At 71.8% G+C, this 115,343-nt stretch carries 95 protein-coding genes, 3 tRNA genes and 2 pseudogenes (2 of these 100 only partly in view); 43 read left to right on the forward strand and 57 right to left on the reverse strand.

Translation table 11 applies throughout. The features are described 5' to 3' along the window. The 4 genes from O7602_RS29785 to O7602_RS29800 all read right to left on the reverse strand — a co-directional run. A protein-coding gene (locus tag O7602_RS29785) for a restriction endonuclease subunit S (protein WP_281585900.1) crosses the window boundary here: on the reverse strand, nucleotides 1-265 show its 5' end (the start). The gene continues 953 nt to the left of window position 1, outside the view; 265 of the gene's 1,218 nt are visible here — the first part of the coding sequence; its start codon is at nucleotides 263-265; its stop codon lies beyond the left edge, outside the window. Continuing rightward, complete coding sequence (locus tag O7602_RS29790; protein ID WP_281585901.1) at nucleotides 262-1,779, reverse strand: class I SAM-dependent DNA methyltransferase; 1,518 nt, start codon at nucleotides 1,777-1,779, stop codon at nucleotides 262-264. Before O7602_RS29790 ends, O7602_RS29785 begins: the two co-directional genes overlap by 4 nt. 272 nt (nucleotides 1,780-2,051) lie before the next feature. Further along, on the reverse strand, nucleotides 2,052-3,224 hold the full coding sequence (locus O7602_RS29795) for a helix-turn-helix domain-containing protein (RefSeq protein ID WP_281585902.1): 1,173 nt from the start codon (nucleotides 3,222-3,224) through the stop codon (nucleotides 2,052-2,054). Next, entirely contained in the window at nucleotides 3,211-3,381 is a 171-nt protein-coding gene (locus O7602_RS29800; RefSeq protein WP_281585903.1) for a hypothetical protein, read from the reverse strand. Before O7602_RS29800 ends, O7602_RS29795 begins: the two co-directional genes overlap by 14 nt. 257 nt (nucleotides 3,382-3,638) lie before the next feature. Here O7602_RS29800 and O7602_RS29805 point away from each other — a divergent pair, with 257 nt between their 5' ends. Continuing rightward, the gene (locus O7602_RS29805; RefSeq protein WP_281585904.1) at nucleotides 3,639-4,466 is read left to right on the forward strand and encodes a helix-turn-helix transcriptional regulator; all 828 of its coding nucleotides are present in this window, start codon (nucleotides 3,639-3,641) and stop codon (nucleotides 4,464-4,466) included. Nucleotides 4,467-4,474: 8 nt separating this feature from the next. Further along, nucleotides 4,475-4,669, forward strand: a complete 195-nt coding sequence (locus tag O7602_RS29810; RefSeq protein ID WP_281585905.1) for a DUF397 domain-containing protein — start codon at nucleotides 4,475-4,477, stop codon at nucleotides 4,667-4,669. Nucleotides 4,670-5,303: 634 nt separating this feature from the next. Here the strand turns inward: O7602_RS29810 and O7602_RS29815 are convergent. The 4 genes from O7602_RS29815 to O7602_RS29830 all read right to left on the reverse strand — a co-directional run bounded on the left by O7602_RS29815 (nucleotide 5,304) and on the right by O7602_RS29830 (nucleotide 8,322). Continuing rightward, complete coding sequence (locus tag O7602_RS29815) at nucleotides 5,304-6,026, reverse strand: CDP-alcohol phosphatidyltransferase family protein (protein ID WP_281585906.1); 723 nt, start codon at nucleotides 6,024-6,026, stop codon at nucleotides 5,304-5,306. Further along, nucleotides 6,001-7,068 (reverse strand): iron-containing alcohol dehydrogenase family protein, encoded by a 1,068-nt coding sequence (locus O7602_RS29820; protein WP_281585907.1) that lies wholly within the window; start codon nucleotides 7,066-7,068, stop codon nucleotides 6,001-6,003. The genes O7602_RS29815 and O7602_RS29820 overlap by 26 nt, the downstream gene beginning before the upstream one ends. Continuing rightward, a complete protein-coding gene (locus O7602_RS29825; protein WP_281585908.1) occupies nucleotides 7,056-7,787 on the reverse strand; it encodes a phosphocholine cytidylyltransferase family protein in 732 nt (243 codons plus the stop codon). The genes O7602_RS29820 and O7602_RS29825 overlap by 13 nt, the downstream gene beginning before the upstream one ends. A gap of 85 nt (nucleotides 7,788-7,872) precedes the next feature. Beyond that, nucleotides 7,873-8,322 carry an NUDIX domain-containing protein gene (locus O7602_RS29830; RefSeq protein WP_281585909.1) on the reverse strand — a complete coding sequence of 150 codons (450 nt, stop codon included), beginning with the start codon at nucleotides 8,320-8,322 and terminating at the stop codon, nucleotides 7,873-7,875. Between the two features lie 112 nt (nucleotides 8,323-8,434). Between O7602_RS29830 and O7602_RS29835 the strand changes: the two genes are divergently transcribed. Then, nucleotides 8,435-8,827, forward strand: a complete 393-nt coding sequence (locus O7602_RS29835) for a CBS domain-containing protein (protein WP_281585910.1) — start codon at nucleotides 8,435-8,437, stop codon at nucleotides 8,825-8,827. A gap of 68 nt (nucleotides 8,828-8,895) precedes the next feature. Here O7602_RS29835 and O7602_RS29840 read toward each other — a convergent pair whose 3' ends face one another. The 9 genes from O7602_RS29840 to O7602_RS29880 all read right to left on the reverse strand — a co-directional run bounded on the left by O7602_RS29840 (nucleotide 8,896) and on the right by O7602_RS29880 (nucleotide 22,286). Continuing rightward, nucleotides 8,896-11,952 (reverse strand): malectin domain-containing carbohydrate-binding protein, encoded by a 3,057-nt coding sequence (locus O7602_RS29840; RefSeq protein WP_281585911.1) that lies wholly within the window; start codon nucleotides 11,950-11,952, stop codon nucleotides 8,896-8,898. 215 nt (nucleotides 11,953-12,167) lie between these two features. Next, nucleotides 12,168-13,214: a glycosyl hydrolase gene (locus O7602_RS29845; RefSeq protein ID WP_281585912.1), complete on the reverse strand. Its 1,047-nt coding sequence runs from the start codon at nucleotides 13,212-13,214 to the stop codon at nucleotides 12,168-12,170. Nucleotides 13,215-13,358: 144 nt separating this feature from the next. Further along, the gene (locus tag O7602_RS29850) at nucleotides 13,359-14,291 is read right to left on the reverse strand and encodes a sulfotransferase (RefSeq protein WP_281585913.1); all 933 of its coding nucleotides are present in this window, start codon (nucleotides 14,289-14,291) and stop codon (nucleotides 13,359-13,361) included. 29 nt (nucleotides 14,292-14,320) lie between these two features. Then, entirely contained in the window at nucleotides 14,321-15,931 is a 1,611-nt protein-coding gene (locus O7602_RS29855; protein ID WP_281585914.1) for a flippase, read from the reverse strand. Continuing rightward, nucleotides 15,901-16,764: a sulfotransferase domain-containing protein gene (locus tag O7602_RS29860; protein ID WP_281585915.1), complete on the reverse strand. Its 864-nt coding sequence runs from the start codon at nucleotides 16,762-16,764 to the stop codon at nucleotides 15,901-15,903. Before O7602_RS29860 ends, O7602_RS29855 begins: the two co-directional genes overlap by 31 nt. Before the next feature lie 17 nt (nucleotides 16,765-16,781). Continuing rightward, entirely contained in the window at nucleotides 16,782-17,987 is a 1,206-nt protein-coding gene (locus O7602_RS29865; protein WP_281585916.1) for a hypothetical protein, read from the reverse strand. Then, complete coding sequence (locus tag O7602_RS29870; protein ID WP_281585917.1) at nucleotides 17,987-19,474, reverse strand: O-antigen ligase family protein; 1,488 nt, start codon at nucleotides 19,472-19,474, stop codon at nucleotides 17,987-17,989. Before O7602_RS29870 ends, O7602_RS29865 begins: the two co-directional genes overlap by 1 nt. Beyond that, the gene (locus O7602_RS29875; protein ID WP_281585918.1) at nucleotides 19,471-20,478 is read right to left on the reverse strand and encodes a DUF3048 domain-containing protein; all 1,008 of its coding nucleotides are present in this window, start codon (nucleotides 20,476-20,478) and stop codon (nucleotides 19,471-19,473) included. Before O7602_RS29875 ends, O7602_RS29870 begins: the two co-directional genes overlap by 4 nt. Next, nucleotides 20,475-22,286, reverse strand: a complete 1,812-nt coding sequence (locus O7602_RS29880; protein ID WP_281585919.1) for a Wzz/FepE/Etk N-terminal domain-containing protein — start codon at nucleotides 22,284-22,286, stop codon at nucleotides 20,475-20,477. The genes O7602_RS29875 and O7602_RS29880 overlap by 4 nt, the downstream gene beginning before the upstream one ends. A 478-nt stretch (nucleotides 22,287-22,764) precedes the next feature. On the opposite strand from O7602_RS29880, the gene O7602_RS29885 reads away from it, so the two are divergent. The 4 genes from O7602_RS29885 to O7602_RS29900 are packed head-to-tail and all read left to right on the forward strand — an operon-like array spanning nucleotide 22,765 to nucleotide 25,746. Beyond that, entirely contained in the window at nucleotides 22,765-23,262 is a 498-nt protein-coding gene (locus O7602_RS29885; RefSeq protein ID WP_281585920.1) for a UDP-N-acetylglucosamine--LPS N-acetylglucosamine transferase, read from the forward strand. Continuing rightward, entirely contained in the window at nucleotides 23,262-23,840 is a 579-nt protein-coding gene (locus O7602_RS29890; protein WP_281585921.1) for a glycosyltransferase, read from the forward strand. Before O7602_RS29885 ends, O7602_RS29890 begins: the two co-directional genes overlap by 1 nt. Continuing rightward, complete coding sequence (locus O7602_RS29895; protein WP_281585922.1) at nucleotides 23,837-24,835, forward strand: sulfotransferase; 999 nt, start codon at nucleotides 23,837-23,839, stop codon at nucleotides 24,833-24,835. The genes O7602_RS29890 and O7602_RS29895 overlap by 4 nt, the downstream gene beginning before the upstream one ends. Then, entirely contained in the window at nucleotides 24,832-25,746 is a 915-nt protein-coding gene (locus O7602_RS29900) for a glycosyltransferase family 2 protein (RefSeq protein ID WP_281585923.1), read from the forward strand. The genes O7602_RS29895 and O7602_RS29900 overlap by 4 nt, the downstream gene beginning before the upstream one ends. A 79-nt stretch (nucleotides 25,747-25,825) precedes the next feature. On the opposite strand, the gene O7602_RS29905 is transcribed toward O7602_RS29900, so the two are convergent. Then, a complete protein-coding gene (locus O7602_RS29905; protein ID WP_281585924.1) occupies nucleotides 25,826-27,493 on the reverse strand; it encodes a hypothetical protein in 1,668 nt (555 codons plus the stop codon). Nucleotides 27,494-27,596: 103 nt separating this feature from the next. Then, complete coding sequence (locus O7602_RS29910; RefSeq protein WP_281585925.1) at nucleotides 27,597-28,475, reverse strand: 3'(2'),5'-bisphosphate nucleotidase CysQ; 879 nt, start codon at nucleotides 28,473-28,475, stop codon at nucleotides 27,597-27,599. 195 nt (nucleotides 28,476-28,670) lie between these two features. Between O7602_RS29910 and O7602_RS29915 the strand changes: the two genes are divergently transcribed. After that, complete coding sequence (locus O7602_RS29915; RefSeq protein WP_281585926.1) at nucleotides 28,671-29,765, forward strand: PLP-dependent aminotransferase family protein; 1,095 nt, start codon at nucleotides 28,671-28,673, stop codon at nucleotides 29,763-29,765. Nucleotides 29,766-30,057: 292 nt separating this feature from the next. Beyond that, complete coding sequence (gene corA, locus O7602_RS29920; protein WP_281585927.1) at nucleotides 30,058-31,206, forward strand: magnesium/cobalt transporter CorA; 1,149 nt, start codon at nucleotides 30,058-30,060, stop codon at nucleotides 31,204-31,206. 99 nt (nucleotides 31,207-31,305) lie between these two features. Here the strand turns inward: corA and O7602_RS29925 are convergent, their stop codons facing one another. Then, nucleotides 31,306-32,151 carry a hypothetical protein gene (locus O7602_RS29925; protein ID WP_281585928.1) on the reverse strand — a complete coding sequence of 282 codons (846 nt, stop codon included), beginning with the start codon at nucleotides 32,149-32,151 and terminating at the stop codon, nucleotides 31,306-31,308. Nucleotides 32,152-32,210: 59 nt separating this feature from the next. Between O7602_RS29925 and O7602_RS29930 the strand changes: the two genes are divergently transcribed. Both O7602_RS29930 and O7602_RS29935 read left to right on the forward strand, forming a co-directional pair. Beyond that, a complete protein-coding gene (locus O7602_RS29930) occupies nucleotides 32,211-32,741 on the forward strand; it encodes a peptidylprolyl isomerase (protein WP_281585929.1) in 531 nt (176 codons plus the stop codon). Nucleotides 32,742-32,766: 25 nt separating this feature from the next. Next, a complete protein-coding gene (locus O7602_RS29935; RefSeq protein ID WP_281585930.1) occupies nucleotides 32,767-33,708 on the forward strand; it encodes a rhomboid family intramembrane serine protease in 942 nt (313 codons plus the stop codon). A gap of 256 nt (nucleotides 33,709-33,964) precedes the next feature. Here the strand turns inward: O7602_RS29935 and O7602_RS29940 are convergent, their stop codons facing one another. Continuing rightward, nucleotides 33,965-34,399 carry a PH domain-containing protein gene (locus O7602_RS29940; RefSeq protein ID WP_281585931.1) on the reverse strand — a complete coding sequence of 145 codons (435 nt, stop codon included), beginning with the start codon at nucleotides 34,397-34,399 and terminating at the stop codon, nucleotides 33,965-33,967. A 251-nt stretch (nucleotides 34,400-34,650) separates the two neighbouring features. On the opposite strand from O7602_RS29940, the gene O7602_RS29945 reads away from it, so the two are divergent. The 6 genes from O7602_RS29945 to O7602_RS29970 all read left to right on the forward strand — a co-directional run bounded on the left by O7602_RS29945 (nucleotide 34,651) and on the right by O7602_RS29970 (nucleotide 40,090). Then, nucleotides 34,651-35,823 (forward strand): acetyl-CoA C-acyltransferase, encoded by a 1,173-nt coding sequence (locus O7602_RS29945; protein WP_281585932.1) that lies wholly within the window; start codon nucleotides 34,651-34,653, stop codon nucleotides 35,821-35,823. Between the two features lie 90 nt (nucleotides 35,824-35,913). Further along, nucleotides 35,914-36,426 carry a hypothetical protein gene (locus tag O7602_RS29950; protein WP_281585933.1) on the forward strand — a complete coding sequence of 171 codons (513 nt, stop codon included), beginning with the start codon at nucleotides 35,914-35,916 and terminating at the stop codon, nucleotides 36,424-36,426. A 69-nt stretch (nucleotides 36,427-36,495) separates the two neighbouring features. After that, complete coding sequence (locus tag O7602_RS29955) at nucleotides 36,496-37,182, forward strand: response regulator transcription factor (protein ID WP_281585934.1); 687 nt, start codon at nucleotides 36,496-36,498, stop codon at nucleotides 37,180-37,182. Continuing rightward, nucleotides 37,175-38,623, forward strand: a complete 1,449-nt coding sequence (locus O7602_RS29960) for a HAMP domain-containing sensor histidine kinase (protein WP_281585935.1) — start codon at nucleotides 37,175-37,177, stop codon at nucleotides 38,621-38,623. Before O7602_RS29955 ends, O7602_RS29960 begins: the two co-directional genes overlap by 8 nt. Before the next feature lie 56 nt (nucleotides 38,624-38,679). Continuing rightward, a complete protein-coding gene (locus O7602_RS29965) occupies nucleotides 38,680-39,300 on the forward strand; it encodes a hypothetical protein (protein WP_281585936.1) in 621 nt (206 codons plus the stop codon). A 79-nt stretch (nucleotides 39,301-39,379) separates the two neighbouring features. Beyond that, a complete protein-coding gene (locus O7602_RS29970; protein WP_281585937.1) occupies nucleotides 39,380-40,090 on the forward strand; it encodes a glycosyltransferase family 2 protein in 711 nt (236 codons plus the stop codon). Nucleotides 40,091-40,178: 88 nt separating this feature from the next. On the opposite strand, the gene O7602_RS29975 is transcribed toward O7602_RS29970, so the two are convergent. After that, on the reverse strand, nucleotides 40,179-41,063 hold the full coding sequence (locus tag O7602_RS29975) for a transketolase (RefSeq protein ID WP_281590618.1): 885 nt from the start codon (nucleotides 41,061-41,063) through the stop codon (nucleotides 40,179-40,181). Between the two features lie 10 nt (nucleotides 41,064-41,073). After that, nucleotides 41,074-41,757, reverse strand: coding sequence for a transketolase (locus O7602_RS29980; protein WP_281585938.1), 684 nt, complete (start codon nucleotides 41,755-41,757; stop codon nucleotides 41,074-41,076). Nucleotides 41,758-41,803: 46 nt separating this feature from the next. Here O7602_RS29980 and soxR point away from each other — a divergent pair, with 46 nt between their 5' ends. After that, nucleotides 41,804-42,247 carry a redox-sensitive transcriptional activator SoxR gene (soxR, locus tag O7602_RS29985; protein WP_281585939.1) on the forward strand — a complete coding sequence of 148 codons (444 nt, stop codon included), beginning with the start codon at nucleotides 41,804-41,806 and terminating at the stop codon, nucleotides 42,245-42,247. 4 nt (nucleotides 42,248-42,251) lie between these two features. Here soxR and O7602_RS29990 read toward each other — a convergent pair whose 3' ends face one another. Then, a complete protein-coding gene (locus O7602_RS29990) occupies nucleotides 42,252-43,226 on the reverse strand; it encodes an NAD(P)H-quinone oxidoreductase (RefSeq protein WP_281585940.1) in 975 nt (324 codons plus the stop codon). A gap of 72 nt (nucleotides 43,227-43,298) precedes the next feature. Between O7602_RS29990 and O7602_RS29995 the strand changes: the two genes are divergently transcribed. The 3 genes from O7602_RS29995 (at nucleotide 43,299) to O7602_RS30005 (ending at nucleotide 44,666) form a co-directional block, all read left to right on the forward strand. After that, nucleotides 43,299-43,385, forward strand: a tRNA-Ser gene (locus O7602_RS29995). A gap of 23 nt (nucleotides 43,386-43,408) precedes the next feature. Then, on the forward strand, nucleotides 43,409-44,086 hold the full coding sequence (locus O7602_RS30000) for a DNA alkylation repair protein (protein WP_281585941.1): 678 nt from the start codon (nucleotides 43,409-43,411) through the stop codon (nucleotides 44,084-44,086). A gap of 46 nt (nucleotides 44,087-44,132) precedes the next feature. Continuing rightward, a complete protein-coding gene (locus O7602_RS30005) occupies nucleotides 44,133-44,666 on the forward strand; it encodes a YbhB/YbcL family Raf kinase inhibitor-like protein (RefSeq protein WP_281585942.1) in 534 nt (177 codons plus the stop codon). 84 nt (nucleotides 44,667-44,750) lie between these two features. Here the strand turns inward: O7602_RS30005 and O7602_RS30010 are convergent, their stop codons facing one another. Then, on the reverse strand, nucleotides 44,751-45,455 hold the full coding sequence (locus O7602_RS30010) for a class I SAM-dependent methyltransferase (RefSeq protein WP_281585943.1): 705 nt from the start codon (nucleotides 45,453-45,455) through the stop codon (nucleotides 44,751-44,753). 207 nt (nucleotides 45,456-45,662) lie between these two features. On the opposite strand from O7602_RS30010, the gene O7602_RS30015 reads away from it, so the two are divergent. Continuing rightward, nucleotides 45,663-47,432 (forward strand): hypothetical protein, encoded by a 1,770-nt coding sequence (locus O7602_RS30015; RefSeq protein ID WP_281585944.1) that lies wholly within the window; start codon nucleotides 45,663-45,665, stop codon nucleotides 47,430-47,432. Between the two features lie 7 nt (nucleotides 47,433-47,439). Here O7602_RS30015 and O7602_RS30020 read toward each other — a convergent pair whose 3' ends face one another. Then, the gene (locus O7602_RS30020) at nucleotides 47,440-48,216 is read right to left on the reverse strand and encodes an IucA/IucC family C-terminal-domain containing protein (protein ID WP_281590620.1); all 777 of its coding nucleotides are present in this window, start codon (nucleotides 48,214-48,216) and stop codon (nucleotides 47,440-47,442) included. Nucleotides 48,217-48,535: 319 nt separating this feature from the next. On the opposite strand from O7602_RS30020, the gene O7602_RS30025 reads away from it, so the two are divergent. Next, nucleotides 48,536-50,068 (forward strand): peptide deformylase, encoded by a 1,533-nt coding sequence (locus O7602_RS30025; protein WP_281590622.1) that lies wholly within the window; start codon nucleotides 48,536-48,538, stop codon nucleotides 50,066-50,068. A 116-nt stretch (nucleotides 50,069-50,184) separates the two neighbouring features. On the opposite strand, the gene O7602_RS30030 is transcribed toward O7602_RS30025, so the two are convergent. Then, nucleotides 50,185-51,306: a globin domain-containing protein gene (locus O7602_RS30030; protein ID WP_281585945.1), complete on the reverse strand. Its 1,122-nt coding sequence runs from the start codon at nucleotides 51,304-51,306 to the stop codon at nucleotides 50,185-50,187. Between the two features lie 121 nt (nucleotides 51,307-51,427). On the opposite strand from O7602_RS30030, the gene O7602_RS30035 reads away from it, so the two are divergent. Beyond that, entirely contained in the window at nucleotides 51,428-52,201 is a 774-nt protein-coding gene (locus O7602_RS30035; protein WP_281585946.1) for a CPBP family intramembrane glutamic endopeptidase, read from the forward strand. Here the strand turns inward: O7602_RS30035 and O7602_RS30040 are convergent. Further along, nucleotides 52,198-53,778: a hypothetical protein gene (locus O7602_RS30040; protein ID WP_281585947.1), complete on the reverse strand. Its 1,581-nt coding sequence runs from the start codon at nucleotides 53,776-53,778 to the stop codon at nucleotides 52,198-52,200. The genes O7602_RS30035 and O7602_RS30040 overlap by 4 nt on opposite strands. A gap of 134 nt (nucleotides 53,779-53,912) precedes the next feature. Between O7602_RS30040 and O7602_RS30045 the strand changes: the two genes are divergently transcribed. The 15 genes from O7602_RS30045 to O7602_RS30115 all read left to right on the forward strand — a co-directional run bounded on the left by O7602_RS30045 (nucleotide 53,913) and on the right by O7602_RS30115 (nucleotide 68,105). Further along, nucleotides 53,913-54,003: transfer RNA gene (locus O7602_RS30045), tRNA-Ser, on the forward strand. A gap of 36 nt (nucleotides 54,004-54,039) precedes the next feature. Then, nucleotides 54,040-54,112, forward strand: a tRNA-Arg gene (locus O7602_RS30050). 48 nt (nucleotides 54,113-54,160) lie between these two features. Next, on the forward strand, nucleotides 54,161-54,373 hold the full coding sequence (locus tag O7602_RS30055) for a hypothetical protein (protein WP_281585948.1): 213 nt from the start codon (nucleotides 54,161-54,163) through the stop codon (nucleotides 54,371-54,373). A gap of 188 nt (nucleotides 54,374-54,561) precedes the next feature. Further along, nucleotides 54,562-55,629, forward strand: a complete 1,068-nt coding sequence (locus tag O7602_RS30060; RefSeq protein ID WP_281585949.1) for a LacI family DNA-binding transcriptional regulator — start codon at nucleotides 54,562-54,564, stop codon at nucleotides 55,627-55,629. Continuing rightward, nucleotides 55,626-56,576 (forward strand): ribokinase, encoded by a 951-nt coding sequence (locus tag O7602_RS30065; RefSeq protein WP_281585950.1) that lies wholly within the window; start codon nucleotides 55,626-55,628, stop codon nucleotides 56,574-56,576. The genes O7602_RS30060 and O7602_RS30065 overlap by 4 nt, the downstream gene beginning before the upstream one ends. Before the next feature lie 2 nt (nucleotides 56,577-56,578). After that, complete coding sequence (rbsD, locus tag O7602_RS30070) at nucleotides 56,579-56,968, forward strand: D-ribose pyranase (protein WP_281590624.1); 390 nt, start codon at nucleotides 56,579-56,581, stop codon at nucleotides 56,966-56,968. Further along, nucleotides 56,968-58,968: an ADP-ribosylglycohydrolase family protein gene (locus O7602_RS30075; RefSeq protein ID WP_281585951.1), complete on the forward strand. Its 2,001-nt coding sequence runs from the start codon at nucleotides 56,968-56,970 to the stop codon at nucleotides 58,966-58,968. The genes rbsD and O7602_RS30075 overlap by 1 nt, the downstream gene beginning before the upstream one ends. Further along, the gene (locus tag O7602_RS30080) at nucleotides 58,965-60,374 is read left to right on the forward strand and encodes an extracellular solute-binding protein (RefSeq protein ID WP_281585952.1); all 1,410 of its coding nucleotides are present in this window, start codon (nucleotides 58,965-58,967) and stop codon (nucleotides 60,372-60,374) included. Before O7602_RS30075 ends, O7602_RS30080 begins: the two co-directional genes overlap by 4 nt. An 11-nt stretch (nucleotides 60,375-60,385) precedes the next feature. Then, a complete protein-coding gene (locus tag O7602_RS30085) occupies nucleotides 60,386-61,270 on the forward strand; it encodes a sugar ABC transporter permease (RefSeq protein WP_281585953.1) in 885 nt (294 codons plus the stop codon). Next, entirely contained in the window at nucleotides 61,267-62,157 is an 891-nt protein-coding gene (locus tag O7602_RS30090; RefSeq protein WP_281585954.1) for a carbohydrate ABC transporter permease, read from the forward strand. The genes O7602_RS30085 and O7602_RS30090 overlap by 4 nt, the downstream gene beginning before the upstream one ends. Continuing rightward, entirely contained in the window at nucleotides 62,154-63,566 is a 1,413-nt protein-coding gene (locus O7602_RS30095; protein WP_281585955.1) for a sulfatase, read from the forward strand. The genes O7602_RS30090 and O7602_RS30095 overlap by 4 nt, the downstream gene beginning before the upstream one ends. 45 nt (nucleotides 63,567-63,611) lie before the next feature. After that, complete coding sequence (locus O7602_RS30100; protein ID WP_281585956.1) at nucleotides 63,612-65,249, forward strand: hypothetical protein; 1,638 nt, start codon at nucleotides 63,612-63,614, stop codon at nucleotides 65,247-65,249. Continuing rightward, nucleotides 65,246-66,754, forward strand: coding sequence for an arylsulfatase (locus O7602_RS30105; RefSeq protein ID WP_281585957.1), 1,509 nt, complete (start codon nucleotides 65,246-65,248; stop codon nucleotides 66,752-66,754). The genes O7602_RS30100 and O7602_RS30105 overlap by 4 nt, the downstream gene beginning before the upstream one ends. 140 nt (nucleotides 66,755-66,894) lie before the next feature. Further along, on the forward strand, nucleotides 66,895-67,761 hold the full coding sequence (locus O7602_RS30110; protein ID WP_281590625.1) for a formylglycine-generating enzyme family protein: 867 nt from the start codon (nucleotides 66,895-66,897) through the stop codon (nucleotides 67,759-67,761). Beyond that, nucleotides 67,758-68,105 carry a DUF202 domain-containing protein gene (locus tag O7602_RS30115; RefSeq protein WP_281585958.1) on the forward strand — a complete coding sequence of 116 codons (348 nt, stop codon included), beginning with the start codon at nucleotides 67,758-67,760 and terminating at the stop codon, nucleotides 68,103-68,105. Before O7602_RS30110 ends, O7602_RS30115 begins: the two co-directional genes overlap by 4 nt. Nucleotides 68,106-68,789: 684 nt before the next feature. On the opposite strand, the gene O7602_RS30120 is transcribed toward O7602_RS30115, so the two are convergent. Continuing rightward, nucleotides 68,790-69,791 carry a hypothetical protein gene (locus O7602_RS30120; protein ID WP_281585959.1) on the reverse strand — a complete coding sequence of 334 codons (1,002 nt, stop codon included), beginning with the start codon at nucleotides 69,789-69,791 and terminating at the stop codon, nucleotides 68,790-68,792. Between the two features lie 338 nt (nucleotides 69,792-70,129). On the opposite strand from O7602_RS30120, the gene O7602_RS30125 reads away from it, so the two are divergent. Further along, entirely contained in the window at nucleotides 70,130-71,194 is a 1,065-nt protein-coding gene (locus tag O7602_RS30125; RefSeq protein WP_281585960.1) for a polysaccharide deacetylase family protein, read from the forward strand. A gap of 123 nt (nucleotides 71,195-71,317) precedes the next feature. Here O7602_RS30125 and O7602_RS30130 read toward each other — a convergent pair. The 8 genes and pseudogenes from O7602_RS30130 to O7602_RS30165 form a co-directional block, all read right to left on the reverse strand. Next, nucleotides 71,318-71,749: pseudogene (locus O7602_RS30130) on the reverse strand (cellulose binding domain-containing protein); the annotation flags it as partial. A 120-nt stretch (nucleotides 71,750-71,869) separates the two neighbouring features. Further along, nucleotides 71,870-73,345: pseudogene (locus tag O7602_RS30135) on the reverse strand (glycosyl hydrolase family 28 protein); the annotation flags it as partial. Between the two features lie 442 nt (nucleotides 73,346-73,787). Continuing rightward, a complete protein-coding gene (locus O7602_RS30140; RefSeq protein ID WP_281585961.1) occupies nucleotides 73,788-74,591 on the reverse strand; it encodes an aminotransferase class IV in 804 nt (267 codons plus the stop codon). A 22-nt stretch (nucleotides 74,592-74,613) separates the two neighbouring features. Then, nucleotides 74,614-75,783, reverse strand: coding sequence for an FAD-dependent monooxygenase (locus O7602_RS30145; RefSeq protein WP_281585962.1), 1,170 nt, complete (start codon nucleotides 75,781-75,783; stop codon nucleotides 74,614-74,616). After that, the gene (locus O7602_RS30150; protein ID WP_281585963.1) at nucleotides 75,780-77,414 is read right to left on the reverse strand and encodes an AMP-binding protein; all 1,635 of its coding nucleotides are present in this window, start codon (nucleotides 77,412-77,414) and stop codon (nucleotides 75,780-75,782) included. Before O7602_RS30150 ends, O7602_RS30145 begins: the two co-directional genes overlap by 4 nt. Before the next feature lie 2 nt (nucleotides 77,415-77,416). Continuing rightward, on the reverse strand, nucleotides 77,417-78,094 hold the full coding sequence (locus O7602_RS30155; protein WP_281585964.1) for a DUF2461 domain-containing protein: 678 nt from the start codon (nucleotides 78,092-78,094) through the stop codon (nucleotides 77,417-77,419). A 7-nt stretch (nucleotides 78,095-78,101) separates the two neighbouring features. Continuing rightward, a complete protein-coding gene (locus O7602_RS30160; protein ID WP_281585965.1) occupies nucleotides 78,102-79,304 on the reverse strand; it encodes a 3-deoxy-7-phosphoheptulonate synthase in 1,203 nt (400 codons plus the stop codon). Next, nucleotides 79,301-79,921 (reverse strand): pyridoxal 5'-phosphate synthase, encoded by a 621-nt coding sequence (locus O7602_RS30165; RefSeq protein ID WP_281585966.1) that lies wholly within the window; start codon nucleotides 79,919-79,921, stop codon nucleotides 79,301-79,303. Before O7602_RS30165 ends, O7602_RS30160 begins: the two co-directional genes overlap by 4 nt. Before the next feature lie 51 nt (nucleotides 79,922-79,972). Between O7602_RS30165 and O7602_RS30170 the strand changes: the two genes are divergently transcribed. Continuing rightward, nucleotides 79,973-80,656 (forward strand): methyltransferase domain-containing protein, encoded by a 684-nt coding sequence (locus O7602_RS30170; RefSeq protein WP_281585967.1) that lies wholly within the window; start codon nucleotides 79,973-79,975, stop codon nucleotides 80,654-80,656. A 53-nt stretch (nucleotides 80,657-80,709) separates the two neighbouring features. Here O7602_RS30170 and O7602_RS30175 read toward each other — a convergent pair whose 3' ends face one another. From O7602_RS30175 to O7602_RS30215, 9 genes are all read right to left on the reverse strand, one after another. Continuing rightward, entirely contained in the window at nucleotides 80,710-81,462 is a 753-nt protein-coding gene (locus O7602_RS30175; RefSeq protein WP_281585968.1) for an ABC transporter permease, read from the reverse strand. Next, nucleotides 81,459-82,244 carry an ABC transporter permease gene (locus O7602_RS30180; protein WP_281585969.1) on the reverse strand — a complete coding sequence of 262 codons (786 nt, stop codon included), beginning with the start codon at nucleotides 82,242-82,244 and terminating at the stop codon, nucleotides 81,459-81,461. The genes O7602_RS30175 and O7602_RS30180 overlap by 4 nt, the downstream gene beginning before the upstream one ends. Continuing rightward, nucleotides 82,241-83,197 carry an ATP-binding cassette domain-containing protein gene (locus O7602_RS30185; protein ID WP_281585970.1) on the reverse strand — a complete coding sequence of 319 codons (957 nt, stop codon included), beginning with the start codon at nucleotides 83,195-83,197 and terminating at the stop codon, nucleotides 82,241-82,243. The genes O7602_RS30180 and O7602_RS30185 overlap by 4 nt, the downstream gene beginning before the upstream one ends. Before the next feature lie 59 nt (nucleotides 83,198-83,256). Beyond that, nucleotides 83,257-83,643 (reverse strand): nuclear transport factor 2 family protein, encoded by a 387-nt coding sequence (locus O7602_RS30190; protein ID WP_281585971.1) that lies wholly within the window; start codon nucleotides 83,641-83,643, stop codon nucleotides 83,257-83,259. Nucleotides 83,644-83,726: 83 nt separating this feature from the next. After that, nucleotides 83,727-84,518, reverse strand: a complete 792-nt coding sequence (locus O7602_RS30195; RefSeq protein ID WP_281585972.1) for an alpha/beta fold hydrolase — start codon at nucleotides 84,516-84,518, stop codon at nucleotides 83,727-83,729. Next, nucleotides 84,518-85,579: a Gfo/Idh/MocA family oxidoreductase gene (locus O7602_RS30200; protein ID WP_281585973.1), complete on the reverse strand. Its 1,062-nt coding sequence runs from the start codon at nucleotides 85,577-85,579 to the stop codon at nucleotides 84,518-84,520. Before O7602_RS30200 ends, O7602_RS30195 begins: the two co-directional genes overlap by 1 nt. Then, nucleotides 85,576-86,661, reverse strand: coding sequence for a saccharopine dehydrogenase NADP-binding domain-containing protein (locus tag O7602_RS30205; protein ID WP_281585974.1), 1,086 nt, complete (start codon nucleotides 86,659-86,661; stop codon nucleotides 85,576-85,578). Before O7602_RS30205 ends, O7602_RS30200 begins: the two co-directional genes overlap by 4 nt. After that, nucleotides 86,658-92,171 carry a non-ribosomal peptide synthetase gene (locus O7602_RS30210; RefSeq protein ID WP_281585975.1) on the reverse strand — a complete coding sequence of 1,838 codons (5,514 nt, stop codon included), beginning with the start codon at nucleotides 92,169-92,171 and terminating at the stop codon, nucleotides 86,658-86,660. Before O7602_RS30210 ends, O7602_RS30205 begins: the two co-directional genes overlap by 4 nt. Beyond that, nucleotides 92,168-99,166 (reverse strand): non-ribosomal peptide synthetase, encoded by a 6,999-nt coding sequence (locus tag O7602_RS30215; protein WP_281585976.1) that lies wholly within the window; start codon nucleotides 99,164-99,166, stop codon nucleotides 92,168-92,170. The genes O7602_RS30210 and O7602_RS30215 overlap by 4 nt, the downstream gene beginning before the upstream one ends. A 438-nt stretch (nucleotides 99,167-99,604) precedes the next feature. Here O7602_RS30215 and O7602_RS30220 point away from each other — a divergent pair, with 438 nt between their 5' ends. Both O7602_RS30220 and O7602_RS30225 read left to right on the forward strand, forming a co-directional pair. Continuing rightward, nucleotides 99,605-101,155 (forward strand): AMP-binding protein, encoded by a 1,551-nt coding sequence (locus O7602_RS30220; RefSeq protein ID WP_281585977.1) that lies wholly within the window; start codon nucleotides 99,605-99,607, stop codon nucleotides 101,153-101,155. Then, nucleotides 101,152-103,344: a chorismate-binding protein gene (locus O7602_RS30225; protein ID WP_281585978.1), complete on the forward strand. Its 2,193-nt coding sequence runs from the start codon at nucleotides 101,152-101,154 to the stop codon at nucleotides 103,342-103,344. The genes O7602_RS30220 and O7602_RS30225 overlap by 4 nt, the downstream gene beginning before the upstream one ends. A gap of 2 nt (nucleotides 103,345-103,346) precedes the next feature. Here O7602_RS30225 and O7602_RS30230 read toward each other — a convergent pair whose 3' ends face one another. The 11 genes from O7602_RS30230 to O7602_RS30280 form a co-directional block, all read right to left on the reverse strand. Continuing rightward, nucleotides 103,347-104,021 (reverse strand): LuxR C-terminal-related transcriptional regulator, encoded by a 675-nt coding sequence (locus O7602_RS30230; protein ID WP_281585979.1) that lies wholly within the window; start codon nucleotides 104,019-104,021, stop codon nucleotides 103,347-103,349. 455 nt (nucleotides 104,022-104,476) lie between these two features. Further along, nucleotides 104,477-105,781, reverse strand: a complete 1,305-nt coding sequence (gene cysN, locus O7602_RS30235; RefSeq protein WP_281585980.1) for a sulfate adenylyltransferase subunit CysN — start codon at nucleotides 105,779-105,781, stop codon at nucleotides 104,477-104,479. Then, nucleotides 105,781-106,626, reverse strand: a complete 846-nt coding sequence (gene cysD / locus O7602_RS30240) for a sulfate adenylyltransferase subunit CysD (RefSeq protein ID WP_281590627.1) — start codon at nucleotides 106,624-106,626, stop codon at nucleotides 105,781-105,783. The genes cysN and cysD overlap by 1 nt, the downstream gene beginning before the upstream one ends. Nucleotides 106,627-106,784: 158 nt before the next feature. Next, complete coding sequence (locus O7602_RS30245) at nucleotides 106,785-107,618, reverse strand: ABC transporter permease (protein WP_281585981.1); 834 nt, start codon at nucleotides 107,616-107,618, stop codon at nucleotides 106,785-106,787. Then, complete coding sequence (locus tag O7602_RS30250) at nucleotides 107,615-108,841, reverse strand: ABC transporter ATP-binding protein (RefSeq protein ID WP_281585982.1); 1,227 nt, start codon at nucleotides 108,839-108,841, stop codon at nucleotides 107,615-107,617. The genes O7602_RS30245 and O7602_RS30250 overlap by 4 nt, the downstream gene beginning before the upstream one ends. 58 nt (nucleotides 108,842-108,899) lie before the next feature. Then, on the reverse strand, nucleotides 108,900-109,991 hold the full coding sequence (locus tag O7602_RS30255; protein WP_281585983.1) for a PHB depolymerase family esterase: 1,092 nt from the start codon (nucleotides 109,989-109,991) through the stop codon (nucleotides 108,900-108,902). Between the two features lie 130 nt (nucleotides 109,992-110,121). Continuing rightward, nucleotides 110,122-111,933 carry a hypothetical protein gene (locus O7602_RS30260; protein ID WP_281585984.1) on the reverse strand — a complete coding sequence of 604 codons (1,812 nt, stop codon included), beginning with the start codon at nucleotides 111,931-111,933 and terminating at the stop codon, nucleotides 110,122-110,124. 64 nt (nucleotides 111,934-111,997) lie between these two features. Next, entirely contained in the window at nucleotides 111,998-112,960 is a 963-nt protein-coding gene (locus O7602_RS30265; RefSeq protein ID WP_281585985.1) for a sulfotransferase domain-containing protein, read from the reverse strand. Between the two features lie 26 nt (nucleotides 112,961-112,986). Further along, a complete protein-coding gene (locus tag O7602_RS30270) occupies nucleotides 112,987-113,808 on the reverse strand; it encodes an alpha/beta hydrolase (protein ID WP_281590629.1) in 822 nt (273 codons plus the stop codon). 2 nt (nucleotides 113,809-113,810) lie between these two features. Then, a complete protein-coding gene (locus O7602_RS30275; protein WP_281585986.1) occupies nucleotides 113,811-114,119 on the reverse strand; it encodes an acyl carrier protein in 309 nt (102 codons plus the stop codon). A gap of 57 nt (nucleotides 114,120-114,176) precedes the next feature. After that, nucleotides 114,177-115,343: the 3' portion of a type I polyketide synthase gene (locus O7602_RS30280; protein ID WP_281585987.1), read on the reverse strand. The gene runs 3,681 nt beyond the window's last position; 1,167 of the gene's 4,848 nt are visible here — the last part of the coding sequence; the start codon falls outside the window, past its right edge; the stop codon is at nucleotides 114,177-114,179.

Raw genomic sequence — 115,343 nt, forward strand, 5'->3', positions numbered from 1 at the left:
CCTGTGCCGCTTTGCCGACGACGTCGAGGCTGCCGCTAGAAGTTGCGACGATGACATCGTAGGGTCGGATTTTCTGTTTTTCTGCAACGCGGGGTTCGGGCACGAAAATCAAGTCGGATAAATCCAGACCGTGGTCTTTTATATTTCCGGCTCGAAGAATCGGAATACGATCTGGTGCGGGGGCCGAAGAAGCTTCATCTTTAGCGTAGGTAACACCGCGGATCTGCTCTGCGAGTTCGTGAACCGGTACTAGAGGAATGTTCATCCGAGCATTCCCTTGAGGTCGGACATGCCCTGCCTAATCTCAGACTCGAGGCGTTCCAGGTCAGAAATGATGTCCAGCGGCGAGCGGTGATCGACCTCCTCGTGGACGGTTTGCTTGTAGCGGCTGAAGCTAAGATCGTGGCCTTGCTCAGCGATCTCGGCCTTGGAGACGCAGAAACTCTGTTCGGTTCGCGCCCGCTGCAACTCGTCGTCATTCCGGCGAGACCACCGCGCCAGGACGTCTGGCAGATTGTTCTTCGTATGCTCGTCCTCAGTCAGCGCAACCTTCGGCGCCGCCGTGAGCTTCTCGTCAGGCAGCAGCGGCGTCCGTTTGTCGTCCAGGCTCCAGCCGTCGGCGCTCACCTCGTAGAACCAGACGTTGTCGGTCCCGCCGCTGTCGGTCTTGGTGAAGAGCAGGATCGCCGTGGAAACGCCCGAGTATGGCTTGAAGGTCCCGCTGGGCAGCTTGACCACGCCGTCGAGCTTTTGGTCCTCGACCAGCATCCGGCGCAGTTCCCTGTGCGCCTTGCTCGACCCGAAGAGCACACCTTCCGGCACGATCACGGCCGCCCGGCCGCCCGGCTTGAGTAGCCGGAGGAAGAGGGCAAGGAACAGCAGCTCGGTCTTCTTGGTCTTGACGATCCGCTGGAGGTCCCTGGAGGTGCTCTCGTAGTCGAGGCTGCCGGCAAACGGTGGGTTGGCCAGGATCAGCGTGTATTTTTCGGACTCGCCGCTCACGCTCTCTGCTAGCGAGTCGCGGTAGCGAATGTCCGGGTTTTCCACGCCATGCAGCAGCATGTTCATGCTACCGATGCGCAGCATGACGCCGTCGAAGTCGAATCCGTGGAACATGCTCTCGTGGAAGTGCGCCCGCTGCTCGGCGTCGAGCAGCGCCTCCTCATGGGTGCGCCGGACGTAGTCACTCGCTTCGACGAGGAAGCCCGCGGTGCCGCAAGCCGGGTCGCAGATCTCGTCCTTCGGCTGCGGAGCCGTCATCTCAACCATCAGGCGGATGATGTGCCGCGACGTCCGGAACTGTCCGTTGTGCCCGGCCGTAGCGATCTTGCCGAGCATGTACTCGTAAAGGTCACCCTTTGTGTCCCGGTCCTCCATCGGGATCTGGTCAAGCATGTTGACCACGCGGTCGAGCAGCGCCGGGCCGGGGATCGTGAACCGGGCGTCCCGCATGTGGTGCGAGTAGGTCGACCCGTCACCACCGAGCGTCTGGAGGTAGGGGAAGACACGATGGGCGACGATCTTGAACATCGTCTCCGGGTCTCGGTCCTTGAACTTGGACCATCGAAGCTCTTGCTCGTCAGGCCCGAACCGCAGGGTGACCTTGGCATTCGGGAAGCGTTCCGCCTTCTTCAGCTCCCGGCTTTCGATCTCGTCCAGCCGCTTGATGAAGAGCAGGTAGGTGATCTGCTCGATCACCTCCAGTGGGTTCGAGATGCCGCCCGACCAGAAGGCATCCCAGACGCGGTCGATCTTGCTCTTCAGTTCACCGGTTATCACGTGCCTCGTCCCCATGGCGTCGCTTCAGGCTTGGCTCCACAGGCTAGTCGTCGCTCACGCCCAAGGTGAACGGGCTTGCCGATCGGGCCGAGAGTTGGCTTGTCGGGCGGTGCGGATGACGTTGCGGGCGGCGGTCGCCACCGAACAGTCCGGAATCCGGCAGACCCGGCAGCGCCCGTCCGAGTCGGATCGGTGGTCACGGAGGATCGCTCGGGCGGTGAGGATCAGCCGATTGCGAATCTGGGCCAACGACAGGAACGGCCCGGTCATGCTCAGCTCACCCCGAGGGCGGCGGCGAGTCGGATGATCGTGGCGGGAGCACGCGGGTCGCGGGCCACCTGAGCGAGCACCTCCCGGGCGGCGGGCCGCTGGCGTACCTCAGCGGGTGCCAGCCGATCCGCGTCGACAAGCACCCGGCCGGCGCCGACCGGGTCGTCGGCCTGGAGGTAGGCGCGGGCGGCGTCGACCAGGTGTGCCGCCCGGTGCTCCAGCGGTAGCCACCGCCAAGAGTCCCGCTCGGTCGTCCGCTCGTGCCAGAGGATTGCCTCGCTCGCGTCGCCCAGGTCGAGCGCTGCGACACCACGGGCCAGATCCACCGCCGTCGGCCCGAACGCGGTCCGGTGATGGTCGTGTCCCTCGCCGACCTGGGCGGCCATGCCGGCGGCCTCGTCGATGAGGTCGGCGGCGGCCCGGTCGTCGCCCCGGCGGGCCGCCCCCAGCGCGGCCTGCACAAGCAACGTCCCGCACAGCGACAACCCGCCGGGAGAGCCGTCCTCCGGGGCGATCCGGTATGCCGCCGCCAACGTGGCGGACTGCGCCTCCCGCGCCCGCCCCGACGCGCGGAACACCTGCCCGAGCTGCACCGCGGCGGCGGCCACCAACACCCGATCACCGGTCGCGGCAGCCATGGCGCGGTCCGCGGCCAGCCAGCCCAACTCGACCTCGCCGAGCTTCACCAGCAGCGAGGCGGTGAGCCGGTACGCCTCCACCAGCAGCGGACGCCCCCACCCGTCGACACGCCGCACGCCGGCCAGCACCCCCGGCACGGCGGCGATCACCTGCGGATACCGGGCATGCTGAAACATCACCCAGGCATGCTCGACGTCCCGGGCCAACCGGTCCGCCGGCAGCGCCGGGCGGCGACCCTGCGGCCCGATGTCGTACGCCGAAAGGGCCGTCCGGATCCGCTCCACGCCCTCGGTCCGCTCGGTGATCGCAGCGGGTTGCGCATCCCGGCCGAGCAACACGGCGGTGTCGATCCGCAGGACGGCGGCGATGTCCCGCAACGTCGACACCTTGTCCAGGGACCGGACACCCCGCTCGACCTTGTCGACCCAGGACTTCGACCGCCCGAGCCGGTCGGCGAACACCTGCTGCGACAGCTTCCGCCGCCCCCGCCAGTAGGCCACGCGCCGGCCGACCGGCAGCAGCTCACTTCTGTTCACGCTGCCACCGCCGGTCCGGGACCGCCCGGGTGGTTTCCTCGGCGGGTATCCGCTCCGCCTCGGCCTGGGCGAGAAGCCGCTGTCGGGCGGCCTCCCGTTCCGCCGCCTGGATCTGCTCACCCCGGTCCTCGCGCTCAGACTTCCGCCGCCCCCTCACGACCGGCACCTCGCCCGGTTCAGTTCGATCCTCGCCGCCCCGAGGTGGCAGAGCGGGCTCACGTCTAGGTGCCTGGGCGTCCAGAGGAGCCGACCGGGACATATCAACTTCTTCGCATGTCGAGTCATGACGCCTCCGGATAATTTTCGAATTTCCCAAATTAGGAGTCCAAAAAGATAGGCTAGCGAGATGGTCCTGATTTGGGAACTCACGGCGTGTCGCCGAGAGGGTGGCCGGAGGGGCGGAATACTCGCCGCATGGTCACCCCGACGATCCAGCGGCGTCGTCTCGGCAACGCCCTCAAGCGAGCACGTGAGGCGGCAGGCAAGACCCAGGAAGAGGCCGCAGAGGTCATCGACTCGGCATCGAGCAAGGTCAGCCGACTGGAGTTGGGACAGTCCGGCATCCGGCTGACCGACCTGAAGCTGTTGCTCGACTTCTACGGGGTGACCGGCGAGGATGCCGAGCCGCTACGGGACCTCGCCCGCGCCGGACGGCAGCGAGGGCGGTGGAGCGGCTACCGCAACGTGGTGCCGGACTGGTTCCGGCAGTACCTCGACCTGGAGGCGGACGCGGCGGAGATCCGCTGGTACCAGTCCGAGGTCATCCCCGGCATCCTCCAAACCGAGCCCTACATCCGAGCGATCATCGAAGGCGAGGACGTCGGGGCGCAGACCGCAGTGCGCCTCGAACGACAAAAGGTGATCGATCGGCCAGACGGGCCGGAGCTGAGCTTCATCCTCAGCGAGTCGGCGCTGCGGCGCGACCTCGGTGATCGGGCAGCAATGCGGGAGCAGCTATCCCATATCGCGGCTATTACCAACCGTCCAAATGTGACGATCCAGGTCTTTCCCCTGGATGCCGAGACGTACGTGACAGCCTCGTACAACTTCATCCTCCTCCGCTTCGGGGAAGAGGTTGCCTCTGATGTCGTCTACCTGGAGACGTTCACCGACGCGGATTACCTCGACAGCCCCGAATCGCTCCGGTCCTACAATCGGTTGTGGGGCCGTCTTCAAGCTGCGGCCCTCGGGCCGGCGGAGTCCCGCCGGCTCATTCTGGGGATCGCGGACGAGATGAAGTAGAGGCTGACATGTCGAACCCGGACCTCGCCGGTTTGGTGTGGCGCAAGTCCACCCGCAGCGACTCCAACGGCGGCGCGTGTGTCGAGGTGGCCGACCTCTGCGACGGGGTGGCCGTTCGAGACAGCAAGGACAGGACCGGTCCCGCGTTGGCCTTCGACGCCACGGGTTGGCGCACCTTCATCGACTCTCTTAAGAGCAACTAACCGTCCGTCAGAGGCCGAAGATCTGCCGGATGCGCTCTTCGACGTGATGCAGTTCGGCGGGTGCCAGCCGGCCGAGTAGTCGGCGCGGGCGAGGTTTGTTGACTCCGTCAGCGGCGATCGACCATTATCGCGACCCTGAGTAACTGTAAGGGACGAATCGGGTATCGATTACGCTGCGTTGCGCGGAGATGGCTAACCCTGTCGCCTCGCTCCACCTCTCGATCCGTAAAACCGATCCTGAACTGGGCGGATGCTCATGGCCCGGATCTACCACCCTTTCCCCTCCGGCTGCCTTTGCTCTGCAGCCACCCGCGCAGCGGGGACCGTGCGTTACCGCTGCGTCGGCGGCTGCAGAGCAAAGGCAGCAGAGAGGTACTTGTCTTCCGCCTCTTTGGCGACACACAGAGTGACGAGCGCTGAGTCCGGCGGGTAGGTGTCGGGGTAGGCCGGGGCCAGCGGCCGGGGTCAGCGGCCGGGGTCAGCGGCCGGGTCAGCGGTCTGATCAACACCAGCACGGCGAAGTGGCGGCATCGACCGCGCCCGGATGGCGCCACTTCGGCGAGGTGGTGGCGATCGGCCCACGCCCCGGACAGAGGCAGAGGCAGAGGCAGAGGCAGGCGCGCCGGGGGAGCCCTCAGCGCAGTGCGGCGCGGGCGGAGAAGGCGATGCTGGCGAGCAGGAAGCCGCCGTTGACGACGGTGAACGCCACCATCACCCAGAACGCCAGCGCGGGCGCGAACACCAGCACCAGGCCGGCCACGAAGATCACCGCGCCGTAGTCGCGGACCAGCTTCACCACCCGGACCGGCAGCGACGTCGAGGTGACCATGCTTGCCGCGTTCGGGCCGGACTGCATCACCGACGTCACCAGGTTGACCATCCAGGTTCCGGCGAAGACCGCCACCAGCCACACCGGCGTCGTCGGCCGCTGCGCCACCGCCGTGGCGGCCAGAGCGGCCACCAGCGCGATCTGGGCGGCCACGTCGCAGAGCACGTCGATCCGGGCGCCGGCCGCGCTGCCCTGCCCGGTCACCCGGGCGAGCTGCCCGTCGGCGCAGTCGAGCGCGTACGCGATCTGCCAGCCGACCAGGGCGACCAGGCCGACCACCCAGGCCGGGACGGTGCCGGCGGCCACGTCGTCGGCGAGCGCGACCACGGTCACCGAGGCGGCCAGCCCCAGCACCAGGTTGGCAAGGGTCAACGCGGTCGGGCGCAGGCCCAGCCGCTGGGCGACGAGCGCGAACGCCGCCCCGATCCACTGGCTGATCGACTCGCTGAACAGGCCGCCACCCCGGTTGACCCGGTGGAAGTCAGCGACGGTGGGACGGGGCTCAGCCAAGGCGGTCGCGGAGGGCACCGGCGTAGTCTGCCAGCCGCTCCCGGGTCTCGGAAGCCGACATCGCCAGGTGTTCGAGGATGGTGTAGCGGTCCGGCCGGGTGGCGGGCGCGAACTGCACCGCCTCGACGAACTGGTGGTCGGTCAGCTCTACCTCGGCCGGCAGCCGGGGCAGCCCGTGCCGGGCCAGGCAGGCGGACATCTCGGCGAACCGGCGCTCGTCGCCGCGTAGGAACGTGCAGAACAACGCGCCCAGCCCGGCCAGCTCGCCGTGCGAGGCGGTGCCGGGAAAGAGCGCGTCGATCGCGTGCATGATCTCGTGGCAGCCGCCGCTGGACGGGCGGCTGGTGCCGCAGACCGCCATCGCCAGGCCGCTGGAGATCAGCGCCTCGGCCAGCACCGTGACGAACGCGTCGTCGGTCATGTCGCCCGGGTGGTTGAGCACCGCCTCGGCGCCGGCCCGGGCCAGCGACGCGGCCAGCCCGTCGACCGGCTCACCGCGTACCTGGCGGGCCAGCTCCCAGTCGGCGAGCGCGCTGATGTTGCTCACCACGTCGCCGATGCCGGCGCGGTTGTGCCGCTCCGGTCCGGCCTCCACGAAGTCCAGGTCGACGATCACCGCGATCGGGATGTGCACCCCGTAGGAGCCCTTCAGGCCCTCGGTGATCAGGCTGGCCACCGGCGAGGCGATCCCGTCGTTGGCGAGCGCGGTCGCCACCGTCACCATCGGCAGCCCACGCCGGGTCGCCGCGTACTTCGCCACGTCGATGGTCTTGCCGCCGCCGATGCCGACCACCGCGTCGTACGACCGGGAGCGCAGCTTGCCGCCCAACTCGTCGGCGGCGTCCAGAGTGCCCCCGGCCACGGTGAACACGTCCGCCGACCGCAGCGACGGCCGGATCAGCTCGGCGATCTTCTCGCCCTGCCCCGGCCCGACCACCACGGCGACGTCACCACCGGCGGAGATCCGGCCGTCGGAGAGGATCGACGCCAGGTCCGCCACCGCGCCCCGCCGCACGTCGATGTGCAGCGGGGTGAGGACGCTACGGGCTAGTAGCGGCACGCGATCTCCCGCGCCCGGGCCAGGTCCTCGTGGTTGTCGACCTCGACCCAGGAGACGTCCCCGATCGGCGCCGCCCGCACCTCGCCGCCCCGGTCGGCGAACTCCTGGTAGCCGTCCTCGTAGTAGAGGTTCGGGTCACGCCGCCACGTCGCCTCCAGCGCGTCGGCGAGCGCGTCGGCCACCTGCGGCTCGATCAGCGTCGCGCCGATGTACTCGCCGTACGCCTCGCCCGGGTCCATCAGCTTGGTGATCCGGGTGAGCTGGCCGGCGGCGTCGAAGGTCGTCTTCATCTCCTCCTCGGCCAGCGGCTTGAGCGTGTCCACGGCAAGCAGGACGCCCGGCCCGCGCTCGGCCAGCAGCGTCTTCTCCACGCTCACCGGGTGCACGGTGTCGCCGTTGACGAGCAGCACGCCCCGGGAGAAGTGCTCCCGGGCCAGCCAGAGCGAGTAGGCGTTGTTCCACTCCTCCGCCTTGTCGTTGTCGACAAGCGTGATCGTGACGCCGTACTTCTCCGCCAGCTCGGCCTGCCGCTGCCGGACCGCGTCGGCCGCGTAGCCGACCACGATCACGACCTCGGTCAGCCCCACCGCGGCGAGGTTGCGCAACGCGATGTCGAGGATGGTGATCTCCCCGTCGACCGGCACCAGGGCCTTGGGCAGGGTGTCCGTGTACGGCCGCAGCCGGCGCCCCGCACCCGCGGCGAGCACCATCCCGATCATGCCGACACGCTCCTCTTCTCGACCGATTCCACGAGGCGAGGATAACGTCGGCAGCCCGGCGCTCCGGGTGCAGCCCGTGATCGCCCTACAGCCCGATCGACCGCAGCGCGGCGAAGCCGTCCGCCAGGATCCGCCGGATCATCCCGTCGTTCACGTCCCGGTGCTCGTCGAGCAGGGCGATGTCCCGCTCCGCCAGCCAGCGGAACTCGGTGTGCTCGGTCGGCTCCAGGCGGGGCCGGCTCAGGTCGCCGTCCACCCGGACCAGGAAGTCGGTCTCCACCCGGGTCAGCCCGTCGTCAGCGGTGTAGCGGTATTCGCCGACCAGGCCCAGCACGTGCGACACCGTCCAGCCGGTCTCCTCGGTGACCTCCCGGCGCAGCGCGTCGTCGATCTCCTCACCCGGCTCCAGGTGGCCGCCCGCGATGTCCCAGCAGTTGGGGAAGAGGCGTCGCCCGGGGGCGCGGCGCTGCACGAAGATGCGGCTGTCGTCGTCGACGATCAGCGCGCCGGCGCAGCGGAGGGGGTCGGTGGGCACCCTCCGACCCTAGCCATCCGCGCCGTCTCGGGCGATGCCCCTTCTTGTCCCGGTACGCATCGATGGCCCACCATGTCCGTACCCAGTCGCCGTCCCACAGGAGTGATGTGTGATGCAGGTACGGGAAGCGATGTCCAACGAGGTTCTCGTGGTCGGCCCGGAGCACACGCTCCGCCAGGCGGCCCGGATGATGTCGGCCCGCGGTGTCGGGTCGGCGGTCGTGATCGACCCGGACTCCGAGGGAGTCGGGATCATGACCGAACGCGACGTGTTGAAGGCGATCGGAGCCGGGCTCGACCCGGACGTCGAGCGTACCGCCGCCCACCTGACCTGGGACGTCGTCTACGCCGGCCCGGACTGGACGATCGAGGAGGCGGCTGCGGCGATGGCCCGGGGCGGGTTCCGCCACCTGGTGGTGCTCGACGGCCGGGAGGTGGCCGGCGTCATCTCGGTACGTGACCTGATGCGGGTCTGGGCACGGGAACACGCACCGACCCGCGCCTGAACGGGCGATGGCCCGGCCGATACCGGCCGGGCCATCGTCGTGCGGGGTGTCGCGGTCGTGCCGTCCCGTCAGGGGCCGACGAAGACCGCGGTGCCGCGCCAGTCCACGTCGTCGACGGTCGGACCGCTGAGCACCGTGGCGGTGTCGGTCGGCACGCCGTCCGACCACGCCATCGAGGACAGGCTGCCGTTGCTCCGGGAGACGACGTAGAGCTTCTCGCCGTCCAGGATCAGGCCGCCCGCGTCGGCGAAGGCGGTGGTCCCGGCGACCGTGAACCGCTCCGCGCCGACCGTGCCGGTGTCCGGTGCGAACCCACGCCAGAACAGGGTGCGCTGGCCGGCGAGCGTGTAGTAGACCCGGCCCTTGGAGTAGAACATGGCCGTCACGTTCGGCAGCTCGGCGGAGAAGTTGACAGTCATGCCCGCGTACGTCGAGCCCTCGGGCGCGGAGCCGGTCTCGATCAGGTCCCACTTCTCGTCGTGGTACGGGTCGAGCTTCTTCGGGGTGCCGAACTCGGTGCCGTCGAACGAGCGCTTGTAGAGGTTGCCGCCGACGCCGTAGAACAGGTCACCGCCGACCCAGAACGCGCCCTTGACGCCCGACCACCGGGTGTCGTCGGGGTTCGGCACCGACATCGCGGTGCCGACCGTGCTCGCGCCGTCGTACGACCGCTTGGTGATGCTGTCGACGGTGGTGGCCGGCGGCACCGGCGGCAGCTTGACGATCTCGATGCCCTGGACCAGCGGGTTCTCCAGGACCCGACCGAAGTCGACGTCGATGTTGCCGTCGCTGGTGACCGAGAAGGCGCGCATGGTGCCCTTGTTGGTGGCGCCGATCGCGGCGATCGGGTCGAAGTTGCTCAGTTTCAGCACGCCGTCGACGCTGACGTTGAACTTGCGCTTCCCAGCGGTGGAAGTGCCGTTGTAGCGGTTGGCGAGGTAGAGCCGCACCTGCACCGGGGTGCCGGCCGGCACCGGGAAGTCCCACTGCATGTCCGGTGCGGGCGCCTCGTCCCAGCGCTCGCTGTTGAACACCTCGACCGGCGTGTCCGCCGGCACCGTGGCGTCGAACGAGGCGTTCGTGCCGTACGTCAGGACCTGGCTGCCGGCGTTGTGGTATTCGCTCGGCGCGGTCGGGCTGTCACCGGCCCAGGCCGGCCCGCTCGGCGCGGCCAGCTCGGCACCGCCCGCGTTGACCCGGTAGAGCACGTCCGAGGCATCCGGCGTCGGCGCGGTCTTGACGATCTCGATGCCCTGGATCAGCGGGTTCTCCAGCTCGCGGCCGAAGTCGACGTCGACCACGCCGTCGCTGACCACGGAGAAGGACTGCATCGTGCCGCGGTCGGTGCCACCGGCGACGGCGACCGGGTCGAAGTCGTTCAGCTTGAGCACGCCGTCGATGCTGACGTCGAACTTCCGCTTGCCGACGGTGCCCGTCCGGGAGTAGCGGTTGGCCAGGTAGAGGCGGACGTCGACCCGGGTGCCGGCCGCGACCGGGATGTCCCACTGCATGTCCGGCGCGGCGGCCTCGTCCCACCGCTCGCTGTTGAACAGCGTCGTCGGGGTGCTCGCCGGGACGGTGTCGTCGAACGTGGCGTTCGTGCTGTACGTCGACACGCTGTTGCCGCTGTTGTGGTGCGGGCTGGGCGCGGTGGTGCTGTCGGCGGCCCAGTCCGGCCCGCCGTCGGTCGCCGGGATGGCCGGTCCACCGGCGTTGACCCGGTAGAGCACCTCGGTCTGCGCCGCCCGACCGGCCTGGTAGATGTCGCCGGGCAGGCCCTTCGTGCTGGTCGAGTGCGGGGCGTTGCCGCCGTCCAGCGGGAAGAAGGCCAGCCGCTTCCGCTGGAATTCGCGGTTGCCGATGTATTCCTGGTCGCTGCCCAGCCAGAGGCCCTGCGGGGTGACAAGCATCTCGGTGACGCCGTAGCCGCGCGGGTGGCGGCCCGGGTTCCAGGACAGCGGCAGGCCGCTGGCCGGGTCGAGAGCTGCGATGCTGGCCCGCGGCACCGCGCCCGGCGCGGCCTTGTCGCGCCCGAGCGGGTTGTTCGACCAGCGGAAGTGACCGCCGACGTAGACGGCCTTCTCGCTGATGCCGACGGAGAGGAAGGTGTCGCCGCCGCTGAAGTTGGTCCAGGTCGGCTTCTGACCGGCGCCGGTGGCGTCGGTCTCCCAGCGGGCCGCCGAGTCGCAGAGCGTGCCCGGGAAGGAAGCGCCGGTGGTGCCCACCACGAAGTACTTGCCGTCCGGTGAGAACTGCACGTCCCGTACCCACGAGTCGAACGCGCTGTACTTGCAGGCGCCGGAGTAGCTGTCGGTGTTCCAGTCGGCGACGGTGGCGGAACTCGCGCCCAGGTTGATCCGCACGATCTGGTCGTGCACGACGCCGTCGGCCTTCTTGAAGTTGCCGATGACCACGAGGTGCTTGCCGTTCGGCGAGACGGTCATCTTCTCGACGCCGACGCCGGCCGAGGCACCGCCGTTGGTCGCCGTCCAGTTGTGGTGCTCGGTCAGCGACACGGTGAGGTAGTCGTCGACCGCGCCGGTGGTCGGGTTGAGCGAGGCGAGCCCGGCCCGGTCGGTGGTCGCGGTGACCGTGCTGAAGATGCCGCCGACGAGCAGGTGGTCGTCGATGAGCGCGAGGTCGCTGACCGCGCCGTTGAACGCCGGGCCCTTGAAGCCGTCGACCGGGGTGCCGTCGGCGACGTTCAGGAGCACGAGCTTGCGGAAGCTCTTGCCGTCGACCTTGTTGAACCCACCGGCGAGGTAGACCGTGCCCGGCGTCGGGCCGGCGATCACCGCGGTCACGTCACCGTCGAGCAGCGGCGCGAACGCGTTGTCGATCTTGCCGGTCGCCTTGTCGAAGGCGAGCACGCCCCGGCGGTCGACCGGGGTGGGCGACGAGCCGCGGTTCTGCGCGTTGGTGAACGAACCGCCGACGATCACCTTGCTGCCGGCGTCGTAGATGGCCACGACGTTGCCGTCGTTGATGTTCGGCGTCTTGTCCGACGTCGCCTCACCGACAAGCGTGCTGTGGTCGGGTGCGACCGTGGCCGCGGGCGCGGCAAGTGCCGGCACCGGCGTGAACAGGGTGGCGATGCCGAGCACGGCGGCGCCGAAGGCGGACACCGAGCGGTGTCTCAGGAACGAGGAAGGCACAGGCTGCTCCGGGGGGAACGTCGGAGGCGCTGCGGTCGTGGCCGGTGCCGACGTGAGGTGGGGTTACCCGGCCGACCGCAGACGTGAGAGCAATACTTTCTCGCATCCGGCCGCCGCGCGTCCACCCGGGATCGACCTTTTTGGCCGAGGAAGCGGACCGGGCCGCACGAAAAGACGAGGGATGATCACCGATTGCCTACGGAGGGTGGCGCGGCGGAAACACTCAGGTCAGGCATGGGCGGGTTGAAGTATGGGTCGGTGGCCATCTCCCGGAACGCCGCCTGGCTCTCCGGGTCCGCGCCGAACGTGCTGTCGTACAGCGGCTTCTCGGTCTGCCGGGCCGCGAAATAGAGCACCGCCTTGATCTGCGGGTGCTTCTTCAGATAGGGACCGACCTCGCGCATCCACTCGGCCCGCTGCCCCGGGCGGCCGTCCTGGGTAAGCCCGTACTCGCCGATCACCACCGGCCGCGGGTGCTTCTTGGCGAACGCCATGAAGTGGTCCATCCGGTTGCTGAAGCTGTTCCACTCCGGGCTCGGATAGACGTCGGTGCAGAGCCAGTCGACCTGGTCGTCCCCAGGGTAGTAGTCGGCGGCCCGGCGTTCGGGCTCGGCGAACCCGTCGGCGTGCGGGCACCACGTCCAGGCCGCGTTCGTGACGCCGACCTCGGTGAAGATGGCCCGCACATGCTTCCAGGCGGCGACGTAGTCCTCCGGCGAGTGCATGCTGGCGGCCAGGTTCGGCCGGTCCATCTCCCACCGGTAGCGCAGCAGCACCGGCACGCCGAACGCCTTGACGTCCTGCGCCCGCTGGCGGATCAGCGCGTCGTAGACGCCGCTGACCGTCGACCGGGTGTCGGTGCCCTGCCAGGAGATCATCTGGAGCTTGCCCTGGGCCTGGAACGCCCGCTCGGTCGCGCCCGGGAACGGCTCGTTCCACTCGTGGAACATGTGCGCGATGGCGAGCTGGCCGCCGGCTGCCTGGTTGAAGGCGTCCCACGCCGACGCGCGGCCGGAGGCGTTGTGGAAGTCGGGCTTCACCCAGGCGCCCACCCAAGCGCCCTTCTCGGGCAGCTCCGGCCCGCGGCCGGTGGTCTGGACCGTGCCCTTGCGGGGCGTCACCGTGGGCGGGGGCGGCGCCGCCGACGTCGTCCGATCCGCCGGATCCGGCGACCCGGAGTCGCACGCCGCGACCACAGGTGCCAGACAGGCCAACGCGATCAGAGTCGCCATCGTCCGTCGAAACCGTCGTACCACCGCAACCTCTCCCCAGGATGGTCACCGCCGCACGGTCGTCGACCCGAGGGGCTCCACGTCAGCGGAGCGGCACGCCGGGTCAGGCGGGCGACCCCTGGCACTCTACCCGTGGACGCGCGCTCACGGGTGGTAGTCGAGTTCGGTCAGCAACGGGCCCGCCTGTGCCAGCACGTCAGCCAGGTCCTCTTCGGTCAGTCGCTGCCGCCACCGTCCCACCGAGTTGGGCCGGGCCTTCGCGAACCGGGCGTGCAACGCCTCCCGCCCGGCCGGGTCGCCCACCTCCAGGAAGTCGGCGACGACCTCGGCCGCCTCGGCCGGACGGTGCACGACGTCCTCGTAGCGCAGGTGCCGGACCCGATCGGCGGGCAGCGCGGCGAGCTGCGTCAGCGCGCTGCGGGTGAAACGCCGCCACATCCAGGCGGACCGGCCCAGATCGGAGACCCGGGTGAACTCGTCGCGCCGGTCGGGCTCCACCCAGAAGCGGGGTGCCGCGCCCCACGGCGTGCCGCCCCGGCCGCTGCGCCCGGTGCCCGTCGACGCGGCGTTCAACCAGGGCTGCTCGGCGTGCGACACGGCCACGTCCCGACCGTCCCGGTAGACGTGCAGGAAGACCGCGTCCGGGAAGACCTCGGCCAGGAACGGCACGATGAAGCAGTTCTCCGGGTCCTTCTCGGCGAACCGCAGCCCACCGTGACCGGACGCGGCGAGCAGCGCGCCGTAGTAGCCGCGGAAGTAGCGCGCCGCCCGCTGCGGCGTCCAGCTTCCCTCGTAGACGCAGCGGGCGACCGCCTTGGTCAGCCGGGGCTCGTAGTGGTAGGACACGTCCGGCAGGGCCCCCACGCAACTGCCCAGGAACGTGGTGCCGGAACGCGGTGCGCCGAGAATGAAGATCGGCCGCTCCACCTTCAGCGTGAACCGCCGGTTGGCGGCCTCCACCGGGCGTTCCAGGTCCCGGCGCTCCTTCCGGTCGGCCAGCAGGCCGACCGCGGCGAGCTTCGCGGCCTTCACAGTGGACAGCCCGGCGTGCGGGGAGAGGGGGGAGTCGCTCGTCATCGAAGGTCCCATCGGTACGCGAAAACGGGTCAGGACTTGGCGGCCGGGTCCACCCCGGCCCGGTTACGGCCACGGCGCAACGCCCGCAGCGCGTCGAGGTGCAGGGTGCGCCGCCAGCGCCACACGCCGGCCAGGTAGGCCGCCGTGCCGGCGACCGTCACCAGCGCGAGCAGCGCCGGCGCGGCCCCGAGCAGGCTGGCCACCCCGAGCGGCAGGCCCAGTGCGACGACCGCCAGCGCCATCGCGGCCCGGGTGCCGGCGCCGAACGGGTGCAGCCGCATCGACCACCAGAGCTGGGTCAGCGGCACCAGGTTGGTGACCAGGATGGAGACGGTCCAGGCCAGGGCGGCGCCGAGGATGCCGTAGCGCGGGATGAGCACCAGGTTCGCCACCACGTTGAGCACCGTGCCGCCCATCGCGTTGTAGAACGTCCACGCGGTGCGACCGGCCATGTTGAGCACCATGTCCACCATGCCGCACCCGGTCGCCACCAACATGGTCAGCGCGAGCAGGACGACGACCCGGCGACCGTCGGCGTAGCCCTCGCCGAACAACGCCAGCATGGGCACGGCGAACGCCGCGAAGATCAGATATGCCGGCCAGGAGAGCAGCACCAACCAGCCGGTGGCGGCCTGGTAGAGCTGCCGGGCCTCGGCCCGGTCGTCCCGGGCGAAGGCGGCGGCCAGCCGGTGCTGCACGGTGCTGGAGAGTGCGACGCTGGAGAGCTGACCCAGCACCAGGAAACGGGTCGCGGCCGTGTAGATCGCCGCGTCCGCCGGCCCACGCAGCGCGCTGAGCAGCACGATGTCCAGCCGCTGCACCACGATCGCGGCCACGCTGCTGACCGCGCGGGGCCCGGTGAAGCGCCAGAACGGCACCAGCAACTCGCCCGCCGGGACCGGTCGGGTCACCTGCCGCCCGGCCCGGCCGACCAGCCGACCCAGCCACACCAGCGCGACCACGGCGGCGAGCAGGTAGGGCACCACCCAGGCCAGCGGCAGCGCGACGGTGGCGGAGAGCCCGAGCCAGGCCGCGACCGCCACGGCCAGGAACTGCACCAGGGTGCGGCCGAGCCGCTCCACGGTCAGCAACGGGCGCATCTGCCCGAAGCCGCGGCAGGCCGCCAGCGCGTAGTCGTTCAACGCCGCCAGCGGCACGAACGCCAGCAGGATACGCAGCGCGGTCACCGCGTCCGGGCCGGCCTCCGGCATGGTCGCCCGGGCCAGCGCCGGGGCGGCCAGCCAACCGGCCGCGCCGAGCAGCACGCCGACCGCCAGCACCGGCAGCAGCCCGACCAGGATCGTGCCGCGGATCTGGTCCCGCCGGTCGAGCGTCCGCTGCCGGCTGACGAAGTAGACGGTGCCCACGTCGGTGCCGAGCCGGGCCGCCGACGCGGCGATCATGAAGGCGCTCGTGGCCGCGAAGAACATGCCGGCCTCGCGGACCGACCAGCCCCGGGCGATGACGATGTTGAGGCCGAAACCGGCCACCGCGGCCAGGCCCACCCCGACCAGGTTGGCGAAGCCCTGCCGGGCCACGCCGCCCAGGCCCGCGCCCGGAGCCGGCCGGACCGCCGGTAGGACGACCGTGGCGTCGGCGTCCGCCCGGCTCACCGCCGCCACGACGGCACGCGTCCCCACCAGGAGGCCAGCCGCTCGTCGTACGGGGCGAAGTGGTCCTCCAGCCGGGCCCGCAGCTCGGCCGACATCGGCGACCGGGACCGCGAGTTGTGCTTGCCGAAGGCGATGTCCGCCCAGCGGGGAATGTCGAGGAAGTCGCAGACCGCGTCGAAGGAGGGCCGCGGGTCGGCGAAGAAGTCGTCGCTGTCGATGACGTGCAGCCGGTCCCGGCCGACAAGCGCCTCCAGCCGCTCCACCTGCTCGATGTAGCGGCCCCGGGCCAGGTAGGAGTTGTGTTGCAGGTGCTCGCTGTGGTAGGTCGGGTCGGCGGTCATCCGCTCCCGCTCGCCCGCCGTCCGCTGCTCCTCCAACGCCAGCGCCCGCTCGAAGTCCGCCTCGGTCTCGTAGCCGCGGGCCAGCTCGTGCGAGTGCGCCGAGTAGGCCCGCTCCACCGGGTCACGCAGCAGCACCAGCAGCTTCACCGAGGGCAGGTCCTTGGCGATCCGCTGCCCGGCCAGCGGGTGGAACATGTAGTAGGGGCTCGACTCGCCGGTGATCCCGCGTACGCCGAGCTGCGCCTTCACCGCCTCGGCCTTGCCGGTGGTGGGGAAGTGCCCCAGATACCAGCTCATCCCCCGGCGGTAGTCCATGTCGAAGTAGTGCACGCCCTTGTGGTAGGCGGGCGGCAGCACGCCGGGGTGCTGCGACAGCGTCTTGAACAGCGAGGTGGTGCCACACCGCTGCGCCCCCACGATCAGGAATCCCGGCACCATCCGTGAACCCGCGGTCAACCGACCGACCGTCCGGCTCACCGACTTCACCGCGCGGAGCGCCTGCTCCCTGGCCACCGTCACGTCCCCACCCCTCACTCTCACCCGGCCCGGCGGGCCAGGTGCTCCTCCACGGCGGGCAGCAGCCAGGTGTCGACATGCCCCAGTCGCGCACCCGCCTCCGCCTGCCGGTCCCGCAGATAACGCGCCGCCAGCTCCACCAGGTAGAGCACGGCGACCAGGTCGGCGCTCCCGCCGGCGGCATCGAACGGCGCGAGCGTCCGGTCGGCGCCGGCGATCAGCGCCCGGGCCGCCTCGACCGGCTCCACCCCGTCGTGGCTCATCGCGCCCTGCACCGCCAGGTGCAGCGCGTCGTAGCCGGCCGGCACGTCCGACTCGAACCGCTCCCAGTCCCACACCAGCACCCGGCCGTCGGCAAGCACCGCGCTGTTGCCGCCGTTCCAGTCCCCGTGCCAGGCGCCGAAGGCCACCACCGGGTCGGCCTCGGCGACCGAGGCCAGCACCGCGCGCAGCCGCCCGGCCTCCGGCCGGTCACCGAGCGCGTCCACCGCCGCGCCGAGCCGCGCCGCGTGCCCGCTGGCCGCCCACGACTCCCGGCGTACGCCGAGGCAGCCGGCCACCGCCACCATGGCGGCCCGCTCGGCCTCGGCCGCGGTGGCCGGCGCGGCCCGGGGCAGCCGCACCGGCAGCGCCTCCTGCACCAACAGCGCGTGCCCGTGCCACTCGCCGTGGTGGCGTACCCCGGCCAGCACGACCGGGCCGAGCGGCACGCCGGCGAGGCGGCGCAACGCGGCGGCTTCCGCGTGCACCAGGGCACGGGTCAGCGGGTCGACGCCGAGCTTCGCGTAGCCGAGGGCCCGGCCGTCCGGCGCGAGCAGTTGCAGCACCGGCTTGCGGTTGGCCCGCGCCGGCCCGATGTGCAGGCTGACAAGCGCCGGTTCGCCGAGCACCTCGGTCAGGTAGGCGTCCAGCCCGCCGCCGTCGACGACCAGCCGGTCGCGGAACACCAACGGCCCGAGCCCGAACCGGAACGCGGTGGCCAGCCCTTGCCGGACCAGCTTGGCCTTGCGGCCGACCGCTTCGGTGGAGTGCCGCACGGCGCCGGCCGCGGCCCGGCCCGAGCCGGTGGGCACCAGCAGCCGCGGCCGGGCGGCCGACGGCACCACGACCCAGCCGTCGCCGCCGCGGCGCAGGGCCGGTTCGGCCGGTTCCGGCCAGATCAGGCCGGCCAGCTCACCGAGGTAGGCGGAACGGCCGTCGCCGTCCGGGGGTACGAGGAACACCATCAGCGGTCACCGGCAGCTTCCAGTCGGGCCCGTAGCCCGGCGATCGTGCCCCGAGGTGGCTCCGGTGCGAGCGCCCGGCGCTGCCGGTCGTTGCGGGCCAGCAGGGCTACCGAGATCAGGGCGTAGGCGAGGGTGGCTTCCAGTGCCCCGTAGGTGAACTGGAAGAAGAGCATCAAAATGATCACGAGCGTACCGGCGATCCCGATCGCGCTGTGGTCGCGCCGGTATCGCCAGAGGCTGTAGAGGAAGAAGCCGTTGTAGGCGAGCGCGCCGACCCAGCCCTGACCGACGAGCAGCGCCCAGAGCTGGCCGTTGCTGCCCAGCTCCCGATTGCCGCACTGCTTGCAGTCGTCGGACTTGCCGATGGCGATCGAGCGGTTGCTGCCGATCAGCGCCCGGTTGCCGCCGTAGCCGAGGATCGGCGAGTGGTTGGCCGCTTTCATCGCGCCCTCGGACAGGGTGGTGCGGATGTCGTCGCTGTGCCCGTTCTGGAGCCGTTCGTCGAAGGTGCGGCCGAGCGGGGTGGCGACGATCAGCACGCCGATCAGCCCCACCGCCAGGGCGAGCCCGCCGAGCACCACCATCCGGCCGCGCAGCGCGAGCCGCAGCGCCACGTACGCCGCGGCGATGCCGACGCCGATCCAGAGCCCACGGTTGAGCGAGTAGATGATCGGGAAGATCGCGGCCAGGGCGATCGCCACCCCGGCCGTGCGGCGCAGCGGCTTTCCCAGCACCACCCAGCCGGCGACCAGCCAGACCAGCAGGATCGCGGTGTTCTCCCCCCACGAGTTCGTGTAGGTGAACGGCGCGGACGGTCGGGGCGAGCTGGCCTCGCCCTCGATCACCTGCTGGACCTGGGCAAACTTGACGTCCATCAGCGAGGCGACGAACGGGTGGGTGGCGATCGAGTGCGGCAGGACGAAACGCAGCGGCGCGACGAAGCCGAGGGTCGGAAACAGCGAGCCGATCCAGCCGCCGACCACCACCACCACGCCCATGAACCCGAAGAGCCGGATCATCCGGCGCCGGGACAGCTCCCGCTCGCTGAGGTTGTAGACGTAGAGCATCGCCACGGTCATGGCGACGAAGTTCGCCAGTCGGATGCCCCAGCCGAGGTAACGGCCGCCGCCACCACCGGGCGGCAGCGTGTCCGGGGCGGTGAGCCCGAGCGTCGACGCGGACAGGAACAGCCAGAGCAGCAGGATCAGCCAGATGCCGAAGCCGGGCGGCACCCGGACCGGACCTCGCCGGGCCATCTGCACCACCATCGGCACCGCGAAGATGATGAAGACGAAGCTGGACACCCCGAGCGCCCACCACACCGGCCAGAGCAGGAAGAGGGAGATCAGCGGCCACGCGGTCGGCAGCCGCCACGACCAACCCTTCGGCCGGAGCCGGACCGGCGGGAGGCGGCTCCCCTCGGGCGGCGCCACCGCGCCGAGCGGCACCGACCCCCGCGCCGGGCGGGGTGGGGTGACGGTGCTCATTTCACGGTGACCTTGGCGGTGGTCGGCGCGTAGATCACCCAGGCGTTGCCGGGCTGCGGGTGCAGCAGGTCACCGCCGACGTCCGCGAGCGTGCAGACCATCCCCAGGCCGGGCTTGCGCCACCGGCCCTTGGCGCTGTTCGGACCGGACACCGCCACCACCGCGCCCTCACCGAAGACGTTCGCCGACGGCAGCGAGCGGAACGACGGCTTCCGCACCTCGAGCGTGCGGTATTCCATGGTCAGCACGATCACCGAGACCGCCGTCACCGTCGTCTTGCCGACCTTGGTCACCCAGAGCGACTTCTGCTTGTCGTACCGCCAGGTCATCGGCGGGCCGCCGGAGACGGTGACGGACAGTTCGGCGGCGGGGGCGAGGTCCCGGGCGGCGAGCGCGTCGCCGTTCGTGGCGTGGTCCAGGGCCGGCGTGGGCGGCTGACCGCCCTTCGGGGCGGCCTTGAGCAGCGCGGCCGTGGAGGTGTAGTCGCCGCTGAAGACCTTGCCCCCGTCGTCCGGGGTCACGCCGTCGAGGTCGGAGTTCTCGAACTGGCTGAGGAAGCCGGTCGGGCCACCGTCGTAGCCGACGAACGGGCGCAGCACCGAGACCGACCGGATGTCGACCGGCCGAATCTCGGTGACCGGCCCGATCTTGGCAGCGTCCCTGGAGTGGAACACCGCGGTCAGGTGCAGCGTGTCCGACTCGGCGAACTCGGTGTAGACCAGGTCGGCGGCGTCCAGGCCGGCGGGGGTGGTGGCGGGGCTCACCCGCAGCGGCACCGCGACCGCCTGGCGGGTCGCCGCCGCCGCCGTGCCGACCGGCGCCCCGGTCAACGGGCCCGCCGGCAGGCTCGACGTCGGGCTCGGCGCGGCCGACGACGTGGTCACGTCGCCCGGGTCCACCACGTTGGCGCTGCCCGGCTTGGGCTGCGGCTCGCTGCACCCCGCGCCGACACCGAGGACGACGGCCGGCGCGAGGGTGGCGCGGAGCATCTGCCGGCGGTTCACCCCAGGTCCTCGCCGGAGTCGATGGCGTAGCTGCGGCCGTCGCCCTCGCCCCGGGAACGGTAGGTGCCACCGGCGCCGTTGACCGGCGTCGGCTTGCCCGGAGCGCCACCCTTGGCGGGGGAGGCCGGCTTCGCCGACCCGGCGGCCGGACCGGAGCGGGACGACTGCATGCGCGGCAGCACCATGGTCGACTCGGCGGACGGGCCGGGACTCGGGCGGGACTTGCCCCGGTCGGCCGGGTTCGCCGGAGCGGTCCCACCGGCCGACGCGGCCGACGCCGCCGGGCGGGTGGCGCCGCCGGGCGGCGCGGGCAGGCGCGGCGCCAGCACGGCGCCGATCACCGGCGCGTTCACCTGCTCGAACTGCTGGAGTGCCGCGGTGATCTCACCACTGCGGGTCTTGCCGGCCTCGGCCACCATGATCACCGCGTCGACGTATCGACCCAGGGCCTGGGCCTCCACGGCGTAGGTCGGCTGCGCCGTCTCGATCAGCACGTGGTCGAAGCGCGCGGTCAGCTCGTGCAGGATCTCCAACAGGCCGGCGACGGGCAGCTCGACCTCCGCGTCCAGTTCGCCCGGGACGAGCACCCGGAGCTGGCCGAGCCCCGGCACCGGGGCCAGCGCCTTGAGCGCCGGCACGTCCCGGCGGAGCACCGAGGCGAGGCTGTGTCGCCCCTCGGCCACCCCGGTGATGCCGCTCAACGCCGAGTCCGGCTTGGTGGTGACCAGCGCGACCTGCGCGCCGGTGCGGGCGTACGCGGCGGCCAGGTTGGCCGCCACGAACCCGGCGGCGGCGCCGGCCGAGCCGTCGCAGAGCAGGAGCTGGCGACCGCGCCCGGCCTGGGCCGGCTCGGGGACGGCGGAGAGCAGCACGTTGCGCAGGCGGCCCAGCTCGCGGGAGACCCGGTGGGTGGCGGGGAGCACGGAGAGCGACGGCACCCGGGACGTCAGCTCGAGCAGCAACGGCAGGCCGACCCGGTCGGAGATGTCGCGCCCGCGCCGGATCCGGGTGTCGAGCCGGTCGAGCACCAGCGCCAGCACGATGCCGAGCAGCAGGCCGGCTCCCATGCCGCTGGCCAGGTTCAGGGTGCGGTTCGGCGAGCTGGGCCGCTCGGGCAGCCGGGCGTCGGAGATGATCTCGCCGGGGTCGGAGGCGGTGGAGACCAGCGGGCTGAGCCGGTTGTTGAGCCCGCTGAGCTGATTGGTCAACACGTTGCGGTCGGCCTCGGCGCGCTCCCGCTCCGGCGAGTTGGACGGGGACGCGGCGATCCGCCCGGCGACGGCGCTGAGCTGCTTCTGCACGTCGGCGATCTGCTGCTTGAGCGCGTTCGTCTCGTTCTCCAGCGTCTTCTGCGCGGTGGCCTTGCGCAGGTCGAGGTAGGCCTGGGCGAAGGCGTGCGAGCCCGCCTGCGCCTGGGCCGGGCTGCCCGCCTCGTACGCCACCTGGAGGATCTGGCTGTTCGGCGGCACGCTGACGGTCACCGACTTGACCAGCACGTCGCCGCCGGTGTCGACCTTCATCAGGCCCTTGGCCCGCTCGGCCACCACGAGCGAACGGACCACCTGCGCCTCGGTGTCGAGGTTGACCTTGGCGTTCGGGTTGCTTTCCGCTCCGGAACCGAGCGGGCGCACCAGCAGCGACGTGGTCGAGGTGTAGCGCGCCTCCTGGAGCTGGCTCACCGCCAGGCCGCCGGCCAGGCCGAGGAAGGCGGCGAGCAGCAGGATCCACCAGCGGCGGCGCAACCAGCCCAGGTAGGCCATCAGGGCAAGACCGTCGGCGTCGCTCTCGGCCAAATGGGGTGAGGGCATCAGAGTCTGTCGCTCCCTTTCGACCGAGCCGGGCAGTCCACGGCACAGCTGGAACTGACCGTGACTTCGAGTGTCCCCGATCCGAACGTTGAGGGAAAGTCTGCTCACGTTCCGGTAAGCCTGCCCGGGTGTGGGCAGCCCGCGTAGAGATGGCCGATCGGAGCTGGCCATTCGGGCGGGTACCCGGCGGTGGGCCCGACCTGCCCCCGGTAGTCGACGTCGCCGCCGGCTCGCGTGCGGAGCGGTGACGGAATCCTGACACATCCGTCGCGGCGCGGTCGGCCCGGCCCGGCCCGGCGGTGCCACCCGTGCTGACCTGCCGAGTCGCACCGCCGAGCGGATCCCGGCGACGGGATTCCCGCGGCGACCCGACCGGTGGCCGGGATCCGTCCAACAGGCCCTTCAGTTGTCCATGGGCGCGCCAGTAGGTTGTCATGGCGCGTCCGAGGGGCATTCACGTAAATCCGGACGCGGTCGCATGCGTACGGGAGGAAACGTTGTGGTGAGCGGGTCAACCGAAGGCTCGGGACAGGTCCTGCTGGTCGGATCCAGTGGCGGGCATCTGGCCCAGCTCCTGGCCCTGGAGCCCTGGTACCGGGACCGGCGCCGGGCGTGGGTCACGTTCGACACGCCGGACGCCCGGTCGCTGCTCGACGGCGAGGAGGTGGTCTGGGCCCACCACCCCACCACCCGCAACGTCAAGAACCTGGTCCGCAACGCGTTCCTCGCGCTGCAGGTGATCCGCCGCCGCCGGGTGGACGCGGTGGTCACCACCGGGGCCGGAGTCGCCCTGCCGTTCGTGGTGGCGGCCCGGCTGCGCCGGATCCCGACGATCTACATCGAGGTGTACGACCGGATCGACAGCGCGACGCTCACCGCCCGGCTCTGCCGGCCCTTCCTCAGCGCGATGCTCGTGCAGTGGGAGGAGCAGCGCCGGATGTACCCGGAGGCGACCGTCGTGGGGAACCTCCTCTGATGGCGCACATTCCGCAGCAGCGGGACCGACGGTCCGCGCCCTACGTGCTTGTCGTGGTCGGCACCGACGTGCACCGCTTCGACCGCCTGGTGGGCTGGCTGGAGCGCTGGCACGCCGCCCGGCCCGAGGTCCGGCTGGTCCTCCAGTACGGGCACAGCCGCACGCCGGCCCTGCCCGAGGCGACCCCCTTCCTCGGTCACGAGGAGCTGCAACGCGCGATGGCCGAGTCCACGCTCGTGGTCAGCCACGGCGGCCCGGCCACCATCACCGAGGCCCGGCGCACCGGCCACCTGCCCATCGTGGTGCCCCGCGACCCGGCCCACGACGAGCACGTCGACAACCACCAGCAACTGTTCTCCCGGCGGCTGGGCGCGGCCGGCATGGTCCGGCTCTGCGAGTCGGAGACCGAGCTGCTCGCCGCCCTCGACGAAGGGCTGGCCGATCCGGGCCGGTTCGTCCTGGCCGCCGACCCGGGACGCCCCGACCCGCGGGCCGAGGCGGTCGCCCGGGTCGGCGCCGTGATCGACGACCTGGTGGCCCGCCGGGTCCGCCAGCGGGCCGGCGGGCGGCGCGGATGAGCGCCCCCGCGCCGGAGCAACCGCGCGTCCTGTTCGTCGGCGGTCTCGGCCGCAGCGGGTCCACCCTGCTGGAGCTGCTGCTCGCACAGAGCCCCGACGTGTGCGCGGTCGGTGAGGTGGTGCACCTCTGGGAACGGGCGCTCGGCGCCGACGAGCGGTGCGGCTGCGGCGAACGGTTCACCGCCTGCCCGTTCTGGCACGAGGTCGGCGAGCAGGCCTTCGGCGGCTGGTCCGCGGTCGACCGGGACGACGTGCTGGCGCTCAAGGACCGGGTCGACCGGACCCGGCACATCCCCCGGCTGGCGAAGAACACGCTCGCCCCGGAGCAACTCGCCGACGTCCGCCGCTACGGCGACCTCTACACCCGGATCTACCGCGCCGCGCTCGCGGTGACCGGGGCGCGGGTGGTGGTCGACTCCAGCAAGCACGCCTCGCTCGCGTTCGCGCTGAGCTGGGCCGACGGGCTCGACCTGCGGGTGCTGCACCTGGTCCGGGACAGCCGGGCGGTCGCGTACTCCTGGGGCAAGCAGGTGCGCCGGCCCGAGGTGGTGGACGGCGAGGACTTCATGCCGACCTTCTCCCCGTTCGAGGTGAGCAAGCTGTGGACCGCGCAGAACGCCGCGTTCCACCTGCTCGCCGCGCGCGCGAAGGTGCTGCGGCTGCGCTACGAGGACTTCACCGCCGACCCGGCCGGCACCGTACGCCGGCTGCGCGAGTTCACCGGCCTGCCGGACGACCCGGCGGCGCTGCGCATCCTGGCCGGCGGCCCGGTGGACACCGCCGCCGAGCCGGCCGCACCGTTCCGGGCGCACAGCGTCGCGGGCAACCCGCTGCGGTTCAGCGGCGGTCCGCTGACGGTACGGCGGGACGAGGCGTGGCGGGACCGCCTGCCGCGCCGCAGCCGGGCCGTGGTCAGCCTGGCCACGCTGCCCCTCCGAGTCCGCTACGGCTACCTGGGCCAGCGGGGTTCCGACGATTCCGTGGAGAGATCATGAGTGGGCCGAGCATCTCGGTGGTCGTACCGACGCGGGACCGTCCGGAGCTGCTGCGTGCGGCGCTTGACGCCATCCTCAGCCAGGCGCACCCCGGCCTGATCGAGGCGATCGTGGTCTACGACCAGTCCGAGCCGGACCGGTCGTTGGAGACGGATCGGGGCGACCGGCGGATCCGGGTCATCACCAACACCCACACCGCCGGCCTGGCGGGGGCGCGCAACACCGGCATCGAGGCGGCCACCGGCGACTGGGTGGCGTTCTGCGACGACGACGACGAGTGGCTGCCGGGCAAGCTGGCCGCCCAGTTCGGCGCGCTCGACGCCCACCCGGACGGCGCGCTGGTGAGCTGTGGCATCCGGGTCAGCTACGACGACCGCACGGTGGACCGCTCGTTGGACCGGGCCCGGATCACGCTGGAGGCGCTGCTGCGGGATCGGCTCACCGAGCTGCACCCGTCCACCTTCCTGATCCGCCGGGCCGCGCTCGTCGACGCGATCGGCCTGGTCGACGAGCAGATCCCGGGCAGCTACGCGGAGGACTACGAGTTCCTGCTCCGGGCCGCCCGGTACGCCCCGCTGGTCAACGTGGAGAGTCCGTACGTGCTGGTCCGCTGGCACAAGCGGTCCTACTTCGCGCAGCGCTGGGAGACGATCTCGACGGCGTTGCAGTGGCTGCTGCGCCGCTATCCCGAGTTCGCCACCGTCCCGCACGGCGAGGCGCGGGTGGCCGGCCAGATCGCCTTCGCGCAGGCGGCCATGGGCAACCGGCGGGACGCGGTCCGCTGGGCCCGGCGCACGCTGGCGCGCAATCCGAAGGAGCCACGCGCCTACCTGGCGCTGGCCGTGGCGAGTCGGGCGGTGCAGGCCGACCGGGTGCTGCGCACGCTGCACAAGCGCGGCCGGGGCATCTGAGCGCCGGCTGTCCGAGCGGTGACGACGACGGGCGGGCGACCGAGGTCGCCCGCCCGTCGTGCGGTTTCGTCGGCCCGGCTCAGGCCACGCAGAACGCCTTCCACGCCTGGATGCTCGGTTGGTCGAGCAGCCGGAAGTCACCCTGACTGACGGTCTGGTTGTAGTACGCCACGAACTCCGGCCGCTGGCCGTTGAGATAGCCGGTCATGGAGCGGATCCAGGTGGCCCGCCCGGTGCCCGAGTCACCGGGCACCAGGTCGCTGCCGGTCTCCGCGACACCCCACGGCTTGCCAAGCGCCTTGGACTTGCTGATCATCGCGCCGTAGATCTCCTGCGGCGGGGCGTACCGATTCCACTTCTTGCCCCAGTTGTAGCAGTCCCAACCGAGCGTCTCGATCACGTCGCCACCGGGGTAGTACGAGTCGAAGCTGCGCTTGGACTTCGGGTCGAGCGTCCAACACATCAGGATCAGCGTGTTGATCAGCTTCGGGTTGTTCGCCCGGGCGGCGAGACCGGCGACCCGCTTCCACGCCGTGCGGTACGCGTCCGGCGTGAACGCGCCGCGCTCGACGTCGTCCTCCGGCTCGTGGAAGTAGGACCAGTACACGTTGTGGTCGCGCGGGATCGAGGCGAACCAGGAGGCCAGGCGGGAGTCGTGCTTGCCGGAGTTGATCTCCTGGGGTGCGGCCTTGAACGACACCACCACGGTGCGGTCCACCACGTCGGAGCGGCTGCCCGACCAGGCCGGCGGCAGGCCGGGGTAGAAGATCCGGGCCATCTGGAGCTTGCCGAAGGTCCGGTCGGAACGGCTGAGCGCCTGCCCGAAGCTCTCCCCGTTCTGCACGCCGATCGACGCGCCGGGCAGCGTCAGCCGCGTACCGCCGAAGCCCCTGCCGACGCCCGGGGCGGCGGACGCCGACGCCTTCGCGTCGGGCTTGCCGCCGAGGCCCTGTGCGGCGCTCGGGGGTGCGGACCCGGGCTTGGCCGGGGCGCCGAGGCCGGCTGACGGCTTCGGCTGACCCGCGGCCGGCACCTCGCCGGCCTGCGGGTTCGTCGCATCGGGCCGCAGCGCGGCCACCGCGACCCCGCCGCTCGCCACGGCCAGCGTCACGGCCGCCGCGACCATCATTCGCCAACGCGGCCGGGAGCCACCGGGCGGCGGACCCGGGGTGACCGGCGGGTGCGGCGGTCGGCCGGGGCCACCACCCGCCGACCGCGGCTCGGCCGGAGCGTCCGCCAGCGGCGGCCCGGTGAGCGTGGCGGTCGCCGTCGCTCCCTGGCCCCAGGCGGCGCTGTCGGCCGGTCCGGTCCAGCCGGTGCTGTCAGCAGGTCCGGCCCAGGTGGCGCCGTCGGTGGGGCCGGTCCAGCCGGTGCGATCGGTCGGTCCGGCCCAGGTGGCGCTGTCGGTCGGTCCGGTCCAGGCGGTGCCGTCGTGGGATGCCGGGCCGACCGGCGGGCCCCAGCCGGCCGCGGACCCCGGGCCGTCCGGCGCCCAGTCGGCGCCGCCCCGGTCGGGCCCCGGCCAGCCCTGGTCGGGGCCCGACCAGAGCGGCTCCGGGTGGTTGTGGTCGGGCAGCTCCCGGTCAGGCCAGGGCAGGTCACCGCGGAACTCGGCGCGGGCCGCTGGCGGAGCCTCGGCCTCGGGCCAGGGCAGCGCGGGGCTGCCCGACTGGCGCGAAATGTCCTGCCCCGGCCACAGGCCGGTCGGCTGCCCGAAGGCAGTGTGCGGGTCTCGGTCGGCCGGCATGGCCCTCCCTGGCTGTCGGCGGCCCGGGTGGTCGGGCTCAGGTCGGACGCGCATTCCCGTCCGACGATAACCCGCATCACCCCGGCCGTACGTACCGTCACTCTCAGCCGAACGCCTCACCCCGGTCACCGGTGACGGCCGAAGCGGGCATCTCGACCCCGGTCCGGGCGATCGCGTCGAGCAGTCGATCGGCCAACTCGGGGCGGCAGACCAGCAGATCGGGCAGGCGCGGGTCGGCGCGGTTGTAGCGCAGCGGCGACCCGTCGATCCGGGACGCGTGCATGCCCGCGCCCAGTGCCACCGCCACCGGCGCGGCACTGTCCCACTCGTACTGTCCGCCCGCGTGGACGTACGCGTCGACCTCGCCGGTCACCACCGCGCAGACCTTGACCCCGGCCGAACCCATCGGTACGGCCCGGGCGCCGAGCATCTCGACCAGCTCGCCCACGAACGCCGGGGGCCGGCTGCGGCTCACCGCGATCCGGATCGGCCCCTCGGTCGCCTTCGGCGTCGGGCAGGTGGTGCCGAGGACCACCGGCGTACCGTCCACCGTGGTCCGCGCCGGCATGCCGACCGCCCCGGCGACAAGCGCGCCGTCCGGCGCGGCGGAGCGCTGCCAGAGCGCCACGTGCACCGCCCAGTCGTCCCGCCCGGCCTCGGAGAACTCGCGGGTGCCGTCCAGCGGGTCGATGATCCAGACCCGGTCCGCCTCGTGCCGGGGCGCGCGCTCCCCGTCCGCCCAGGCCCGGCGCGCGTCGGCCTCCTCCTCGGAGAGGACCGCGTCCGCCGGCCGCCAGCGGGCCAGCGCCGCGGTCATCAGCTCGTGCGACGCGCGGTCACCGGCATCCTTGAGCGCTTTCGGGTCGGCGAAGCCCTGCCGGTCCCGTAGCGCGGTGAGCGCCACCCCGGCCTCGGCGGCCAGCCACTGCGCGAACCGTTGGTCGTCGAGTCGTCCCGTCTCGTCCTCGGTCACGAGCCCCATCCCTGTCTCGCGGGTCTGCCGACCCGTCATCCTGCGGCGGCGGTGTCACCGACGCCAGCGTCCGGTCGGATCGTAGACAGCTCGCGAGTCGGCTTCGTTTCCCCGTCGACCCTGGTCTACGCCGATGACCGCCCGCATGTTGAACTTCGCGTGTATCGCGGTCGGAGCCGCCGGGCCAGGCCCTAGGCTCTGCGCATGACCGCCGAGCAGCTGATCTCCTTTGCCCGTGGGGCCCCCTCGCTGGACATCGTCGATGTCGAAGGGCTCAAGGCCGCCGCCGTCCGCGCCTTCGACGCCGATCCCGCCGGGGTCACCGCGTACGGCACGTCCGTCGGTTACCCGCCCCTGCGGAAGTGGATCGCCGAGAAGCACGGCGTCGAGGCCGATCAGGTGCTCGTCACGAACGGCTCGCTGCAGGCCGACGCGTTCCTCTTCGACCACCTGGTCCGGCGCGGCGACGCGGTGGTCGTCGAGCGCCCGACGTACGACCGCACGTTGCTCAACCTCCAGCAGATGGGCGGCGAGGTGCACGGCGTGACCATCCAGCCGGACGGCCTGGACACCGCCGAGCTGCGCAAGCTGCTGGAGTCCGGGGTACGGCCGCGGCTGGCCCACGTGATCCCGAACTACCAGAACCCGGCCGGCGTGACGCTCTCCCTGGAGAAGCGCCGTGAGCTGCTGGACCTGGCCGCGGAACACGAGTTCACGATCTTCGAGGACGACCCGTACGCGGACATCCGGTTCCGGGGCGAACCGCTGCCCTCGATGCTGTCGATGGACAGCCGGGGTGTGGTGGTACACGCCTCCAGCTTCACCAAGACGGTCTGCCCGGGGGTCCGGGTCGGCTACCTGGTCGGCCCGGCGGAGCTGATCGCGGCGATCGCCAAGCGCGCCACCAACCTCTACATCTCGCCGGGCATGGTGGCGCAGTCGATCGTGCACCAGTTCTGCGTCTCCGGGGCGATCGAGCGGTCGATCCACACGGTCCGCACGGCGTTGGGCGAGCGCGCCGGGGTGCTTGCTGAGTCGCTGCGCCGGCACATCCCCGAGGCCCGGTTCGTCGAGCCGGACGGCGGCTACTTCCTCTGGATCGAGTTGCCGGCGGACGTCGAGGTGGACCGGCTGGCGCCGGCCGCCGCCGAGCGGGGCGTCGCGGTGGTGAAGGGCAGCGACTTCATGGTCGACGGTGGCCGGCACGCGCTGCGGTTGGCGTACTCCGCGGTGACGGCGGACCGGATCGACGAGGGTGTCCGGCGGCTCGCCGAGGCGATGGCGGCCGTCCGAGGCTGATTTCTGTCGGGTTTCCGACAGAAAGGCCCTGCGGGCCGGCCCGGGTCTCCCGCCCGGCCGGCCTGCGGCCCACAATGCTGCGAGCGTCGCTCACCTTTCCGGTGTTCGGCCCGCACACCGGAAGGCCCGAGCCGCCCGGCCGGGCCGGCGGCGTGCCGAGCATCACTCCCGCCCCCAAGGGGTGCCGGGTGGGCCGCGTCGCCCCTCACCCCCCTGACGCGGCCGGCCCGCCCGGCGCTCACTCCGACCGGCGTAGCCTGCAAGCCGCAGCTTCGTGGGGAGGAGGCGAGAGATGACGGACCGGGTGGCACGCGACCGCAGCGCCGGGCAGAACGGCGACCGACCACCCAGGCCACGCGCCTGGGCCGCGCCGGTACGCGCCATGTCCCGCATCCTCAACGCCGACGGGTCCCCCCGCACACCGCAGCCGGCCCGCCCCGGCCGCAGCGGGATCGTCGACTGCGGGCTCTACGTCGACGGCGAACGTCGACCCGGCCGCCCGCAGTACGCCGAGGCCCTGGCCGCCGCCCGCCGGGAGCGGGACGGGTTCGTCTGGCTCGGCCTGCACGAACCCGACCTGGCCGAGATGACCGAGATCGCCGCCACGTTCGGCCTGCACGAGCTGGCCGTGGAGGACGCGGTCAAGGCCGAGCAACGCCCCAAGCTGGAACACTTCGGCGAGATCGCCTTCCTGGCGGTACGCACCGCCCGCTACTGCGAGCACACCGAGCTGACGGAGAACTCCGAGGTGGTGGAGACCGGCCAGGTGATGCTCTTCATCGGGCCGAACTTCGTGATCAGCGTGCGGCACGGGGACGCCTGCCGGCTGTCGCCGGTCCGCGCCGACCTGGAGGAGAAGCGGGACCTGCTGCGGCACGGGCCGTGGGCCGTCGCGTACGCGATCACCGACCGGGTGGTCGACCTCTACCTGGAGGTCGCCGACCGGCTGGAGGACGACCTCGACGTGCTGGAGGCGGACGTCTTCGACCGGCAGAGCAGCGGCCGGATCCAACGGATCTACCAGATGAAGCGGGAACTGGTCGAGTTCAAGCGCGCGGTGGTGCCGTTGCAGCGACCGCTGATCACCCTCACCTCCCAGGCCAACCGTGCGGTGCCCCACGAGGTGCGGCGCTACTTCCGGGACGTGCAGGACCACCTCAGTCGCTCGGTCGAGCAGGTGAACTCCTACGACGACCTGCTCAACTCGATCCTCCAGGCCCGGCTGGCCCAGGTCACCGTCGACCAGAACAACGACATGCGCAAGATCGCCGCCTGGGCCGCGATCGGCGCGGTGTGGACCGCGATCGCCGGCATCTACGGCATGAACTTCGACAACATGCCGGAGCTGAAATGGACGTACGGCTATCCGGGCATCTGGGCCGTGAACCTGACCCTCTCGTTCGTGCTCTACCGCTGGTTCCGCCGCAACGGCTGGCTCTGACCGCGAGCCCGGCCGGGAGCCGACCGGCCGGGGGCGCGGAAGCGCCGGTCACGCGGGGCGTACCCGCGTGCCGGCGCTGCTCCGACGGCCGGTGCCGACTCAGCGGCGACCGCTGGCCTTCGCGGCGCTCCGGCCGTTCTGCGCGGCCTTGGTGACGTCGTCGGCCGGGCGGCCGGTGACGTCCCGGGCGCCCTCGGCGACCGAGGGGACCTCGCTGTTCGGGTGGATCACCGGGTCACCGGCCGGCGGCGTGGTCGACGAGCTGCTGCCGTCGGCCACGGCCGAGCTGCCGGCCCCGGCCGGACCGGCCTGGGTCACCTTCGCGGTCGGCTCCGGGGTCTCCACCACGATCGTGTCCACGTCCTCCCGCATCGGCTCCAGCGTGCCCTGGCCGGTCGCGCCCAGCGTGCCGGTCGGGTCGTACTCGGCCCACTCCTGCTGCTCGCGGCGGCGACGCATGGCCATCGCCCCGGCCAGGCCGGCGACGGCGCCGGCGATCAGCAGGCCGGTGGTCATGCCCCGCGACCTGCGCTGCTTCTTCTTTCCGGGCTTCATGTTCTTCGCCTTCTTCGTCATCGCGGCCTGCTTCGCCGCCGCCGCCTTGCGACCGGAGAGCGCCTTGCCCGCGGCCTCCGTCCGCGCCTGGCGCACGGCCACGAGCACCGGGGCGAGCGCGGCGGCGCTCGACGCGACGCCACTGGACGCCCGGTCCCGGACCATGACCGCGGTAGGTGCGACGGCGACCCGGGCTGCCTGGACCCGCGGGCCGACCGTGGCACCGGCACCCTTCGCCGCGTACGAGGCGGCCTGCCTCAGGTGATCGATGCCCTGGTTCAACTCGGCCTTGGCGAGCTGGCCCTGGGTCTTGCGCCGCCCGATTCGAAACACGGTCCCACCTCCTGGGAGTTGTCCTTCGTCATCCTCCACCTTCGGATGCCTCCGCATGGCCAGATCGGGCACATGGGAGGATCCGCAAGGAACTGACCAACGAGTGAGGAGTACCCGTGGCCGAGGCTGTCTACGCCACCCTGCACACCAACGCCGGCCCGATCCGGCTGGAGCTCTTCCCGAACCACGCGCCGAAGACCGTCCGCAACTTCGTGGAACTGGCCGAGGGCAACCGTGAATACATCGACCCCCGTACCGGCCAGCCGGGTAGCGGGCCCTACTTCGACGGCACCATCTCGCACCGCGTGATCAGCGGATTCATGGTCCAGATGGGCGACCCGACCGGCACCGGTCGCGGTGGCCCGGGCTACAAGTTCGCCGACGAGTTCCACCCGGAGCTGCGCTTCGACCGGCCGTACCTGCTGGCCATGGCGAACGCCGGGCCGGGCACGAACGGCTCGCAGTTCTTCATCACCGTGTCGCCGACGCCACACCTGAACAACAGGCACACCATCTTCGGTCAGGTGGCCGACGAGCAGTCGGTGAAGGTCGTCGACTCGATTGCGAACACCCCGACCGGCCCGAGCGACCGGCCGCTCCAGGACGTGGTGATCGAGCGGGTCGAGATCGAGCGGCAGCAGTCCTGAGCGTCGCGCGGGTACCTTTGCTCGCATGACTGAGCGCTCCGGGCCGGCAGGCGACGCCACCGAGGGGCCGGTGCCGACCACCCCGGTCTGCTACCGGCATCCCGACCGGGAGACCTACCTCCGGTGCACCCGCTGCGATCGGCCGATCTGCACCGAGTGCATGCGCGACGCCTCCGTCGGCCACCAGTGCCCGGAGTGCGTCGCCGAGGGACGCCGCAGCGTGCGGCCGGCGCGCACCGCCTTCGGTGGCGGTGCCGCCGGCCGCGAGGGCTACGTCACCAAGGCCCTGATCGGGCTGAACGTGCTGGTGATGGTGTTCTCCGTCATCTCCGCCCGGAGCGGGAACGCGATCGCCGGCGGCGGCCTCGGCGGCCTGATGGGCGGCGGGACGCCGTTGACCGAGTGGGGCGCGGTGCTCGGCTTGGCACGCTTCCCCGACGGCAGTGTCGGCGGCGTGGCCGACGGCCAGTGGTATCGACTGGTCACCGCCATGTTCCTGCACTACGGCGTGCTGCACCTGCTGTTGAACATGTGGGCGCTCTGGGTGCTCGGCCGGACGCTTGAGGCGGTGCTCGGGCCGCTGCGCTTCCTGGCGCTCTATCTGCTCGCCGGGATCGGCGGCAACGTGGCGGCCTACGTCTTCACCGAGCCGAACCGGTTCACGGCCGGCGCGTCGACAGCCATCTTCGGCCTGTTCGCCGCGATCTTCGTGATCATGCGCCGGATGGGCCGGGACACCTCGGCGATCGTGCCGATCCTGGTGATCAACCTGATCTTCACATTCACCGTGCCGAGCATCTCGGTGGCCGGGCACCTCGGCGGGCTGGTGGTCGGCGCGGTGGTGGCGCTGGTCCTGGCGTACGCCCCACGGTCCCGCCGGACCGCGTTCCAGGCCGCGGGGGGCGCGATCGTGCTCGTCGCCCTGATCGGCCTGGCCCTGGTCCGCACGGCCGCGCTTACCGGCTGATCCCCACGCCCGGGACGGTCCGGGTTGCTTGATCGACACCACTTCGCCGAAGTGGCGCCATCCCGACGCCCCGGTCACCGCCGGCGCGGGCCCGAGGGCCGGACACGGGGGTGATCATGAAGTTGGCGGCAGCGAGAGAGATCAACACTGCCGTCAACCTCATGATCGCCGCTTGGCTTCCGGAAGGGCGGGCGGAACGGCGGGGCGTGGTCCGGCGCGGCGGGAGCAGTGCGCGGCGGGAGTCGGGCGATGGAGGTCAGTGCGCGGCGGGGCGGGCGGCGGTGAGGTCGGCGGCGACCTCGTCCAGCGGCGCGTCCAGGTCCCGGCGGCCGAACAGGTGCAACGACTCGCCCGCGTCGATCTCAAGCGTCTCGGCGGTCACCCCACGACGGCTGCGCCGGTCCAGCCGGATCGACTCCACCTCGGCCCATGGCAACCGGCGTCGGCCGGCGTATCCGCGGATCACGGTGAGCCCGTCCGGGTCGACGGCGAGCCGGACCGGCGCGATGATGTCGCGCAGCGCCCAGGCGAGCAGGCCGACGGCGACCGCCCCGGCCAGCGCCGGCCGGACCGGATCGCCGTCGGCCAGGAGGAGGCCCAGGGCGGCCAGGGCGAGCGCACCGAGCGCCTTGACCAGCGGAAGCGCCCGCGGCACCCGCCACTGCCGGGCCGGTGACGGCTGTGGATCCATCCACCCAGCATGCCAGCCGCGACCGCCGGGGCGTGGGAACGGTCGGCCCGGCCGCGACGGGCGCGGGAGAGTGGCTGGCCGGCCCAGTCGTGACCGCCGGGGCTCGGGGAGGAGACCGGCCAGGTCCAGTCGTGACCGCCGCCCGGCGGGGCGATGGCCGGTCAGGCCGGCCGTGACCGCCGGTGCGCGGGGAGGACGACCGGTCGGTCAGCACGTAGGATCGGAGCAAGCGAGGTTACCCGGGAGTAGACATGAGTGACGCGGTCATCGTCGGCGCGGTGCGGACCCCGGTCGGGCGGCGCAAGGGCAGCCTCGTCGGCGTGCATCCGGTCGACCTGTCGGCGCACGTGCTACGCGCGCTGGCCGAGCGCACCGGCATCGACCCCGGTCAGGTCGACGACGTGGTGTGGGGCTGCGTGTCGCAGGTCGGCGAACAGTCGTGGAACGTGGCCCGCAACGCGGTGCTGGCTGCCGGCTGGCCGGAGTCGGTTCCCGGCACCACGGTCGACCGTCAGTGCGGGTCGAGTCAGCAGGCGCTGCACTTCGCCGCGGCGACCGTCCTCTCCGGGCAGGCCGACCTGGTGGTGGCCGGCGGTGTCGAGTCGATGACGCGGGTGCCGATGGGTTCCAGCGTGGCCGGCGGGATGCCGTTCAGCGCCGCGATCCTGGAGCGTTACCGCGGGGTGGAGGGTGTCGCGGAGGACTCCGCGCTGCCGTTCAACCAGGGTGTCGGGGCCGAGCTGATCGCGCAGCGGTGGCGTTTCTCCCGCGCCCAGCTCGACGAGTTCGCGCTGGCCAGCCACGAGAAGGCGGCCGCCGCGCAGGACGCCGGCGCGTTCGACCCCGAGCTGGTCCCGGTGCCGCTCGCCGACGGCGGCAAGTTCGCCGCCGACGAGGGCATCCGCCGGGACACGTCGCTGGCGAAGCTCGGCGAGCTGGCCACCCCGTTCCGCGCCGACGGGGTGGTGACCGCCGGGTCCGCGTCGCAGATCTCCGACGGCGCCGCCGCGCTCGCGGTGACCACCGCCGAGTGGGCCAGCCGGCACGGCCTGCGCCCGCTGGCCCGGGTGCATACCGCCGTGGTCGCCGCCGACGATCCGGTCACCATGCTCACCGCCCCGATTCCGGCCACCGCGAAGGCGCTGCGCCGCGCGGGGCTGGGCATCGAGGAGATCGGGGTGTACGAGGTGAACGAGGCGTTCGCCCCGGTGCCGCTGGCCTGGCTGGCGGAGACCGAGGCGGACCCGGAGCGGCTCAACCCGCGTGGCGGGGCGATCGCGCTCGGTCATCCGCTCGGTGGGTCCGGCGCGCGGATCATGACGACGATGCTCCAGCACATGCGGGACAACGGCATCCGGTACGGCCTGCAGACCATGTGCGAGGGTGGCGGCATGGCCAACGCCACGATCGTCGAGTTGCTCTGAGCGAGGAGCCGACGCCCGCGGGCCCGGGTGGAAGTTCCAGAAGTCGGGCGTGACCCATATCACTCCAGGTCAACCGCTCGTTGGACCGGTATGGACGTGTTCTCGCGTACGTTCCTTCCGGCCGCCGCCGAGACCGGCCTGGCGCTCCAGACCGCCACCCGGCACATGCCGGTGTTCCGCCGGTGCGTCGGCTCCGGCGACGCCACCATCCTGGTCACCCGGTGCAGCCGCCCGGAGCATCCGGTCGGCGGCGAATACCTGATGCTCCTCACCCACCGCCGACTGGTGGTGACCCGGCAGACCCGGGTGTTGCACCGGCTGCGCCTGCACCTCAACACCGAGCTGCGGGAACTCAGCAACGTCACGTGGAGTCCGGACCCGCGGGCGCACCGCCTGGAGTTGGCGGCCACCGCCATCGACGGGGTACGCGAGCGGTTTCTCATCCGCACCCACCACCCCAGGGCGGTGTGGCAGCTCGACGCGCTGCTCAACCACGCCTTCCGGACCCGGCTGCGGACTCCGGCGGAACGACTTGTCGCCACCATCGGTGACGCGCCGGCCGGCAACCGGCCCGCCGTGTTCCGCCCGGCGCCGGCCCGCTGACATTCTCCTTACCGAATTCGAACATGTCCCTGACGGTCCGGTGGGCGGCCGGTCGGTCATCATGGGCCGGTGACCGCCGCCGACGCGCAGCGCGGGCTCGTCCTCGTGGTCGAGGACGAACCCGCCATCGCCGACCTGGTCCGGCTCTACCTGACCCGGGACGGCTTCGGCGTACACCTGGAACGGGACGGCACGGCCGGGCTGGCCGCCGCGCGGCGGCTGCGCCCGGTGGCCTGCGTGCTCGACATCGCGCTGCCCGGCCTGGCCGGCACCGAGATCTGCCGGCGGCTGCGCGCGGCGGGTGACTGGACGCCCGTCATCTTCCTCACCGCGCGCGACGACGAGGTGGACCGCGTGGTCGGCCTGGAGTTGGGCGCGGACGACTACGTCACCAAGCCGTTCAGCCCGCGTGAGCTGGTCGCCCGGGTGCGGGCCGTGCTGCGCCGCAGCGCCGGCACGCCGCCCGAGCAGCCGCGGGTGCTCGGCGCGGTGACGCTCGACCCGGCCCGCCGGGCGGTGACCGCCGGCGGGGTTCCGGTGCAGCTCACCTCCACCGAGTTCGACCTCCTGGCCCACCTGATGGCCCGTCCCGGCCGGGTCTTCACCCGGGAGGAGCTGCTGGCCGCCGTCTGGGGCTACGTGGCGCACGGCGGCACCCGGACCGTGGACGTGCACGTGGCGCAGGTCCGGGCGAAGCTCGGCCCGGTCAGCGTGATCCGCACCCACCGTGGCGTCGGGTACGCGGCAGATGCGTGAGCAGCACACGGTGGCGTTGCCGATCGTCCGGCCCGGCCCCGCCGCGCCGCCGGCCCGCCGCTGGTACGGCCACACCCTGACCGCCCGCGCGGTGCTCGTCACCTGCGCGGTCGCGCTGGTGTCGGTGCTTGTCACCGCGCTGGTCGCGGTCCCGCTGGCGGTGCGCGGCGTGGAACGTCGGGACCAGGCCGCGCTTGCCGCGCAGGCCCGGCTCGCCGCCGACGTGCTGCGGGTCCGGGCGGTGCGCCAGCGCGACGGCGCCGGGGACCGGCTCATCCGGCAGCTCCGCCAGCAGCAGATCGAGGTGTACCTGCTCCGGGGCGGCCAGGTCGACCGGAGTGGGCTGCCCGCGCCGCTCGTCGCTCGGGTGGCCGCCGGCGGGAACGTCTCCGGCCGGCGGCTCGTCGACGGGGAACGCCGGCTGGTCGAGGCGCGGGCGCTGCCCGGCGGCGACGGGGTGGTGCTCACCCGGGCCGTCACCGCCGGCCCCTGGCGGCAGGTGCTGCGCGGGCTGTGGCTGCCGCTGTTGGCCGGCCTCGCCGCCGGGGCCGCCGCCGGGCTGCTGCTCGCCCGCAGGCTGGCCCGGCCGATCCGGGTCGCGGCCGACGCCGCCGCCCGGCTGCGCGCCGGTGACCGGGCGGTTCGGGTGCCGGTCGAGCCGCCCGACGAGGTCGCCGATCTGGCGTACGCGCTCAACGGGCTGGCCGCCGCGCTCGCCACGAGCGAGGGGCGGCAGCGGGAGTTCCTGCTCTCCGTCTCGCACGAGTTGCGGACCCCGCTGACCGCGATCCGCGGCTACGCCGAGGCGCTCGCCGACGGTGTCATCGGCGCGGACGCGGTCCCGGCGACCGGCCGGACCGTGCTCGCCGAGGCCGAGCATCTGGACCGGCTGGTGAGCGACCTGCTCGCGCTGGCCCGGCTGGAGGCCGCCGACTTCCCGCTCGAACCGGGTCCGGTGGACCTGACCCGGGTCGTCGCCGACGCCGAACGCACCTGGTTCGACAGGTGCGCGGCGGTCGGGGTGCCGTTCCGGGTGGAGACGCCCGGCGCGCCGGTGCCGGCGTACACCGATCCGGGGCGGATCCGGCAGGTGGTGGACGGGCTGTTGGAGAACGCGCTGCGCGTCGTACCCCCGGGGTCGCCCGTGGTGCTCGCGGTCCGGCCGGCGGGCGGGGGCCCGGCGGCCGGCGGGGTCCTGGAGGTCCGCGACGGCGGGCCCGGCTTCACCGACGACGACCTGGCGGTGGCGTTCGAACGCGGCGCGCTGCACCAGCGGTACCGGGGGGTGCGCAAGGTGGGCAGCGGGCTCGGGCTGGCGCTCGCCGCCGGGCTGGTGCGCCGGTTGGGCGGCGACATCGCCGCCGGGCACGCCCCGGAGGGCGGCGCGGCCTTCGCCGTCCGGCTGCCCGCGGATCCTTACCTGGCCCGAACATCGGCCTGACGCTGCGCGCGCGTCACCGGGGGATGCTGACGTCACCACCGACGAGAGGAACACCGATGGCACGTCAGCGAATCGTCACCGGCGCCACCGCACTGCTCGCCGCCGCGGCGCTCGGCCTCGCCGGCTGCGGCGCGGCACAGTCCGGCGTCGACGCGGCGCAGTCCGGCGTCGGCGCGGCCGGGGAGAGCGCGGTCGAGGTGGCCGCCGCCATGGGCGTGGACGGACAGGCGCTGGCCGCGCTCGGCGTCGACCCGGCCGACCTGGACGTCGACCCCGTCGCGGCGCCCGCGCCGTCCGCCTCCGGCACGCCGGAGGCCGGACCGAAGCGCAAGGGGGACCGGGCCCAGGAGTGGCGCAAGCGGGGCCGGGCCCGGGTGCTGCTGCGGAAGAACACGCTGCACGGCGAGGTGGTGGTGCAGACCAAGGAGAAGGGTACGAAGACCGTCGCCGTGCAGCGCGGCGCGGTGACCGCGATCGACGCGACGTCGGTGACCGTGAAGTCCACCGACGGTTTCACCATGACCTGGACGTTCGACGAGAAGCTGCGGGTGGTCGAGCGCCGCGCCACGATTCGGTCGACCGACGTCAAGGTCGGCACGACGGTCGGGGTGGCCGGGACGAAGGAGGGCGACAAGGGGGTCGCCCGGCTCATCGTGGTGCCACTCAAGCAGAAGTAGGGTGGGCGGGCTGCTGTGACCTGACGAGCCCGCCAGGCTACGCTAAGCCCCGACTTGCCATCGCCTCCGTGGAGAACCCGTGAAGCTCTCGATCCTCATGCCGGTCTACAACGAGGAAGAACGTATCGCGGATGCGCTCAAGCAGGCATTGGCGGTCGACTATCCGTGTGAGATCGAGCTCGTCGTCGTGGACGACGGCAGCCGGGACGGCACCGGCGAGGTGCTCGGCCGGGTCGACGACGCCCGGCTGCGGGTGATCACCCACCAGCGCAACGCCGGCAAGGGCGCGGCCATCAAGACCGCCGTGGACAGCGCCGAGGGCCAGTACATGGTCATCCTCGACGCCGACCTCGAATACGACCCGCAGGACATCCCGCGCCTGCTGCAGCCGGTGCTCGACGGGCACGCCACCGTGGTCTACGGCAATCGCACCTTCGGCAGCCACAGCTCCTACAGTTTCTGGTACGTGATGGGCAACAAGGGCGTCACGCTGGCCGCCAACATGCTCTACAACTCCTACATCGGCGACCTGGAGACCTGTTTCAAGCTGATGCCGTTGGAGCTCTACCGTTCGCTCCAGGTGCGCTCGCGGGGCTTCGGCATGGAGGCCGAGGTCACCGGCAAGCTGCTCCGCCAGCGCATCCGCCCCTACGAGGTGCCGATCAGCTACCGCGCCCGGGGTCGCGAGGAGGGCAAGAAGATCACCTGGAAGGACGGCGTCGAGGCGATCTGGATCCTGGCCCGCGAGCGCGCCCGGCGCCGCCCGGCCAAACCCGCCGCCGTTCGCTGACCCGCACGGCGACCTGAGGACCCCGCACCGCTCCCGGTGCGGGGTCCTGTCGTGCCGGGAGCGGTGCGGGGTTCCGTCGTGCCGGCGGTCAGCCGGCCGGGGTGAGGAACGCGTCGACCGAGCGCCGCAGGCCGGTCGCGTCCAGGCCGTGCCAGCGGTCGTGGTCCTCCGGCGCGCCGTAGCGGCGCAACTCCGTCCGGCCCACGCCGAGGGAGAGCAGCCGGTGTGGCCGGTCGGCAAGCGCCTCCGCCACCACCCGGGCCGAGGTGCCGGCCAGGTACGGCTCGACCAGGATCACCTCGGCGCCGGCAAGCGCCCGCAGCCCGGCGGTGTCGAACGGCCGCGGCCGGTGGGTGTAGGCGACCGTGACCGGCCGGTTGGCCACCGCGCGCAGCGCGGCGTCCAGCACCGGCCCGACCGCCACCAGCAGCGCCGCGCCCGGCCCGGCGTCGCGGACCACCCGCAGGCCACCCGCCTGCGGGTACGCGACCGCGTTGCGGGCGGTGGACAGTCGCAGGTACGCCGGGTCCCGCCCGCACACCACGTCGCGCAGCAGCGGGCGTACCTCGTCGGGGTGGCCGGGCACGTGCACGGTCCACCCGTCGAGCGTGTCGATCAGCGCCACATCGGCCGGCGCGAGGTGGGTGCGCCCGGCCGCCGCCCGGTCGTACGAGGCGCCGATGCTCACCAGCACCGCACCGACGCCCTGGTGGTCGAGGTCCAGCTTGATCTGCTCGTACGCGCGCTCGACCAGGAACGGGGCGTAGCTGTGCACGATCGGCCGCTGCCCGGTCAACGCCAGCCCGCCGGCCACGCCGATCATGAGCTGTTCCCGGATCCCGACGTTCACCACCCGGTCCGGGTACCTGGTGGCGGCCGGGGCGAACGCGGCGGCGGAGATGTCCGCCAGCACGAGCACGCTCCGGGGGTCCGCAAGCACCTCCTCGGCGCTCGACACGAATACGTCCCGCATGGTCATGGCGTCACTCCCCGTCGGCGACGGCCGCGACGACGACGTGCGGCCGGTGGTGGTCGTGCCCGGTCAGGGCGGTGTGCAGGGCGTCGTGGTCACGGCCGTCGACGGCGGCGCCGGTCCACCCGTTGACGGTGAACCGGCTCGCCGCGCCGCCCGGCCAGCCGTGCGTGGCGGAGCGGTTGTCCACCACGATCGCGGTCAGGTTGCCCAGCCCGGTCGCGCCCGCGTACGCGATCGCCTCGTGGTTGGCGCCCTCGTCCAGTTCGGCGTCGCCGAGCAGCACGTACACCCGGGGGTTGGTCCGTCCCTGGGCGCGCAGGCCGAGCGCGACGCCCACGCCCAGCCCGAGCCCGTGGCCGAGCGAGCCGGTACCCACCTCCACGCCGGGCACCAGCGTCCGGTCCGGATGGTCACCGAGCCGGCTCGCCGGGCCGCCCTGGTCGTCCAGCCACTCCGCAGGCACGAAACCCCGGGCGGCGAGCAGCGCGTAGTACCCGGCGACCGCGTGCCCCTTGGAGAGCAGGAACCGGTCCCGGTCGGGATCGTCCACGGTGGCCGGGGTGATCCGCAGCACCCGGTCGTAGAGGACCTGGAGCACGTCGAGCGTCGAGTACACGTTCGCGCCGAACTTGCGGCCGGCGCGCACCCGGTCCAGCAGCGTGGCCAACTCGGTGGCGGTGGTCGTCGTCATGTCGATAGCCTCGAACCTCAACCGAACTTCACCTCAAGGTCCTGTGATGCACGAGGCAACCCTGACCATCGGCCAGCTCGCCGATCGCAGTGGCGTGGCACCCTCCGCGCTGCGCTACTACGAGCGGCTCGGCCTGATCCACGCCGCGCGCACCGGCGGCAACCAGCGCCGCTACGCCCGCACCGAGCTGCGCCGGGTCGCCTTCATCCGGATCTCCCAGCAGGTCGGCGTGTCGCTCGATGAGATCCGGGAGGCGCTCGAATCGCTGCCCGCCGGGCGCACGCCCACCCCGGAAGACTGGGCCGCGCTCTCCCGGGCCTGGCGGGACCGGCTCGACGAGCGGATCCGGCTGCTCGGCAAACTCCGCGACGACCTGGACGGCTGCATCGGCTGCGGCTGCCTGTCGTTGCAGCGCTGCACGCTCTACAACCCCGGTGACTCGCTGGCCACCGAGGGCCCCGGCGCGCGTCTCGTGCTGCCCCGGGACTGAGGCGTCACCGCACCAGCAGCACCTTGCCCAGGTGGTCGTTGGTCTCCACCAGCCGGTGCGCGTCGGCGGCGTCCGCCATGTCGACCCGCGCGTGCACCACCGGCCGGACCTTTCCGGCCTCCACCAGCGGCCACACCTGTTCGCGTACGCCCCGGGTGATCGCCGCCTTCTCGGCGAGCGGCCGGGAGCGCAACGCGGTCGCGTGCACCGAGGCCCGCTTCGCCAGCAGCATCCCGAGGTCGAGTTCGCCCTTCCGGCCGCCCTGCATGCCGATCACCACGAGCCGCCCGCCGGTCGCCAGCGCCGCCACGTTCCGCGGCAGGTAGGACGCGCCCATGATGTCCAGGATCACGTCCGCGCCGCGCCCGCCGGTCACCCGGCGTACCTCCTCGACGAAGTCCTGCTCCCGATAGTCGATGGTCTGCGCGGCGCCCAGCGCACGCAGCCGCTCGTGCTTCGCCGCCCGCGCGGTCACCACCACCGTGGCACCGAGCGCCACCCCGAGCTGGATCGCGAACGTGCCGATGCCGCTGCCGCCGCCGTGCACAAGCAGCGTGTCCCCCTCCGCCAGCCCGGCCAGGTCCACCACGTTCGACCAGACCGTGCAGGCCACCTCCGGCAGCGCCGCCGCTTCCACCAGGTCAACCCCGGCCGGCACCGGCAGCAACTGCCCGGCCGGCACGGCCACCCGCTCGGCGTACCCGCCGCCGGCAAGCAACGCGCAGACCTCCTGGCCCACCGACCAGCCGGTCACGTCCGCGCCGAGCGCCCGGACCGTCCCCGAGCACTCCAACCCGGGGTACGCGGGCGCGCCCGGCGGCGGCGGATAGTGGCCCTGCCGTTGCAGCAGGTCGGCCCGGTTGACCGCGCTGGCCCGCACGTCGACGACCACCTCGCCGGGGCCGGGCTCGGGATCGGGGACCTCGGCCCAGACGAGCGCCTCGGGTCCGCCGGGTTCGCTGATCGTGATCGCACGCATGGCACAGTCTTACCCGATCCGCGGTTCATGGCAGACTAGGCGCGGTCGCGTACCCCGTGCGGGAGCGCGCCGGGAGGGTTCGCCTAGTGGCCGATGGCGCTGGTCTTGAAAACCGGTAAGGCAGCGATGTCTTCGTGGGTTCGAATCCCACACCCTCCGCCCGCGACACCCAGGAGGCAGCGGTGACGGACGCGGCGGTGGCCGACGTGCTGGCCGAGCTGGCCGCGCTCGACGACCCGAAGGTTCGCGCGGTCAACGAGAAACACGGCGACGACCACGGGGTCAACCTGGGCCGGCTCCGCGCGCTCGCCAAGCGGCTGAAGACGCAGCAAGAGCTGGCCCGTGAGCTGTGGGCCACCGGGGACAGCGCGGCGCGGCTGCTGGCGCTGCTGATCTGCCGGCCGAAGGCGTACGGGCCGGACGAGTTGGACGCCATGCTTCGCGAGGCGCGCACGCCAAAGGTGCACGACTGGCTGGTCAACTACGTGGTGAAGAAGAGCCCGCACGCCGAGCCGCTGCGGGTGGCCTGGCTCGCCGACCCGGATCCGGTGGTCGCGAGCGCCGGCTGGGCGCTGACCACGGAACGCGTGGCGCGAAGACCGGCCGGGCTCGACCTGCCCGGCCTGCTCGACGTCATCGAGGCGGAGATGCGGGACGCGCCGGACCGCCTCCAGTGGGCGATGAACCACTGCCTGGCCCAGATCGGGATCGAGCACGCGGCGCTGCGCGCCCGGGCGGTCGGCATCGGGGAGCGCCTGGCGGTGCTCAAGGACTATCCGACGCCGCCGGGCTGCACGTCCCCGTACGCGCCGGTCTGGATCAGTGAGATGGTGCGCCGGCAGCACGACAGCGGGGTATGAAGGGGCGCAGGACATTTTCCCGCGCACTTCGGAAGGACCCGTTTCGATGACCCTGGAACGACCGATCGCCCCGGATCCGTACGAGCTGCTGCCGACCGTGCCGTCGTTCGACCTGACGAGCGACGACGTGCACAACGGCGAGCCGATGGACGCCCGGTACGCGCACGACAGCGCCGGCGGTGAGAACGTCTCGCCGCACCTGTCCTGGTCGGGTTTCCCGGCGGAGACGAAGAGCTTCGTGGTGACCTGCTTCGACCCGGACGCCCCGACCGGCAGCGGCTTCTGGCACTGGGTGCTTGTGAACGTGCCCACCTCGGTCACCGAGCTGTCCACCTCGGTGCGGGAGGCCGACCTCGGCGGCGCGTTCAGCATCCGCAACGACTACGGCGACACCGGCTACGGCGGTGCCGCGCCGCCGCCGGGGGACCGCCCGCACCGGTACGTCTTCGCGGTGCACGCGGTCGACGTGGAGCGCCTCGACGTGGGCCGGGAGGCCAGCCCGGCCTACGTCGGCTTCAACCTCGCGTTCCACACCCTGGCCCGAGCCGTGATCCGCCCCACGTACCAGCTCAAGGACTGAGGTGTAAGGCGGGGGCCCTTCTTAACAGGTAGGTGTTAAGAAGGGCCCCCGCCTATACCGGAAGCGTTAAGCGGGGCCCCCGCCTTACACCCGGGCCACCGCGAACACGGACTGGCCGAACGGGGGGCGCAGCAGCTGCTCGGCGGCCTTGGTGGCGGGCAGCACCAGCGTGTCGTAGACCTTCACCATCGGGCCCTCCTTCGGCATCAGCCGGAAGACCTTGGTGGCCATGAAGTAGCCGATCAGGCCGAGCGCGTTCGCGTAGTGGATCTTCTCGACGGTGAGCCCGGCCTCGGTCATCGCCGTGGCGAGCGTCTTCTTGGTGTAGCGCCGGACGTGCCCGGTGGCGATGTCCGCCGGGCCCATCGCGAACTGGAACGCCGGCACGATGATGATCACCGCGCCACCGGGGCGGACCAGGTCGCGCATGCTGCGCAGCGCGCCCACGTGGTCGTCGATGTGTTCCAGCACGTTGTACGACACGGCGGCGCTGTAGTCGCCCCGCTCGGTGTGTGGCAGCAGCATCTGCCGGACCTCGATGCCGGGGTGCTGGGCCAGTCGTTCCTTGAGGTTGACGAGCCGGTCCGGGTCGGCTTCGGTGGCGGTGAGCCGGGGGATGCGCTCGATCCATTCGAGGGCGTAGTCGCCCAGGCCGCTGCCGATCTCGATGGGGTTGTCACCGAGGTAGGGCACGGCCAGCTCGACGAACCAGCGGCGGTGGTTGACGGCTGTGGCCAGCCCTTCGAGCACCTCCGCCTGGACGCGCTGATCCCCAGTGATTTCTGCCATGCGTCGATTCCTCACGATATTCCTGACCCGCGCCTGGACCGTCAGAGTCAACCATCTGGATGGCTGAGGGGAAAATCGGGACACCGGGGGTGGCCGAATGCGGTCGGGTGGGGCACGTGATCGGCGGTCGGCGAACTCGGCACATAGTACGTGAGTCCCCGAAAAATGTCACGGGGCCGTCATAATCCGACTACGCTCTGAATTGATATGACTACTCCGCATTCGGGCGCGGATCCTCGGCGGGGGCGGCGCACCGACGCGCTCGCCGTGCTCAGCTTCGTGCTGCTCGCGTTCTGGGTGACGGCCCGGCTCTGGGCGGACCCGGCGAACGGCGTACGGGACAATCGCACCGATCAGGCGCAGTTCGAATGGATGATGGCGCACGGTGCGCGCGTCGTCACGGATTTTGCCTATCCCTTTACCTCCGACCGAATGAATGTGCCGGACGTCGTCAATTTGATGGCAAATACGTCCGTATTATCCATTTCGTTACCCCTGTCGCCGGTCACGGTGTGGTGCGGACCGCGCTGGTCATTTCTCATTTTCCTCACCCTCGGCCTCGCCGCCACCGGAGCCGCCTGGTATTTCCTGCTCTCCCGGGTGGTCGTCGGCGCCCGGGGCCCGGCCTGGCTGGGTGCCGGCTTCTGCGCGTTCGCGCCGGCCATGGTGTCACACGCCAACGCCCACCCCAACATCGTCAGCCAGTTCGTGGTGCCGCTGATCATCTGGCGAACGCTCCGACTGGCGCAGCCCGGCCGCTGGCTACGCAACGGGCTGCTACTCGGCCTGGTGATCGTCTGGCAAGCCTTCCTCAACCTGGAGATCCTGCTGATGACCGCCATCGGCCTGGGCGCGGTGGTGCTGGCGCTCGCCCTCGGGCGGCCCGCGCTGCGGTCTGCGGCCCGACCCTTCGCCGCCGGGCTCGGGGTGGCCGCCGTGGTGGCCGGGGCGCTGCTCGCGTACCCGCTCCACGTGCAGTTCGCCGGCCCCGGCGCGTACTCCGGGCTCTCCACCCTGATCCGGGGTTACTCCACCGACCTCGCCGCCTACCTCGCGTGGTCCCGGGAGTCGGTGGCCGGCGACGCCCGGGGCAGCGCCCCGCTTGTCAAGAACGCCACCGAGGAGAACGCCTTCTTCGGCTGGCCGCTCGTGGTGCTCGTCGCCGCGCTCGTCTGGTGGCTGCGCCGGAACGCGGTGGTCCTCGGGCTGGCCGCGGTCGGGGTGGTGTTCGGTCTCTTCTCGCTCGGTCGGGAGATCCACTTCGACGGACGGGACACCGGCGTTCCCGGCCCCTGGGCCGCGTTGGAGAACCTGCCGGTCCTGCACTCGGTGGTGCCCACCCGCTGGTCGCTCGCGCTGACCCCGATCATCGGCGTGCTGCTCGCGCTCGGCGCCGACCGGGCGCGGCGGCTGGCTCGCAGGCATCCGGCCGCGCGGGGGCAGATCCGGTTCGCCACCGGCACCGTGCTCGCCATGGCGCTGCTGCCGATCCTGCCCACCCCGCTGCCCGCCACGCGCCTGGACCCGACGCCGGCGTTCGTCACCTCCGGGGCGTGGCGGCCCTACGTGGCCGGCGGGCGGAGCATCGTCACGCTGCCGCTGCCCGACACCACCTACGCGGTCCCGCTGCGCTGGTCCGCCGAGACCCGCCTGGAGATGCCGCTGGCCCGGGGCTACTTCCTCTATCCGGACACCCGTCCGGGCGCCGACCGGGTCGCGCTCTTCACCGCGCCGCCGCGCCCCACAAGCACGTTCTTCGAGACGGTACGACGCACCGACGCGGTCCCGCCGATCACCCCGGCGGACCGGCTGGCCGCCGTCGACGACCTGCGCTGGTGGCGGACCGGAGCGGTGATCCTCGACCCTCGGCTGCGGCAGGCCGAGTCGCTGCGCCGGGCGATGACCGAACTGACCGGAATCACCCCGACCCGCACCGGTGGGATCTGGCTGTGGGACGTGCGCCCGTTCGTCGACTGACAGACGGTCAGCGGACGCAGCAGCCCTGGCAGACCTTCGGGCGGGGCAGGGTGAAGGCGAGGCAGCAGGTGCGCCGCTGCACGGTCGGCTCGCCCGTCGGGCCGGGCACCAGGTCCACCAGGTCGGCGAGATCCAGCGCGTCGAGCAGCGTGCCGACGGCCGCCGCGCTCGGGCCGGGCAGCACGTCCGCGGCGCGCAGGATGCCGTGTGCGATGCCGGAGGCGACCGAGCCGAGCAGCGTACGGGTGCCGATCCGGACCTCGCCCTGGATGGCGGCGATCAGCGGGGCGAAGTGGGCGTCGAGCAGCGTCGTGCGCAGCGCGCGGAGCAGCGCGGCCTCGTCGGCGACCACCCGGACGCCCGGCGCGCCGGCGAGCGCCAGCGGGTCGCCGGGCAGGACAGCCACCGGGGTGCCGTCGCGCAGGCCCAGGGTGAGCAGTTGGTGGTGGTCCTCGAAGTGCACGAGCACGTTCGCCGGGTCGAGCAGCGGCACCCGCCGCGCCGAGGCCCAGCCGAGCACGGCCGGCAACGCCGTCCAGTAGCTGTAGGACTTCCAGGCGAGCGCGGCGCAGGCGTGCGGGGTGCCGCCCCAGCGCCGGCCGGCGGCGGTCAGGAACGCCGGGAGCAGCGTGCCGTCGATCAGGTGGGTGGCCGGGGCCCAGCGGTCGAGCTCGTCGCGGACCAGCAGGCCGGGCGCGAGCCCGGGCAGAACGTCGGTGCCGAACATGGCGCGCAGGGTGGCGGTCACCGGGGCGAACGGGCTGGCGACGTCGCGCGCCGGCATCACCGCAGTCACCTGGCCGTCCCCTGTCTGGTCGCCCGTCGGCCGGCGCGTGTCGTCGACCGAAGCTAAGGCTAGCCTAACCACAGGACTGGGCGGAGGGAAAGTGGCGCCACGAATCGGTGCAGGGAGGTCCCGGTCACTCCGCCGCCGTCCGTACTACCCGGCGGGGTGGGCGGAAAACGCCGCCGGGAACGCCGCCGGTGCGCGCGCAAGCATCGACGTTCGCCGCTGAAATGTCAAGGTGAGTGTCGAATACGAGGCAGTTTCCGTACACGCTCGACCACGAAACGTGAAAATGGACTTCCCGCGTGCGAGGAAGCTGATGACCTCACCGATCGAGCGTGCCGCCGACTCGTTCGCGACCGAACTCGCCCGGCACCGGACCGGCCGAGGGCTGTCCAAGAAGCAACTGGCGACGCTGATGGGCTTCGACCCGTCCTACGTCAGCCACGTCGAAGGGCGCCGGCACCGGCCCACCGAGGACTTCGCCCGCCGGGCCGAGGCCGTCCTGGAGGCCAGCGGCGCGATCTGGCAGCGCTTCCGGGAGTACGACGAGCTGCGGCACAGCCGCGGCACCGGGGCGCACCGGGACCCACCCGTACCCGGCCAGTGGCTGCCACCCGGCACCGGACTGGTGGTCGAACGCGAGGTCGCCACGCTCACCCACACCGGCGACGGCTACCACTGCGCGATCCGGCGGGAGCTCTACAACGCCGGTACCGAACCGGTCAGCCGCTACCTGGTCCGGGTCGCCGTCGACCGCTACCCCAACGACCCGGGCCGCTCCAACCGGCACCACCGCGAGCACCCGCTCACCTTCGCCGAGCTGCAACTCGCCGCCTACCGGGACGACGGCGGCGGACGCGAGCCGATGCACTGGCGGGCCAAGCACGACCGGGACGCGTTCAAGGAGATCTGGCTGCTCTTCGAGAACGACGAGGGCCGCTTCCCGCTCTACCCGGGCGACCGGGTCACCATCGAGTACGCGTACCGCGTCGGCCGGGACAAGTGGGGTCCCTGGTTCCAGCGCGCCGTACGCCTGCCCACCCGGCACCTCGCGGTCCGGCTCGACCTGCCCGCCGACCTCGACCCGAAGGTGTGGGGCGCGGAGACCTCGCTGTCGGCGGAGGAGGGGCCGCTGCGTACCCCGATCCAACGCACCGCGGACGGCGACCGGGTGAGATACGACTGGGGCACCGACGACCCGCCGCTCAACGCCCGCTACCGCATGCAGTGGCGGTTCCGCACCCCGGAACCGGACGCCGAACCGGACAGCACGCCCGCGGGCGAGACCCGGGTCCGCGCCAGCGACCGGATGCGGGCGGTGGGCATCGTGCAACGCGGCGACGACCTGCTCCGGCAACCCGCCCGCCAGTTCGACCTGCCGGCCGAGGAGGGGTACGCCCGACAGGTGGTCGACCGGCTCGCCGGGATGCTGGCCCGCCTCGACGAGCTGCACCCGTTCAGCAAGGGCGTCGGCCTCGCCGCGCCGCAGCTCGGGCTGGGCTGGGCCGCCGCGCTGGTCCGGCCCGCCGACCGGGCGGCCGAGCCGGTCGTGCTGCTCAACCCCCGGGTGGTGGACACCGCCACCGAGACCGACGAGCAGTACGAGGGCTGCCTCTCCTTCTTCGACCACCGCGGGCTGGTGCCCCGCCCGCTGCGGATCGACGTGGAACACGCCCAGTGGGACGGCAGCCGGGTCATCACGTCCTTCGAGTACGCCATGGCACGGCTGGTCGCGCACGAGATCGATCACCTGGAGGGGCGGCTCTACGTCGACCGGATGGCGCCCGGCGTGCCGCTGGTGCCGGTGGAGGAATACCGCGAGACCGGCACCCCCTGGCGCTACTGACACAGCTCCGGCACGCGGGCCGGTTGCCGGACCGACCCGCGCGCCGGGAAACGGGGGGCCGGGTCGCGTGCCCCAGGGGGCGGGGGCACGCGACCCGGCTTGGGGGGAGAAAGGTATCAGAGGGTGCCGAAGGTGTCGTACCGGATGTGGTCCGGCGGGACGTCGTCGGCGGCGAGCGCCCGCAGGGTCGCCCGGACCATGGCGGCCGGACCGGAGACGTAACAGTCGTGCGCGGTCCACGGCCCGTACCTGGCGACCACCTCGGCGACGTCACCGTGCTCGCCGGCGAAGTCCGGGTCGTCGCTGCACGACGGCGTCACCGACAACCACGGGTAGGTCGTCACCAACTCCTCCAGGCCGGGCAGCCCGTACAGCTCGTCCGGACGGCGGGCGCCGTAGAAGACGTGCACCCAGCGGGTCCGGTTGACCCGGGTCAACTCCTCCACGAGTGCCTTGACCGGGGCCAGCCCGACCCCACCCGCCACGCACAGGATGTCGCGGGTGGAGTCCGGGTCAAGTGTCATCGAACCCATCGGCGCGGCCAGCCGCAGCAGGTCACCCGGCCTGGTCCGGCGGACCAACGCGCCGGACACCCAACCGGCGCCCCCGGCCGGCGTGCGGACGTGGAACTCCAGCACGTTCTCCTCGTTCGGGGCGTTCGCCACCGAGTACGTCCGCCACGTCTGGGGGAGGTGCCGCGGCACCTCCACGCTCACGTACTGGCCGGCCTGCCAGGGCAGCGGATCCTGGAGCGCCCGCACGGTCAACACCGCCGTGTCCGGGCCGAGCCGTTCGTGGGTCAGCACCTCGGCGTGCCAGAACGGCGGGTTGCCGTCGGCCTCCGCGCCGGCGAGCATCCGTGCGCTGATGCTCGCGTACGCCTCTCGCCACGCCTGGTCGTACTCCAGGCTCCAGCGGTCCCCGGCGACCGTCCGCAACCCGTCCAGCAGGGCGATGCCGAGCGTCCCGTAGTGCTCGGCCGACACGTGGTACTTCCGGTGGTCGCGGCCCAACGCGCGCAGGTACTCGTCGAACGTCTCCGGATCGTCCACCGTCTGTGCGGCCGTCACGATCGCCTCCAGCAGCCGGTCTCGCTGCCCGCTCATCTGCACCGGGAAGAGCTTGCGCAGCTCCGGGTCGAGCAGGAACAGCCGGGCGTAGAAGTGGCCGGCGAGCCGCTCCCCGTGCTCCTCGACCAGGGCCCAGCTCTCCTTCAGCAGCCGCGCGACGTTCTCCACAGGGGCACGCTCCTTCTCCGGGCGGCAGATCGGCCCGGACAGAATGTCCACGGAGCGTGTCCGCCGGTCGCACAGAATGTGCGACCGGCTCACCTGACCGTCGAAGTGGTTTCATGGTCCGGTGACTGTCGACGAGTTGGCCCGCCCGGTCTCCCGCCGGGTGCTGGGCACCGAGACGCTGCTCGTGCTCGGTCTCTCCCTGGGCCAGTCGGCCGTGTACGCCCTGGTCTCGCTGATCGCGAAGCTCACCGCGTCGGGCGGGCTGTCGAAGCAGACCGCCGCGCTCAACACGTCCGCCTCGGCCCGGCCGTATCTCGACCTCACCTATCAACTGCTCGGGATCGCCTTCGCGCTGCTGCCGGTGCTGCTCGCCGTACACCTGCTGGCGCGTGACCCCGGCGACCCGGCGCGGACCCTCGGCGTCGACCTCGGCCGGCCCGGCTCCGACCTGGTCCGGGGCGCCGGCCTGGCCGCGCTCATCGGCCTGCCCGGGCTGGGGCTGGTCTGGGTGGCGGCCCAGCTCGGCGCCAACGCCACGCTTGTGCCGGCCGCGCTGCCGCACCTGTGGTGGGCGGTGCCGGTGCTGATCCTCGCCGCCGTGCAGAACGCCGTGTTGGAGGAGGTGATCGTGGTCGGCTACCTGGTCACCCGGCTGCGGCAGCTCAACTGGCGGATCGGCGCGGTCCTCGCGACGAGCGCCGTGCTGCGCGGTTCGTACCACCTCTACCAGGGCTTCGGCGCGTTCGTCGGCAACGCCGTGATGGGGGTGGTCTTCGGGCTGTTCTACCTGCGTACCCGCCGGGTGGCCCCGCTGATCGTCGCGCACACGCTGCTCGACGTGGTCGCCTTCGTCGGCTACGCGCTGCTGCCGAAATCCTGGTTCGGCTGGCTCTAGCCCTGGTTCGGCTGGCTCTGACCCGTCGACCGGTATCGGCCGACCGCCCGGCCGGCGACCCGCTCGGCCGCCGCCGTGCCGCCGGTCACGGTCGCCAGCACCGCCGCGCCCGGCAACAGCCGCGCGGCCAGCCGCAACCCGAGCCAACCGCCCGCCTGCGCGGTCACCGGCGTGGCCAGCCGCCAGGCCGCCTCGGCCACCCGGCCCCACGGCCCGTCCGCCGGCTCGCCGACCTCCCGAGCCGCCGCCAGCGCCGCCCGCGCCACACCCTCGTCCGGGTGCACTGACGTCAGCACCAGCAACTCCGCCGCCCGGTCCGGATCCGTCGGCTCGTGGCCGTAGGCGGCGGCCATGTGCAGCACCAGGTTCGCCTGCGTCCAGAGCACCACCGCCAGCTCCGCCGCCGGCGCGAACACCCCGGCCCCCGCCGCCAGCGCACCACCCGTACCGGCCATCCGGACGAACCGCCGGGTCGCCAGCCGGGCCACCCCGTCGGCGTCCGCCAGCGGATAGGCCCGCCGGACCTGCTCCACCCAGCTCCGGGCCCGCGGCCCGAGCGCGTCCACCGCGGCCAGGGCCAGCAGCTCCGGCGCGAACCCCGGGTGGTCACGCAGGCGCGGCCCCACCGCCCGCCAACCCTCCACCGGGGTACGCGCATCCGCCGCGCTCGTCAGCGCAACGCTGTCCTGCTCGGGTGTCGTGGGTGCCGGGACCGGCTCGGTGGCGACAGCCGACCCGGTTGACGTCTGCGCGTCCGGCTCGGTGGTGGTGGCTGGTTCAGTGGACGCCTGCGCGTCCGGCTCGGTGGTGACGGCTGGTCCGGTGGACGCCTCCGGGCCCGGCCCGGGGGAGACGCCGGCGGCTGCCTCGGGCTCTTGGTCGTCGCCGGCCGCCGGGTCCGGTGCAGACCGGGCAGGCGTCCGCTTGGTCGCGCGCTTCGCCGGGCTCGTCTTCGCGGCCCTGGTGGTCCGGCGGGCCCGGGCGGCCCGAGGCGCGGACCCGGCTCCCTCCGACGCGGCGTCGGGCGCACCCGGCTCCACCCCGGTCGGTGCGGCGAAGTCCGGCGAGACGGGAGTCGTCGGGGCCGGCGCGGCCTTCCGGGCAGCCTTCCGCGCGCTCGGAGCGGCCTTCTTCTCGGCGGGAGCGCGGACCACCCGCTTCGGGGCCGCCTCGTCGGCGGCCGGGGCGCGGACCACCCGCTTCGGGGTTACCTCGTCGGCGGACGCGGGTGGCTGGGTCGTTCCTGACGCGTCGGCAGGCGTGCTGGAACCGGACCCGGACGGCTCCGCAGGCGGTGCGCCGGGCGGCGTACCCGGATCGGTGGTGGACGTCTCCGCGGCCGGACGCGGGCGCGGAGCCGGCGGTCCGTCGAGGGCCGGCGCGTCATCCGGGGGCGGCGCGGGCGGCTGGAAGAGCACGGTCGGCGCGGCCCGGCGGGCCCGCTTCCGTGGCGGAACGTCGCCCGTCGCGTCGGTCGGCGTCGGCTCGGGCGCGGGCGGCGGGCTGAAGGTCGGTCGGGGGGAGCGGCTCCGCCGGGCCTTGGCGGCGGGGGGATCGCTCGGCGGCTGCTCCTGCATATCGATGGAGCGTAGTCGCGGACGTGACCTGGCACACGGTGAAAACACGGCGGCCCGGCGGGGCTCCGATAGTCGCTTTGCTCCCGGCGGGGGCGGACCTGTATCCTCGGGCGCGGTGGCCTTCGGGGCACCAGGGAGACTTCGCCTAGTCTGGTCTATGGCGCCGCACTGCTAATGCGGTTGGGGTCTTAAAGCCCCTCCCGGGTTCGAATCCCGGAGTCTCCGCGCAAAAGCCGGGTGTGTAGACTGGCCGAGCACTGAGCGCCCGTAGCTCAATGGATAGAGCATCTGACTACGGATCAGAAGGTTAGGGGTTCGAGTCCCTTCGGGCGCACAAGATCATGAGGGGTCTGAACTGCCATAACGGCAGTCAGGTCCCTCATTGCATCTGTCCCTCCCCCCGCACCGGTTGACCCTCGACGACGTCCCGATCGACGTCGCGGACACCTTGCCGCTGGACAGCCAGACCCGGGCGTTCGTCGCGGCCGTCCGCGGCGACAACGTCCTGTCGAAGGCCATCGATCTGGCACTTGCGGTGCGGGTGGCCGAGGTGCTCACCACCCTCGGCGCGACCCTGGCGATCGCACACGTCTGATCCGTCACGGTCGCCCGCCGCCGGTGGCCGGCGGGCCCACCACCGTGGCCTCAGGCCCTCGCCGATGCCGCCGCTCCCGCGATTGTCTCATTACGGTAACGGCCATCAACACGTATTGCGCAACCATATTTGCTAGTCACATCCTGGCAACCTCGCTGAAATGCAACTCGTGTTGACGGAGGTTGATCGTGACGGTAAGGCGAGCTGATGTCGCCAAGCTGGCGGGAACGTCCCCCGCTGTCGTCAGCTATGTCCTCAACGGAGGACCCCGCTCGGTCGCCCCGCACACCCGCGCCAAGGTGCTGGCCGCCGTCGAGCAGCTCGGCTACCGGCCCAACGGCATCGCCCGGTCGCTGCGCATGAACCGCACCATGACCCTCGGGCTGGTGGTGCCCGACAACGCCAACCCGTTCTTCGCCCAGCTCGCCCGCGCCATCGAGGAAGAGGCGTTCGCCCGCGGCTACACGCTGCTGATCGGCAACGCCGCCGAGGACGACCACCGTCAGACCACCTACGTGCGTACCTTCCTGGCCCGCCAGGTCGACGGCGTGTTCCTCGTCCCGGCACACGGGCCGGTGGGCTGCCTGCCGGAGCTGGAGCGCTCGCGGGTGCCGTGGGTGTCGCTGGACCGGCAGGTCGCCGGCGCCACGGCGCCCGCGGTGCTTGTCGACAACCGGGGCGGGGCGCGCGCCGCGACCGAGCACCTGCTCGCCCACGGCCGCACCCGGATCGCGTGCATCGCCGGACCCCGCGACGTCATGCCGGCCACCGACCGGGTGGCGGGTTGGCGCGACGCGTTGGCGCAGGCCGGCGTGCGGCCCGCCGAGATGCTTGCCTGGCACGCGCCGTTCGGCCGGCGGGCCGGCTACGAGTCGACCCGGGCGATCCTCGCCGACCCCCGCAACCGTCCGGACGCGATCTTCGCGGCCAGCGACCAGCAGGCGATCGGCGCGCTGCGGGCCATTGCCGAGCTCGGGCTGAGGTGTCCGGACGACGTGGCGCTGGCGTCGTTCGACGGTATCGCGCCGGGAGCGTTCGCCACCCCGGGGCTGACCACCATGGTGCAGCCGTTCGCGCAGTTGGGACGGGCTGCCATGGACCACCTGCTCGGGCAGCTCGGCGGCGCCGAGCAGCAGCCGCAGGTGCTGCCGGTGGAGTTGCTCGCCCGCGGTTCCTGCGGATGCGACGACCCGCCCGGTGGCGGCCACGCGAGCGCGCGGGCCGGCAGGGAAGAAAACGTGGGGAGCCGGCAATGACCAGGGTGGCGGTGGTTGGCAGCGTCAACCTCGACCTGACCGTCGCGGTGTCGCACCTGCCCGACCCGGGTGAGACGGTGCTCGGCTCGGACGTGTCGTTCCGGCCCGGTGGCAAGGGCGGCAACCAGGCCGTGGCCGCGCGGCGAATGGGCGCCGACACGGTCCTGTTCGCCGCGGTGGGCGCCGACCGGTTCGGCACCGACCTGCGGACGGCGTTGCAGGCCGAGGGACTGCCCGCGACGGGCCTCACCACGATCGACGGCGTGGCGACCGGGCTGGCCATGATCGTGGTCGAGGGTACGGGGGAGAACACGATCGTGGTCGCTCCCGGCGCGAACGAACTGCTCGACGGGCAGCCGCTCACCGCGCAACTGCCGCCGCTGCTGGCGCCGGGCACGGTGTTGCTGCTGCAACTGGAGATCCCGATCGCGACCTGTCTGGGTGCCGCCCGCCTGGCCCGGTCCGCCGGAGCGACGGTGCTGCTGAACGCCGCACCGCTGCCCAAGGTGATGGACCCGGTGTTCGCCGAGCTGCTGACCGCGGTCGACGTGCTCGTGGTGAACGAGGGCGAGGCGTGGCACCTGAGCGGCGAGCAGGGCGACCCACCCCGGGACGACGCGGGCTGGCAGCGCCTGGCCGCCGGGCTGACCGACCTCGGACCGCAGGTGTGCGTGGTGACGCTCGGCGGCGACGGCGCGGTGCTTGCCGGTCCGGGCACGGCGCTTGCGTGCGCCGGGTTCGCGGTGCCGGTGGTGGACACCACGGGCGCGGGCGACGCGTTCTGCGGCGCGCTGGCCGTGTCGCTGGCCCAGGGCCTGGCGCTCGGCGAGGCGCTGCGGCGTAGCTGCGCGGTGGGCGCACTGGCCACGACCCGGATGGGCGCGCAGGCCGCCCTGCCGACCGTCGACGAGGTGGACGGCTTTCTGGCCCGGGACGGAAGGGCGTGAGCATGCGGCGCGACGGCATCTGGCACCCGAGGTTGGCGGGACTGCTGACCGCGATGGGCCACCACGACAGCATCGTGATCGCTGACGCCGGGCTGCCGGTGCCGCGCGGCGTGGAGACGATCGACCTGGTGTGGTCGCGCGGTCAGCCCGCGCTGCTGCCGGTGCTGCGCGCGGTCTGCGCGGAGCTGCCGGTCCAGGAGGCGGTGCTCGCCCACGAGCTGAGCGATGTGGGGTTCCTGGCCGGAGTGCGCGCGGCGGTCGGCGACGTGCCGACCGGCGCGGTGGCTCACGACGAACTCAAGGCGTTGTGCGCCGACGCCCACGCGGTCGTGCGTACCGGTGAGGCGACGCCGTACGCGAACGTGATCCTACGAGCGGGAGTGGCGTTCTGATGGTCGAGACGGACTACGCCGAGCGGGTCTACGCAGGCGTGCTGGGAAAGATCATCGCGGTGTACCTGGGCCGTCCCTACGAGGGCTGGACCCACGAGAAGATCAGCGCCGAGCTGGGTGACATCACGTACTACGTCAACGACCGTTGGGACGTGGCGCTCAAGCACCACCTGCTTGTGGTCGCCGACGACGACATCAGCGGCACGTTCGTGTTCCCGCGGGTGCTGGCACGCCACCCGGAGCCGACAAGCGCCGAGGTCGGGCACACCTGGCTCAACGAGATCGTCGAGAACGTCAGCGTGTTGTGGTGGGGCGGGCTGGGAAACTCCACCGAGCACACCGCCTACCTGCGGATGAAGGCGGGAGTGGTGCCCCCGGAGAGCGGGTCGATCGCCCGCAACGGCACCGTCGTCGCCGAGCAGGTCGGGGCACAGATCTTCGTCGAGGGTTTCGCGATGACCCGACCGGGTGACCCGGTCGCCGCCGCCGACCTCGCCGAGCGCGCCGCGCGGGTCAGCCACGACGGTGAGTCGATCCACGCCGCCCGGGTGGTCGCCGCGCTTGTCGCCGGAGCGTTCACGGAGCCCGACATGGACCGGCTGCTGGACACCGCGGTCGGGCTGATCCCCGCCGACAGCCTCATCGCCCGGGTCATCGCCGACGTGCGGGCCTGGTCGGCGCAGGCGTCCGACTGGCGCGAGGTCCGCGACCGCATCGATGAGGTGTACGGCTACCACCGTTACGGCGGCAACTGTCACGTGGTGCCCAATCACGCCACGGTCATCCACGCCCTCGTGCACAGCGGCGGTGAGTTCGCCGACGCGATGAAGGTGGTGTGCACCTCCGGCTGGGACACCGACTCCAACGCCGGCAACGTCGGGGCGATCTGCGGCGTACGCGGTGGCCTGGCCGGGCTCGCCGACCCCGACTGGCGCGGCCCGCTTGCCGACCGCATGTACCTGCCCACCGTCGACGGCGGCTCCAGCGTCACCGACGCGGCCACCGAGGCGATCAACCTGGCCAACCATGGCCTGCGCTGGGCCGGCCACGAGCCGCTGGCCCCGAAGGACGGCGCGCGGTTCCACTTCGGGATGCCCGGCTCGACGCAGGGCTTCACCGTGCGGTCGGGCGTCGGCACGCTGCGCAACACCGCCGGGCGGCTGGACGTCAGCGGCCCGGCGACGGTCACCACGCCGACGTTCGTCCCGCCCGAGGCCCTGGACATGCCGATCTACGGCATGGTTGCCAGCCCGACGCTGTACCCGGGGCAGACGATCACCGCCACGTTCACCGGTGCGGCCCAGGTCAGCCTGCTGGTCAGCTACTACGGCGCGGACGGCGAGCTGCACAGCGTCGTCCAGGCGCCGCAGCCGGCGGGGACGCTGGCGATGCGGGTGCCGGACCTCGGTGGGCACCCGGTGGCCGCGGTCGGTTTCCGCACCGACGGGCCGGTGGCGCTGGACCGGCTCACCTGGGACGGCGCGCCGACCATGACGCTGACCCGTCCCGCCGACGGCGGCACCATGTGGCGCCGGGCCTGGGTGCAGGCGGCCGACCAGTGGCTGCCACGCTGGCCCGAGCCGTTCCGGGTGGTGCAGAACAGCGGCACCGGCCTGCTCGTGCACGGCGAGGCGGGCTGGCGCGACTACACGGTCACCGCCGACGTCACCCCCCACCTGGCCCGAGCCGCCGGGCTGGCCGCCCGCGTACAGGGCGCCCGCGACTACTACGCCCTCGAACTGGTGGGGCAGGACACCGCGCGGCTGGTGTGCGGCGAGCGGGTGCTGGCCGACACGCCGTGGCCGTGGGAGTTCGGCGCCACGTACACCCTCACGCTCACCGTCGCGGGCAGCCGGCTGACCGGCGCCGTCGACGGGGAGATCCTGTTCGACCTGCACGACGAGTACCTGGCCCACGGCGGCATCGCGCTGCTGGTGACCGAGGGCCGAACCGCGACACACGAAGTGCGCATCACGCCTCACACCCCCTTGGAGTCATGATGGATCTCGCGATGAACCGCCGCCGGCTGCTGTCCAGAGCCGGTCTGATCGCCCTCGGCCTCACCGCGCCCGGCCTGCTGGCCGGTTGCGGGAGTGAGGATGAGCCGATCGTGCCCGGCGACAATCCGCAGGGCAAGATCGACCTCTGGATCGACGTGCAGGGCGACGCCAACCAGAAGTACTTCACCGAGAGCGTGGTGGGCGCGTTCGAGAAGGCGCGCCCCAAGATTGACCTGAACGCGACCTTCTACAAGGGCGAGGACCTGCGCCGCCTGATCCAGACCTCGCTGCAGGCCAAGTCCGGCCCCGACGTGGTCCGCGGCCCGTCGGCCACCCAGACCATCGCCTGGAGCCGGGCGCGCATCCTGGCCGACCTCACGCCGTACTCGGAGAAGTTCGGCTGGGAGTCGAAGCTGGCCAAGTGGGCGTTGCAGGCGTTCACGAACGACGGCAAGCTCTACGCCCTGCCCATGCGCGTGGACACCATGCTGCTCTACTACAACAAGTCGCTGTTCGCCCAGCACGGCTGGCAGACCCCGACCACCCGGGCCGAGCTGGAGGCCATCGCCGCCGATGCCCACGGCCGGGGCATCGTGCCCTTCGGCTCCTCGAACGTCGACTGGAAGGCCGCCGGTGAGTGGCTGATGACGGTCTTCTGGAACCACTACTCCGGCCCCGAGGCCCTGCACCAGGGCCTGTCCGGCCAGATCTCGTTCAGCGACCCGGTGTTCGTCGAGGCCGTCGAGCTGGTCAAGTCGTACTTCGACAAGGGCTGGATCGCCGGCGGCGCCGACAAGTACTTCTCCGTCCCGTCCACCGAGATCGGCGCGAACTTCGGCAAGGGCAGCGTCGCCATGGTCCCGCAGGGCAACTGGTTCATGAGCCAGGTCGGCCAGTACTTCGGCGCCAAGGCCAAGAACGACAACGAGTGGGACTGGATGCCGATGCCGGCGCTGCGGCAGGAGGTCAAGTACCCGCTGTTCGAGATCGGCATCGGCGGTTCGCTTGCGATCAACGCCGCCAGCAAGAACAAGGACGCCGCCGCCGAGTACCTCAACTGGTACTACGGCGACAAGGCCGCCGCTCTCAAACGCATGGCCGACGTGCCCTCGACCTACAACATCCCGGTCGACTTCGCCGACAGTGACATCCCGGCCGCCATCGATCCGCGCGCCGGCCGGGTGCTCACCGCGGTGAACCGGGCCGTCAGCACCGGCGACTACGGCTACGTCAGTTGGACCTGGTGGCCGCCGAAGACCGACGTGTTCATCTACGAGGGCCTGGAGCAGGTGCTCACCGGCAAGCTGACCCCGGCGCAGTACTGCCAGCAGTTGGCCGACCAGTTCAAGGCCGAGAAGGCCGAGGGCAACATCCCGGCGTTGCCCGCCCGGGGCCCGGCGAAATGAGCGTCCAGTCGGTGACGGTGGACACCGCGCTGCCCGGGAGACGGCCGAAGTCGCGTGGCAGCAGGCGGGCCTGGCTGTTCCTGAGCCCGCTGCTGATCCTCAACGTGCTCGTCGTGCTCGGCCCGGCCCTGGCCACGGTGTACTACGCGTTCACCGACTGGTCCGGGCTCGGCCCGGCGACGTTCATCGGGTTCGACAACTTCACCCGGGCCTTCGCCGACCCGGCCGTGCACGACGCCCTGTGGCACAACGTCCTCTGGCTCGTGTTATTCGGCTCGATCCCGATGGCCATGGGGCTGCTCGGCGCCTACCTGCTGTCTCAGGTGCCCCGGTTCCAGGTGCTGTTCCGGGCCCTGTACTTCATCCCGTACGTGGTGGCCAGCGTGGTCAACGCCGCGGTGTGGAAGATGCTGCTGTCACCGACAAGCGGCATCGGCCACGCACTCGGCATCGACCACGCCTGGCTCGGCGACCCCGACACGTCGCTGCTCAGCGTCAACTTCGTCGTCAACTGGCACTGGTGGGGCTTCCTGGCCGTGGTGTACCTCGCCGCGATGCAGGGCGTCGACCCGGAGCTGTACGACGCGGCGAAGGTGGACGGCGCCAACCGCTGGCAGCAGTTCAGGTCGGTGACCCTGCCGGGCATCCGCCCCACCGTGGTCTTCCTGACCCTGATGACGGTGATCTGGACGCTCAAGGCGTTCGACTACATCTTCATCATGACCGGCGGCGGCCCCGCCGGGTCCAGTGAGGTGGTCTCCACCCTCATGTACAAGCAGGCGTTCAACGAGTATCAGGCCGGCTACGCCGCCGCGCTCGGCCTGTCCATGACGGTGATCATCGGCATCGTGCTCGCCGGATACCAGTACCTGAAGCGAAAGGGGTGGGAGGAGTGACCGCCTCCATCCAGGAGCGGCCCGCTGCCACAAGCGTGCCGAGGCCCGCCCGGCCCCGCACCCCGCGCCGCGAGCGCCGGGCGCTGCCCGTCTACTACCTGATCCTGATCGCGCTTGCGGTGTTCGCGCTCGGGCCGATCGTGGCGCTGCTGTTCAACGCGTTCAAGAACAACGCCGAGATCGGCGCGAACCCGCTGTCACCGCCGACGTCGCTGAGCCTGTCGAACTTCGCCGAGGCGTGGACCCGCGGCGACTTCGCCACCACCATGCTCAACAGCGCGATCCTCTGCCTGGGCTCGGTGGTCGGCACCTGCTTCGTGGCCGGCATGGCCGCCTACGCGCTCAGCCACCTCAACGTGCGCGGCGGCAACGGCGTGGTGGCGTACCTGTTCCTGACCAGCGCGCTGCCGGTGCAGTTGTTCGTGGTGCCGCTGTTCTTCATGTGGACGAACCTCGGGCTCACCGACACCCGTCCCGGCCTGATCCTCATCTACATCGCCACCGATGCGCCCTTCGCCGCGCTGCTGCTGCGCTCGTTCCTGCTGAAGATCCCGCACGACTTCACCGAGGCCGCCCGCCTCGACGGCGCCTCCGACTGGCAGATCGCCTGGCGGATCGTGCTGCCGCTGGCCTGGCCGGGCCTGCTGACCGTGGCCCTGATCGTCGGGCTGTGGTCGTGGAACGAGTTCTTCTGGGCGATCACCTTCATCCACGATCCCGACCTGCGGCCCATCTCCACCAGCTTCATGGCCTTCCAGGACCAGTACTCCACGGACTGGGGCCTGACCAGTGCCGCCGCCATCTTCATGCTCGGACCGGTGCTGCTGCTGTTCCTGCTGCTCCAGCGCAAGTTCGTCGCCGGGCTCACCTCCGGAGGTGTCAAGTGACCAACCGCCCCAACGTCATCCTCATCATCGCCGACCAACTGCGCCGCCAGGCGCTGGGCTGCTACGGCGACCCGAACGTGGCCACCCCGCACATCGACGCCCTCGCCGGGCGGGGAACCCGCTTCGACGCGGCCTCCTCCAGCTATCCGGTGTGCGTGCCGTTCCGGTTCAGCCTGGTCACCGGCGAGCACGCGCACACCCGGTTCATTCCGTCGATCGAGTGGCGCATGTCGCCGGCGGAGCGGACCATCGCCGACGAGTTCAACGAGGCGGGCTACCACACCGCGCTGTTCGGAAAGTGGCACCTGTACGGGAACTTCGGCCACTACCCGGGCCACAACGTGGTGAAGGCGTCGCGCACTCCGGTGCCGCGGCCGTACCAGGGCAGGTTCCAGCGCTTCGCCGGGTTCGACATCTGCAACGATCCCTGGGACACCTACTACTGGAACGAGGACGACCCCACCCCGCACAAGATCGACGGCTTCCAGACCGACGGCCTGTTCGACCTGGCCATCGAGTACGCCGACGAACGCGCCCGCGACGGCCGCCCCCACGCCACGATCCTGTCGGTCGAACCCCCACACCCGATCTTCACCGCGCCGGAGCAGTACCTGCGGCGCTGGCAGGACCGGCCCGTGCAGGTGCGCGAGAACGTCGACCTGGACCGGGAGTACAACAAGCGCGGCCCGCACGGCAAGGATCTGCTCGACGACCTGCGCACCTACTACGCCATGATCGAGAACCTCGACGACAACATCGGCCGTCTGGTCGAGGCGCTGCGCGCCAACGGCCAGCTCGACAACACCGTCATCGCCCTCACCGCCGACCACGGCGAGCTGCTGGGCTGCCACGGCGTGCTGGCCAAGCAGCGCCCGTGGGAGGAGTCGATAGGCATCCCGCTGATCGTGTCCGGCGGGGCGGTGGCCACCCCCCGCGTCGTCGACGATCCGGTCTGCACCGAGGACCTGTTCCCGACGCTGCTCGGCCTGGCCGGGATCACCCCCCGTGACCCGAAGCCCGGTCGCGACCTGACCCCGCTGGTGCGGGGCGCCGCGGAGCACCTGGACCGGGCGGCGGTGCTGCTGGAGTTCGTCGCCGAGATGCGCCCCGGCCTGCCGTTCCACGACGAGACGTGGCGCGGTGTGCGCAGCCGGCGCTACAAGTACACCGTGCTCGGCGACGCCCACGGCGGCCGGCCGTGGCAGTTCTTCGACCTGGAGACCGACCCGTACGAGCTGACCAACCTGGTCGACTCGACCGAGCACGCGGAGCTGATCGCCCACCACCACGGGCTGCTACGCGAACTGCTCGCGAGCACCTATGACCACTACGTGCTGGCGCCCGCATGCGGGCAGCCCGGCTTCAACGAGTGGGATCCCGAGGCCAAGTTCCAGCGCCGCTTCGGCTGACACCACAAGCAGGCAGTACCACCGAGGACAAGGAGCACCGCCCCCATGCTTCGCAGGACCGGTACCACGCTGCTCGTCGTTACCCTTTTGACCGCGCTCTCCGCCACCCCCGCCACCGCCGACGGCGCGCCCTACACCGGCAAGCAGTACGACTTCGGCGGCGGGATCACCCAGATCTCGGGGACCGTGCCGACCGTCGACGCCATCGCCGACAACATCAGCACCTCGGCGGCGGCCACCGTCGCCGAGATCGCCGCGCATCGCGACACGTTGCCCTACGGCGGGATCTATCCGGCCGCGGGCACCCCCGACCAGTTGTCGGTCTACCCGGGGCCCGCCGGGGTCGCCGCGTCCGACCAGTACAGCGTCACCGCCGCGCTGGGCACGGGCGGGCAGCAGGGATCGTTCGTCTACAAGTCCCTGGCCCGCAAGACCGACACCAACCGGGAACTGGACACCTCCTGGACGTCGTTCTCCTTCTCCGGCCCGGTCACCGTGCGGGTGACCAAGCTCAGCGCGGGCGCGGCGACCGGCTGCATGGTCCGGCCCTACTCGGCGGCGATCACCACGAGCTTCGCGGGCAACGTGTGCACGTTCACGATCAGTGAGCCGGGCAACCTGTCGGTGGAGTTCGAACCGAACATCCACAACCCGGTGCTGCACCCGATGCTTGTGTTCGCCAATCCCCCCGAGGTCGACGTACCCTCGCCGACCGACCCGAATGTGCGCTACTTCGGCCCCGGCAAGCACTTCCTCGGCGCGGGCCAGCAACTGCTCAGCGGACAGACCGTCTACCTCGCGGGTGGCGCGTTCGTCGAGGCGGCGTTCATCGCCGACGGGCCGGTCAGCAACGTCACCATCAAGGGGCGCGGCGTGGTGTCAGGTCTGTTCATGGATACCGGCAACCAGGATCTGAACAAGGATCAGCCCGGCATGGTCGACATCGCCGACCAGGGCTCGCAGAACCTCCTCGTCGAGGGCGTCACGTTCGTCGACGGGCCCCGGTTCAACGTCCGGGCGCTCGCGCAGTTCACCACGATTCACAACGTGAAGACGATCTCGTGGTGGTACAGCACGGACGGCATGGTCGGTGGTCACAAGAGTTTGCTGGAGAACAACTTCGTCAAGTCGAACGACGACTCGATCAAGCTGTTCTGGGGCGACACGATCGCCCGTGGCAACACCATCTGGCAGTTGGAGAACGGCGCCTCCTTCATGATCTCGTGGAACATCCACGAGAACCCGCAGACGTTCCACGTCTACGACAACGACGTCATCCACGCCGAGCACTACCAGATCCAGAAGACCGCGATCTTCCGGGCGCTGCACGCCGGCAGCGGCACCCTGTCGCGCTACCTCTTCGACGACATTCGGGTCGAGAACGCGAACTGGCGGCTGTTCTACCTGGCCATCGAGAACAACAAGTGGTACGACCCGGCGCGTGGCTACGGCGAGCTCGACCAGCTCATCTTCCGCAACATCCACGCGTACACGACCTACCAGCAGCCCAACGTCGTGCAGGGCATGGACGCCACCCACAAGGTGCGCAACGTCAACTTCCAGAACGTGTACGCCAACGGCACCTGCTTCAACAACTCGCAGGCCGGAAACTTCCAGATCGACCAGAGCACCACCAACGCCATCCGCGTCTACCGGAGCACCGACGGAAGCTGCCGCACGTGAACAAGCCCAACATCGTCATCGTCCTGGCCGACGACATGGGCTGGGGTGACCTGGGCTGCTACGGCTCGGCGATCCCCACCCCCCACATCGACGCCCTCGCCGCCCGGGGCGTCCGGGCCGTCGACTGCCACTCGGCGTCGGCGGTCTGCACCCCCAGCCGGTACGCGCTGATGACCGGCCGCTACGCCTGGCGCGGACCGTTGAAGAACTTCGTCCTGATGGGCCATGGCCCGGCGCTCATCGAACCGGAGCGCCCCACCCTGGCCAGCCTGCTCCGCACGGCCGGGTACACCACCGGCGCGTTCGGCAAATGGCACCTGGGTCTGGGCTGGCGGCAGCGGGACGGGAGCGTCCGCGACGCGTTCGCGCCCGGCGCCCGGCTGCACGACGACGTCGTGACCGACTTCGGCCGCGACATCGACTACACCGCGCCGTTCACCGGCGGGCCCCTCGAACTGGGCTTCGACCGGTTCTACGGCATCGCCGGGTCGCTTGACATGCCGCCGTACGCATTCCTCGACCAGGACCGCACCGTCGGCGTGCCCGACATCGAGAAGCCGCACTATCTCACCGAGCAGCGACCCGGCCTGGCCGTGCCCGGCTTCGACGAGGCGGCGGTGGACACCACCTTCACCACGAAGGCCGTGGAGTGGATCCGGTCGGTCCCGGCCGATCGGCCGTTCCTGGCCTACGTGACCCCCAGCGCCCCACACCGGCCCTGCGTACCGCCGGATGTGGTGCGCGGCGCGTCCGGGCTCGGCGACCGCGCCGACGCGGTGTGCCTGGTCGACTGGATCGTCGGGCAACTCGTCGACGCCATCGACGAGCGTGGCCAGCGTGAGGACACGCTGTTCATCGTGACAAGCGACAACGGCGCTGTCATGATCTTCGACGACGACGGGGACAGCGCCGTGCACCGGCCCAACGGCGACTGGCGTGGCCAGAAGGGTGACCTGTGGGACGGCGGGCACCGCGAGCCGTTCGTCGCCTGTTGGCCGGGCCGGCTGCCCGAGGGCGGCGTGCTCGACGCCCCGATCTGCCTGACCGACGTGCTGCCGACGGTGGCTGCCGCGGCGGAGGTCACGCTGCCCGACGGGGCCGCGCCCGACGGCGTGGACCTGCTGGAGGCGCTGCGTGGGGACGCGACTGCTGCCCCGCCCGCCGACCGGCCGCTGGTCCACCACAGCCTCGGCGGCCGGTTCGCGATCCGCCGCGGGCCGTGGAAGGCGATTTTCGCGGCCGGGTCCGGCGGCGGTTTCTCCGAACCTTCGATCTCGGCGCTGTTCAGCTCCGGATCCGGCAAGGCCCACGCCAACCCGCCATGGGACCGCGACCATCCGGTCGGTCAGCTCTATGACCTGGCGGACGACCCGGGTGAGACTGTTGATCTCTGGCAGGAGCGGCCCGAGGTCGTGGCCGACCTCTACGCCGCGCTGCGCGATATCTGCGGCGACGAATCCAGCGGGCTGCCCTTCGACGTGCTTATCCGTCCGGCTCGGTCATGACGGACAATGTGCTGGTGACGGCCTGTTGCGGGCCCGGTGCCCACCCCGACCCCGCCCACTCCGACCCGGCCCCCGGCGAGCAAGCCCGGGCGCTTCCCTTCGCCGTGCCCGCGCACGACCCTCGCGCGGTGGCGCGCGGCATGGTCGCCGTGCCCGGTGGCATGTTCCGGATGGGCAGCGAGGACCCCGACACGTTCCCCGCCGACGGCGAGGGCCCGGTGCGCGAGATCACCGTGGCCGGGTTCCGGATCGACCCCAAGGCCGTCACCAACACCCAGTTCGCCAGGTTCGTCAAAGCCACCGGCTACCGCACGGATGCCGAGCAGTTCGGCTGGTCGTACGTGTTCCACCTGTTCGTCGGCCCGGAGGCCGCCGGCCACGTGCTTGACGCGCACGTCCCCCAGGCGCCGTGGTGGCTGCCGGTGGCCGGGGCGACATGGCGTACGCCCGAGGGTCCCGGCTCCGACGTGAGCAGGCGTGCCAACCATCCCGTGGTGCACGTCTCCTGGCATGACGCGTCCGCGTACGCCGCGTGGGCAGGCAAGCGCCTGCCCACCGAGGCCGAGTGGGAGAAGGCCGCCCGTGGGGGCCTCGACCAGGCCCGATTCCCGTGGGGCGACGAGTTCACCCCGCGCGGGCAGCACCGTTGCAACACCTGGCAGGGCACGTTCCCGCAGCACAACACCGGCGACGACGGCCATCTGGGCACCGCCCGGGTCGACGCGTACCGGCCCAACGGATACGGCCTCTACAACACGTCCGGCAACGTGTGGGAGTGGTGCGCCGACTGGTTCAGCGCCGACGCGCACCGCGACAGCGCGTCGCGCACCGACCCGCGTGGACCCCGGACCGGCACCGGCCGCGTGGTGCGCGGCGGTTCCTACCTGTGCCACGACTCGTACTGCAACCGCTACCGGGTCGCCGCTCGCACCATGTCGACCCCGGACAGCACCACCGGCCACACCGGTTTCCGCTGCGCCGCCGACGAGCCGGAAACGGACCGATGAGTCCCGAACGCCTGGACGTGGACGTGCGGTTCCTGCTCGCCAACGAACGCACCCTGCTCGCCTGGCTGCGTACGGCGCTGACGATGCTGGCCGGAGGGGTGGCGCTGCTGCACCTGTCGGACACACGGCCGCTGGCGACCGCGACGGCGCTGGGGATCTTCGCGCTCGGCATCGTCACCGCGTTCATCGGCTACCTGCGTTACCGCGCCGCGGGCGAGGCGATCCGGGCCGGTGACCTGCCGTCGTCCGGGCGCGGCGTGGTGCTGGTCACGGTCGGGGTGGTGGTGATGGCAACGGTGATCGTGGCCGTTCACCTCACCGGGCTGGGCCGAACCGCGACGTGACCTTGCCCCATTTATGGAAATGCCACCGGATGTGGTCCGCGCCGAGGTCTGGCAGCTACTTGGTGTCCGGTAGCGCGATGTTGATCAGCCGGGCGGAGCTCCCTGGGTGCTCCGTGGGTGCTCGGACGTCGGGGAACTGGCACGGACTCCTTGGACTGGGACGGATTTCGACGCCATCTCCGACCAAAGTTATATCGATCGTAGTCGCTCAAGTCCTGTACCTGCGGCAGCGCGTTCGGACCATGCTGAACGCGGCTGGACCGGGCTGGACGATTTGGTCGTGCATCGACGGATCGGACTACGGATCAGAAGGTTAGGGGTTCGAGTCCCTTCGGGCGCACAAGATCATGAGGGAGCCTGACCTGCCGTAACGGCGGTCAGGCCCCTTTGTTTGTCTGTACATTGTGGTCGGTTGGGTGCTCGGTGGGTGCTCGTGCGACGAGCGTCCCTCACGTCAGGTCTGTCCGGTGGGCGGTCGTGGCGTCCACCCGGGTTTTGATCGTGGGCAGATGCAGTTCGGTGGGCCCCGTGATGGCGATTCAGCTGGCGGATCACGTGGGCTGGAGACTGTGGGAGCAATCCTGGACACCACCGGACCCCAACTGCTCGGGTCCACCAAGGGCCAACGGCTGGCCTCGAAGGTCGAGTGTCGAGGCTGATTGACCCGGCGCCGCCCGCCCACAGTCAGAACCCGGGGTCGGATAAACCTGGCGGGTCTGGCAATTCGCGTCCGTTGCGTTCCGCGACCGTCCACAAGTACCCTCCGACGTCGTCGTTCTCCCTGTTGATGTAGTTCTCAAGCAGGGCGCCGTCGGGGTCCAGGGCGTCATACCGCGCCCACTGCTCGGTGCAGAAGAGAAAGGCCGGCAACAGGTACGGCGAGTCCGGCTCCTGGCCGCTGTCCGCGACGGCAGTCAGCGCCTCGGAGTGGCCGTCGATGACGAGCTTGCACAGTTGCTCGCGGCCAGGGCCGGGGCCCAGCGCACGTAACCACCGGCGGTACCCCTCGGTCGCCGGTGCCGGGAAATCCCGGTGGCTGAGGCCCACCAACTCAAACACCATGGATGCCTGGTGGTAGCTGTCGAGCAGGTCGAACCGCCTCTTCAGGACCGCCACGACGGCGAGCCCCGTGCGCTCTCTGCCGACCGGCGCGGGCTGGCACAGATGGGTGTTGGTGAGCGCGAGATCGAGCACCGCGCGGGTCTCCAGCTCCACGTCCCCGGGACTGCGCGGCATCGGCCAGCTTCTCAGCGCGTACTCGAAGTCACCGAGTAGGACCGGGTGGTTGGTGACGCGCAGGAGGTCGGCCATCGACCCGCGCAACTCGGGATCGGTGGAATTGAGGGCGGCCGCAAGCACCCGTCTGCCGTCGGGTGGTGCGGTGACAAGTCGTACCCGTGGTTCGTGCTGGCAGTCTGGCGCGGGCGCGAGCAGGAACCGCAACGCCGGCCCCGGCGTGGCGATCAGGCCGTCCCAGACGCCGTTGGTCACCTTCTGGTCGCTGCCCCAGGCCAGGGCCAGGGCCTCCTCGGCCATCGCCGCGACCCGCCCGTCCCGCGCACCCGTCATCAACCGGGTCACCGCAGCGACGGTGCCGGCATATGGGTGCCTCAGTCGTCTACAGAGAACTCGGGCGGCGAGCCTCGCCGTCGGGCTGGTGCCGCTGACCGCAATCTGCTCCAGCATCCCTCCATCGTCGGGTTCACCTGAAGCCCGTGGGGTCCTACGGAAAGTCAGGATTCGGTGGCGTTTAGTGCCGGGCATTGGCTGTCGGAATCAAGCGTGCGAGGCCCGCGACCCGGCCGGCGCGCCGAACCCGATGGCGCTGCAGGGCCGTGTCGACGCCACCGAACTCGTGCGGCCCGGAGATGTTGCGGTCGATCAGCCGATCTTTTCCGGAAAACTTCCGGAAAGTCATTGACGCGTTCGAAACGCCGCTGTAATACTCCGATCGCGGTGACATCAATTTCTGTCGATTAATCCAGGCGTCGTCAGGTGTCACCCGTCCCAAGGAGGACCTGCGCATGTACGTCAGCATCGGCGGTTCCGGCCGCCCGTCCGCCGCCCGAAAATCGCGTCTCACCGTCCGGTTGGCGGTGCTCGCCTCGACCGTGGCGCTCAGTGCCGCCGGTCTCGCGGTTGCCGCCACTCCGTCCAGCGCCGCCACCTGCAACGGATACGTCGGCCTCACCTTCGATGACGGGCCGACCGGCAACACCAGCGCACTGCTGTCCGTGCTGCGCGCGAACAACGTACGGGCGACCATGTTCAACATCGGGCAGAACGCGCAGGGCAACCAGTCCGCCGCGCGAGCCCAGGTCGACGCCGGCATGTGGGTTGGCAACCACAGCTGGAACCACGCGCACATGACCTCGATGAGCCAGAGCCAGATGCAGTCGGACCTCTCCCAGACCAACTCGGCGATCCAGTCGGCGACCGGCGTCCGGCCGCAGTTGTTCCGGCCGCCCTACGGGGAGACCAACTCGACCCTCCAGTCGGTCGCGTCGTCGCTTGGCCTGCGCCAGGTGATCTGGGACGTCGACTCCCAGGACTGGAACGGCGCCAGCGTCAGCCAGATCGTCTCCAACGCCAGCCGCCTCCAGGACGGCCAGGTCATCCTGATGCACGACGGCATTCAGAACACCCGCGACGCGATTCCGCAGATCGTGGCCAACCTGACCAGCCGCAGCCTCTGTCCCGGCATGATTTCGCCGAGCACCGGCCGAGCGGTGGCCCCGGACGGCACGCCGCCGACCACCACGCCGCCGACCACCGCGCCGCCGACCGGCACGCCAACCACCCCGCCGCCCACCGGCGGATGCACGGCGACGGCGACGACCCCCAACGTCTGGGGCGACCGGTACAACACCTCGGTGACGGTTCAGGGGGCCAGCAACTGGACCGTTGTCGTGGCGTTGACCGCGCCGCAGCGGGTCGCCACTACCTGGAACGGCTCCCCCAGTTGGGACAACACCGGGTACGTGATGACGATGCGGTCCAACGGCAGCGGCAACACGTTCGGCTTCACCACGATGATGAACGGCAACAGCTGGGCCAGACCCCAGATCCGGTCCTGCACCACGGGCTGATCCCGCTGGCCCGCCCGGGTCGCCGAGGACGGCTCAGGTGGGTGTGGTCGAGGCTTACGTGATCGGCCGGTGGAGCCGGGCCCCGTTGCGGGCGCGGTTCCACCGGCTGCGTCGATGTGTCCGTCAGGAGAGGGCGCAGCTCACTCCGTTGAGGGTGAAGGAACCAGGCTCGCCGGTATTACCGGTGTGGGTGGCCTGGAAGCCGATGTCGGTGGATCCGCCTGCTGCCAGCGTCCCGTTGTACGAGACGTTGCGCGCGGAGATCTGACCGCTGGAGCCCGTGTAGGTGGCGTTCCAGCCGCCGGTCACGGTCTGTCCGCTGGGCAGGGTGAACGCCAGGGTCCAACCGTCGATCGTCGATGCGCCGCGATTGGTGATGCGGATGCTGGCGGTGAATCCGGTGTTCCACGAGTTCATCGTGTAGCTCACCTCGCAGGCGCCCGACTGGCTCGGCGGCGGGGTGGTGGGCGGCGGCGTGGTGGGCGGCGGGGTAGTCGGGGGCGGCGTGGTGGGCGGCGGCGTGGTCGGGGGCGGGGTGGTCGGGGGCGACGTGGAGAAGGTGATGTTCGAGACGTAGGAGTTGATGTTCCAGCTCGCGTCCGGGTCGGTCTGGCTGGTGACCGGTCTGCCCTGGACGGTGAAGTTTTCGAAGTGAACACCGCTGATATTGATCGTCGACGACCGTCCGTGCAGGTTGACGACCTTCTTCACGTCTGAGGAGACGTTCGTGAAGTAGGCGTTCCGGATCGTCGAGGTGTTCTTCACCGTGCGCCAGGACGGCGGGCGATCCTCCTCCAGGTCGATCAGGCTGTCGGTCTGTTCCACCCTGACGTCTTCCCAGCGGGTGTTCGAGACGACGGCGGTGTCGACCGCGTCGATCACCATCGAGCGGCCCGCCTTCACCACGTCGATGTCGCGGAAGACGATGCCGTCCATGGACGTGCCCTCGGTCTTGGTACCGATCTTCGCGCAGGCGGAGTTGCTGTAGCAGACGACGTGCTCGTGGATGACGTTCCTGGTGTTGATCGTGCCGCTGGCGGACTCGTTCTTGGTCGCCATGTTGTCGTCACCGGTGTAGAGGAACGCGTTCGACAGCAGGCTGTTGGTCGACTCGTCGAAGTCCACGCCGTCGGTGTTGTTGTACCCCGTCGTGGGCCGGCAGTTGATCAGCTTGTAGTTCTTGATGGTGACCTTGTCGCTGCGGTAGACGAGCGTGTTCCAGTAGCTGGAGTCGCGTACGGTCACGCCGTCGACCAGGATGTCGGAACTCTCCTCGATCTTCAGCACGGCCAGGTTCATGCCCTGGGCCCGCAGGTACTTCCCGTTCCCGTCGATGACGCCGCGGCCCAGCAGCTTGGCGTTCCGCACCTGGTACATCCGGAGGGAGGCGTGCTGCATGCCCTCGATGTTCACTCCGCCGCTGCCGGTGTTGAAGTCCGCCTTCTGGTTCGAGCCGTAGAGGACCGCGCCGGTGGCCAGGTAGAGGGTCATGTTGCTCTTCATCCACAGCTCGCCGACCTGGTACCGGCCCGGAGGCACGTACAGGACGTTGCGGCTCGCGCCGGATGCGGCGTTGATGGCGCTCTGGATCTTTGACGTGACCAGGGTCGCGCCGGTGTTGTCGACGCCGTAGTCGGCGAGGTTCTTGACGTCGGCGTCCCCCAACTGGGGCGCGTCCGTCTCGGGCGCGTCGATCAGGATGAACAGCAGCTCTTTGGCGTCGAACTGGACGATCAGGTAGTTCGGACCGCTGGTGAAGGTGAGGGTGTTGCCGCTGCGGGCGACCGCGAGTTTCCGGCTCTTGGGGCTGACGGTGTACGAGCTGAAGCCCTCGGCGACAGTGACCGAGAACTCGGCGGTGCCCGTTCCCGCCATCGAGCAGTGCGCGTAGTGCACCTGCATCTCCGGGGCGTACTTCGTCATCTTCTCGACGAACAGCGGCGTTCCGGCGGTCGTGACGGTGTAGAGCGGACTCTTGGTGGCGCCGCGCAGGGCGGGATCGGCGATGCAAGTGTCGGCGGCCAAGCCCGACGAGTTGGCCGTAGCCGCGGTGGTCGCACCGTAGACCGGCGCCACCAGGGTGCCTGTCCCGACACCACCGAGGACGAGGAGAGCGACTGCTATCCAGATCGCGAGACGTTTGTTCTTCATCGGTACCTTTCTCGGGGATTTGGCCACGTTTGTCGATGTGGCCGCACAGACGGATGCCCGGCGCCGGCGGACGGATCAGCCCGACTTCGGCGGCCCTGCGAGCGCACGTGATGCGGCAGTGCCCGGATGGCTCAAGCTCGTGGCCCGGTTGGGTTCCGGCCACGCGGGCGGTCAGCCAGCGAGCGGCGGATCGGCGGTGCCCCCGGCGGCCCGGAGCCGGCCTTTCTGTGTCGCTGCGTCCATTGCTCTGTTTCCTTGCCACGGGGCCAGTCGGAGCCGGGAGCGGCTTCGGTGAGAAGCCCTCGTGCCGGACGCTACGCCGCTAAGTCGACGTTCGTCAATGAAACCGCTACCCGATGGAAACAGAAATTTTCGGACAGAGCAGCGAAACTTTCTCAGAGGGGGGAGTGGGCAGCGTCGACTCGGAGGACGCGGGCCGTGTCTACAACGGTTCTCCGGCGATCGCGTCGTACTCCCGGCGCAGCGCCGCGACCAACTCGTCGGCTCGGGCGAGCGGAACGCCGTCGACCGCGGCGACCGGGCGTAACCCGGCGGTGGCGTTGGTCGTGAAGACGGCAGTCTCCCCGTTCAACTCGGTCAGCTCGACCCTGCCGGTCCGGTGGGCGATCCCGAGCCGGTCCAGCGCGTCCCCCAGCAGCCGCATAGTCACCCCCGGCAGGCAGGGGGCGTCCGGCCAGATGACCGTCTCCCCCCGGACGACCGCCAGGTTCCAGGTGCTCCCTTCGACGACCCGGCCGTCCTCGGCGACGAAGAGCGCGTCGTCGAAGCCGGCCGCCTGCGCCGCCCGGCGGTGATGAACCGCCGCCCAGAGCCCGGTGTGCTTGACCTCCGGCAGTTCCCGGACATACCGCACCGACCGCAGAGCGAGCGGTGGGAGCGGCCCGGCCGGGGCGGGCCGGACCGTGACCAGCAGCCGGGGGGCAGCCGGCGCGGGCGGGCGGTCCAACCCGGGCCGGGAGTCGAAGGCGGTGACCCGGACGGCGACCGCACCGCCGCCGTCCACACCGGCCGGACCGGTGATCATTCTCCGGGCCAGGAACCGCACCCGTTCCGGATCGAGTTCCGCCCCGAAGAGGGTCCGGGAGTCCCGGCGCAGCCGCTCCAGGTGGTGGGCGAGGCCGCGCACCCGGCCCCCGGCGACCCGCATCGTGGTGAAATGCCCGTAGTTGACCAGCGCCAACACGCTCAGGTCGGCCGGGCTGACCGGGGCACCGTCCAGCTCCACTCGCTCCTCCTGTCGGGCTCGGTCAGTACTTGCTCTCCGCGGACGGGCCCTGACGGGGTCCGTAGGGCGCCGTCTCGAGCCACCGGCCGAGCGCGGGCACCACCGGTGCCAGCGTGGCGCAGCACCGCTGCCGGATCCGCATCGCCCGCCCCGGCCGCAGGTGGCGCAGCGCGACCCCGGCCGCGTCCCGGTTGTAGCGTGCCGCCGCGTGCCGCCGCGCGGCGTACCCGGGCACCGCCGCCGGATCGGCGTCCGCCGCCGCGATCGCCTCCGCGGCGGCGACGGCGTCGGCCATCCCGCTGTTCATCCCGCGCGCGCCGAACGGCGGGAACAGGTGCGCCGCCTCCCCCGCGAGCAGCACCCGATGGTGCCCGTCGGTGAGCCGGTCCGCCACCACCTGGTGGAAGTGGTACCGGGCGACCCACAGGATCCGGTCCCGGTATCGCCCCGGTACCACCGCGGGCAGCCAGCGTCGTGCCGCCTCGACACTGTCGAAGGCCGCCGGATCGTCGGTCTCGCGGCACTGGAGGTCGACCTGCCAGCCGCCGGCGAAGGGCACCAGTAGCACGGTCCGACCATCGAGGGACGGATGTTCGTAATGGAAGGTCCGGCGCGGCGGCATGGGCCGGTTCGGATCCTCGGCCAGGTCGACGACGACGTGGAAGCCGTGCGGCCGGGGACCGTGCAGCCCCACCCCGAGCGACTGGCGGACCGCCGAGCGGGCGCCGTCGGCGGCGACGACGTACTCGCTGCTCCACCGCCGGCCGTCCCCGGTCTCCAGCGTGACCGCCTCCGGCCCGGTGGTGACCGCGTTCACCGCGGCACCCCACTCGAACCGGACCCCGGCCCGCTCGCAGGCCGCCAGCAGCACGCGTTCCGTCTCCACCTGGCGCAGGCTGGCGAACGGTGGCAGCCCGTGGGAGTGCGACGGATAGCTGCGGGAGTAGACCAACCGCCCCCGGTAGTACGTCTCGCGGGTCGGCCAGACCACGGACCGGTCGGCGATCTCCTCGGCGAGTTCCGGGCTGAGACCGGCGAGCAGCCGTAACGTCCGGCCGTGCACGAACAGGGCCCGGCTGCCCGGTCGGCTCCGGTCCGCCGGCTCCGCTTCCAGCACGGTGGCCGGCAGACCCGCCGACCGCAGCGCCAGGGCGGCGGTGAGACCGGTCGGACCGGCGCCTACCACGATCATCGGCCGCGCTCCGTGTCGGTGGAGCCGCGACCCGCGCCGGTGAGTTCGCGGATCCGCTCCCGCAGCCGGCCCTTGTCCACCTTTCCCACCGCGGTACGCGGAAACGACTCGACCAGCTCCAACCGGTCCGGCAGCTTGTACGCCGCCAGCCCACGCTCCCGCAGGAACGCCACCACCTCGGCCAGGCGCGGGGTCGTACCCCGTGGTCTCGGCACCACGAAGGCGCAGGTCCGCTCGCCGAGCAGCGGGTCCGGCATGGCGACCACGGCGCACTCCCGCACGGCCGGGTGGGCCAGCAGATGGTCCTCCAACTCGTCGGCGGCGAGTTTGTCCCCACCCCGGTTGATCTGGTCCTTCACCCGGCCCTCCACCACCAGGTGCCCGCTGGGCAGGAGCCGGACCAGGTCGCCGGTGCGGAAGAACCCGTCCGAGGTGAAGGCGGTGGCGTTGTGCTCCTCCGCCCGGTAGTAGCCGCGCAGGGTGTACGGCCCCCGGGTGAGCAGCTCACCCACCTCACCGTCGGGCACCGGAGCGCCGCCGGCGTCGACCACCTTGATCTCGTCGTCGGGGGAGAGCGGCCGGCCCTGGGTGGTGGCCGTGGTCTCCGGTGGGTCGTCCAGGGCGCTCTGGCAGAGCAGCCCCTCGGCCATCCCGAACGACTGCTGCACCGTGCAACCGAGTGCCGGGCCGAATCGCCGGGCGGCTTCGGCCCCGAACTTCGCGCCGCCCACCTGGACCAGCCGCAGGCTGGACAGATCCGAACCGGCGATCCCGGCCATCTCCAGCCAGAGCAGGGCCAGCGGCGGGACCAGCCCGGTCACCGTCACCCGTTCCCGCTCGATCAGCGGGAAGACGTCCTCGACGCTCGGCGTCGGCGCGAGCACCACCCGACCGCCGACGTGCAGGGTGCCGAGGACGCCCGGGCAGGCCAGCGCGTAGTTGTGCCCGACCGGTAGCACCGCCAGATAGCTGTCGGCCGCGGTCAGGCCGGCGTTCTCGGCGCTGAGCCGAAGGTTGTAGCCGTAGTCCTGGTGGGTTCGGGGAATCAGCTTCGGCAGTCCGGTCGTCCCGCCGGAGAGCAGGAAGAGCGCCACGTCCGCCGGGTCCGGGGCGGGCAGCGGCTCCGGCTCGGCGTCCACCGCGTCGAGGGCGACGAACTCCGCCGGATCACCCACGACGAAGACGTGCTCCGGCCCGGTCACCCGACGAGCGAGTTCGCGGTGGTCGAAGCCGAGGTAGCTGTCCGGGATCACCAGCGCGGTCGCCTCGCTCACGGCGCAGAGGTGGGCGAGTTCGCTCTCCCGGTGGGCGGGCAGCGCGAAGACCGGGAGCGCGCCGAGCCGGAAGAGGGCGTGGCACAGCGTCACGAACTCGATCACGTTGGGAAGCTGGACCACGACCCGGTCGCCGGGGGACAGCCCGGCCCGGCGCAGACCCGCGGCCAGCCGGTCGGCACGCCGGTCCAGTTCCCCGTAGGTCATCCGGCGGGCCGGCTCGACAAGCGCGATTCGGTCGGCGTCGGCGCCGGCCAGAGTCCGGAGCCGATCGCCGAGCGGCTCCGGCCGCCAGTAGCCCCGCTCGGTGTACCGCCGGGCGAACTCCGGCGGCCACGGTACGCACCCCGTCAGCATGGTCAGCTCCCTCCGGTCGCGGAGACATGCCGGTCCAGCCAGTCGACAAGCGGAGCCAGCGCGTCCCACCCACCCCGGACGAGGCGTACCGCTTCCTCGCCGTCGATCCCGTCCGACACCCGGTGCACCCGGTCGGCGGCCAGCGACCGGTACCGCAGCAGTTCCACCCGGGGATGATCCGCCGGGTAGCCGCGCGGCCTGGTCTTGAGCCGTTCCCCGATCAGGTGCCAGTCGTCGGCGGTGAGCTCGTCGACGATCCGTTGCAACGCGGCGCCGGAGCGACCGTCGTCGACCGCCTCGCGGTAGCGTTCGACCTGTTCGGAGGAGAGGCCGTGGTAGCCGCCGCCCAGGCGTAGCCCTTCGGCGTCGAGCTGGAGGTAGTAGCCGACGCTGTCGGCCGAACCGGCGGTCAACCCCTGGTACGTCTTGTACGGCGACTTGTCCTTCGCGAACCGGACGTCCCGCTGCGGCCGCCACACCTTGACCGCGCCGTACTTCTCCCCGAGTTCGGTGGCGAGCGCCTCCATCGGCTCGCGGACGCACGAGTCGTACGTCTCCTTGTGCCGGTGCCACTCGTCGCGGGTGTTGTGCTTCTCCAGGTTCTGATAGAAGCGGAACGCCTCGGCCGGGAAGCCGCCGAACGCCGTGGCGTCCGCGCCGTCCTGCTCTCGTCTGCTCATCGCTGGTTCACCTCCGTCGGGTCAGGCCCGCGAAATGGGCCGCGAGTTCGTCCGCCTGTTCCCGGTTCAGCCGCGGGTCACAGGCGCTTGTGTAGCGGGGCTGCGCGACCCGCGCCGGGGAGACCGGCGTGTCGACCGGGGCGGCGACGCACTCGGTCACGTCTTCCGGAGTCACCTCCAGGTGCAGCCCGGCCGGGTGCAGCCGGTGGGCGGCGAGGATCCGGACGAAGGCGGTCGCCTCGTCGTGGATCGCCTCCACCGGCCGGGTCTTCGCGCCGGAGCGCAGCCGGTACGTGTTGCCGTGCATCGGGTCGCACAGCCACAGCACTGGTGCCCCGTGCCGGCGGATCGCGAGCGCCAGCTCCGGCAGGATGCGCCGGATCCGCTGGGAGCCGAGCCGGACGATGAACGACACCTTGCCGGGCCGGCCCTGCGGGTTGAGCACCCGGCTCAGCCGGACCGCCTCGGTGACGGTGATGGACGGTCCGATCTTGACCCCGACCGGGTTGCTCAGCTCCGCCGCCCACCGCACGTGCCAGCCGTCCGATGCCCGGGTCCGGTCGCCGATCCACAGGAGATGTCCGGAGGAGGCGTACCGACCGGCCGCTCCGGTCCGCTCCAGGGCGGTCTCGTAGTCGCACAGCAGCGCCTCGTGCGAGGCGAAGAGCGGGGCGTCGGCCGGGTCGGACCACTCCGGGTCGGTCCCGGAGCGTCGCCGGAGCTGGCGCAGGACGAAGGCGGCGCAGTCGTACCCGGTCAGCATCCGGTGCGGATCGGGGGTACGGGACACGGGGTCCGCCTCCGGTCGGTTGATCAGGTCTCCCCGGTACGCGGGGAGCACCGTGCCGTCGGGCAGCCGCTCCCACGCCGACGAGCGCGGCTTCGCGTACTGACCGGCGATCCGCCCGACCGGTACCACCGGCAGCCCGGAACCTCGGTGCAGCCGCGCGGCGAGGCCGGTCAACTGGGTCAGCCGGGCGGCGATCGGCTCCGGGGCGGCCTCGGTGAACCGCTCCGCGCAGTCGCCGGCCTGCAACACCAGCGCCTCGCCCCGGGCCGCCCGGTCGAGCTGCCCGGCGAGGACGGCGCACTCCGCTTCGGAGACCAGGCCGGACCGGTTGGCGAGTATCTCCCGTACGCCCGCCACGGCCGCCGGGTCCGGCCACTCCGGCTGTTGGAGCGCCTCCCGCTCGGCGACGGACCTGGTCACGGCGCGATCCGTTCGCCGTTCCAGCCGTCTCCGGTGCGCCGGTACCGCAGCCGCTCCGGCACGTCGGCGGGGCCACCCTGCCAGAATTCGAGCGACTCGGGTAACAGTCGTAGCCCGCCCCACTGCGTGGGCCGAGGAATTTCCTGTCCCGCGAAGCGCCGCTCGGTGGCCGCGATCCGGCCGGTCAGCGGCTCGTCGAGCACCGACCGCTGGTCGGTCGACCAGGCCAGGAGCTGCACCGGCCGGGGGAGCCGGCTGAAGTATTCGTCGCTGGTCAGCGGGTCGATCCGCTCCACCGGGCCGCTGACCCGGACCTGCCGGGAGGTCTCCAGCCAGCCGAAACAGAGTTCGGCGTACGGGGAGACGGCGAGATCGGTCGCCTTGCGGCTGCGGTAACCGGTGAAGAAGACGAAGCCGGTGTCGACCCGGGCCAGGTCGACGTAACGCGCCGAGGGGCGCCCGTCCGGGCCGACCGTGGCCAGCACCGCGGCTGCCGGGTCGGCGGGGGACCGGGCGATCCACTCCGCGCGCCAGTCCTGGAACTGTCGCAGCGGGTCGGCTCCGCTCCGCTGTGGACTCTCCGCCTGCTGCCTGGGTACTCGCCGTTCGACTCGCAACGTACCGTCCTCCTGTGTTTATGCTCCCGGTACAGGAAAGGGGGCAGATATATGGATTCCCGAGATCGAGACCTGGTTCTGCGCCTGCGGAACCGGCACCAGGACATCGTCGAACCCCGAACCTTCGAACTGCTGGGGCAGGAATGGGATCTCCTTCCGGGGGTCTACGCGCCACATCTGACCCCGTCCGCCGCCCTGTACGCCGAATGGCTCGCCTACCCCACCGGCGGATCGTTCTGTGAAATGGGCTGCGGCACCGGCTATCTCTCCGTCATCGCCGCGCAGCGCGGCTGCGCGGCGGTCACCGCGCTCGACATCAGTGCCGCGGCGGTGGAGAACACCCGGCGCAACGCCGAGCGGCACGGCGTCGCCGACCGGGTGACCGCGCGGTGTGGGGACATGTTCCAGCCGCTGACCGGGGACGAACGGTTCGACCTGATCTTCTGGAACTCCAACTTCGTCGGCGCCTCCCCCGGGGAGTCGCCGGACGACCTGCTGGACCGGGCCTTCTTCGACCCGGGGTACGTGGCCCACGCGGCGTTCCTGGGTACCGTCGGGCGGCACCTGGCCCCCGGCGGGCGGGTGATGCTCGGCTTCACCGACCTGGGCGACTCGGCGATGCTCGGCCGGATCGCCGCCGAACACGGTTGGCGGCCGGTGACCCGCCGGTGTGCTGTCGGCGAGTACCCCGACGGCGAGCTGCGGTACGAGCTGATCGAGCTGCTCCGCTCGTGAGACCGTTGGGGCTGAGCCACCCGTCCGCGCGGGTGGCTCAGCCCGGTCGGCGGTCATCGCCGAGCGAGCCGCAGCGCCAGCGGACCCAGCAGCAGCGTGGCACCGAGCACCCAGGCCAGGGTCTGCAGCACCGGCACCAGGACCGGCCCACCCGAGGAGAGGCCGACCAGCGCGGCGTGCGCGCAGCTCAACGGATTCGCCCGGATCGCCGGCTGGGCCCACCCCGGGAACGCCGACAGCGGCACCAGGCAGGTGGAAACCAGCAGGAGCAACGTGACCGGCGCGTTCAGGGAGCTGGCCGCCGCCTCGGCGCTGCGGGCGGTCAGGGCCACCACCAGGGCCGCCCAGAGAAAGATCAGCGCGAACAGCAGCACCACCAGGAGGAAGCCGACCGCCGCCGGGAAGCCCTGCTCGAACCGGAATCCGACGAGGTAGCCCACCGCGACGGTCACCGCGGTGACCAGCACGAACTTGACCACGTCGCCGGCGATCCGGCCGAGCAGCGGGGACATCCGGGCGATCGGCATGGTCCGCAGCCGCCCCTGGAACCCGCCGTGCACGTCCGCGTGGAATCCGACGGCCGTGCCCACACAGCTGTAGGCGACGCTGAACAGCACGATCCCCGGGGCCAGCCGGGCGATGTACGGCTCGCCGGTGGCCCCGCCGACCACCTCGCCGAACATCACCAGCAGCAACAGCAGCAGGACCAGCGGAAAACTGACGGCGTCACCGAGCAGCCGTGGGCTGCGCACGAACCGGCGCAGGTTCCGGCCGGCCAGGACCGACGCTTCGTGCCCGACACTCATCGAGCCCTCCTGAATGCGCGCGTGGCGGCCCACGAGAAGATCACCAGCAGCCCGGCCAGCCAGGCGACCGCCGGCCAGACCCGCCCCCAGGACGGCGTCGCCGAGGCGAGCGACCGCAGGGCCTCGATGACCACCGAGACCGGGGAGAACCGGATCACCGGTTCCAGCCAACCGGGGAAGGCGTCGGCCGGCACGAACGCGCTGGAGAGCATGATCAGGGCCAGATACGGCAGGTTGAGCGTCGCCGCCACCGCCTCCGGGTCGGTCGAGGAGAGGCCCACCGCTGTCGTCGCCGCTGTCAAGGTCAGCGCGAACGCCAGCGCGAGCAGCACGAACCCGAGTGCGGCCGGGACGCCACCGTGGAACCGGAACCCCGCGAGGTATCCGGTGGCACTGATCACCACCACGGCGAGCACCGCCCAGACGGCGTCCGAGGCGAGCCGTCCGGTCACCACCGCCGCCCGGCTGACCGGCATCGACAGGCAGCGGGTGAGCATCCCCGAGGCCCGGTCGGCGGCGGAGGCGGCGCCCGACGTGTTCGCCACCGTGAACATCCACTGCGCGACGATCGCCGGCGGCAGGAACTGGGCGTAGTCCAGCCCGCGCTCGGAGAAGAGCCGGCCGAAAAGCAACAGGAACCCGAATACGAAGATCACCGGGAACACACCGAACACGACGAGCATCTCGGCGTTGGCCCGCTGCCGCAGGTTCCGGCCGGCGAGTACGGAGCCCTGGGTGACCAGGTTTCCGATCCCGTGCTCGGTGCCGGTCGCCGCCGTCATGCCCGGGACCTCTCCGCGCTCGGCCGCTGCGTCCCGTCCGAGGTGAAGGCGAAGAACACCTCGTCCATCGTGGGTTTGCGCAGGGCCACGTTCTCGGCCTCGATACCCGCCTCCTCGAGCAGCCGGACCACGTCGGCCAGCATCCGGGCCCGAGGCGCCGGCACGACGAGTGCGCCGTCCCGCTCGGTGACCTCGTCCATCCCGGAACGGAGCGCGGCGGCGGCCTCCTCCTTGCGGTCTGCGGGCACCTCGATCTCGCACACCTGGCCGCCGACCCGCTCCTTGAGCTCGTCGGGGGTCCCCTCGGCGATCACCTGTCCGTCGTCCAGCACCACGACCCGATCGGCCAGGCGGTCGACCTCTTCGAGGTACTGGCTGGTCAGCAGGACTGTGCTGCCGCCGTCGCGGAGCTGGCGGATGAGCTGCCACATCTCCTCCCGGCTGCGCGGGTCGAGCCCGGTGGTGGGCTCGTCGAGGAAGAGCACCGGTCGCTCGACCACCAGGCTGGCGGCCAGGTCGAGGCGGCGGCGCATGCCCCCGGAGTAGCTCTTGACCGGCTTGTCGGCCGCCTCGGTGAGGCGGAACCGGTCGAGGAGTTCCTCGGCGCGCTGCCGGGCCCGGGTTCGGCCCAGCCGGAGCAGGCGGCCGAACAGGACGAGGTTCTCCCGCCCGGTGAGCACTTCGTCGAGGGCGGCGAACTGGCCGGTCAGGGCGATCGACGCCCGGACCTCCGCGGGCTGCGCCACGACGTCGTGGCCGGCGACGGCGGCCCGGCCGCCGTCCGGCCGTACCAGGGTGGTGAGGCAGTTGATGATGGTGGTCTTGCCGGCTCCGTTCGAGCCGAGCAGGCCGAGCAGGGTTCCGCCGGCCACTGTGAAGGAGATGTCCGCCACCGCAACCTTGTCGCCGAACTCCTTGCGGAGGTGTTCGACCTCGATGCCTGGTTGTGTCACCGCTTCGTCCTCTCCGGGGTGGGCGCCGACCAGCGCGGTGGCCGGCGCCCCTGTCGATCTCAGCTCTCCTGGTTGGACATCGGCGTCTGCTGGTGGAACAGCAGCTTCCAGCCGTCCGCCTGGCGCTGCCAGACGCTTGACATGTAGAGCTTGAACGTGCCTCGGCCGCTCACCTCGGCGACCGCCCGATAGGTGATGACGGCGGTGTCGTCACTGATCGGGACGATCCGCTGCTCGTCGAGGGTGAAGCCGGTGAACGGGGAGGTGTTCCCGTCGATCTCCGCGACCAGGTCGTCACCGGTGGAGATCCCGTCGTGCTCCACCACGAGGGTTTGCGGGGTGACCAGCTTGCGATAGAAGTCGCCGTTCGCCGACGAGATCGCCCGCCACCCCTCCTGCTCCAGCTCGAAGAGCTCCTTCTCCAGGTCGTGGTTGACCGTCGTCATGATTTATCCCTTCCGTAGTCTTTCCTGTTCTGTTTCACCAAAAGCTATCGCTCAAACCCTAAAGGCTGGTTTGATCTAGCGGGTCACGGCGTCGACGGCCACGCCGCCGCCAGCGGAACCTGCGGCCGTACGTCCGCCAGGACCGCCCGGACCGCCGCGACCGGCCGGTCGGTGACGTAGAAATGGTCACCGCCGATCACCTGGGCGTGGAAGTCGCCGCTTGTCTGCTCCCGCCAGGCAGCCGCCTCCTCGGGGCTCACCTCCGGATCCCGATCGCCGCAGAGCGCGGTGATCGGGGTCCGCAGCGGAGCCGCCGGAGCGGGCCGGTACCGCTCGATCAACCGGTAGTCGGCGCGCAGGCTCGGCAACACCATCTCCCGCAGCCCGGGCTGGGCGAGCAGGGACTCGTCGGTCCCACCGAGCCGGCGCAGGTCCGCCAGGAGCGCGTCGTCGCCGCCCTCGTGGACGGCGGTGGGACGCTGCCGGTGGGGAGCGGGACGGCCGGAGACGAAGAGCCGCAGCAGGGGCCGCCCGATCTGCTCCTCCAGCCGCCGCGTGACCTCGACGGCGACCGCCGCCCCCATGCTGTGTCCGAAGACGGCCATCGTCGGCCCGGCCATCGGAGCTAGGGCAGCCGCGATCGGGTCAGCCAGTTCCGGCATGGACACCGCGCACGGCTCGTCCGCGCGGTCCTGCCGGCCCGGATACTGGACCGCCATGAGCTCCACATCCCTCGGCAACAGCCGGGCCCACTTATGGTAGAAGCTCGCGGCCCCGCCGGCATGGGGAAGCGCCACCAGCCGCACCCGTGGCCGCCCGCCCGGTACGTCGGCGGTGGTGAGCCGGCGCAGCCAGCGCTGACCATTTGTGATCATCACAGAACGTCTACCTCCTTCACGGACAGCGGTCGGGGTGCCGGCCCGTCGAGCGACTCCGGCGGGCCGAGACGGCGGCTCGCGTCCCGCCAGACTCCGGCGACGGCGAGGTGGGACTGCCCGGCCGTGAGCGGGTCCGCGCCGTCCCGGGCCGCTCGGTGCAGACCGGCCAACGCCCGGCCGGCGGCTGCCGGCCACAGCTCCCCCACGATGTTCCGGTAGCTGGGCGCCTCGGCCGGGCCGATCGGGCTGGCACTGGGGTAGTCCAGGTGCTCACCCGGACTCTCGTCCAGCCGGCTGCCGGCCTGCCCCTGCGCGGGAAAGTGCGGACGAGGGCTCCAGATGAGCGGGCCGTGGGTGTTCACCAGGGTCAGGTTTCCGCCCGCGGCGCCGACGGTGATCCGGTGCAGCAGGTGGGCGTGGTTGTCCGGGTCCGTCAGGTGCAGTTGGTTCTGCACCCGCAGCGTCACCGGCAACCCCCGTACCTCCCCGACCAGGGTGGCGAACCCGCCGGCGGACGGCACCGTCTCCGCGAACGACCACGGACGCAGCCCGCCCAACGCCAGCCGGAGGATGTCGAACAGGTGATAGAAGACCTGGAGCCCACAGGTCGCGTCGAGATGGAGCAAGGGCTGCTGGGCGGCGAGCGCCCGGGTCACGGCGATGAACCGCCGGACCGGCTCCACCTCCACGTAGTGCGTGCTGACCTGGTACATCACCCCGGCCCGCCGGGCGGCACGCAGCGTGCCGCTCAGCTCGTCCTGGTGCAGCGGCCCCTCCTGAAGGACGTGGATGCCGCGCCCCATCAGCCGCTGCGCGAGCTCGGTGCCGGCACCGCCGTTCACTCCGGCGTAGACCGCGACCACCGCGAGGTCGATCTCCGGGGGGAGATCGTCCGGATCGGTGTAGAGCGGCACCCCGGCACGCTCGGCGCAGGCCACCGAGCGGGCGCTGCCACGGGCCAGCACCCCGGCCAACCGCAGCGACGGCTCGGCACGTTCCAGGGCCCGCAGATAGACCCGGCCGAAGCCGGTCCCGCAGACCACCACGTTCCCGGTCACAGCGCACCCTCCTCAACCGCTGCCGGTCGATCGACGAACTCCAACTGGCGGACGCTCGGCGAGGCCGCCAACCGCTCCGTCACCCGGGCCGGATCGAGTACCTCGCCCGCGTGGTGCGAACCCGGCGGCACCTGACCGGCGAGCACCGCCCGGGCGGTGAGCACCGCCGCCTCAGCGGTCAACCGGTAGCTGTCCACCGCCCGCAGCGCCAGGGTCCGGGTCACCGGGCGGCCCTGCGCGGCCCCGTCGAGTTGCAGGACGACGAGCTGGTACGTCGACCTGCCGAAGGTCTCCAACTCGGCCGCCCGCACCAGCTGGTCCGCCGCCGGGTCGATCTCTCCGGGGTCCACCGTGCTCAGTGCCCGCAGCGCCTGCTCCCCGTCGAAGACGTGGTACCAGCGCACCTCCGCGAGCCCGAGCGTGTCCGCCAACCGCTCCGCCTCGGTGGTGAGGAACGGGTGCGCGGTGACCCGACCCGGGAAGTACGGCAGCTCGACCCGGTCCAGCGGGGTCAACGCGCCCGGCACCCGGCGACCGCCGAGCCACGCGGCCAGCGACCGACCGGCCCCCTCGACCATCCCGGCCACGTAGTCCCGTGCGGCGCCGGGAGTGAAGCGGTCCCGCCCGCCGGTGTAGGCGGTCAGCCGGTCGAGCCGGTCGAACCCCTCGGCGGCCAGCGCCCGGGGCAACACGAAGGTCAACCCCGGCGTCATCCCCGCGCCGACCACCACCCGGCGGCCGGCGGGCAGGTCGGCGTACCGGTGCTCGCCGGCCGCCCCGACATAGTCGGCCCCGGCGGCGACCGCCGCCCGCACCACGCCGGCCTCGGCCCGGTACGCCGGACCGGTGCAGTCGACGACGACCGCGCAGCCGGCGGCGAACTCGGCGAGGCCGTGCCGGTCGGCGGCGTTCACGAGTGCGGTGGCCTCCCGGGGCACGCCGGCCTCCCGGGCGACGTCGGCCAGCGGCCCGGGCCGCCGGCCGCCGAGCCGCAGCCGGACATCCGCCGACGCCAACAGCTCGACCACCGCCGACCCGACCGCCCCGTAGCAGCCGAGCACCCCGACGACCGGACCCGTCACCGCGCCCCCCGGTGCACCTCGGCCAGCACGTCGGCGACCCGCCGGACGTGCGGCGGTCGCAGGCAGGAGAAGTGGTCGCCGGGGACGTCCACCACGGAGAGATCGCCCAGACAGACGTCCCGCCAGTAGTCGGTCATGTCCCGCCGCAGCCAGGGCAGGAACCCGGTGTCCTCCAACTCCCGCAGGAACGTGATGTCCCCGGCGTACGGGGTGGCCTCGTGCCGGGTCACCGCGCGCATGCTGTGCCGGTAGAGGTCGTAGAGACCGCCCAGCTCCAGCGGAACGGCCGCCTCCTCGGACTGACCGGCCAACAGCTTCTCCACGGCGGCCAGCCGGTTCGGCTGAGGCGTCCGGCGCAGCGCCGCGAACTGTGCCGCGGCCCCGGCCAACGCCGGGTCGTCGGCCAGGCCGTCCAGCGCCCCGACCGGAACCCGGCCGGGGGTACGCGCCAGAACCTCCTGGAAGGCCCGGGCGGTCGTCTCGTCGTCCGGGTAGCCCAACGCCTCGGTGTCCAGGTGGAGCAGCCGGGCGAAGACGTACTCCAGCACCAACTCGTCCTCGATCGTGTGCGGCAGGCTGTAGCTGCTGATGATCGTGAGGCTGGCCACCGTCGCGCCGGACTCGGTGAGCTGCCGGGCGACCTCCAGGGCGAGCAGGCCGCCCATGCAGTAGCCGACGACGTCGAACCGGGTGGCGCCGGTCTCCAGCAGCCGGCGGGTGTAGTCGCCGGCCCGGCGCTCGACCAGCCCGGCCGGGTCCTCGTCCTGGTACGGGTCGTCGCCGGTCACCGCCAGACCGACCACCGGGCCGGCGTCGCCGAGCAACGGCACCAGGTTCCGGTACGCGGCCAGCGTCCCGACCCCGTCGTGCACCAGCACCCGGACCGTGTCACCGTCGGCGTCGACGAGCGGCAGCAGGGGAGAGCTCCGCTCCGCCGGGGCGCTCGGAGCGTCGACCCGATGCTGCCCGGCCCGCAGGTGCTCGGCGAGAGCGGCCACCGTGGGCCGGTTGAGGACCACCCGCAGCAGGGTGTCGTAGGGCACCTCGCCCGCCTCGGACACCTCCTCCCGGAGCCGGCCGGCCAGCCGCGCGGTCAGCAGGGAATCCCCGCCCAACTGATAGAAGTCCTGCTCCCGGCCGACCCGGGGCACCTGGAGCAGGTCCGCCCAGACCGCGGCGATCCGCTGTTCCAACTCGTCTGCGGGCGCGGCGTCCGCCGGCTGGGCGGCGGCGCCGTCCCGGATGATCCAGCCGGAAAGCGCCGCCGGGTCGACCTTGCCGTTGCCGGTGAGCGGCAGCGCGTCGACGACCTGCACCTGGGCGGGGAGCATGTATTCGGGCACCCGCTGGGCGCAGTGGCGCAGCAGGCCGGCCGGGCGGACGTCCGCCCGGTCCGCCTTGAAGCGGGCGGCGAAGACGTGCTGGCCGAGCGGTTCGGTCACGTCGCCGGCACCGGGCAGGTCGAGCAGCACGTCCGCGCCGGCGTCGGTGAGCAGTCCCCGCCACTGCGCCACGTCCAGGAAGGTCTGGTCCCGGCCGCGCCGCAGGTCGTCGTAGTCCCACTTGGCCGGATCCTTCTCCGGCATCATGAACTCCATCGACGTCATGATCTGGACGTTCTCCCGGGTGGTCTCGATGAAGACCAGCCACCCGCCGGGGGCGAGCAGCTCCCGGAGCCGACCCAGGACCACCGCCGCGTCCCGCGAGTTGTGCAGGACGTTGGCGCAGAGCACGACGTCGAAGCTGTTCGGCAGGTAACCCTGGGACCTCGGGTCGGTGTTGATGTCGAGCAGCCCGTACGACGCCCGGTCGCCGAAGCGCTGCTGCGCCTCGGTGAGGAAGAACTGGGACACGTCGGTGAAGAGGTAGTCCACGTCGGCGTCGGCGAGGGCCGGGATCAGCACGGTGCTGGTGCCGCCGACACCGGCACCGACCTCCAGCACCCGCAGCGTCTCCGGCCGGGTGCCGGCCAGCTCGCGGAGCAGGCCCACGACCCCGTGGTTGACGTACCGGCTGATCACATTGTCCCGGTAGGCGGCGTAGGAGATGTCCAGCCGCCCCTCGGGGAAGAGCAGCGGCAGCGGATCCAGCTCGTCGCGCAGCAGCCGCGGCAGCGACTCGGTGCTGGTCCGGAAATAGTCGATCAGCTTCGCCGGGTACTGGTCCTCCCGCTGCAACTCGTCCACGGCCGCCCAGGCGTCCGACAGATCGCCCGGCCCGATCCGGCGGGGAGCGGCGTACCGGCCGTCGCGTTCGGTGAGCAGCCCGGCCCGGACCAGGGCGTTGAGCCAGCGCCGGACCAGCCGGTGGTGCCGGGGAGCGGTCCCGGATCGGTCGAGGATCTCCGCCGTGTCGTGTGTCTCCTCCGGCGAGGAGAAGAGGCCCTGCTCCGCGAGCGCACGCAGCATCCCGAGCAGTCCGGCCCGGTCCAGCCGTCGCATGAACTCGGCCAACTCGGCCGCGTCGACGGCGTCGGTGGTCGCCTCGCCGGCGCTGGTCGCGGCGGCGAGCAGCCGGTGCCGCTCGTCGTCCGGGCGGTCCGCGACTCCGGCTGCGGTCTGCACGAAGGCGACGAGCCGCCGGCGCGTCGCGTCCGCCCCGTCCACAAGCACATGCGCCGCCGCGACCCCCTCGGCGGTGGCCAGCGCCGCCTCGACCTCGGCCAGCTCGATCCGGTGTCCCCGGATCTTGACCTGGCGGTCCTCCCGACCGAGGAACTCCAGTGCCCCGTCGGGGTGGTACGTCCCGACGTCTCCCGTGCGATAGAGCCGGCCGTGCCGCGGATGGTCGACGAACCGCTCGGCGGTCCGCTCCGGGTCGCCGAGGTAGCCCAGGGCCAGTCCCGCCCCGCCGATGTGCAGCTCCCCCGGGACGTGGTCCGGGCTGGGACGCTGCCAACGGTCCAGGACGTGGAAGCTCTGGTTGGTCAGCGGCCGGCCGTACGGGATGCTCCGCCAGCCCGGGTCGACGGCGTCGATCGGGTGGAAGATCGACCAGATCGCCGCCTCGGTCGCCCCACCGAGGCTGACCATGCGGAGTCCGGGCAGCAGCTCCCGGACCCGGTCGGGGAGGCCGACCGGGATCCAGTCCCCGCTGAGCAGGGCGAGCCGCAGCGCGTCGAGATCCGCCCGGGGCTCCACCGCCAGGTAGTCGGCGAGGAGCTGCAACTGCGCGGGCACCGAGTTCCAGACGGTCACCCGGTGCTCGGCGAGCAGCTCCGCCCAGTGCGCCGGGTCGCCCCGGCGGTCGGCCGCCGGCATCACCAGCTGTCCGCCGAGGCCGAGGAGCCCGAACAGGTCGTACACCGAGAGGTCGAAGCCGAGCCCCGCGAGGGCGAGCACCCGGTCGTCGGCGGTGACGCCGAAGCGGCGGTTGACATCCTGGATGGTGTTCAACGCCGCCCGGTGCGAGATCATCACGCCCTTCGGCGTACCGGTGGAGCCCGAGGTGTAGATCACGTAGGCCAGGTCGTCCGGGTGCCGGCCGGGATCCGGGGCGTCAGCCGGGCCGGGGTCGTCCAGGGTGTCGACGAAGAGCGTGCCCGGAGGCGGCGGCAGCGGCGACCAGGACTGGCCCAGCACCCGCCGGGCCCCGGCGTCGGCGAGGATCCGGTCCCGCCGGGCCGGCGGTTGATTCGCGTCCAGCGGCAGGTAGGCGGCACCGGCGAGGAGCACGCCGAGCACCCCTACCACCTGCTCCCAGCCCTTCTCCATCGCCAGGGCCACGATCTCCCCCGGCTGGCAGCCGTCGGACCGGAGCGCGGCGGCCACTCCCGAGGCCCGGCCGAGCAGCTCCCGGTAGGTCATGCTCCCGCCGGGTCCGGTCACGGCGACCCGGTCCGGGTATCGCAGGGCCGCCGCGACCACGTCGTCGGTCAGCAGCCCCTCGGGCAGTGGCCCCGCGGTGTCGTTGGCGGCGGCCCTGGCCCGATGCTGCGCGGGCGGCAGGTCGATCGGGGATGGCAACTGCCAGCACTCCGGCTCGGTGGCGAGCCGGTGCAGCAACGTGGAGAGCTCGCCGAACATGTCGTCGACCATGCCATCGGGGAAGATCCCCTCCCGGACGTCCCAGCGGACGGTCAGCGCACCCCGCTCGACCAGGGCCTGAGCGTCGATCCAGACCTGGGGGGTCTGGCTGCGGCCGTAGCCGACGGTGCCGCCCAACCCGGTTGCGGGCTCCGGCTCGGACTCCTCGCCCAGCCCGAGGGTGCTGGTGAAGACGACAGGCATCAGCGCCGCCGACCGGCCGCGTTCGCGGGCCAGCTCCCGCATCACCGACACGCCACTGAACTGGCGGTGGTCCATGTCCGCCCAGAGCCGGTCCTGCACCGCACGGGCCCGCTCGGCGAAGCCGAGTTCCGGCGCGGTGTCCACCGCCAGCAGGCTGACCGTGGTGAAGTCGCCGACCAACCGCCCGATCTGCGGATGCACCGGCTCCCGGTTGAGCAGGGTCAGGTTGAGACAGAACCTGGGGTTGCGGCTCCACCGGCCGATCACCTCGGCCACCGCCGCGAGGACCGCGGTCGAGGGCGTGAGCCGCTGCTCCCGGGCCGCCTGCTGGAGCGCGGTCCAGCGCTGCGCCGGGACCGTGCTGGCCAGCCGGCGGAACCGGCCCGGTCGGCTGCGCCCCGGTGTCCGCCGATCCGGGTGGCGGGCCTGATCGGCATCGCCGTTCTGGCGGACCGGCAGCTCCGGCGCGCCCGGTAGCTCGGGCAGGCGGTCCAGCCAGTAGGCCCGGTCCCGCTCGTACCGGCTCCCCTCCCGGCTGCCGCGCTCGGCGAGCAGGTAGTCCCGGAAGGTGACCTCCAGCTCCGGCAGCTGCACCCCGTCGTACGCCTGGTGCAGCTCGTCGAGGAGCACCTGGATGCTCAGGTAGTCGGCGATCAGGAAGTCCACCGAGACGTGCAGGATGGTCCCCTCGTCGGTGTGGGTCAGCCGCAGCTCGAACAGCGGCCACTCCCGCGGGTCGTACGCCCGGTGGTCCAGCTCCTCCCGGGTGGCGCGGAGGGCGGCGCGCACCTCTTCGGCGGCGGCGCCCCGCAGGTCGGTCACCGCGATCCGGTAGCGGGGGACCTCCGGCCGTACCTGCTGGTGCCCGTCGAGGTCGAAGCCGGCGCGCAGCATGCCGTGGCGGCGCACCAGCAGGTTCCACGCCTCCTCCAGCCGCTCCGCATCGAGCGACGGATACTCCATCTCGGCGTAGACCTGGCAGGGCACGTCGCCGTAGTCGAAGGCGTCCCGCCGGCCGAGCAGGTACGCCAACTGCACGTCGGTCAGCGGGAACGGATCGTGCTCGTGCTCCGGATCGGGCGTCACGGTGGTGGTCTCCGCGTCCAGACACGCCAGCACCGCCTCCCGGTTGGCGGTGAGCAGTTCCCGACGCTCCGGGGTGAGTACCCCCTTGGGCGCCCGGAACCGGAGCTGGCCGTCGTCCGCCCAGAGCTGCATGCCGAGATCGCGCAGATCGGCGATCAGCTCGGCGGGCGTCGGCGTGGTCATCGAGCGGGTCATAGCGCGCCTTCCTCAAAACCGTCGATCAGCCGTGCCGTCCCGGCGATGGTGGGAGCGGCGAAGAGCTGCCGCAACGAGATGTCCACCCCGAACCGCTCCCGCAGCGCCGCGGCGAGCCGGGCGGCGAGTTGACTGTCCCCGCCGAGGGCGATGAAGTTCTCCTCCCGGCCCACGCCGGGCAGGTCCAGCAGCCGGGCCCAGATCGCGGCGACCGCCTCCTCGACCTCGCCCCGGGGCGGCTCGCCGGGCTCGGCCGGGCCACCGTCCTCATCGGCCAGCTTCTCCAGGGCGGACCGGTCGACCTTGCCGTTGGCCGTCAGCGGCAGCTCGTCCAGGACGAGGCAGACACCCGGCACCGCGTAGCCCGGCAGCCGAGCGGCGACGAACTCCTCCAGTCCGGCGAGGTCCTCGTCGCCGCAGCCGACTTCGGTCACCCCGAAGGCGACCAGCCGGGGCGGGCGACCGACCGCGACGGCGGCGGCCGTGCTCAGCGCGGGGTGGGCGGCCAGCGCCGCGGTCACCTCGCCCAGCTCGATCCGGTGTCCTCGCACCTTCACCTGCTGGTCGGTCCGGCCGAGGAACTCCAGCGTGCCGTCGGGCCAGTAGCGGCCCAGATCCCCGGTGCGGTACCAGCGCTCCCCGGCGTAGTCGACGAAACGTTCCCGGGTGCGTTCCGGGTCGTTGCGGTACCCGGTGGCGACTCCGGCGCCCCCGATCCACAGCTCTCCGGCGACCCAGTCGGGGCAGTCCCGGCCGCGGTCGTCCACCACCCGGTACCGCTGGTTCCGCAGCGGCAGGCCGTACGGTACGGCGGTCCACGACTCCGGCACCTCGGTCACCTCGACCGCGTTGGACCAGATGGCGGCCTCGGTGGCACCGCCGAGCGCCACGAACCGGCATCCGTCGAACGCCGCCGCCGCCCGGCCCGGCAGGTCCACCCCCACCCAGTCGCCGGAGACCAGGACCAGCCGTAGCCCCGGGGCTGGGGCCGGCGCGTCGCCGGACAGCGCCACCAGCAGCATGTCCAGCAGCGCCGGGACGCTGTTCCACAGGGTCACCTGGTGTTCGCGGCACAGTCGCAGCCAGGACTGGGGTTCCCGCCGCTCCTGTTCGGCCGGGAGCACCAGGGCCCCACCGGCGGCGAGCAGCCCGAAGATGTCGTACACCGACAGGTCGAAGTCGAGCGCCGAGACGGCGAGGACCCGGTCCGTCTCCCGTACCCCGAACCGCTCGTTGACGTCGTCGACGGTGTTTCCGGCCGCCGCGTGGGTGATCTCGACGCCCTTCGGCTCGCCCGTCGAGCCGGAGGTGAAGATCACGTACGCCGGCGCGTCCGGGCTCAGCGGCACCGGCTCGGCGGTCGCGGTAGCCCGCACCGCGTCGGTGAGCGGCACCGCCCGTACCGTCTCCGGCCAGTCCCGGGCGGCGGTGTCGGTGAGGACCAGGCGCACACCGGCGCCGGCGAAGATCCGATTCCGGCGCAGCGGCGGCTGATCCACCCCGCAGGGCACGTACACCGCCCCGGCGGCCAGCGTGCCGAGGACCGCGGCCACCTGCTCCGGCCCCTTGGGCAGCGTGATCCCGACCAGGTCACCGGGGCGGACGCCGTGCCCGAGCAGCGCGCCGGCCACCCGGAGCGCCTGTCCGGCCAGCTCGCCGTAGGTGAGCTCACCGTCGGCGCTGAGCAGCGCGACCCGTTCCGGGGACTCGGCCGCCCGCCGGAAGAACCCGGTGTGCAGCAGCCCGTCGGGTACCGGCCCGGCGGTGGCGTTCACGTCGGCCCGAACGATCCGCTGCTCGGCCGGGAGCAGCGCCGGCACCGGCTCCGCCCAGGCGCCCTCGGCGAGCCACTCCAGCAGCCGCATGTACGCCGCGAACATCGCGTCCAGCACGCCCGCGGGGAACAGCTCCTCGACCGCGTCCCAGACCAGCAGCAGGCCGCCGGCCCGCTCCATGACCTGGTGGTCGAGCCAGACCTGTGGCGTCTGCGAGACCCCCCAGACCCGTTCGGCGAACGAGGGCTCGACGACGACGTCGTCGGTGACCCCGAGCGTACTTGTGAAGACCACCGGCATGCTGACCTCGAGGCTGCCCCGGCGCCGGGCCAGCTCCCGCATTACCCACACCGCCGAGACATCGCTGTGCGCCAGGTCCTCGCCCATCCTCCGCTGCATCCGGCGGGCGGCGTCGAGCCAGCTCTCGTCCGGTTCGGGCTGGTAGCCCACGAGCAGCAACGAGGTGAAGTCACCAAGGACGGCATCGATGTCCGGGTGCACGTCCCGACGGTCGAAGAGGGTCACGTTGAGGGTGAGATCTCCCCGGGCGCTCCAGGCGCCGAGCACCTCGGCGAAGGCGGTGGCGAGAAGGGCCGAGCCGGTCAGCCCGTGCCGCTGGGCCAACTCCCGCAGCCGGCGCCACTGCGGCTCCGGAAGCTGCTGCTCCCGCCGGAGGAATCGGGGCCGCTGCATGGTGGCGGGGTCCCGGGCCAGCGGCAGGGCCGGCCCCTCGGGCAGGCTGTCGACCCGGTCCGACCAGTAGGACTCGGACTCGGCCCGGCTGCCCTCGTCCGGCCCCGCGTCGAGCACGTAGTCCCGGAACGAGACGCCGACCGGCGGCAGTTCGGCGTCGGGCCGGCGGTAGAACGTGTCCACCTCGCGCATCAGGATCATCGCGCTGAGCGCGTCGATGAGGATGCTGTCGATGCTCACCGCGAGCCGGGTCCGGTCGCCGTAGCGCACCGCCCGGACATCGAACAACGGCCAGCGGCCGGCGTCGAGGACCTGGTGCGACATGGCGTCCCGCTGCCGCGCGAGCACCTCCTCGGCGGCACCGGACCCGACCTCGACGACCGGGATCTCGAACCGCGGCACGCTGGGGAGAATCCGCTGCTCGCCGCTGGGCAGGAAGACCGCCCGGAGCATCTCGTGCCGCTCGATGACCCGGTTCCAGGCGTCGGTGAGCCGGTCCAGGTCGATTCCCGCGCCGTCGTACTCGGTGTAGAAGTGGCAGCCGACACCACCCAACGCGAAGGTGTCCGTACGGCCGATCCAATAGGCCCGCTGCACATCGGTGAGGGGGAAGGGGTCGTACCGGTGCTCCGGATCGGGCCGCAGCGTCGGCGTCGGCCGCTCCGGGCCGCCGTGCCGGAGGTCGGCGGCGAAGCTGGCCAACTCCGCCGTGCGGAAGAGCCGGCCGAGGTCGGCGCCGGCGAAGCCCGCGGCGTTCAGCCTGGAGATCATCCGGGTGGCGAGCAGGCTGTCCCCACCGAGTGCGAAGAAGTTGTCCCACCGGCCCACGGCAGTCGTGCCGAGCAGTTCCGCCCAGATCGCGGCGACCGTCTCCTCGATCTCGCCGCGCGGTGGCTCCACCGCTGCCGGCGCGACGGCATCCCCGGCCCGCGCCGCGAGAGCCCGGCGGTCCACCTTCCCGTTGCTCGTCAGTGGCAGCTCGGTGACGCTCGTGACGCTGGCCGGGACCGAGTGGGCGGGGAGCCGCTCCCGGAGGAAGGCGAGCAGTTCGTCCCCGCCCACGGACGGCCGACCCTCCTCGGCGTCGTCCGCCGCGGCCTCCGGCCGCGGAACGATCGTCGCGGCCAGGCGGGTCGGCTGGCCGACCGCAAGCACCACGGCGGCGGCGACCGCCGGATGGGCCAGCAGCGCGGCCTCGACCTCGCCCAACTCGATCCGGTGGCCGCGGACCTTCACCTGGTGGTCGGTGCGGCCGAGGAACTCCAGGGTGCCGTCGGGCCAGTACCGGCCCAGGTCACCGGTGCGGTACCAGCGGGCGTCGGCGACGGTCAGGAAGGAGCCCTCGGTCGCCTCCGGGTCCCCCCGGTAGCCGCTGGCGACGCCGAGACCGCCGATCCACAGCTCGCCGGGGACCCAGTCGGGGCGGTCCCGGCCCTGGTCGTCGACGACCCGGTACCGCTGGTTCCGCAGTGGACGGCCGTACGGGACGCTCGGCCAGTGGGCGGGAACCTCGGCCACCTCCACGTGGTTCGACCAGATCGACGCCTCGGTGGCACCGCCGAGGGCGACGAACCGGCCGCCACCGGTGGCGGTGGCCGCGCGTCCCGGCAGGTCGAGGCCGATCCAGTCGCCCGAGACCAACACCAGGCGCAGCTCCGGCAGTGTCCGAGCCGGCCGGTCGGGGTCGCCGGCCGCGAGCAGCAGCATGTCCAACAGTGCGGGGACGGTGTTCCAGACGGTCACGTGGTGGGTGCGGCAGAGCTCGACCCAGCGGTACGCGTCCCGCCGCTCGTCCTCCTCCACCAGCACCAGCGCCCCGCCGACCGAGAGCAGTCCGAAGATGTCGTACACCGACAGGTCGAAGTCGAGCGCCGAGACGGCGAGCACCCGGTCGTTCCGGTCCACGCCGAGCCGCTCGTTGACGTCGTCGACGGTGTTCCGGGCCGCGATGTGGGTGATCTCCACCCCCTTGGGCTCGCCGGTCGAACCGGACGTGAAGATCACGTACGCTGGGTCGGTCATCGGCACCGCGACGCAGCCGTCGAGCGGCTCCCGGGCCGCCGTCGTCGCGACCGGCACCGGCTCGACCCCGTCCGGCCAGCCGGCGACGTCGTCGTCGGTGAGCACCACCCGTACCGCCGCCCGCCGCAGCATCCGGGCCCGGCGGGCCGGCGGCTGATCCGGCCCGGCCGGCAGGTACGCCGCCCCGGCGGCCAGCACCCCGAGCACCGCCGCGATCTGCTCCGGGCCCTTCGGCAGGGTCACCCCGACCACGTCGCCCCGCCCGATGCCCCGGTCGCGCAGGGCCGCCGCGATCCGCAGCGAGCGGTCGGCCAGGTCGCCGTAGCTGACCACCCGGTCTGTCGCGATCAGCGCGGTCCGACCCGGATCGGCCCCCGCCAGGTCGAAGAAGTCGGCGTGGAGCGGGCGGTCCGGCACCGGTCCCCCGGTGGCGTTCGCCGTGCGACGCACGGCGGCCTGCGCCGCGGGGAGGAGCGCGGGGGACGGTTCGTCCCACTCGCCTCGCGCCAGCCAGTCCAGCAACCGCAGGTAGCCGGCGAACATGTCGTCGAGCACGCCGGGCGGGAAGAGCTCCGCCACCGCGTCCCACACCAGATACAGGCCACCGTCGCGTTCGGTCACCTGGTGGTCGAGCCACGCCTGCGGAGTCTGCGACAGCATCCACCCGAGCCGGCCGAAGGTCCGCTGGACCTCCTCGCCCACCAGGTCGCCCATGCCGATCGCGCTGGTGAAGACCACAGGCGCCGGAATGCGGTCGTCCGGTCGGGTGCGCGCGAGGTCCCGGAGCACCTCGACCCCGGTGTACGCGCTGTGCCCGATGCCGGCTCGGAGCTGCTCCTGGAGCCCGTGCACCCGCTGCCCGAACGAGCCGGGCCCGCGGAGGTCGACATCCATCGGGAGCAGGTTGGTGAAGTCGGCGACGAGCCGCGCCACGTGGGGGTCGACGATCTCCCGGTCGAAGAGCGGCAGATTGAGCAGGAACCGTTGTTCGGCGCTCCAGGCGCCGAGCACTTCGGCGTACGCGGTGGCGAGAACCATCGGCAGGGTGACCCCGTGCTGCCGGGCCAGGTGCTCCAGCCGCCCCCGCGCGGCCCGGTCCAGCAGGTGGTCGCGCCGCTGGAACCGGGTCGTCTCGATGAGCGCCGGCTCGACGGCGAGCGGTAGCTGCGGACCGTCCGGCAGGTCGGGCAGGCGCTCCCGCCAGTAATCCCGGTCCCGCTCACGGGCCTGCTGGCGCCGGCTCTCCTGGTGCGCCAGGTACGTCGGGAAGCCGTACGGCAGCGGCGGCAGATCCGCCGGCGGGCCGTCGAGATAGAGGCGGGTCAGGTCCGTCAGGATGAGCTGGATACTCAGGACGTCGGCGACGAGCAGGTCGAAGTTCAGATGCAGCCGGTGGCGCCCACCGGGCAGCAGGCTGAGGCGCAGGTCGAACACCTCGCCCAGCTCGACCGCCAGCCGCCGGTGCGCCAGCTTGTCCCGCGCCGCGGCCAGCTCCGCGTCGACCTCGGCCGCGCCGGCGGCACGCAGGTCGTGCACCACCAGACCGGGCCAGGTCGGTTCGGGCTGGATCTGCTGGGTGCCGTCGTCGAGGAAGCGGGCCCGCAGCAGGTCGTGCCGGCGCAGCAGGGCACGGACCGCTTCGGCCAGCCGGTCCGGGTCGACCGGTGCGGTGCCGCCGGCCCCGCCGCCGTCGAACTCGACGTAGAAATGGCAGCCGACCCCGCCGAGGACCTGGTCGTCCCGGCGGCCGATCCAGTAGGCGTGCTGCACCGGGGTCAACGGGAACGGCGCGGTCTCGTCGACCGGGTGGACCTCCGCCGGCTCGGCCGCTCCGGTCCCGGCCGCCGCGAGCAACTCCCACCACCGGTTGAGTACCGGCGCCTCGGCCAGCTCCGCGAAGGTCAGGTCGGTGCCGCCGCGCCGCCACTGGTTCACCAGCTGCATCGTGCGCAGCGAGTCGAGGCCGAGCCCCACCAGGTCGACGTCCGGGTCGATGTCGGTCGGTTCGATCCCCAGCAGCTGGGCCACGTCGGCGCGCATCACCTCGGCGGTCAGGCCGGGACCGGCCTGCGTCGGGGCGGCGCCCGGAACCGGTCCGCCACCGGCCGCGGTGGCGGTTGGCGAGTCGCCGAGGGCGCTCGGGGCGGTTCGGTCGCCGCTGGTCCGGGCCTCGTGCCGGTAGGCCACGGTGAGTTCGCCGGCCCGGAGCCGCCGCAGCACCTCGTGCCGCCACGGAGCGGCGCCGCCACTCGCACCGTCCGGCTGGCCCGAACCGTCCAACTCCCCACCGGGGACCAGGCAGACGGTGCCCGGGGCCAGTCCATGCCGGTCCACCACGGCGCCCATGACCCGGCGCGCCAGCTCCGGCCCGTCGGCGTCAGCCGCTTCCAGGATCAGCGTCAGCTCCCCGCCGTGCTCCGGCTGGATGGCGCAGACGTGCCCGGCGGCGACACACTCACGCACCGAAGCTTCGATCTCCCGCGCGTCGTATTGCACACCGTGCATCTCGATTGCGTAATCACTGGAATCGACCTCGCGGAATCTGTACGACACTCGACTGACGGTGCCACGGGATCGGTCTCGGCTCAAACGGAGGAAGTAAGCGAAGGCACCTGTCTGCTACTGCGGAAGGTGCCCGAACGGGTACCAAGGATCACCTAATTAATCAGCTCCCATGGCCTCGCCGAAATCCGCCGGAGTGGTTCCCCAACAGGAACGCTGGCGGCGGTAGCACATTCTCCGGAAACCCACATCCGGTGGCAGAAAAAGATTTCTCCGGCCGCTCTGGACGTCGAACCAGATACTTGCCGCCCACCTCCGCGGCGCTCTACGGTCTAGATCGGTTCTCATTCTTCCTGGAACTTCCGCCTCCGCCGGATTCCCCGGAACGTCCAGACTCGCCAAGAACGTCCGCACCCGTCCAGCAGCAGAAGGGCTCTCGCCATGAATCTCGCGGCCACGCTGGAACGGAGCTGCGCGGAACGCGGCTGGAGCCAGCGCCCAGCCGTCCGCGAGCCGGGCCGGACCTGGTCCCACGGAGCCATCCACGATCTGGCCGGCCGGGCCGCGCGGATACTGGCGGCCGAAGGGGTCAGGCCGGGCGACCGGGTGCTCCTGGCGCTCCCCGACAGCGCCGCCTGGGTGGTCTCGTTCCTTGCCGTGGCGCGGGCCGGAGCGGTCGCAGTCCTGGTCAACCCGGGGCTGGCCGCTCCGGAGCACACGGCGCTCGTCGCCGACTGCGCCCCGGGTCTCGTCCTCTGCCCCGAGGCGCTGGCGGGCCGGTTCGACGTCCGTACGCTCTCCCCGACCCAACTGCTCGACCGGGCCGGCCGGGTGAGTCCGGTCCCGGCGGTTCCGGTGGCCGGCACCGATCCCCTGTACGTGCAGTACACCTCCGGCACCACCGGAGACCCGAAGGGAGCTGTCCACCGGCACGCCGACCCGGAGGCGTACCACCGGTATGTCGGGCTCGGTGTGCTGAGCATCAGCGCCGACGACGTCACCCTCTCGATCTCCAAGCTGCACTTCGCCTACGGTTTCGGTAACGCCTTCGTCTTCCCCCTCTTCTCCGGATCGTCGGCGGTGCTGCTGCCGGAGCGCCCGGCAGCCGCGACGGTCGCGGAACTCGTCACCGAGCACCGGGTCACCCTGCTCTACGGGGTGCCCACGTCGTACGCACAACTCGTCGCCGCCAGCGACCGGGCCGCCTTCGGCAGTGTCCGGGCCGCCGTCTCCGCCGGTGAGGCGCTGCGACCGGAGCTCGCGGCGCGGGCCCGGGAACTGCTCGGCGTCCCGCTGCTCGATCAGGTCGGATCCACCGAAGCCGGACACGCCTTCTGCGCGAACACCGTGACGGAGCACCGGGTCGGGACGGTCGGACGCCCGGTCCCGGGCCATCGCCTCCGGCTGCTCGACAACGACGGGGTGGCGGTGCCCGACGAGGTCGAGGGGGAACTCTGGGTCGCCGGGGAGACGGTCATGACCGGGTACCTGAACCGGCCGGAGGAGACCGCCCGCACCCTGGTGGCCGGCTGGCTGCGTACCCGGGACCTGGCGGTACGGCACGGCGACGGGACGTACACCCTGCACGGCCGGGTGGACGACCTGGAGATGGTCGGCGGGATCACCCTGGCACCGCAGCCGGTGGAGCACCTCATCGAGGAGCACCCGACGGTCGCGGAGGCCGCGGTGGCCGCCCGACCGGACGAGACCGGCGCCACCCGACTGCACGCCTTCGTCGTGCCGGTGCCCGGCGCCGACACCCCCACCGTGGACGACCTCGCTCGCTGGTTGGACGGCCGGGTGGCGCCGTTCAAGGTTCCCCGGGGCGTCACCCGCCTCGCCGCCCTGCCCCGCACGCCGACGGGGAAGCTCCGCCGCTTCGCCCTGCGGGAGCAGGGCAGCCATGGAGGACCCGCGCGGGAGCGCACCGGCGCCGCACCCGACACCGACGGCCGGGAAGCGAGCGCCGCCGGGCGTTCGGGGGTGGCGTGACGGTGCGCACCCTGCTGATCGACAACTATGACTCGTACACGTTCAACCTCTATCAGCTGATCGCCCAGACCTACGGCGTCGAGCCGCAGGTGCTGCGAAACGACAGCCCGCGGTTGACCGCGGAATTCGCACGGCGGTTCGATGCGGTGATCATCTCGCCGGGTCCAGGCCGGCCACAGGTCCCGGAAGACATCGGTCGCTGTCTCGACATCATCCGCGACAGCGGCCGGCCGGTGCTCGGGGTGTGCCTCGGCCACCAGGCCCTGGGCTACCTCTGCGGAGCCGCTGTCGGGCCGGCGCCTCGGCCGCGCCACGGCCACCTGAGCCGCATACGGCACGACGGCGGGCTCTTCGCCGGTCTGCCGCAGAATTTCGTGGCGGTCCGCTACCACTCGCTCTGCGTCGCCGAACCGCTACCTGACGACCTGGTCGCCGACGCCTGGGCCGAGGACGGGGTGGTGATGGGTCTGCGGCATCGCTTCCGTCCCTGGTTCGGGGTGCAGTTCCATCCGGAATCGGTGAGCTCCGAGCACGGCAGCCGGTTGCTGCTGAACTTCCGCCGGCTGGTGGGAGAGGGCACGACAAACGGTTTGCGCGCGATCGGCGACGCCGCCGACCCGGGCCCGGCATCGAGCGCCACCAAGGAGCAGGCCGGCGGTTGGCTGCTGCGCCACCGACGGATGTCCGGCGCTTCCGCTCCGGAGGTGCGGCCGCCGGAGCAGGTCGGAACGGTCGACCCCGAGTGGGTCTTCCAACGGATCACCGGCGACCGGCCGTACGCATTCTGGCTGGACAGCAGCCGGGTCGTACCCGGCGTGTCGCGGTTTTCGTTCCTGGGGCACCCGGGCGGGCCGGACGGGGAGGTGCTCCGGTACGCCAGTACCACCGGCATGGTCGAGGTGCTCGACCCGACCGGCGTCCAGATCGGCGTCGAGGCGGGGGACATCTTCACCGTGTTGCAGCGCCGCCTCGACGAGCGCCGGATCGCGGACCGCGGGGAGTTTCCCTTCGACCTGCCCAGCGGCTACGTCGGCTACTTCGGCTACGAGATGAAGGCGGACTGCGGCGCACCGAACCGACACGTCGCCGAGACCCCGGACGCGGTCTGGATGGCCGCGACCCGGATGGTGGCCCTGGACCATCAGACCGGTGAGGTGTGGCTGCTGGCGCTCTGCCGCGCCACCGACACCCAGATCGCGGCCGCGGACGGCTGGCTGGACAGCACGGCCGCCCTGCTGCGCGCCGGACCCGTCGGCCACCCGGTCGACGACGCCGACAGGCACGCCAGTCGGTCGACCGGCGGGCGCGCGGGGCCGGAACGGACGTACGACCCGGAGCGCTGGCTGTCCCGTGGACGCGAGCGCTACCTGGCGGACATCCGCACCTGCCTGGATCTGCTCCGGGCCGGAGAGAGTTACGAGATCTGCCTGACCAACGAGCTCCGGGCCCCGTACGACGGGTGCGGTGTCGAGCTCTATCTGCGGCAGCGCCGGCACAATCCGGCACCGTACGCCGCCTATCTCCGCCTGGGGGAGACGCAGATTCTCTGCTCCTCGCCGGAGCGCTTCCTGCGGATCGACCGGACCGGGGTGGTCGAGGCCAAGCCGATCAAGGGAACCGCTCCTCGGGCCACCGACCCCGAGCAGGACCAGGCACTGCGAGCCGAGCTGCGCGACTCACCGAAGACCCGGGCGGAGAATCTGATGATCGTCGACCTGCTCCGGAACGACCTCGGGCAGGTCTGCGAAATCGGCAGCGTCCATGTGCCGTCGTTCATGGCGGTGGAGTCGTATGCGACCGTGCATCAGCTGGTCTCGACGGTGCGCGGCCGCAAACGCCGGTCGGTCTCACCTACCCGGATCGTCCGGGCCTGTTTCCCCGGCGGTTCGATGACCGGAGCACCGAAGCCGCGAACGATGCGGCTGCTCGGTGAGATCGAGGATCGGGCGCGGGGCGTCTACTCCGGAGCGCTGGGTTTCTTCGGCCTGACCGGCGGGGTGGACCTCAACATCGTCATCCGGACCGCGGTCCTGCACCGGGGAATCCTCCAGGTCGGCGCCGGCGGCGCCATCGTGCTCGGGTCCGACCCGGATGCCGAATACGACGAGATGCGGCTGAAGCTGACCGCGCCGCTACCCGGCTGGACGGCGCAGGCGAACAGCGTCCCGGAGGGGAGCGGCGTCCGGTGAAGTCAGCGCCTGGCGGGCAGCAGGCCCAGTTGGTAGGCCGCCGTAACCGCCTCCGTCCGGTTGGTGCAGTTCAACTTCGCCAGGATGTGGCAGACGTGCCGCTTCGCCCCGTGCTCGGTGATCCCCATCGTTCCCGCGATCTGGCGGTTGCTCAGCCCTCGGGCCAGCAGCCTCAGCGTCTCGCCCTCCCGGGGGGTCAGCGCCGGAGTGTCGGCGGGGCGGTGGTCCTCCCGCAACGCCGAGAGCGCGACCCGGCCGAGAGCGAGCGGCATCGGCATCTCGCCTCGCCAGAGCTCGGTCAGCGCGTCGTTGAGCGACCGGCGATCGAGCTCCCCGGCCAGGATGAAACCATCAGCCGCCAGCGGTACCGTCCGACCGCGGAGTGCGTCACCGGCTCGGCTCAGGACCGCCAGGGTCGGAACGCCGGCGCTTCGGGCGGCGGTCACCAACCGGTCGACCGGGACATCATCCTCGACAATCACGATCAGCAGGTCGGGTCGTTGCCGCCGGAGCAGCACCATCGCCTCACCGGCCGTCGACGCGACCCGGACGCCGGTGATCGCGTGCAGTTCGCCGAGGAGCGCCTCGACCCCTTTGCGCAGCACCTCCGGGCCGAGCGTGACGAGAACCCGTAGCCCGGTCGGCGATGTGCTGGTTTGCCGGTTGGCCTGCGCCATGCTGATGCCTCCTCCGCTGCCACCCCTGCGCGGCCGTACTCCGGCCCCTCCGTAACCGGGATCGGCCCCCATCCTCGCAACGCATCGCAATCTCCGGACCCCGGGTCCACCTCCGGCCGCCACGTCGGCCGTTGCCGGGGGCTGACTGTGCGCGTGAAGCCCCTACCCCAGATCCGCATTGTTAAATCATTTCCGACTGGTGACCGTGACGCTCCACGAAGGAATCCGGGCGGATGCCGAGAATCGTATTCGTGCCGGTCAAGCTCTTATGCCCTATTTGGGCTCGGCGTTAATCGGGGTTGCCGTGGCAGTCCACGACGGACGGCCGCCGCCGGGTTGCCGCCCGCCGCCAGCCATCGCCCCCTTGACCGGTTTGCGGTGCAGTTTCACGGAAAGAGTGGCTATCCGGGTTGGATAGCCACTCTTTCGGTGGGTGTGGTGTGTTCGGGCGTTGGTCAGGTGCCTTCGACGATCATGCCGGCGGCGACGGTGCGGTTGGTGGTTTCGTCGATGATGATGAAGCCGCCGGTGGTGCGGTTGCGGCGGTATTCGTCGGCGAGTAACGGAACGGTGGTGCGGAGTCGGATCCGGCCGATTTCGTTGAGTTTCAGGTCGCCGGCGGTTTCGTCGCGGTGCAGGGAGTTGATGTCGAGGCGGTAGTGCAGGTCGCGGACGATCGCCCGTGCGGTGCGGGTGGTGTGTTTGATGGCGTATCTGCCGCCGACCTGCAGGGGGCGGGTTTCGTCCATCCAGCAGATCATCGCTTCGATGTCCTGGGCGACCATGGGGGCGTTGTTGGGTCGGCAGATCATGTCGCCGCGGGAGATGTCGATCTCGTCGGTGAGGCGGACGGTGACTGACATCGGGGGGAACGCCTCGTCGACGGGGCCGTCGGCGGTTTCGACGGCGGTGATGCGGCTGGTGAACCCGGACGGCAGGACCATCACCTCGTCGCCGGGTTTGAGGACGCCGGAGGCGACCTGACCGGCGTAGCCGCGGTAGTCGGTGACGGTGGTGGACTGCGGGCGGATCACGTACTGCACCGGGAAGCGGACGTCGACGAGGTTGCGGTCGGAGGCGATGTGGACGTGTTCCAGGTGGTGCAGCAGCGACGGCCCTTCGTACCAGGGCATGTTCTCCGACCGGGACACGATGTTGTCCCCGCGGAGCGCGGAGACCGGCACCACGGTCAGGTCCGGGGCGTCGAGTTTCGCGGCGAACGCGGTGAACTCGTCGGCGATCCGCTCGAACACCTCCTGCGACCAGTCGACCAGGTCCATCTTGTTGACACACAACACCAGGTGCGGCACCCGCAGCAGCGAGCACAGGAACGCATGCCGCCGGGACTGCTCCACCAGACCCTTACGGGCGTCCACCAGGATCAACGCCAAATCCGCCGTCGACGCCCCGGTCACCATGTTCCGCGTGTACTGAATATGCCCCGGCGTGTCGGCGATGATGAACTTCCGCCGCGGCGTGGCGAAGTACCGGTACGCCACATCGATCGTGATGCCCTGCTCCCGCTCCGCCCGCAGGCCGTCGGTCAGCAACGCCAAATTCGTGTACTCGTCGCCCCGCGCCGCGCTGACCGCCTCCACCGCGGCCAACTGGTCACTGAACAACGACTTCGTGTCATACAACAACCGACCGATCAACGTCGACTTACCATCATCGACGCTCCCGGCGGTCGCGAACCGCAGCAGGTCCATCGGCCGCGCGGCGGTCTCACCGTCGGCCGGGGCCAGGGTGTCGACGCTCATCAGAAGTAGCCCTCTCGCTTACGGTCCTCCATGGCGGCCTCACTGACCCGATCATCACCCCGGGTCGCGCCCCGCTCGGTGATCCGCGTCGCGGCCACCTCCTCGATCACCTTCTCCACCGTGTCCGCGTCCGAGCGGACCGCCGCCGTGCAGGACGCGTCACCCACCGTCCGGTACCGCACCTGGGCGGTGAACGGCTGCTCACCGGCGCGGGCCCGGAAAAACTCGTTCACCGCGTAGAACATCCCATCCCGCTCGATGACCTCCCGCTCATGCGCGAAGTAGATCGACGGCAGCGGAATCCCCTCCCGGGCGATGTAGTGCCAGACGTCCAACTCCGTCCAGTTGGACAACGGGAACACCCGAATCGACTCACCCGGATGATGCCGACCGTTGTACAACGACCACAACTCCGGACGCTGGTTCTTCGGATCCCACTGCCCGAACTCATCCCGGAAACTGAACACCCGCTCCTTCGCCCGCGCCTTCTCCTCATCCCGCCGCGCCCCACCGAACAACGCATCGAACCGATGCTTCTCCACCGCGTCCAACAACACCGGCGTCTGGATCCGGTTCCGCGTCCCGTCCGCCGCCTCACGGACCAGACCCTTGGTCAACGCCTCCGGCACACTCGCCACGATCAACTGCAACCCCAACTCGGCCACCCGCTGATCCCGGTAATCCAACACCTCAGCGAAGTTGTGCCCCGTATCCACATGCATCACCGGAAACGGAATGCTCGCCGGCGCGAACGCCTTCTGCGCCAACCGCAACATCACGATCGAGTCCTTACCACCGGAGAACAGCAACACCGGCCGCTCCATCTCCGCCACCACCTCACGCATCACGAAGACACTCTCCGCCTCCAACTCGTCGAGCTGAGACACCAGCAACTCCGGCAGCGGCTCACCGGCGTGGGCGGCGGGCCGGCGGGTGGGCGCCGCGCCGGATTCGGCGGGGGTGGGTTCTGCCATGGCAACTCCTCGGTACGGGGTGGACGTGGTCACTGGATCGCCCGACGGCCGAAGCAGCGGACGCTGACCCAGGTCAGCACGACGGCCACCCCGGTCAGCACGGTCAGGCACACCCAGGCCGGCAGGTGCGGTACGCCGGGAAGCAGGGCCCCGCGTACCCCCTCCGAGACGTAGGTCATCGGGTTGAGCGCGGTGACCACCTGGTACCACGGCACCGACGACAGCCGGGGCCACGGGTAGTGGATGCAGCCGGTCCAGATGATCGGCGTGAGGATCACCGCGAAGGTGACGTTGATCCGCTGCACCGGCAGGGTGGTGGCCAGGCTCATCCCGAGCGCCCCGCCGATCCACGCGCCGAGCAGCGCCACCACGAACGCCAGCGGCAGCCCCGCCGGCCGCCACGGCGCGGAGCCGACCATCAGCGCCCCGAGCGGGTAGATCAGCACGGCCGCGAGCAGCCCCCGGACGGTGGCGATGACCAGCTTGCCGATCGCGACGTACCCGGTCGGCAGCGGCGCCATCAGCCGGTCCTCGATCTCCATGGTGAAGCCGAACTCCTTCACCAGCGGCAGGGCCACGCTCTGCAACGCGGTGGTGAGGGCGGCCAGCGCGATGACGCCGGGCAGGAACACGTCGGCGAAGCCTCGCCCGACCAGGCCCTGGCTGCCCAGGACGGTGTTGAAGACGAAGAGCATGAACAGCGGGGTCAACCCGACCTGCACCAGGATGACCCAGAGTTCCCGGCCGGTGACCATCAGGTCGCGGCGCAGCACGGCGGCGAACACCCGCCCGGTCCCGGGGCGGGGTTGCGGCTGGGTGGTCGGACGCAGCGGGGTCGGGGTCGGGGTGTCGAGAGCGGTCACCGCGGTTGCCTTCCGGTGAGTTCGATGAAGACGTCCTCCAGGCTGGGTTCGCCGATGTCGATCGCGTTGATCGCCGCCGACCGGCCGGTGAGCACGGTCACCGCCGGTCCGAGCAGCGCGGCGGGGTCGGTGGCCAGGTGCAGGCGGATGCGCAACCGGCCGCGACCGCCATTGCCCGCCCCGCCACCACCGCCGCGTCCGAGCAGGCCCGCGCCGCCGCCCCCGGGCAGGCCCGCACCGCCACCGCCGCGCCCGGGCAGGTCCGCGCCGGCCAGGGCGGCCAGCCGGCCGGCGCCCGGCCGCCCACCGCCGCCCCCGGCGGCGAGCGCGGCCAGCATCGCGCCACCGCCCGCCCCGGCCAGCCCGGCCCCGCCGGCACCGGGCCGCCACCCGGCCGGCGCGGCCGGGGCCGCCAACCGTTCCGCCTTGCGTACGCCGGTCAGCTCGCCGAGGGCGGCGCAGAGCGCGTCCGGGTCGTCGCCGCCGGCCGGGGTGACCGTCAGGTCGAGCAGCGCGTCACCGGCCAGGCCCCGGACCAGGTTGGTCGGGGTGTCGAGGGTGAGCAGCCGGCCGTGGTCGACGATGCCGACCCGGTCGACCACCCGGGCCGCCTCGTTCATCGCGTGGGTGGTCAGCACGATGGCCACCCCGCGCTCGCGCAGTTGCCGGAGCTGTCTCCAGATCAGCAGGCGGGTCTGCGGGTCGAGGGCGTTCGTCGGCTCGTCGAGGAAGAGCACCGCCGGCTCGTGGGCCAGCGCCCGGGCGATCATCAACCGCTGCGCCATCCCCCCGGAGTACGCCTCGATCCTGCGGTCGGCCCGTTCGGTCAGGCCGAACCGGTCCAGCAACTCCTCGGCGCGGGCCTGCGCGTCGCGTCGCCGTACCCCGTGGTAGGTGGCGTGGTAGACCAGGTTCTGCCGGGGGGTCAGCGCCCGGTCCAGGTTGTTGTGCTGGGGCACCACGGCCAGTTGGGCTCGGGCGGCTGCCGGGTCCCGGCCCACGTCGATCCCGCCGACGACGGCCCGGCCGCCGGTGGCCCGCAGACGGGTGGTCAGGATGCCGACGGTGGTGGACTTGCCGGCCCCGTTCGGCCCGAACAGTCCGAAGATCTCGCCCGGCGCGACGGTGAACGACAGCCCGTCCACCGCGTTGGTGTCGGTGCGGGGGTAACGCTTGACGAGGTCGTCGACCTCGACCACGGCCGGCCCGTCTCTGCTGGGCATCTCAACTCCTGTTCTGCGGGTGCGGAATGCCGGAATGCCATCGGCGCCGGCAGGCAGATCAGCCGCCGGTGGGCTTGGGGTGCGCGGCGAAGAACCGCCAGATGGTGTCGGTGGCGTTCAGCGCGGTGGAGGGGGGATCGAGGTTGAGGAGTTTCTCCGCGCGGGGCGGGTTGGGGCGACCGCCGGGCCACTGGTGGCCGGCGTCGGCGACGGTGATCAGTTCGACGGCGCGGCCCTCGGCGCAGGTCGCCGTCGACCGGGTGACCGGCCCGTCGGTGGTCGTCTTCGGCGCGGCGCAGTCGTCGACGGCCCGCCAGCGGGCGGCCAGCTCGGGGGTGGGCGGTCCGTCGATCTTCACCGGGTTGCGGCCGGTGCCGTCGTTGTCGCGGCGGCCGGGGCCACCGCCGTACGGCATGGTCTGGTCCTCTCGGCCGTGGATGTGCAGCACCGAGACCGGTTTCGGGTCGGGGCACTCCCCGGTCAGCGTGCTCGCCACCGCCCCGATCGCGGCGAAGGTGGTGGTGTCGCAGACGAGCCGGTACGCCAGCAGCCCGCCGTTGGAGATCCCGGTGACGTACCGGCGGGCCGGGTCGACCGGCAGGTCCCGCCCGACGCTGGCGACCAGCTCGGTGATGAAGGCGACGTCGTCGACGCCCTCGCGGGCGGGTGCGCCGCAGCACTGCGGGCCGACGGCCCAGGCCCGGTTCAGCCCGTCGGGGAACAGCACCAGGAAGCCGTCCCGGTCGGCCTGCCCGGTCCAGCCGTACGCCTGCTCGGCCTGCTCGCCGGTGCCGGCCGCGCCGTGCAGCATCACCACGAGCGGGACCGGCGTGGTGAGATCGGCCGAGGCGGGTCGGTACAGCCGGTAGCTGCGTTCCCGCCCGTCCACCGTGATGGTGTGGGTGGAACTGCCGACGGGGACGTCCGGTGCGGGGCGCGCCGCACCGGAGGAGGCGCCGGCCGCCGGGCGGGTCCCGCCGTCGGTGGGTTGGTCGTCCTGCCGACCGAGGCTGCACCCGGTGACGGTGCTCAGGCTGACGAGCAGCGTGAGCGTCCCGGCGAGGCGGGCCGCGGCGCGGGTTGTCGCCGGCCGGCCGGACCGGTGAGGCTCCGCCCCGACATCAGACCGAATAACGGTAAAAGGCATCATATGAATACTTTCGCCCGCGATTGTTCGAGCCGGGTAAGGGACGTGCCAGGACTCGGCAAGCGGTACCCGGCCGGGGAACGGAGGGGTGCCGGTCCGGCGACGGCGCTGTCACCGGACCGGCCCCCGGACCTCAGTAACCCCGGAGCCGGATCAGTTCCCAGCCGCCCTCGGGCACGTCGTCGCTCGGGTCGGTCCGCAGGTTCATCGGGTTCGCCATGCCCAGGTAGACGGTGGGACCGTCGGCGACCATGTTGCGGATGCCGTAGTTCAGGTAGTTGCCCAACCCGGTGGTGTCGATCGTCGTCGCCGGTTTCGTCGGCGACGTGAACGCGTACAGGTCACCGCCGTAGACCGCCTCGGGCAGGGCACCGGCCCGCATCCCGGCCGCCTTCATCGGGGCCACGGCCAGATCGTCGGCCAGCTCCGGTGACAGGCCCAACTCGGCGGCCGTCTCCTTGCCCAGCTCCTTGGCCAGGTAACTCCAGTCCATCGTGCCGACGTACAGCTTCCCGCCGGCCACCACCATCTTCCAGGTGTAGTTGTTGTATGGGTTGCCGAAACCGGCCGGGCCGAACTTCGGCGTCTGGTGCGTCGACTGCAACGCCCACGCCCCCGCCCCGTCGTCGGCCGCCGGGTCGTACGCGGGCAGCTCCGTCGAGCCGTACAACAGGTCGATCTTCTGGAAGTGGGAACCGAAGTTGCGGCCCCGGTAGATGCTTATCGACCGCTGGGTGTTCTGGATGGTGGCCTGGAAGGCCGCCTCGTCCGCCGGCGGGTACACCGCCATGTGCACCGTGGTCGCCTTCATCGGCACGTGCATCGTGCCCCAGTAGAGGAACCCGCCGTAGGAGGCCAGCCCGCCCAGGGCGTACGCGCGGGCCACCACCGGGTCCGGCTCGTAGGCGGACACGTTCCACACCTGCTGCCAGCCGTCGGCGTCCTCCGGGTTGAGCCCCGGGGCCCCCGCCGCGAGTGGCGGGCTCATCCAGACCGCGGCGATGCTCGCCGGCGGGTCGGCGGCGCCGGCGGTCGGCCCGGCCAACTCGTCGTCCGAGCCCGGCCAGGTGGTGGCGAAGATCCGCCCCTGGTGCACGGTGAGGTCGGCGGCCTGCGCCGGCAGGTTCGCCACCACGGTGAACGCGAACGGATCGGACTTGCTGCCCGCCCACCGCAGCACGTTACCGCGTTCCCCGCCGTTCGCGCCGACGCCCACCCCGGCGTACAGCGCGTCGCCGGCGACGGTGAAGTGCCGGATGTTGCCGTACATCGGGAAGTTGCGGGAGCCCAGGTACGCGCCGGTGTCGGTGTCGAACGCGAACAGGTTGACGCTTGTGCCCAGCGCCGGGCCGCCGAGCAGCGCCACCCCGCCGAAGTTGCCGGCCGCCCGGATGCCCGCCGTGGTCTGCAACCGGTTGGCGTCCTCGGTGGAGGCCGCCTTCACCAGGTCGGTCTTCTCGGTCAGCTTCCTGGTCCGGGTGTCGTAGGTGTAGAGGCGCGACGGCCGGTGGTCACCGAGGATGGGCGGCAACTGTGGATTGCGCTTGGCGATCTGGCTCTCGCCGTACTCGCAGACCCAGTCGTCGTTCAGCGTCGGTTTGGTGTTGCGCAGGGCCCGCCCACTGGTCAGGCAGTTGACGTTCGCTCCGGTGCCGAACCACAGCGTCCGGCCGGCCCGGGTCATCCCCCACAGGTACGACTGGTTGACCTTCGACTGCCCGGTGTCGCACGGCGGGCCGGCCGGGTACGCCAGCCCGATCCCGGCGAAGCACTCGTCCGGCTGGGCCTTGGCGAGCAACTGCGGGCTGCTCTGGTGCGTGCCGGCCGTGTCGGCGGCAGCAGGCGGCGCGCTGAGCGCCGCCGAGGGAGCCACCAGCACGGGTCCGAGTCCGAGTACGGCGACGACGGCCATCAACCGTCGCGCGGAGATCCGGAGTGGATTCAACTGTCTCTCTTTCCAGGGAGGGGACACCCGACCCGGGTTCGGGCGGGAGGACGGAGGGGACAGGTCAGACGGCGGCGGGCTGCCTGCGGGGCGCCGGGGCGACGACCCGTGACGCCACCCGCTCGGCCCAGCCCGACGGGTCGGGGAAGTCCAGGAACCGGCCGAGGCCGGTCAGCTCCCCGACCGGGTCGGCGACCAGGTCCTCGTAGGACATCCGCAGCAGGTGCTCCGGCGGCACATCCCGCAGCGCCTGGTCGGCCTGGCTGCTCATGAAGGCGCACAGGCCCAGGTAGCGGCGCAGGTTCTCGCCGCGTTCCCGCAGCGCGTCGGCGGTCAGCCGGTCCGGCAGGTACGGCTGGAGATCCGCCGGCACCGACTCGTCCGCACCGACCCGGAACGGGTCCAGGCCGCACCGGCCGAGGAACTCCACCCGCAGTTGGATGAGCTGGAACGACGAGTGCCGGCTCATCGATCGGGCGGTGTCCTCCCAGTTGCGGGTCAGGTAGACGACCTTGCAGTCCGGGAAACCCCGCAGCAGGTACGGCGCCACGTGGCTGGAGCCGCCGGAGCGTTCCACCCACCGGGTCTTGCCGGTCAGCGCGGCGAGCAGGTCCAGGAAGTCGTGGTGGTGCTGGGCCACCGTCTGGGTGCGGAACTGCGGCACCCGCGCGGCGAGCCGGTCGAACAGCGCGTCCGGGTCGGCGGTGAGCTTCGACAGGGTGATGGCCAGGATGCGGGGCAGTTCGGTCAGCCGGTCGGCCCACCGGCCCGTTTCCGGGTAGCGGACCTCCTTCGGCGGCAGCCCGATCCGGAACAGGGTGGACAGCTCCGCCTTGGGGCTGGCCAGCACCGCCCAGTACGCGGCGCCGGTGAGCACCTCGGCGCTGCGCGCCCACGGCGCCACCGACATGAAGAACTCCTGGGCCGACAGGGTGTCCGGCTCCTCGTGGATCAGGTCGGACAGCAGCGTGGAGCCGCACCGACCGTTGCTGATGATGATCGACCGCCCGGTGATCGGGGTGTCCATCGGAAGACCTCCTGCGTGTCGCGCCGTCATGCGGTGGTGGGCTGGGCCAGGTCGAGTGAGCAGTCCTCGGCCAGCCAGGCGAAGACGAGCCGGCGGACCTCCTCCGGCCGGTCGATGAGCACCGTGTGTTTCTGGTCGGGCAGCACCGCGACCCGGGTCTGCGGCAGCAGTCCGCGTACCGTCGGGGCCAGCTCCACCACCGCCGAGTCGCCGCCGTAGAGGCAGAGCACCGGGCAGCCGATGGCGGCCAGCGCCTCGGTCGTCGGCAGCGGACTCGCCGGCAGGTCCCGCGCCAGGCTGGTGTCGGCGAGCATCCGCTGCGTCTCCGCGGCCCGCTGGGCGGCCACCCGGCCCCGCCGGGCCCCGATCTCGGCGACCGCCCCGTCGCGGGGCAGCCGGGCGGCGACCCGGGCGAGTCGCTCGCGGACCCGACGCATCCACTCCGGGACCGGCGGGGCCGACTCCACGGCGACGATGCCGACCACCCGCCCCGGATGCCGGGCGGCGTAGCCGAAGGCGATGGTCCCGCCGAACGAGTTACCCAGCAGCAGCAGCGGACCGGTGACGTCCAGGCCGGTCAGCAACGCCGCCAGGTCGTCGACGAAGTCGTCCAGGGCGTACCCGGTGGCGGGGCGCTCGCTGCGCCCGTGGCCGCGCAGGTCGTACAGGACGGTCGGGACTCCGGCCCGGGACAACGGCTCGGCCAGGGTGAAGTACCAGCTCGCCATGGTGTCCGAGGCCATCCCGTGGATCAGCACGGCGGTCGGCGCGCCGGTCCGGCCGGCGGCGGCCGGACCGGGGGGATCGAGACGCTGCGTGTGCAGCGTGATCCCGTTCGCCCGGACCATGGTCACCGGCTGCCCGCCCCGACCTCGTCGGCCTTCGCCAGCGAGTCGGCGATGTGCGTGACGAGCTGCCCGACCGTCAGCGCACGGACGGTCTCCAGATCCAGCTTGGCGACGAAGTGGGCGAAGTTCACCGTGTCGCCGTAGCGCGCCTGGAGCCGGCCGGCGAGCGCGACGACGTCGATGCTCTCCATTCCCAGGTCGTCGGAGAACGTGGTGTCCATGGTGACCACCTGGTCGTCCGCGAAGTCACCGAGTACGGCGTCGATCATCTCGGTGAGTTCGGCGAGGATGGTGTCCTGGGCCGCGGGCATGGCGGTGCTCCTTCTGCTTGTCGGTCGGATGGGCGGTGCTGCGCACCGGATTGCGGCTCACGGCCCGGCCACCCCGGGCGGGGTCGCCGGCGCCGGCTCCGGCCCCCAGGTCCAGGCGACGACGTACCGGCGGGGCGGCAGGTCCTCCGGGTTGGCCACGTCCCGGTGACCGACCCGGTACGCCCGCCCGCCGATCTCGACGGTCAGCCCGGAGTCGGTGGCCGAGTAGACCCGGAACCGGCGTGGCGAGCCGTCGAGCCCGGTGCCCTCGGCCTTGGCGACCGCTTCCTTCGCGGCCCAGAACCGGGTGAACCACAGCCGTCGGACCTCGGCGTTCCCGCCGGCCAGGGAGGTCAGCAGGGTCAACTCGGCCGGGGTGAGGGCGAAGGTGAGGGTGCTCTCCGGGTGGTCGGTGACCTCCGCGACGTCGATGCCCACCCCTGGGCCGCCGACCGGCGCGTCGGGTGCCCGCCGCCGGGCGATCGCCACCCCGATCTCCGCGCAGTGCGCCAGGGAGACGTCGCAGTCGCCGAGGCCCCGACCGGGCCGTCCGCGTACCCACGGCCGGCCGTCCGGGTCGTTGCCGACGGTCAGCTCGATCGGGTAGATGTCGGTGTGGCCGTCCTCCCACAGCCGGGCCCGCACCGCGTCCTTCGCCGCGATCCGGCCCAGCATCCACTGCTTGCGGGTCTTGGCCGGCTGCCGCTCGTACTCGGTGTAGGCCGCGCCGCCGAGGATGCCCCGGGCGGCCATGCCCCGGGTGACCAGGTCGGTCCAGCAGTCGAACGCCATCGTCCAACCCTCGGGCTGCAACAGCGACATCGGGTGCCGCTCGGGGAACCGCTCCGCGACCCGGGCCTGCGGGTGGCTGTCGAACCGGCGGTCCACCGCCCCCTCGATCTCCGACCAGACCCGCCCCTGGTAGCTGAGCTGGGTGTCGGCGACGAGCTTGCCGTCGTCGATGACGCGGACCCGGGCGACGCACTCGAACGCCCGGCCGGCCGGTGGGGGTGGCCCGTAGAACCGCACCTGCCCGAGCCCCACCGGCAACGCGACCGTCCGGAACGGCTGGGTGGTGATCAGCCAGTTGCCGATGAGCTGGAGCGCGTTGTCCAGCAGCGCCCCGGGTGGCTCCGGGGCGGTGACGACGCCGCGCACGTGCATGTCGCCGAGCGCGTGCACCTCGGTCACGCCCTGGAACTGCGGGCCGTGGAACATCAGCCG

This window comes from Micromonospora sp. WMMD1128 (assembly GCF_027497235.1).
Taxonomy (GTDB): domain Bacteria; phylum Actinomycetota; class Actinomycetes; order Mycobacteriales; family Micromonosporaceae; genus Micromonospora.

What these genes read in the sequence shown, in the direction of transcription:
- O7602_RS29805 (WP_281585904.1), top strand. Translation starts at nt 3,639, where the DNA reads ATGGTCACCCCGACGATCCAGCGGCGTCGTCTCGGCAACGCCCTCAAG.
- O7602_RS29810 (WP_281585905.1), top strand. Translation starts at nt 4,475, where the DNA reads ATGTCGAACCCGGACCTCGCCGGTTTGGTGTGGCGCAAGTCCACCCGC.
- O7602_RS29825 (WP_281585908.1), bottom strand. Translation starts at nt 7,787, where the DNA reads ATGATCGGGATGGTGCTCGCCGCGGGTGCGGGGCGCCGGCTGCGGCCG.
- O7602_RS29835 (WP_281585910.1), top strand. Translation starts at nt 8,435, where the DNA reads ATGCAGGTACGGGAAGCGATGTCCAACGAGGTTCTCGTGGTCGGCCCG.
- O7602_RS29845 (WP_281585912.1), bottom strand. Translation starts at nt 13,214, where the DNA reads ATGGCGACTCTGATCGCGTTGGCCTGTCTGGCACCTGTGGTCGCGGCG.
- O7602_RS29850 (WP_281585913.1), bottom strand. Translation starts at nt 14,291, where the DNA reads ATGACGAGCGACTCCCCCCTCTCCCCGCACGCCGGGCTGTCCACTGTG.
- O7602_RS29865 (WP_281585916.1), bottom strand. Translation starts at nt 17,987, where the DNA reads ATGGTGTTCCTCGTACCCCCGGACGGCGACGGCCGTTCCGCCTACCTC.
- O7602_RS29870 (WP_281585917.1), bottom strand. Translation starts at nt 19,474, where the DNA reads ATGAGCACCGTCACCCCACCCCGCCCGGCGCGGGGGTCGGTGCCGCTC.
- O7602_RS29880 (WP_281585919.1), bottom strand. Translation starts at nt 22,286, where the DNA reads ATGCCCTCACCCCATTTGGCCGAGAGCGACGCCGACGGTCTTGCCCTG.
- O7602_RS29885 (WP_281585920.1), top strand. Translation starts at nt 22,765, where the DNA reads ATGCGTACGGGAGGAAACGTTGTGGTGAGCGGGTCAACCGAAGGCTCG.
- O7602_RS29890 (WP_281585921.1), top strand. Translation starts at nt 23,262, where the DNA reads ATGGCGCACATTCCGCAGCAGCGGGACCGACGGTCCGCGCCCTACGTG.
- O7602_RS29895 (WP_281585922.1), top strand. Translation starts at nt 23,837, where the DNA reads ATGAGCGCCCCCGCGCCGGAGCAACCGCGCGTCCTGTTCGTCGGCGGT.
- O7602_RS29900 (WP_281585923.1), top strand. Translation starts at nt 24,832, where the DNA reads ATGAGTGGGCCGAGCATCTCGGTGGTCGTACCGACGCGGGACCGTCCG.
- O7602_RS29905 (WP_281585924.1), bottom strand. Translation starts at nt 27,493, where the DNA reads ATGCCGGCCGACCGAGACCCGCACACTGCCTTCGGGCAGCCGACCGGC.
- O7602_RS29910 (WP_281585925.1), bottom strand. Translation starts at nt 28,475, where the DNA reads ATGGGGCTCGTGACCGAGGACGAGACGGGACGACTCGACGACCAACGG.
- O7602_RS29915 (WP_281585926.1), top strand. Translation starts at nt 28,671, where the DNA reads ATGACCGCCGAGCAGCTGATCTCCTTTGCCCGTGGGGCCCCCTCGCTG.
- corA (WP_281585927.1), top strand. Translation starts at nt 30,058, where the DNA reads ATGACGGACCGGGTGGCACGCGACCGCAGCGCCGGGCAGAACGGCGAC.
- O7602_RS29925 (WP_281585928.1), bottom strand. Translation starts at nt 32,151, where the DNA reads ATGCGGAGGCATCCGAAGGTGGAGGATGACGAAGGACAACTCCCAGGA.
- O7602_RS29935 (WP_281585930.1), top strand. Translation starts at nt 32,767, where the DNA reads ATGACTGAGCGCTCCGGGCCGGCAGGCGACGCCACCGAGGGGCCGGTG.
- O7602_RS29940 (WP_281585931.1), bottom strand. Translation starts at nt 34,399, where the DNA reads ATGGATCCACAGCCGTCACCGGCCCGGCAGTGGCGGGTGCCGCGGGCG.
- O7602_RS29945 (WP_281585932.1), top strand. Translation starts at nt 34,651, where the DNA reads ATGAGTGACGCGGTCATCGTCGGCGCGGTGCGGACCCCGGTCGGGCGG.
- O7602_RS29950 (WP_281585933.1), top strand. Translation starts at nt 35,914, where the DNA reads ATGGACGTGTTCTCGCGTACGTTCCTTCCGGCCGCCGCCGAGACCGGC.
- O7602_RS29960 (WP_281585935.1), top strand. Translation starts at nt 37,175, where the DNA reads ATGCGTGAGCAGCACACGGTGGCGTTGCCGATCGTCCGGCCCGGCCCC.
- O7602_RS29965 (WP_281585936.1), top strand. Translation starts at nt 38,680, where the DNA reads ATGGCACGTCAGCGAATCGTCACCGGCGCCACCGCACTGCTCGCCGCC.
- O7602_RS29975 (WP_281590618.1), bottom strand. Translation starts at nt 41,063, where the DNA reads ATGCGGGACGTATTCGTGTCGAGCGCCGAGGAGGTGCTTGCGGACCCC.
- O7602_RS29980 (WP_281585938.1), bottom strand. Translation starts at nt 41,757, where the DNA reads ATGACGACGACCACCGCCACCGAGTTGGCCACGCTGCTGGACCGGGTG.
- soxR (WP_281585939.1), top strand. Translation starts at nt 41,804, where the DNA reads ATGCACGAGGCAACCCTGACCATCGGCCAGCTCGCCGATCGCAGTGGC.
- O7602_RS29990 (WP_281585940.1), bottom strand. Translation starts at nt 43,226, where the DNA reads ATGCGTGCGATCACGATCAGCGAACCCGGCGGACCCGAGGCGCTCGTC.
- O7602_RS30005 (WP_281585942.1), top strand. Translation starts at nt 44,133, where the DNA reads ATGACCCTGGAACGACCGATCGCCCCGGATCCGTACGAGCTGCTGCCG.
- O7602_RS30010 (WP_281585943.1), bottom strand. Translation starts at nt 45,455, where the DNA reads ATGGCAGAAATCACTGGGGATCAGCGCGTCCAGGCGGAGGTGCTCGAA.
- O7602_RS30015 (WP_281585944.1), top strand. Translation starts at nt 45,663, where the DNA reads ATGACTACTCCGCATTCGGGCGCGGATCCTCGGCGGGGGCGGCGCACC.
- O7602_RS30020 (WP_281590620.1), bottom strand. Translation starts at nt 48,216, where the DNA reads ATGCCGGCGCGCGACGTCGCCAGCCCGTTCGCCCCGGTGACCGCCACC.
- O7602_RS30040 (WP_281585947.1), bottom strand. Translation starts at nt 53,778, where the DNA reads ATGCAGGAGCAGCCGCCGAGCGATCCCCCCGCCGCCAAGGCCCGGCGG.
- O7602_RS30065 (WP_281585950.1), top strand. Translation starts at nt 55,626, where the DNA reads ATGACCAGGGTGGCGGTGGTTGGCAGCGTCAACCTCGACCTGACCGTC.
- rbsD (WP_281590624.1), top strand. Translation starts at nt 56,579, where the DNA reads ATGCGGCGCGACGGCATCTGGCACCCGAGGTTGGCGGGACTGCTGACC.
- O7602_RS30075 (WP_281585951.1), top strand. Translation starts at nt 56,968, where the DNA reads ATGGTCGAGACGGACTACGCCGAGCGGGTCTACGCAGGCGTGCTGGGA.
- O7602_RS30080 (WP_281585952.1), top strand. Translation starts at nt 58,965, where the DNA reads ATGATGGATCTCGCGATGAACCGCCGCCGGCTGCTGTCCAGAGCCGGT.
- O7602_RS30100 (WP_281585956.1), top strand. Translation starts at nt 63,612, where the DNA reads ATGCTTCGCAGGACCGGTACCACGCTGCTCGTCGTTACCCTTTTGACC.
- O7602_RS30110 (WP_281590625.1), top strand. Translation starts at nt 66,895, where the DNA reads ATGGTCGCCGTGCCCGGTGGCATGTTCCGGATGGGCAGCGAGGACCCC.
- O7602_RS30115 (WP_281585958.1), top strand. Translation starts at nt 67,758, where the DNA reads ATGAGTCCCGAACGCCTGGACGTGGACGTGCGGTTCCTGCTCGCCAAC.
- O7602_RS30120 (WP_281585959.1), bottom strand. Translation starts at nt 69,791, where the DNA reads ATGCTGGAGCAGATTGCGGTCAGCGGCACCAGCCCGACGGCGAGGCTC.
- O7602_RS30125 (WP_281585960.1), top strand. Translation starts at nt 70,130, where the DNA reads ATGTACGTCAGCATCGGCGGTTCCGGCCGCCCGTCCGCCGCCCGAAAA.
- O7602_RS30145 (WP_281585962.1), bottom strand. Translation starts at nt 75,783, where the DNA reads ATGATCGTGGTAGGCGCCGGTCCGACCGGTCTCACCGCCGCCCTGGCG.
- O7602_RS30150 (WP_281585963.1), bottom strand. Translation starts at nt 77,414, where the DNA reads ATGCTGACGGGGTGCGTACCGTGGCCGCCGGAGTTCGCCCGGCGGTAC.
- O7602_RS30155 (WP_281585964.1), bottom strand. Translation starts at nt 78,094, where the DNA reads ATGAGCAGACGAGAGCAGGACGGCGCGGACGCCACGGCGTTCGGCGGC.
- O7602_RS30170 (WP_281585967.1), top strand. Translation starts at nt 79,973, where the DNA reads ATGGATTCCCGAGATCGAGACCTGGTTCTGCGCCTGCGGAACCGGCAC.
- O7602_RS30175 (WP_281585968.1), bottom strand. Translation starts at nt 81,462, where the DNA reads ATGAGTGTCGGGCACGAAGCGTCGGTCCTGGCCGGCCGGAACCTGCGC.
- O7602_RS30180 (WP_281585969.1), bottom strand. Translation starts at nt 82,244, where the DNA reads ATGACGGCGGCGACCGGCACCGAGCACGGGATCGGAAACCTGGTCACC.
- O7602_RS30190 (WP_281585971.1), bottom strand. Translation starts at nt 83,643, where the DNA reads ATGACGACGGTCAACCACGACCTGGAGAAGGAGCTCTTCGAGCTGGAG.
- O7602_RS30195 (WP_281585972.1), bottom strand. Translation starts at nt 84,518, where the DNA reads ATGATCACAAATGGTCAGCGCTGGCTGCGCCGGCTCACCACCGCCGAC.
- O7602_RS30210 (WP_281585975.1), bottom strand. Translation starts at nt 92,171, where the DNA reads ATGACCCGCTCGATGACCACGCCGACGCCCGCCGAGCTGATCGCCGAT.
- O7602_RS30215 (WP_281585976.1), bottom strand. Translation starts at nt 99,166, where the DNA reads ATGCACGGTGTGCAATACGACGCGCGGGAGATCGAAGCTTCGGTGCGT.
- O7602_RS30220 (WP_281585977.1), top strand. Translation starts at nt 99,605, where the DNA reads ATGAATCTCGCGGCCACGCTGGAACGGAGCTGCGCGGAACGCGGCTGG.
- O7602_RS30230 (WP_281585979.1), bottom strand. Translation starts at nt 104,021, where the DNA reads ATGGCGCAGGCCAACCGGCAAACCAGCACATCGCCGACCGGGCTACGG.
- cysN (WP_281585980.1), bottom strand. Translation starts at nt 105,781, where the DNA reads ATGAGCGTCGACACCCTGGCCCCGGCCGACGGTGAGACCGCCGCGCGG.
- cysD (WP_281590627.1), bottom strand. Translation starts at nt 106,626, where the DNA reads ATGCGTGAGGTGGTGGCGGAGATGGAGCGGCCGGTGTTGCTGTTCTCC.
- O7602_RS30250 (WP_281585982.1), bottom strand. Translation starts at nt 108,841, where the DNA reads ATGCCCAGCAGAGACGGGCCGGCCGTGGTCGAGGTCGACGACCTCGTC.
- O7602_RS30255 (WP_281585983.1), bottom strand. Translation starts at nt 109,991, where the DNA reads ATGATGCCTTTTACCGTTATTCGGTCTGATGTCGGGGCGGAGCCTCAC.
- O7602_RS30265 (WP_281585985.1), bottom strand. Translation starts at nt 112,960, where the DNA reads ATGGACACCCCGATCACCGGGCGGTCGATCATCATCAGCAACGGTCGG.
- O7602_RS30270 (WP_281590629.1), bottom strand. Translation starts at nt 113,808, where the DNA reads ATGGTCCGGGCGAACGGGATCACGCTGCACACGCAGCGTCTCGATCCC.
- O7602_RS30275 (WP_281585986.1), bottom strand. Translation starts at nt 114,119, where the DNA reads ATGCCCGCGGCCCAGGACACCATCCTCGCCGAACTCACCGAGATGATC.